Here is a 115343-nt window from a genome sequence, read left to right as displayed (position 1 = left end):
AATGTAAGCTCTTTCGATTTTTCGGGAGAAAAAGTTCTCGGATTTTCTTTGATGGAGTAGCGGCTGAGAACAGTTGTCCGACCGATACGGGGAGGCGATGCCGGGTGTCAGATTAAATTGGACAGCTAGGAAGTCCGGGCAGTTCCCGGGGCGAGGGAATATAAAAAGCCTCCTGTCCTTTTGTGAAAGAGCAGGAGGCTTATTTCTGTTTCGCAGTTACCTATGGGTAAGAACGATTATTTCTGTTCTTTGTTTGCGTGTGGCTTACGGTCACGTTTCGGGTGGTTTTCACCGTTGTTTCCTTCCGGTTTCGGAAGAAGAACCTTGTGAGACAGTTTGAACTTACCGGTCTTCGGATCGATGTCCATCAGTTTCACTTCGATTTCGTCACCTTCATTCAAGCCGGCTTCTTCGATGGTCTCCAGACGTTTCCAGTCAATTTCAGAGATGTGAAGCAGACCGTCCTTGCCAGGCAGGAACTCAACGAATGCACCATAAGGCATGATGGAACGTACCTTACCCATGTAGACTTCGCCTACTTCAGGAACGGCAACAATACCTTTAATCATTCTCATGGCATCGTCAATGCATTTCTTGTTGGTTCCGGCAATTTCGATACGTCCTACACCGTCGATTTCTTCGATGGTGATGGTAGCACCGGTTTCTTCCTGCATACCCTGGATAATCTTTCCGCCCGGGCCGATGACAGCGCCGATGAATTCTTTCGGAATCGTCATGGTTTCAATACGCGGAGCGTGCGGTTTCAGTTCGGCACGCGGTTCTGCGATGCAGTCGGTCAATTTACCCAAGATGTATTCACGGCCTTGTTTAGCCTGGAGCAAAGCTTTTTCCAGAATGTCATAAGTCAGACCGTCGCACTTGATATCCATCTGTGTAGCTGTGATACCGTCGCGTGTACCTGTTACTTTGAAGTCCATATCTCCCAGGTGGTCTTCATCACCCAGGATATCAGACAATACGGCATATTTATCTTCACCGGCATTTTTGATCAATCCCATTGCAATACCAGATACCGGTTTCTTGATAGGTACACCGGCATCCATCAGAGCCAGTGTTCCGGCACATACTGTTGCCATTGAAGAAGAACCGTTTGATTCCAGGATATCAGATACTACACGTACACAATACGGATAGTCTGCCGGAATCTGTCCTTTCAACGCACGCCATGCCAAGTGGCCGTGACCGATTTCACGACGGCCTACACCACGCTGTGCTTTGGCTTCACCTGTAGAGAACGGAGGGAAGTTGTAATGCAGCAGGAAGCGTTCCTTGTGCTGGTCGAGTACATCATCTACAATCTTTTCGTCCAGTTTGGTACCCAATGTAACGGTACTCAATGACTGGGTTTCACCACGGGTGAAGATGGATGATCCGTGAGGACCAGGCAGCGGGCTTACTTCGCACCAGATAGGGCGGATGTCGGTAGTAGCACGGCCGTCCAGACGTTTTCCTTCGTCCAGGATGCAACGACGCATGGCTTCTTTTTCAACGTCGTGGTAATAACGGTCTATCATACCGGCTTTTTCTTCCAGCTCTTCTTCCGTGAACTGAGCCTTGAACTCGTCGCAGATGGCTGTGAAAGCAGCTTCGCGTTCGTGCTTGTTCTTGTTGCCGGACTGAGCGATGGCGTATGCCTTATCGTAGCAGGCATCATGAACTGCCTTACGCAGGTCTTCATCGTTTTCTTCGTGGCAATATTCGCGTTTCTGGGTAGAACCGACTTCTTCCATCAGTTCCATCTGAGCCTTGCAGTGAACCTTGATGGCTTCGTGAGCACATTTCATGGCTGCCAGCAAATCCTGTTCGCTTACTTCGTCCATTTCGCCTTCCACCATCATGATGTTTTCGTAGGTAGCGGCTACCATCAGGTCCATATCAGCACGTTTCAATGCTTCGAATGTCGGGTTAATCACGAACTGTCCGTCGATACGTGCCACACGTACTTCTGAAATCGGACCTCCGAACGGTATATCGGATACAGCCAAAGCTGCTGAAGCTGCCAGACCGGCCAACGCATCAGGCATATCTACGCCGTCTGCTGAGAAAAGTATAATGTTTACGTAAACTTCTGCATGGAAATTGTCCGGGAACAGCGGGCGGAGCGCACGGTCTACCAGACGGCAAGTCAGGATTTCGTAATCGGATGCTTTTCCTTCACGTTTGGTAAAGCCACCCGGAAAACGTCCGAATGCTGAATATTTTTCTTTGTATTCTACCTGCAGAGGCATGAAATCAGTACCGGGAACTGCATCTTTTGCTGCACAAACAGTAGCCAGCAACATGGTGTTACCCATGCGTAGCATTACAGCACCATCTGCCTGTTTTGCTAGCTTTCCCGTTTCGAGTGTGATGGTTCTTCCATCGCCCAACTCGATCGTCTTAACAATTGGATTGATCATAAAAAGTGTTTTAATATTGTTTTCTTCAAAAATACGCGCAAAGATAGGTAATTTCTTCTAGTAACGGGGTGGAAATGAGATAAAAGTTTTCTGTGAAGACGTTTTTTATCCGTTATCTGTCAAGAAGATGTGTAAAAACTTTGTTAAACCGTGAAAAGACGTATCTTTGCACCTCGAATTTTAGTATGAACGGTAAGTGCCGTCAAATGATTTGTTTGCAATGAAAAGAAATGTGTATATGGCTGTAGCCTTATTGGCTGCAGGACTGGTTTCCTGTCAGAAGGAGCCTGGTTTCAAGGTGGAAGGTGAAGTATCGGGGGCTGCCGATAAGATGTTATATCTTGAACAAAGCGGATTGGAAGGAATTGTTCCGTTGGATTCTGTCGAACTGGACAATAGCGGAACTTTCCGCTTTTCTCAGGCCCGTCCGATGTCTCCGGAATATTACCGATTGCGTATCGATGACAAGGTCATCAATTTTTCGGTAGATTCTACAGAAACGGTTACATTCAAGGCCGATTATCCGAATTTTGCGACGGCCTATCAGGTGGAAGGATCTGAAAATAATACGAAAATCAAGGAACTGGTATTGCTTCAGGCCGATTTACAGGCTAACGTAGACCGCTTGTCACAGTCAGGACTTCCTGCCGGCGACATTCAGGACAGCCTGATGACTCTGGTCAATGCGTACAAGGATCAGGTGAAACATAACTACATCTTTAAGGGGCCGAACATGACGTATGCTTATTTTGCCTTGTTCCAGACATTGAACGGTTACATGATTTTCGACCCGTTGACTAATCGGGAAGATATAAAATGCTTTGCTGCGGTAGCGACCAGTCTGAACAATCAATATCCGCACGCCGACCGTTCGCGTAACCTATATAATATGGTTATTAAGGGGATGAAAAACACCCGTAAACCCCAGACCAAGGAAATGGAACTGCCCGAAGGAGTCGTAAAGGAAGCTTCTATCATTGATATACCGTTGATGGACATCCAGGGAAATGTGCGTCACCTGACAGATCTGAAGGGGAAAGTGGTGCTGATTGACTTTACGGCTTACAGTACGCCCACCTCGGGAGCGCATAATTTGGCTTTGCGCGAAATCTATACTAAATATGCGGCGCAGGGATTGGAAATCTATCAGGTCTCTTTGGATGCCAACGAGCATTTCTGGAAGACGGCAGCCGATAACTTGCCTTGGATTTGTGTCCGCGACCCGCAGGGATCTTATTCCACTTATGTCAATCTGTATGGAGTTACCCAGTTGCCGACTGCTTTCCTGGTGAACCGTAACAATGAATTGAGTGTACGTGTCGATGAAAAGACAAATCTGGAGGAAGCCATCAAAAGTCTGTTATGATATGAAAAGTATTCGAAAATAGATAGACTGGAATTTGGCGGATAGAATAAAAAAATATATCTTTGCCTCAGTTAAATAGGAAAAGGGTTCCGGCATTATGAAGATGTCGGAATTCTTTTTTGTTTATAGGCGTAGAATTATATAAATTTAAATAAACGAAGTTTTAAGGAGGAAAAATTATGGCGTATATGTCAGAAGAAGGTTATCAGAAGCTGGTAGCCGAATTGAAGCAGCTGGAAGCAGTGGAACGTCCGAAGATTGTGGCTGCCATTGCCGAAGCACGAGATAAGGGAGACTTGTCCGAAAATGCAGAATACGATGCTGCGAAAGAAGCACAGGGTATGCTGGAGATGAAGATTAACCAGTTGAAGGCAACCATCAGCGATGCGAAGATTATCGATACTTCCAAGCTGAAGGCCGATACCGTGCAGATTCTGACCCGTGTAGAGCTGAAGAATGTCAAGACAGGCATGAAGATGGCTTATACCATCGTGTCTGAGAGCGAAGCAAATCTGAAGCAGGGTAAGATTTCTGTGAATACCCCGATTGCTCAAGGTCTGTTGGGTAAGAAAGTAGGTGACATCGCCGAAATCACTATTCCGCAGGGTAAAATCAGTTTGGAAGTTACAGGAATATCATTTTAACGGTAAGGCAGGTCTGTGCATACAGGCTTGCCTTTTTAATTCTTAATTATATGGCAACAATATTCAGTAAAATTATTGCAGGCGAGATTCCCAGCTACAAGGTAGCAGAGGATGACCGGTTTTACGCTTTTCTGGATATCAATCCGTTGGCAAAGGGACATACCCTGGTAGTGCCGAAGCGTGAAGTAGACTACATCTATGATTTGACCGACGAAGAACTGGCTGCCATGCATGTTTTTGCAAAACATGTGGCACTGGCTATTCAGAAAGCTTTCCCTTGCAAGAAGGTCGGCGAAGCCGTTATCGGTCTGGAAGTACCTCATGCACACATTCATCTGATTCCGATGCAGAAGGAATCGGATATGCTGTTCTCTAATCCGAAACTGAAATTGACCGACGATGAGTTCAAGGCTGTAGCTGCTGCCATCAACAGCGCTTGGAAAGCCGGTGCCTGAATTTTCTCCTTTGATATATTGAAGAAAGCCATCCTGTTTTGCGGGGTGGCTTTTTTAATTGGTAGTGTTTGTTGGAAGATTGGAGGAATCTTGCTAACTTGAAGGACATTAGCAGAAAGGAAACATGAAAAAGTTTATTGTAGGTTGGATATGTCTATGGTGGTTGGCAATCGCCGTCGCCTGGGCGCAAAACGGACGGATAGAGGGAACGGTAATCGACCGTTTCACGCGTAAGCCACTGGAGCTGGTAAACGTGGTGGTGGTAGGATTGCCACAAGGCTCATCTACCGATGCGGAAGGAAAATTTGTCATCGAACAGATTCCTCCGGGTATCTATCGGCTGCAGGCTTCGTTCTTGGGTTACAAGACGGTCTATACGGCTGAATATCGGGTGAATCACTTGACTCCGCACATCCAGATAGAGATGGAAGAGGATGAGGAGATGCTGGGGGAGGTGACCGTTACCGCTACTCCGTTTCCACGGGTGACGGAGAGCCCTGTCAGTCTGCGTGTCATCGGTCTGCAGGAAATCGAAAAAGTACCCGGTGCCAACCGTGATATTTCTCGGGTGGTTCAGAATTATCCGGGTGTTGCCTTTTCGCCCATCGGTTACCGGAACGACTTGATAGTCCGTGGCGGCGGTCCTTCCGAGAACAGTTTCTATCTGGATGGGATAGAGATACCGAATATCAATCACTTCAGTACACAAGGTGCTTCCGGTGGACCTGTCGGGCTGATTGATGCGGACTTGATTCGGAATGTTCGCTTCTATAGCGGGTCGTTTCCGGTTAGTCGGGGCAATGCCTTGAGTTCCGTGCTGGATTTTCAGTTGCGCGATGGCGATATGGAACACAATTCAGTGAAGGCTACGTTGGGTGCATCGGAGGTGGCTCTGACTTCCAACGGTCATCTGGGAAAGAAGACTTCTTACCTGGTGTCTGTCCGCCAGTCGTACCTGCAGATGTTGTTCAAGATTCTGGGCCTTCCGTTCTTGCCTGCCTATACAGATGCTTCCTTCAAACTGAAGACACGTTTCAATGCCTACAATGAACTGACGATATTGGGATTGGGCGGCATCGACCGTATGAAACTGAATCTTGGTCTGGAAGGAGAAGATGCTGAATACCTGTTGAGCTATCTGCCTGAAATCAATCAGGAAACCTTTACGGTGGGAGGGGTGTACCGTCATTATGCCGGACGGCATGTACAGTCTGTGACACTTAGCCACAGCTATCTGAATAACCGTAACCTCAAGTATCGGGACAATGATGATAGCCGGCCGGAGAATCTGACATTGAATCTGGGGTCGGTAGAACAGGAGACCCAGTTGCGGTTGGACAATACCTCTACCTGGGAACGCTGGAAACTGGATGCAGGCATCGAGTTGGGGTATCTGCAGTATACCAACCATACTTATCAGCGTGTGTATGGCAACAGCCTGTCGGTAACAGATTATCGGACGGCTTTGGATATTATCCGGTGGGGATTGTATGCCTCGTTAAATTATACCGGAGTGGATGAACGCTTTACGGCTTCTTTGGGTGTACGTACGGATGGTAACAATTACAACAGCCGCATGAAGGAATTGTGGCGTCAGCTTTCTCCGCGAATGTCGGTTTCTTACCGTCTGGCGGACGGATGGTACTTGAGTGGACACATGGGATTGTATTATCAGCTTCCTCCTTATACAGCCTTGGGATTTAAGGATGCTGACGGAATGTATGTCAACCGTTCCTTGAAATATACCTCTGTAACTCAAGAAAGTCTGGGGTTGGCGTGGAGGCCGAATGAGTCGATGGAACTGACAGCCGAAGGCTTTTACAAAGGTTACGACCACATGCCCCTTTCGATGGTCGACGGTATTCCGTTGGCGTGCAAAGGTAATGATTATGGCGTAGTCGGTAATGAACGGCTGGTATCCGTGGCTCAGGGCCGGGCGTATGGAGTAGAACTGATGTTCCGATGGCTGCTCCGACAGAAGTTGAACCTTGCCTCTTCGTTGACCTTCTTCAAAAGCGAGTTCAGACAATCGGACTCCGGTGAGTACCTGCCTTCCGCATGGGACAATCAGTTTATCTGGAATGCGAGTGGTACTTATAATTTTCCTAAGCACTGGAGTGTCGGTTTACGGGTCAGTTGGATAGGCGGTTCTCCCTATACTCCTTACGATGTAGACAAGTCTTCTTTGGTAGAGGCGTGGGATGCTCAGGGGAGAGGCTATTATGATTATACGCGGTATAATGCGGAACGCCTGTCTTCGTATGCCAAACTGGATATTCGGGTAGATAAGGTCTTCTATTGGAAAAAGTGTATGTTAGGTTTCTATCTGGATTTGCAGAATATTACTGCCAACAAGCTGAAACAGGCTGATGTCCTGATGAGTACAGGGGTGATTGAAAATCCGGAAGCTCCTTTGTCCGAGCAACGTTATGTCATGAAGTATCTGCCTCAGGAAAGCGGTACTCTATTGCCGACATTGGGAATTACCTTTGAATATTGATTGAAATACTCAGAAAGGTGAAGACGCCCGGTATACGATTTTTTTCAATATACCGGGCGTTTCCTGTCTCACGGTGAATCAGAACCTGTCAGAGGTATTTTTCACCGAATTTCATCTCTACATCGTTGACAAATTTCCGTAAGCTTTGTTGGTCGTCTTTTTTACAAATGATGAGGGCGTTTCCTTGTTCTGCTACCAGATAACCGTCCAAATCCTGAATAACGGCCAGTTTCCCTTCTGGAAGTTGGATAATGTTGTTCTTGCAATTGTATAGCAAAGTATCGCTGTTGATGATGACATTCTTGTTCCTGTCTTTCGGCAGGTTGTCGTACAGCGACTTCCACGTACCGATGTCGGCCCAACCGAAATCACAGACCTGTACATAGACATTGTCCGACTTCTCCAATACACGGGTGTCGATGGAACTGTTTGGGCAAGTCCGGAAGTCCGGCATGTCTGCTTCTACGCGTGGACAAATATCCGGCATGATGTTGTGGAAAGCTTCTAGAATGGTCTTGACATGCCAGATGAAGATACCGGTGTTCCAATAGAACTCGTTGCTTTCGACGAACATTTTGGCAAATTCTCCGGCAGGCTTCTCAATGAAAGTCTTAATCTTGTGGAATCCGCATTCTTCCTCTTCGTCAATCTGGATGTATCCATATCCCGTTTCAGGGTAAGTCGGCTTGATACCGATGTTTACCAGTTTTTCGGACCTGGAAGCAAAATCCAGTCCTTTCAGCATGGCTTCCTTGAATGCTTCCGGTCTCATGATAAGATTGTCCGATGGGGCTACAATCATGGTAGCATTCGGGTTGATGTTCATGAGAACATGGGCGGCATAAGCGATGGAAGGTGCCGTATTTCTTCTTTCTTCTTCTACAATGAGTTGGTTTTCGCGTACATCAGGTAGCTGTTTCAATACGATGTCACGGTAATCGGAGTGTGTAGTGATATAGATGTTTTCCGGAGAAACAATCTGCTTGTATCGTTCATACGTTTGTTGCAACATCGTCTGTCCGGTCCCAAAGAAATCCAGGAATTGTTTGGGAAGTGCTTTCCGACTATATGGCCAGAATCTACGTCCTGTTCCTCCGGCCATGATGATACAGTAGTAGTTGTTGTTCATAAAAACAGGTATAGCTTAAAGTTTATGCTAAGGTAGTTTTTATTTTGATAGAAACCCTTTCAGGCCCTTCCAATTTGTATTAGATAAATTTTATTTTCACATTTTTGACATAAAAGCTTGTAGGAATTGAAACTTTATGTATCTTTGCAGCGGAATTAAGAAATGCCCAGATGGCGGAATCGGTAGACGCGCTGGTCTCAAACACCAGTGGAGTAACATCCATCCCGGTTCGACCCCGGGTCTGGGTACGTGGAAAAGCTAAGCTGTTGAGTTTTCAATCGCTTGGCTTTTTTCTTTTTATCAGCTGAAACTTAATCTGGAGGCATTTAGAAACGGATGTCTTTGGCTTTTTGTTTATCTCTCCAGTTCATTTGTTGGTGATGTCGGGTAGTCTTGGGAGGGATAACATCCGCCTTTTGTCTGTTTTTCTTATTTTTTACGTACTTGAAAATTGTAATAATATCAAATAAGTTTTTATCTTTGCAACTGTTTCACCAACCAAAGATGAATGAACTTGACGACTAACTTACTATTCTTATTGTCACTTCTGTTATCGGTGGCAATGCAATGTATATTGGGGAATTTTCCATTCGGCTTCTTTGCTTTTCCCCTGGATGCTGTCATGGCATTGCTATGGATGGCTCTGATGTGGTACGGTTATAAGGAGTTACGTACTACGGCCATTGTTCGTATGTTGCTTTCTCCTGCCGCTACCCGATGGACATTGGGTTGGTTTCTGGTAGGATGCCTGGTAATCGGTTTGTTTCCTCAGCTATCGGCCCGTGAAGCCGCCGAAAGACAGGGGGTATTTTCTTTGTTAGGTTGCTATAACTTCATGTCCTCGTGGATTTTTGTCACCGGATTGTTCGGCTTACTTACTCATTTGGGTCTGGTGACGTTACGCAGGTGTTTTATTCCTGGCAGAAATCGTTGGCGTTTTGTCTTGAACCATGCCGGATTGTGGCTGGCGCTTTTTGCCGGGTTCATCGGTAGTGCCAGTGAACAGACGTTGCGCATTCCGGTATTCCGGGATGCTCCGAACAATGAAGCCTTTACTTCGGAAGGAGAGAGAGTGTTTCTGGATAAACCGCTGCAGCTGACCCGATTCACGGTAGAACATTATGATAACGGGACTCCCCGGTATTTCTTTGCGGAAGTTTCTCTCGATGGAAAACCTGTCCATCTGGAAGTGAATCATCCGTATTCTGCAGGTTGGGGAGAAGACTATTACCTTACTTCGTACGATGTTCAGTCGTCCGAACCGGCATATTGTGTGGTACAGATTGTACGTGAGCCCTTGAAGTATGTCATGCTGGCGGGCATCGTGATGATGTTATGTGGAGGCTTTCTCTTGTTCCTGGGTGGCCCGGATAGAAACAGTAAGTCTGTTCTTTCCGGAGGAGATAGTCGTATTTTAAATGTTGATTAAACGATTCTTGATATGATTACGTGGGATAACTTTCACTGGTTTGCCATGGTTGCGGCTCTTCTTTGGATAGTAGGAGCGGGAGCGGCTTTGGTTTCCGGTAAGCGAAGCCGTTGGGCAATCATGTTAAGTGTAGCGGGTACATTGGTGTTCGGTACTTTTATAGTGGGTTTCTGGATAAGTCTGCAGCGTCCTCCGCTTCGTACTATGGGTGAAACGCGTCTTTGGTATTCTTTTTTTATGGGAGTATCGGGGTTGCTGACCTATCTCCGATGGAAGTACCGTTGGATTTTGGCTTTTTCTGCGGTGGTGGGGATTGTGTTTGCTTTGCTCAACATCCTCAAACCGGAAATTCATGACCAGTCACTGATGCCTGCCTTGCAGAGTTTCTGGTTTGTTCCTCATGTGACGGTTTACATGTTTTCTTATTCCGTATTGGGATGTGCCTTTATCTTGGCATGTATGGGTTTGTTCCGTCATCAGGAGAATTATCTGACGGCGGCCGATAATCTGGTATATACCGGAGTCGCTTTCTTAACCATCGGGATGCTTACAGGTGCGATTTGGGCAAAGGCTGCATGGGGGCATTACTGGAGCTGGGACCCGAAAGAGACTTGGGCGGCCTTTACCTGGGCCGGATATTTGCTGTATATCCACCTGCGGTTGTTCCGGCGTTCGTCTCCCCATACCCTTTATTGGATACTGATTGTTTCATTCCTCTCTCTTCAGATGTGCTGGTATGGGGTAAACTATCTGCCGTCTGCCCAAGAGAGCGTGCATTTGTATAACCGTTCCTGAATAGATATTCACAAGTGATAAATTTACCAAGTTGTTTAACTCTAACTAACAAGTTATGAAGAAAAGTTCAAAAATTGTCCTGTCGGTGTTGGTGGCGGCTGCGGTACTTTTCGGTGTATACCGGATGGTGAATAAGGCGCCTTCGGCCAGCCTGGACAGTAATGCTCAGATGGCGGAAATCATCGAGAGCAGTGGTTGTATGGCGTGTCATGCGGCAAATCCTGAATTGCCGTTTTATGCGAATTTCCCTGTAGCCGGGAAGCTGGTCAAAGAGGATGTCCAGCTGGCTTACCGTTCCTTCGATATGGTTCCGATGGTGGAAGCCTTGAAAAAGGGGGAGAAGGTCAGCGAAGTCGATTTGGCAAAGGTGGAGAAAGTGATTCTGGACGGTACCATGCCGATGGCCAAATATTACCTGATTCATTGGGGAGCTTCGCTTAGCGATACAGAGAAACAGATGGCATTGGCCTGGGTGAAGAACCAGCGTGAGGCTTTCTATCCGAACCTGCTGGCCGATGCGAAATGGAGTAATGAAGCCATCCGTCCGATTCAGGATTCGGTAGCCGTAGATATGCGGAAGGTAATTCTGGGTAACCTGCTTTTCCACGATGTCCGTCTGTCATCGGACAATACGGTTTCCTGTTCTTCTTGCCACGGTCTGAATACCGGTGGTGTGGATAATAAGCAGTATTCGGAAGGAGTTGGTGGACAGTTCGGCGGTGTGAACGCTCCTTCTGTATATAACGCGCATTATAATTTTGTACAGTTCTGGGACGGACGTGCCGCTACTTTGGCCGACCAGGCTGCAGGTCCTCCCTTGAATCCGGTAGAGATGGCTAACACTTCGTTCGATGAAATCTGCGAAAAGCTGAATGCCGATGCTGATTTTGCCAAAGCATTCAAGGAAGTATATCCGGATGGATTCAATCAGGCGAACATTACCGACGCTATCCAGGAATTCGAAAGAACCTTGCTCACTCCTAATTCCCGTTTTGATAAATACCTGAAAGGAGATGATTCAGCAATGACGGCAGAAGAACTGGCCGGTTATGACCTGTTCAAGAAGTATAACTGTGCTACCTGTCACGTGGGTGAGAACATGGGTGGACAGTCGTATGAACTGTTGGGTATCAAGCACGATTATTTTGCGGATAGAGGAACCGAACTGACTGTGGAGGATAACGGACGTTTCAAAGAAACGAACAATGAGCGTGACAGACACCGCTTTAAAGTACCAGGCTTGCGTAACGTTGCTCTGACAGCTCCTTACTTCCATGACGGTACACAGGCTACGCTTGATGAGGCTGTCAAGGCGATGGCTAAGTATGAAGTGGGCGTGGACTTGTCGGAACAGGAAACGAAGCAGTTGGTAGCCTTCCTGCAGACACTGACCGGTGAATACCAGGGTAAGTTGTTGACCAATGACAATGAACTGCAGAAATAAGCATTGATACATAGAAGTTTCCTGTCTCCGGAAAGAGATAGGAAACTTTCTTTGGGTGATGTTGGGAGGTGAGTAAGGAACTTATGATAAGCGGGTGAAACTATATTTTTAGAAAAAACATGCCCGATAATTTGGCAGTTTCATAAAAAGTACCTACCTTTGCATCCGCAATCGAGAAACAATCTCAAGTTGCCCAGATGGCGGAATCGGTAGACGCGCTGGTCTCAAACACCAGTGGAGTAACATCCATCCCGGTTCGACCCCGGGTCTGGGTACAAGAAAAAGAGCTAAGTATTTGATAATTAAATACTTGGCTCTTTTTGCTATATCTTTTTGTTCCCCAAATGTTCCCAGTTATCCTTAAATAGAGTCATTCTCTTTATAAAAAGTCTTTCATATGTTTTGCTTGAATATATTAAGAATGTATTTTTGAGGAAATTAACTATACCAATTATTTGTATGACAGCAGAATTATTTTGAATAAAGATATGTACGGTTGGTTCTTTTATTTTTTATAGTGTGATTAGGATTTTAATAAATGAATATTTATGGAATTATCGGAAAAAACAAAGATACATGTTTATGGTATATTTATGATATTAATGTCAGTTTCGTTTCTGTTTATTGATAATTACAGTGATAAAACATTGCAAATTATAGGTGTTGCATTTTTTACCTCATTATATATTATGCTATTATTTCTTAATTCAAGAAGATATAAAATATTTTACATAAAACGATTCTGTCCCAATATTTATGATACATATTTTAATTCCAAACAAGATAAATTATCTATAGACTCTAATCTTGAACCATTATATACGGAAGACTTTATTATAAATTCTTCATTTGAGGAACTTTCTTTTATTGAGAAAGAAATTAGAAATAATAAAGATCCTAAAGTACTAGAAGCGAAAGCTAAGAAATTTAAAGATAAGATAGATAAAACTAAAGATAAGATAATGAATCTTGTCAATTCAAATATAAAAGATGATGCTTGGTTAAATCAGGTAGATTTGTATATCGAAAAACTGACTTGGGAATACGGAGCGCCATATATTATTTTTAGAGATGAGATGACTTTACTTTTAAAAGAAATTGAAAAATATAATAATTCTTTATTGTCATACAATAAGTTATCAAACCATGAAATAGAAAGTTCTACTGATGATATTACTTATAATGACATAATAAATAAAGATGTAGAATTTAACGAGAACTCTATTTATGTAAAAACGAGAGTTTGGGATGGTGTTAAATATACCATAAAAAAACAGAGAGTATTTGTTTATAAGCGAGATTATAATCTAGATCTGGAGCATGAAGTTCCAAGATTTCATATTTGTAGATGTAAAACAATTGATGAATTTATAAAATCCGGTGACTTAACCATAGCGTATCGAAAATCAAGACAAAAGACCGTACTTGTTAGAAATATAGACAATAATTTTAAAGAATGTAGAATCTCAAATTTACCTTTGTGCAAGAATTGTTATAAGAAAATGAAAAACCAATATACTTGGCTTAATTCAAAAACGGATAATGAAGATTTTATTAGGAATGTTATTGAAAAAACATATTGGAGTCCAAAATCAAATTAATTATTAATAATAATGTTTGTAAAGAACATTGATTTAATTATTGATAAATCAAGTCTTTCATACTTTTATTTCTATATAAATGTATTTTATTAAAGAGTTATGTCTAAAAAGTATATTTCTCCATCTGTAACGATATCTCCATATCCGTATGTGGGAATTATTAAATCGTATGATAAAACCAGAAAATATGGTTATATCATGGTATTATATAAACGTGATGTTTTCTTTCATATAAGAAATTCTTTTGTCAAGGATCCACGAGTTAATATGTTTGTGGCTTTCAAAGTTAGAAAATCTACAATTACAGGAAAGGTTGAAGCATATGCGCTTAATACTATTTCTAATTATAAAGATGAACTTCTAACACATCAAGAGAATTTACTACATAGTGACATTTCTATTTTATATTATTGTCAGCCACAATTAATTGTTAATGAGTTGCATAAAAAATTGAAGAATGAATATGATATACTTAATAATGTGGATGATTATATTGATAATATTGATATTCAAAAAGTTATAGATTCTTATAGCGTAGAAGTAGTAACAGGGCATATATACAAACCTGGTGATGATGATGTAGCTTGGGTTTGTTATCGTGGAGATAGAAAGATTAAAAATATACAAGATATCTATATCGATAGTATATTACCTATTTTTCGTGAAGAAATTTTTCACGATAGAGGATTCTGTCCTTGGGAGGATATGCTTGCAAGTTTTGGAGACTTAACTTCTTATCATCAAGAAGCTATAAAAAAAACAGCTGAAATTAGAAATCGAGCAAAAGAATTGTATGATAAGCGCAAACATAAAGAAATGCTTATCAAATTTCTTACAAAAGAAATATCTGATAAGTCATTAGAATATCAACATAGTATTGAAAGAAATATTAATAACTCATTAGCTTATGGTTATAAACTGCCTTATCAATTAGAGGATATGCTTTTTTAAAAGTTATTTTTTATTAAGAGGGATACAAGATAAAATTTGTAATGTATCTGTTAGATAATTATATCTAAGAAATCTTTTTAATTCCATTTGAATGGAAAGTAGAATATCATTCGATGTAAGATTCTTGATATTTTCAAATGATACATAATGTGTATTTTTTTTACCGTTGTATATATACTCTACTTTATATTCCATAATAATCAAAAGTCATAAAGTGATTTATAAAAACTAAGATTCTCCATTATTCTGATTTTATGCACCGAATAAAATTATCGGAATATAAATTCAATGATAACAGAGAATAGAATCATTATTTCTGCTGCAAATATATATATTTTTGCAGGACTAAGTAAAAAATAGTCTCAATTTTAAACATTTAATCAGAGTTTAGATTAATATTATAGAGATTATATAATAAAAAAGTAGTCAAAATATTGTATGATTATATTTTAAATCCTCTGCCTTTCCTTTCTTCTTGTTGTAGTATTTTTGTTCCATATCTAAGCCTGTGCCATTGTTCCCTAAACCAGTCGGCTATCGGCTTCCTGTTTATAGTCAGGTTCAGCCTGCTTTCATCGACAGGGTCATTCTCCACCCTTAAAATATCATCCTTTATGTCAAAGTTCCGTCTGTGCTGCTCTGAATATATTTTACCGCTGACGAGGTGCAGGGCATCTCCTTCACCAAAGGTGCCTATACGTTCAAAGGTTCGGAAATAGACCGCAGTTTCAGCTTCTCCAAGCTGGATAAGCATTTCGGGAACGCAGGAATGGAAACCGTAGAAAATAGCCGCCAGCAGATAGTTTACGCACCTATTTTGGAGCCTGAGCAAACACCGCAAAGGAACGACAGCCCTTCAATGGGCGGCTTGTTCAGCTTGTTCGATGTTTCGCCGTCTGCTCCATCGGACGAAGAAATTGACTGGAGTCTGAGAAAAAAGAAGAAGAAAAAGAAAAGACAACTTAAACTGTAAACGGATATGGAAGAAAATTTGATTTTAGAGGGGCTTCTCTCCATGGTCACGGAACTGAAGGAGAAGCAGGAAGCGCAGGTGACGCCAGCCGGACGCGAGGAAACCCTTTCCCGACTGGAGGCTATAGAACGGGCATTGTCTGAGTTACGCAGGAGCCCGGCGGTTCCCGAAAAAGAGTTGCAAGACATCCTGACCCGGCTTGCCGAACTGCGGAAATCAGGACAGGAACAACGGCAATCTTTCGGGGAGGTCAAGAATTATGTAGTAGCCACTTTCGGCTGTCTCAAGGAAATGCTGGAAACAATGAAGCGGTACCATGATGAGCGCATGGCAGAAAAAGAAGAAGCTAACCCCGTACCGTTTCATCGGTGGATTTACAACAAAGTAACTTCTTTGGTACGTCCGAAACTATTCCTCTTTTCGGCAGGTTTGATTGTCTGCGCCACTTCCCTGTCCCTGAATGTCCGTCTGACTGAACGGATGGGGCAGTTGCAGGACAACGACATGAAATACCGTTATCTGTTGATGCAGGGACAGGCAGACGGGAATACCCTTGAAAGGCTGGAGAACAAATTCAAGTGGGAGCGGGACGAGCGTTTCATCCGCAGCCTGACGGATTCGGTACTAGATTTTGAGGAACGTTGCCGCAGGCAGGCGGAAGCCTTGGAACGGGCAAAGCTGCTTAATGAGCACTGAGCAGTTGAAAAAGGAAGCTGATAGGTTAGGAAATCAGTAAATAGCAAAAAGCCGAGGTGAAGGATAAGTCCCATAACTTCGGCTTTTGAGTTTAATAGTTATACGTAATTCAAACAGACTATTTTTTTAGACAAGCCTTGACCATCGTCAAGGTTTATATGATATTTTTCACGAAAAAAGAAAAGTGAAATCTTATTGTTAAGATTTTATTTTATATTTGCGCCGCTTAAAAGGAAAACAAATATATGTAGAACAAAAAACTACTTTTTATGGCAAACCTATCAAAAGAAGGCAATATTCAACATAAACTTGGATTTGCCGGGTTACTCATCACATTGGGTATTGTTTTTGGTGACATTGGAACATCGCCACTCTATGTTATGAAAGCCATCATTCATACTGGAGAAGCTCTTGATGAAAATTATGTTTTAGGCGCATTGTCTTGTATCATATGGACGCTTACTCTTCAGACTACGGTGAAATATGTGCTGGTGGCTCTCCGTGCCGACAATAACGGGGAGGGTGGCATACTTGCGCTTTATGCCCTTTTACGCCGCCACAGAAGAAGGTGGATTTACATCATTGCCATTATCGGTGCGAGCACTTTGCTTGCTGATGGTATTATCACTCCAGCCATTACGGTCACAACTGCCATAGAAGGACTTGAAAGTATCAGTCCGCATCTGCCTGTGATTCCTATTACACTGACCATTATTACCATTATATTTTTCGTTCAGCGTTTTGGTACAGAAAATATAGGACGGTCATTTGGCATATTTATGCTACTTTGGTTCCTGCTTCTTGGAATCGCCGGAGCTATCAGTCTGACTTCCTATCCTCAAGTATTCAAGGCATTCAATCCTTACTATGCCATACGGTTATTAGTGGAATCCCCCCACTGGTTTCTGATATTGGGTGCCGTTTTCTTGTGTACCACTGGTGCAGAAGCCTTATACTCTGATTTAGGGCACTGTGGCAGACGAAATATTACGGTCAGTTGGATATTTGTAAAGGTGATGCTTATTCTAAATTATTTGGGGCAAGGAGCGTGGGTATTGCATCATCCGGAAAGTGCAGAAGGTACAGTGAACCCATTTTATTCAATCATGCCACAAGAAATACTGTTGTTTTCCATAGCAATGGCTACCGGGGCAGCTATTGTTGCGAGCCAAGCTCTAATAAGCGGTTCATTTTCCATATTGAGTGAAGCTATGAACTTGAATTTCTGGCCTCGTATGCGTATTAAGCACCCTACCAACGTAAAAGGTCAGTCATTTATTCCAATGGTAAACCTTGTAATGTATATTGGAGTAATATTTACTATATTGTTGTTTCGAGATTCCACCCACATGGAAGCCGCTTATGGACTTGCCATAACTATTACAATGTTGATGACAACATTGTTGTTGGGATTCTATTTGCATATGCATAACATTCCACGCATTCTATCAATACTGTTTGTCGGCGGATATTGTGTTATTGAAGGTATTTTCCTTGCTGCAAACCTGTCCAAATTTATGGTCGGAGGTTGGTTTACGTTGTTAATAGGTGGATTATTATGTTTTATCATGTTTGTATGGGTAAGTGCCAACAAAATTCGTCGAAAACATATGTCTTCCAAACGGTTAAGTGAATACTACAACATTATTTCTGATATTAAGGCGGACGAAAGCATATCCAAATATGCTTCTAATCTTGTCTATGTGAATCATGCAGACAAAGAAGGTTGTGTGGACGATAAATTGTTGTATTCCATAATTAATAAGCAGCCTAAACGGGCAGATCATTATTGGCTTATTAACCTTGAATTTGTGGATACACCAGACACACTTGAATATAATTGTTCCACATTAATAAAAGGGACATTGTTTAGTATAACCATGCGTATAGGTTTTCGTATAGAACCGCGCGTGAGCCTTTATTTACGACAAGTAGTTGATGACCTTGTTGCGGATGGTGAAGTAGAACTAACAAGCTCTTATCCTTCATTGCATAAGAATGGCATACCGGGTGATTTTCGCTTTATTATTATCCACCGGATATATTATCCTGAAGATTCCCGTAACCGCCGACAAAATTTGCTGATGAGCCTTTATGCCTTAATTAGAAAGATAGGCATTGGAGAACCGAGTGCGTTGGGGCTTGACACATCGGTTGTTGTTGTCGAGCGTGTACCGTTAATTATAGCTAATAGGGCAAAACATATTCGTCGTATAGAGCGGATTAAGCCTGAAAAATGCGATAATGATGCTAATATAGTCTTGGAAGAACAGAATGTATCATAAGTGACTTGCTATAATTATCGTCTGCATTTACGGTTTAGTTCTGTCTTTTGTATATACATCCAAACTAACCTAAACCTATTCTTGTTGGCAGTAATAAACGTGCTGGCGAAAAGAGAAAGAATGGCTTTCCTTCTTTTCGCCAGTAGTGTTTTTTATTGCTAATAGTTTGCAGTTGAAATGAACTTCTTAATTTCCTCTTCAGTGGGAAGTTCTATCATATACTTTTGCACGAAGATGTTCGGGTCTAATCCGGCAGTGGCGTATTTTACCAACGTGTCGCCCTTCTCGGTGCAAAGCAGGATGCCGACAGGCGGATTGTCGTCGGGTTGCATCACTTCCGCCTTGAAGTAGTTAAGATATAGGTTCAGTTGCGAAGCGTATTCGTGGCGGAACTTGTCTATCTTCAATTCCACGATGACATGGCATTTCAAAATGCGGTGGTAAAACACGAGGTCGGCAAAGAAATAATCCCCGTCTATCAGGATTCTCTTTTGGCGTGCTTCGAAGCAGAAGCCATGTCCCATTTCCAACAGGAAGCGTTGCAGGTTGTCCAGAATGGATTGCTCCAAGTCGTTTTCCGTTACCAAAGCACGGTCGTTCAATCCCAAGAACTCCAACGTAACGGGCGTGTTAATAATGTCTTTGGGCTGCAATTGCATGGCTTGCCGCTGCACCAAGGCAGACAAGGTTTCCTTATTTTGGGATAATCCGCTGCGTTCGTAATAGAGGGAATTGATTTGTCGCTCCAATTCCTTTACTGACCAGCAGCCCCGAATGGCTTCCATTTCGTAGAAAGCACGTTTTACAGGATTATCAATGGGTGAAATTACATTCAAATGGGTAGAGGATAGGCGGCTAAATAACTTTTCGGGTGGGGTAATCCATTTGTTTTGAGCCGATTGAATGTATTGAGAAGATTCGGCGGTTGGCGACCGCCGAATTGGGTCTGCAAATTCGGCGGACAGTGTGTGCCGAATTTCGCTTCCTGCCAATATGTATTGTGCGATAGGCTCTTTCAGTTGCGGATAAACGAGGTACAACCGCCGGAACTCACGAAACCTGCGCTCGTTCAGTCCTTTGACATTCAACCGCTGTTCCAGTTTCTTCAACAGTTGCTCGCCGTATGCGGCACGGTCTTCACCGTTTTGTTCAAACTCCACGATATAGCAGCCCATGAGCCAGTTGCGGGCAGTCAGGGCGAGGTTTACAGCGTGTGCAGCTTGCGCCTGCAACGTGCTTTGTATCGTGCTGATATGTTTTACTAATGCTTCAAAGTCCATAATTGCAAAGGTAAGTCTTTTATGGTTAAAACTTTAATTCCGGCAGGCTGTTTATCGCTTCCTCTTTCAATTTATCCACCGCACGGGTGTATTTCTCCGTATGTTTCAGTCCGCTATGCCCGAGCAGGCTGGCAACCGTCTTGATGTTCGCCCCATTGTTGAGGATATTCACGGCGAATGAGTGACGGCTTGTGTGGAACAGAACCCACAAAGCAGCCGTCAACAAACGAGTAACAACGAAACGTAACCCGTTTGAAATGAGCGGTTTTTCATTATTCTGCTAAATACCGGAAACGCAACGGAGTGCGGAATATTGAGCTATTTCAGTTACCAAGCCGTTAGCCGTCAGTTACCGAAGCAAGGACAGGTAACGCACGGAAAATGAAATTGTTGCAAGTCCGTGTCGATTGCGCCGATACGCACCGTTCTGCAAATCAAGGAATGCTTACACACGAAGTAATTTTGTAACCAAAAAAGTGTAAGCGATGAAGATTGAAAAATTCAAGGTGCTGCTCTACCTGAAAAAGAGCGGAACGGACAAATCGGGCAACGCCCCGATAATGGGTCGTATCACAGTGAACCGCACGATGGCGCAGTTCGGATGCAAGCTGTCGTGCAAGCCGGAGTTGTGGAACGCACGGGAAAGCCGTCTGGACGGCAAGAGCCGCGAGGCGGTGGAAACCAATGCGAAACTGGACAAGCTGCTGCTTGCGGTCAATGCGGCGTTTGATACGTTGGTGGAGCGTGGGCAGGACTTCGACGCAACGGCGGTCAAGGACTTGTTCCAAGGCAGTATGGATACGCAGATGACCCTGCTGAGGATGACCGACCGCATCTGCGAGGACTTGAAAGCCCGTATCGGTATCGACCGTGCCAAAGGAACCTATCCCGGCTATTACTACATGAGAAGGACATTGGGCGAATTCATCGAGTGGCAGTTCAAGACGAAGGACATCGCTTTCGGTCAGCTTTCCGAACAGTTCATACACGACTACCAGAACTTCGTGATGGACGTGAAAGGCTTGGCGGTGGATACCGTGCGCCACTATCTTGCTATCTTGAAAAAAGTCTGCCGCATCGCCTACAAGGAGGGGTATGCGGAAAGATGCTTCTTTGCAAATTTCACCTTACCGCAAAAGACAGAGCGTACACCGAGGGCGTTGAGCCGTGAGGACTTCGAGAAAATCCGTGACGTGGAGATACCCGCATGGCGCACCACGCACATCCTTGTGCGTGACCTCTTCCTGTTTGCCTGTTATACGGGGACCGCCTATGCGGATGCGGTGAGCGTTACCCGTGAGAACCTCTACACGGACGATGAGGGAAACCTCTGGCTTAAATACCGCCGCAAGAAGAACGAGCTTCGGGCAAGCGTGAAGCTGTTGCCCGAAGCACTCGCCCTGATTGAGAAGTACCATGACGACAGCCGTCCGACATTGTTCCCGATGATACACCATCCTAATATGAAACGGCACATGAAAGCCCTTGCCGTCCTTGCAGGGGTAAGCGGAAGCTTATGCTACCATCAGGCACGCCATTCGTTCGCCTCGCTGATTACGCTGGAAGCCGGAGTGCCGATTGAAACCATCAGCCGGATGCTGGGTCATTCCGACATCCAGACCACACAGGTCTATGCCCGTGTCACTCCGAAAAAGCTGTTTGAGGACATGGACAGATACATCGAGGCGACCAAAGACTTGAAACTTGTTTTGTAACCAATTAAAATCAGAATTTCATTATGCGCAGTACATTTTCCATATTACCGTACATCAACCGTAACAAGGTAAAAGCTGACGGCACGACCGCCGTCCTCTGCCGCATCACCATAGACGGCAAGAGTTCCACGATAACCACCGGCATCTATTGCAGACCGGAGGACTGGAACAGCAGCAAGGGAACCACCCGTACCGTCCGCGAGAACAACCGCTTGCAGGAGTTCAAGAAGTCCGTCGAGCTTGCCTATGAGGATTCGTTGAAGAAACAGAACGTGGTGAGTGCCGAACTGCTCAAAAATGCGCTGGCAAGGAAAGCCGTCATCCCCACCAAGCTGCTGCAGATGGGCGAAAGGGAGCTTGAACGGTTGCTTGCCCGTTCAAAGGAGATAAACTCCACGTCCACCTACCGCCATTCGGGATATTACCAGAAATACCTGAAAGACTACCTCACATCGTTGGGCAAGGAGGACATTGAGTTCAGCGACATCACGGAGGAGTTCGGCAGTTCCTACAAGGCTTTCATGAAGCGCAACAAGAATTTCAGCGCACAGCAAATCAACAAGTGCCTGTGCTGGCTGAGCAAGCTGGTGTACCTCGCCGTGGACTACGAGATACTCCGCGCCAACCCGTTGGAGGACATAGAATACGAGAAGAAGCCCGCACCGAAGCACAGGCACATCAGCCGTGCGGAACTGAAATCCATTCTTGAAACCCCGATGCTCAACCCGTTGCAGGAACTTGGACGCAGGGCATTTTTGTTTTCAACTTTTACGGGATTGGCGTATGTGGACATCATGCTGCTCCATCCCCACCATCTCGGCGTGACGGCGGACGGCAGGCGTTACATCCGCATCAACCGCAAGAAGACCAACGTGGAGGCGTTCATCCCCCTGCATCCGATAGCGGAGCAGATACTCGACCTCTACAACACGACCGACGACACGAAGCCCGTGTTTCCGCTTCCGAGCCGTGACGAGATGTGGTTCGAGATACACGAGTTGGGCGTGGCGATAGGACGGAAAGAAAACTTGTCCTACCATCAAAGCAGGCACTCGTTCGGAACTTTCTTGATTTCGGAGGGCATACCCATTGAGAGCATCGCCAAGATGATGGGGCACTCAGGCATAAAGACCACCCAGCGGTACGCGGAGGTGACTGACAAGAAGATTTCAAAGGACATGGACAACCTGATGGCGGTCAGAATGATGTACGGAACGGGCAAATGGTACAAAAGACAAGAACTGCCAAAAGAAACAAACATTGATAATGAATAATATGAGGCATGACAATGGAACGGGGAATAATCACAATCACAGAAAACGGGGCGGTTGCCATGCCGACCGCTCCCGTCTGGATGACGCAGCAGGAAATGTCCGATGCGTTCAATGTGTTCGGCTGCCACATCCGCAAGGCTGTCCATGCCATATACAAGAATGGCGAATTGTTGGAAAGCGAAACGAAGCGGTACATCAGGCAGGACAACGGGATAAACTACGATGTTTACAGCCTTGAAATGGTGATAGCCGTTTCCTTCAAGTTAAGAGGTCGGGAAAGCATGGCTTTCCGGCGGTTCATCATGCGCAGGCTGACCATGAACAACAGACAGTCCGTCAACCTTTTCTTTTCGCTCTCCCCGTCACGTGGAAAGAGAGCGGGAAATTGAGCAGACCTCAGACGGCGTATGAGATACCCTCAAACGGCGTGTAAGGCTATCTCTTACGCCGTTTGAGGGTTACACCGTTTTACAGGGGATTTCCGTCAGCCTATCTGAACGCTTCCCGGTAATTGGCGGCAAGCATACTTTCGATGTCTGATTCCTTGTACAGAATCTTGCCGCCCAACTGGTAATAGGAAACCACCCCGTTGTTGCGGTAATCCTGCAAGGTGCGTCGGCTCACTTTCAGCCGTGCCGACACCTCCCTGTCCGTCAGGAAGCGTTCACCTCCCAATGTCGGACGGCTGTTTGCCATAAAGTTCTCGATGCCGTCCAGAAGACGGTCAAGGCTGTCGCCGAACTCGGCGACAAGCGCATGGTTCTTGGTAATCATTTCACTCATTGTTACGTTGGATTTAGTGGTCATTTAAATATCAAATACTTTTGGTCGCACGTTTGTTCCCCACAGGCTTGACGATGCGCAGCACATCTTCCGGTCGGTAAAACACCTTGTGGTTTATCTGCGAATAAGCCAGCGTGCCGTTGTCACGCAGCGTCTGCAAGGTGCGCGGACTGATGTTCAACTGTTGGCAGACCTCTTGGTTGTCCATCCAACGGTTTAATGACTTGCTGCCTTGCTTGGCAAGGAGTTCGTTCACACGGTCTGAGAAACGGCTGAACTTCGTCGTCATTTCCTCAAACGCCTCTTTCTGAAAAATCAATACTTCCATTGTCAATACTGTTTTTAATGTTGATACTCGATTTTGGACGCAAAGTAAATGAGCATTACGCATCAAACGATGGGTTGGCACAATCGTGGCAGCTTGTGGCAGGGAGTGGCGTTATCCGCCGACCCCGTGACGGCTGTTCCAAGCGTCGTGATGCAAAGAAAAGCGAAGTCCGGCACAATCCAACCGCTTCGCACCTGCGTGGCAGCATTTGGCATCGGTGTGGTAGCCTGTGGCGTTCTTCAAGCTCAAATAAGCCTGCTAATAAATTAGAGCTTGTTTAGAATGAAGTATGACTTTGTTTTATGGAATACGATTGACTTAAAGAAACAGGAGTATCCATTGGGGCAAAGTTTTTATGGGAGCAAGTTTGTGTTTCGGACATACCGAAACGGCTTGTTCCCCATGTTTTGGAAGACGCAAAATCCCTAAAAATAGGTATTGCCCGACAATTTCAAGCCTTATACTTTTGCAAAAAATTAAAAACAGACATTGTTCGTTATAAATGCAAGTGCTGAAAGAGGACATAAGGGGTCGGATATTGACGATTGCCAGGCAGCAATTCGAGAAGAAAGGCTATTCCAAGACTTCCATGCGCGAAATAGCGGAATCGTCGAGTGTTGGTGTCGGGAATATCTATAACTACTTCGCGAGCAAAGATGAATTGTTCCGTGAAGTGGTCCGTCCTGTTTTGTGCGCTTTGGAAGCCATGCTGCAAGAACACCACGGCATACGGGGCGAAGATATTATGATGATGCGGTCGGAAAAATACCTGAAATCCTGCATTGACGAATATGTTTCGCTTATAGACAAACATCGTTCACTAATGGAAATACTGTTGTTCCGTGCGCAAGGTTCTTCATTGGAACGCTTCCGTGAGAATTATACCGACCGTTCCACGGAATTGGTTAAGGCGTGGTTTGCGTCCATGCAGCGGAAACATCCCGAAATCAATACGGCTGTGTCCGATTTTATCATTCATTTGCATACGGTATGGATGTTCACGATGTTCGAGGAGCTATTGACGCATTCCGTACCCCGGCAAGAGATGGAGGCTATTTTGCACGATTATATCCTGTTTGAAATCCAAGGTTGGAGGGCTATTATCAAGATATGAGATACAGACAACGTACATACGAACATTCAACCGCATCAGAACGGTTGGTAAGGAGGAAATCTTCACGGAGGTTTCCTCCTTTTTTTATGAACAATTCTGAATATCGTTCACTATTAAATATCCCAAAATATGAAACAGAAATACGAGTTTAAGAGCATTGTAGCGGAAACATTGCTTATTCCGCTATATATGAGAGCCAAAGAAAGCCGCCGGAATAATCCCATTCTATATGACAAGGCTGCGGAATGGCTGGCGGACAGTTTGGAATACGATTATTCCCAGTTCGACGGGGCAAAGTTGAGCGAAGTGGGATGCGTGGTGCGTGGATGGTATTTTGACTGCGCTGTGCGCCGATTTATTAAAGCACATTCGCATCCGGTCGTGGTCAATGTGGGATGTGGACTGGATACCCGTTTCCAGCGTATCGGAAGTCAGAAAGCAGTCTTTTATGATTTGGATTTGCCTGAGGTCATTGCTCTACGCCGGGAATTGATACCCGAACAGCCGGACAATGTCTATATTGAAGCGTCTTTGTTGGAGACCGACTGGATGGATGACCTGCGCCGGAAGCACCCCGAAGCAGAATTTATCTTCATCGTGGAGGGGGTACTGATGTACTTCTACGAGAAGCAAGTAAAATCCTTCCTGCATCACGTGGCAAGCCGTTTCGGGGGAGGTGAATTGTGGTTTGACGTGTGCGGCACGATAATGAGCCGACATGGTGTGAAGCCCGATTCGCTCCGCAAACACGAGGCTCAAATCCGTTCCGGCATAAGCAACGGGTATGTGGTGGAACAATGGGAACCGTCTTTAAAGCTCATTGAACAGGCTAACTATATGAAGTTCTTCCGTTCACGCTGGGGATTCTTCTTCGGGCAGATATTGGGGCGCATCCCTTGGCTCTGCTACAAATTCAGTTCATTGCTCGGATATAAAATCACATCAAAATAGCGTAATAACAATGGAGAAATCAAAAAAGAAAGAAGGCTTGTCCCGTCTGTTCGAGATAGCGGGACAAAGGAAAGGTCTGCTTATATTAGCAGGTCTGCTGTCGGCTGGCAGCGCGGTGTGTATGCTTGTGCCTTATTGGGCAGTTTATGAAATTTTGAAAGAGTTGCTGTCGAATGGCTCCAATCTTTCCGCTTTGGACGGAACGGACATGATGCGTTGGGGATGGATTGCATTTGGAGGGCTTGTTGGCGGATTGATATTGCTCTATGCCGCCCTGATGTCCTCACATGTGGCTGCATTCCGTATCTTGTATGGGTTGCGTGTCCGTCTGTCTGAACATATCGGCAAACTGCCTTTGGGATATTTGAACAATACCTCTACGGGAGCCATCAAGAAAACAATGGACCAGAATATCGAGAAAATAGAGGGCTTCATCGCCCATACCATTCCGGATTTGGTCAATGTAATGGCAACGGTAGTGGTAATGCTGGTCATCTTTTTCTCGCTGGATGTGTGGCTGACAGTCGTGTGCTTGGCCGTTGTGGTGCTTAGCTTATTCCTGCAATTTTCCAATTTCATGGGAAAAAGGGCAAGGGAGTTCATGGCCATCTATTACGATGCGCAGGAAAAGATGAGCGCGTCCGCCGTGCAGTATGTACGGGGAATGCCCGTAGTCAAGATATTCGGGCAAAGCGTCCGTTCGTTCCGTCAGTTCAATGCCGAGATTCAGGCATACAAGACATTCGCCTTGAAATGCTGTGATACCTACCAGAACGGGATGATTGCCTTTACCGTCTTGCTCAATTCGATGGTAACGTTTATTCTTCCTGTGGGCATCCTGCTGATGCAAGCCAGTCCGCAATCCTTGTCATTGGCGGTAGTATGGCTGTTCTTCATTATCATGGGACCGGGTATGGCTTCCCCCGTTTATAAACTGACATTCTTGGGAGGCAACACGCGCGACATCGATGAAGGTGTAAACCGTATCGACCGCATACTTGAAAAGAAATCTGTGCCGGAGCCGGAACATCCGCAAGTGCCTGCCGCCTACGATGTGGAATTCCGACATGTGTCATTCTCTTACGAAAACACGGAACAGGGCACACGGACGGAAGCCCTGCGTGATGTCAGCTTCATTGCACCACAAGGAAAGATAACTGCTCTTGTCGGTCCGTCAGGAAGCGGCAAATCAACGGTTGCCAACCTGATACCCCGGTTCTGGGATGTGGTGCAAGGGAAAATATGTATAGGCGGTGCGGATATACGCCAAATAGCTACCGCAAAACTGATGGATATGGTTTCATTCGTCTTTCAAGACACTTTCCTTTTTTACGACACTCTTTATGAGAACATCGCCGTAGGCTCTCCTGATGCCACGAAAGAAAAGGTGATAGCCGCTGCGAAAGCTGCCCAATGCCACGATTTCATAGAGCGTTTGCCGCAAGGCTACGAAACAAGGATAGGCGATAAAGGTGTATTCCTGTCCGGCGGTGAAGCCCAACGGATATGTGTAGCTCGTGCCATATTGAAGAATGCTCCGATACTGGTGTTGGACGAAGCCACTGCCTTCGCTGACCCTGAAAACGAGCATAAAATGCAGATGGCTTTGCAGTCACTGATAAAGGATAAAACGGTCATTGTGATTGCCCATCGCCTTTCTTCCATCATCTCCGCACATCAGATTGTCGTCATGAAAGAAGGACGCATTGTGCAATGCGGAAAGCATGAACAGCTGTCCGTGACGGAGGGTGTATATAAAAATATGTGGGATGCCTATACGAGCGCATACCATTGGACATTGAACAAAAATTGAAAAGGAGAACAAGATATGAACGCAATCAAAAACATTACCATCGGACATACCGAACGGCTTTACAAGCCGGTGGGTTACACCATGCTTGCCAACTTAGTGAATATAGTACCGTTTTGTCTTTCTATAGAAGCGATACGTATCATTTTCAGTGCATTTGACGGGAGCGGACAGCCGCTTGACACGACCCGCCTGTGGTGGATATTCGGCATTATGGCTGTTTATATGCTGGTCATGGCTTTGGCAGAACGGGCATCCTACCGAGCCAATTTTAGAGGAGCATACGAAATGAGTGCTTCCGGGCGTTTGTCGCTGGCGGAGCACTTGCGGAAACTATCGTTGGGCTTTTTGTCGAAACGTGATCCGGGTGATTTGTCGTCTATGCTTGTTACGGACTTCATGATGGCAGAAACCGGAATTTCGCACCACCTGCCCCAACTTATGGGTGCCATAGTCATGCCCGTACTGGCTTTTGCTTCGCTTGTATGGATAGATTGGAGGATGGCGGTCAGTATGTTTGCCGCCTTGCCGCTTGCCTTGCTCGTCCTGTGGGCAAGCACAAAGGCACAGCGGAAGTTAAGCGGCAGGCAAATTCAAGCAAAAATAAATGCTGGAAATCGGTTGGAAGAATACTTACAGGGTATTCGTGTAATGAAAGCGTACAATCTGATAGGTGACCGCTTTGTTAGGTTGCGCGATGCTTTTGCGGAACTTCGCCGTGCTTGCATCCGTCAGGAGGCCTTGTTAGGCCCGTTCGTCTTGTTGAGCATCACTTTGGTACGTGCCGGGCTGACAATGATGGTATTATGTGGAACTTATCTTCTGTTGGGAGGAAAACTTTCAATCCTTGTATTTGTGCTGTTCCTTGTGGTCGGTTCTCGTGTGTTCGACCCGCTGACTTCCGCACTGACAAACTTTACCGAGTTCCGCTATTTTTCCATTGCCGGTGGACGCATCCTTTCCTTGATGAACGAGCCGGAGATGAAAGGAGAACGGCAATCCCCGGTAGCGGGCGACATCCGGTTTGAACACGTATCGTTTGCCTATCAAGACAAGGAAGTGTTGCATGATATAAACATTACGCTCCCGAAAAACTCCTTGACGGCTCTTGTCGGACCTTCGGGAAGCGGGAAAAGTACGGTGATGAAGCTTTGCGCCCGTTTCTACGACCCACAGAAAGGATGTATCTTTTTCAATGGTGTTCCGATGAATGAGATAAATCCAGAAAGTCTGATGAGCCACATCTCTATGGTGTTCCAAGATGTCTATCTGTTTCAGGACACCATACGCAATAATATCCGCTTTGGTAAAACTGACGCGACGGAAGAAGAAATTATAGCCGCAGCTAAAAAAGCCTGTTGCCATGACTTCATCATGCGGTTGCCCAAAGGATATGACACCTTGGTAGGCGAAGGCGGGTGTACCCTTTCGGGCGGAGAAAAGCAACGCATATCCATAGCCCGTGCCATGCTGAAAGACGCACAAATCATCCTGCTTGATGAAGCGACCGCCTCACTTGACCCCGAAAATGAAGTGGAAGTACAGAAAGCCATAGATGCACTCATCAAAGGGCATACTGTCATTGCCATTGCGCATAGACTTAAAACCATTAAGGGCGCAGACCAAATTATCGTGTTGGATAACGGACGGATAAGGGAAAAAGGTACGCATGAAACATTGATGCAGGCCGAAGGGTTGTATGCCCAACTATGGAATATTCAGGAACAAATTTCAGGTTGGAAACTGTAAAAACGGTATAAAAATCAATAGGAGGGTGTGTCAAAATGATGCATCCTCTTTTTTGTTATATAATCATTGGTTTCTCATTTTTATAGAGTCTGATTTCAGTTTTTCTGTGTTTCTCTCTAATATCCATTCCTCCCTGTGGTATAATGGGCTGTAGATGGCTTATGCCACCCTTATATTTTGATAACCTTTGTCTGTCATCTTCTCCTTCTTGATCTTTGCGCACATTTTCTTTATATTGAATGCAATGGCAAAGAAGGCAAAGTCCATTGTAACCTTGTCTTTTCCAAAATGTCTGAACCTCTTGTACGCCATGTCATACTTGATCTGTCCAAAAACGGCTTCAGGTTCTATACATCTTTGACCTCTATGTTTTATTCCCTTCTCTGAGGTAAGCCTTTCACGCGCCTTCCGCTTGTATTCTTTCAGTCTGTGGTTCACTTCTATGGTACGTTTCTGTGACTTCGATTTGAAGCACATACATCTGAGAGGACATCCTTCACACCTCACGGCCCTGTAACGTACGCTCTCGGTAATATACCCGCTTTCCGTTCTGGAATGCCGTACACCGGTACGTCCCATGTGTTGTCCCATGGGACACACATAATAATCCTCCTCTTCGTTGTAATGGAAACTCTCCTGTCGGAACGGGTCTGCCACATACCGTGGCCTCTGCTCCTTGTGGAAAAAGTTATACTTCACATAGGCTTCCATTCCGTTCTCTTCCATAAAGCGGTAGTTCTCTTCCGAGCCATAGCCCGAATCGGCAACCTCTTCCGAAGGGAAATGCCCGTAACGGTCCATGAATGAAGTCTCGAACGGAATCATGGTCAGTGTGTCCGTAGGATTGGGGAAGAGTGCAAAATCCACAAGGAACTGGTTCTCCGTCCCGATCTGCAGGTTGTATCCGGGTTTGGTCTGTCCGTTCCTCATATGATCCTCCTTCATCCGCATGAATGTGGCGTCAGGGTCAGTCTTGGAATAGGAGTTGCGTCCGTCAAGGATCTTCATGTGCCTGTCATACTCTGCAAGCTTGTTACGGTGGGACTCCAGCTGCTTGAGCTGCCTGGCTTTCTGTCTCTGCACCTTCTTATCCTCCCTGGTGGATGCGGCCGGAGTCTCCTCAAGGGAGCATTTCAACTCTGATATCATGTCTGTCAGCATGGAAGGGGTGAACTCGACGCTGTCATCGATGCAGGCATTGTCCTGTGCTATGACATCATCAATCTGTTGCAGGAGGATACGTATCTTCTCAAGAAGTCGTGCACGGTTGCGCTCCACATTCTTACGCCATACGAATGTGTATCTGTTGGCCTTGGATTCAATCTTTGTACCGTCAACATATTCAACGTCAAGACTTATGAATCCTTTGGATGCAAGGATGAGGACTATCTGTGTGAATATCCTGTTTATTTCATCCTTCACGCGGTTACGGAAACGGTCTATAGTCCGGTAATCCGGCTTCTCATAACCGGCAAGCCAGATGAAATGGATGTCACGGGTTAGGGAACTTTCTATCTTGCGACAGGAATAGATGTTGTTCATGTAGGCATATAGAACAGCCTTAAGCATCATTCTCGGGTGATAGGGGGCACGGCCCAATTCCTTATACAACTTGTGGAAGGAGCTAAGATCAAGGTTATCAACTATAGCATTTAATATGCGTACCGGAGCCTCTGCCGGAATATCTTCATCTATTCTTTGAGGAAAAAGGACGGTCTGGTTGGGATTGTAAGGACGAAAATGTATCTTTGCCATATTACTTTGCTTATGCTTAAAGATACAAAATCTTTAGGTAATAACAAAGCCTCGGCTTGGGAAAGTCGGGGCTTTGTCGTAAAAAAATAGAGGGCGCATCATTTTGACACACCCTCTATGATTTCTATGCCTTGTACCGGGTCTGGGTACAATAAAAGAGCCAAGTAATTGAAACTTCAATCGCTTGGCTTTTTTGTTTTTTTGAAACTTTCTTACCGTGAAATGCCTTAATTACTATTATGGAAATTGCCATTTGGATAACATCTGTCATCTTGTTTGTATTGGGACTGCTTGTCAGAAAATACCCCAATCTGATAGCAGGGTATAATACCATGACTGCGGAACAGAAAAAGAAGGTAGACATCAAAGGTCTGTCCAGTTTCATGTGCCGCTCGTTATGTGTAATGGCAGTGCTTATGGTTTTATCCTATTATGCAATGGTGATGATGTCGCCAGGAGAGAAGGCTGCATCAATCATATCGACTACGCTGATACCCATTATCGGAGTGATTTATGTGGTGGTAAAGGCTCAGCGTTATGACCACAACGGAAAATGAAGCAGCTGTCTTTATATGTCCTTTGCCAATTCTATAAACAATGTTCCCATCAGAATGATGCCTATGCCGATGCAGAGGATGATAAGCAACCAGTTGATGTACTTGGTCTGTGGTTTGGTCACGTCATGCAGATTGCATAAGAAATATTCTTTGAAAAATAAATAGATGGCTGGAACCGAGGCACTGGCCAGCAAATAATCTTCGGGAATCTTGAAGAAGAAAGTCTTCGAGAATCCTATCATTGCCCAGTGGCAGAGCAAGAGAACAATGAACAGGTTTATCTTCCGGGAGAACATCAATAGAATTCCGATGGTGAAAACCACAACCGAACATGGCATGACAGGGGAGGTGATGGTCGGGAAATCCATGCCTCGCAGGATGGAAGCTATCGGATACAGGAAAGGCATGCACAGCAGGAAACAGGCCAGTCTGGTGTATTTATGATTCCGTTCAAAAGGAGTATATCCTGTCAGCAGGTCCCAAAGCCATGAGGCGGCAAGGATTCCCCAAAAGATAGCCATGACATTATTGTAACTCCGTTCGGCACAGTAGATATAGAAATAGACGATGGAAATCCAAAGATAGAGTGCTATCAGAAAGATTTTCATGCTGATGATGCTCCGGCGGCAGGGCTTTTTGATCAGATAGGCAGTCAGACAGATACCGGTCAGTGTGATGATGAGTTGGTATACCCAAGTGGAAGAATTGTATAGCGCGATTGTTTTCCAAAAAGTTTCCATCGTTTATTGTCGTTTTTTGTTTCTGGTTAATGAAGAAGCCCGTTCCGGGAAGATGAACATGGGCAGGGTAGCTCCTGCCGCAAGCATGAATACTACGGTACAGGTAACCATTGAATTGGAAAAGAACATTTCCATGTATCCGTTTCTTTTCAACGGGTCATCCAGGTATTGTAGGAACATGATTTGTGAGAATACCATGTTGTAGGCGAATTTGCCTGGTACCATCGGAAGCAGGGCAGGAATGTAGAGTACCGTCATCGGGGTACGTGCCTTTTCTCCGAGCCATAGGCTTCCGAATCCGATGAGTAACGCTCCGATGAGGGAACCGGTAGAAATGTCTGTACCGAGAAAGTTCATCAGGCAATAGCGGCAGGCATGTCCGACTGCAGCCAATAAGGCGATGAAGCGGAAGGCTCTGATGGGTGGGTCGGAAATGGCTCCGAAGCCCACTCCGGCCAGAGCCGCAAAAATGCCGTCGGAAAGTATGTCCAGTATCATCATAACAAGCTGTCTTTAACTAACAATAATGTGAACGATAGTCCGGTAGCGATGCATACTATCAGGAGTGAAGCCTGTACCAGACGGGCGAACCCGGTAGAGATGTAGCCTTCTACGATATCAATGACCCCGTTTATCAGCGGAACCCCTGGAACGAGGTATAGCACACTGGTGGCCAGAGCTATCTCGGAAGTTGTCTCTAGAATCAAGGCGATGGACGCACAGAGGGAGGCGACAAAGGCTGAAACGATGAAGACCAGGTAATGATTGATTCCTTTGCCTGTCATCTGCTGCTTCAGAAACATACCGGTGAGGGTAGCCGAGAAGACGATACCCATTGACCACCAGTCGCCTCCGAACAGGTGGCAGAACGAAGCATTGGCCAGTCCTGCCAATATCAAAACGAAAAACGGATGGACGACCGGTTGCCGGATAATATGCTGGTATTTGCTGCGTAAGTCGGAAAGAGACAGGTGGTTGTCGTAAGTCTCCCAGCTGAGGGCGCTTAATCTGGAGTTTTGTTCAAAACTGATGGGGAGTCCGGGGATATCCGTTACTTCGTTGTGGTGCTCGTGAGTACGTTCATCGACTACCGTCAAAATGATATTCCGTTGGAACACACTGATTTTTACGGAATATCCGAATGCTTCGCCAATTCGTTTGGCACTACGGATAACCCGTGAGGTGTGTACGCCACATCCCATCATGTGGGCAGAATATTCGGAAATAAACTCTCCCACCTCCGATAGCTTTTCTTTTTTCTGTCCTTCCATTTTACTTTTCTGCAAATGTATAAAATTATGTCATACGGGCAGTCAATTGAGTGTAATGATGTGCGAAAGACTTCATCTTCATGACTTCTGTATGGGGATGCTGTCTTATTTTTTCGGTGGAAGAATATCCAGGGTTATCAGTACCTGATGGGTATTTACAGAATCTCCTTCCTTTACCAGGATATCTTTTACGATGCAGTCGGCGGTTACTTTGTAGTTGGTCTGCATCTTCATGGCTTCCAGTACGATGGCCGTTTCTCCTGCCTGTAAGCAATCGTTCTTTTGGACAGGAATACGAATGATTTTTCCCGGCATGGGAGCGATAATCCGGTTGTCCTGTTTTTCGTTGGCTGTTTGCTTTGAGCGCTTGAACTTCGTTTGTTCGTCTATGATAGTTACCTGATAGGCCGTATGGTCGATGTGTACGTCGTAACTTTTATTTCCTTCCTGGCGGACCAGCTCGGCATTGTGTGAACGTCCGTCGTGCAGGATGGAGCATCTGCCTTTTCCTTGCATGGTTAAATCAATTTCATACAGTTTGCCGTCGACGGTAATCCGTATGTTGTTTCCTTCTTTACTGATGAGGGTTACCTCTGCAACCCGGTTGCCAACATGTATTTCCATGGTTCTGAAAAAATGATACAGGAGAAGAGGACATGGCATACGGGCCTGATACAGGCTGTCGCACCACATTCTTCATCAGACACCTGTGACCGGCTTGTCACACTTGTCTGTTCTCATGTAAAAGGTATATAACTATTTTCGTACTGCTTCCCTAATCCCACGAGTAGAAACAGCCTTTAATGAACGGCAGGTCTTCTGACTGACTCCCGTCTTGACACCTTCCCGGTTCTGCCGAACCAGTGGTAAAGAGTATTTGTCGAGACGTTGGATGGAGTTTCACAGCAGCGGGACTGTCCGGGATTTTCACCCGATTCCCTTTTAATCCATGAAGATGAACATCCGCATGAAACCGATTCGCTGCAAATATAATGGAATAAACCGAAAACAGCCGTTATCGACTCGTAAAATCTGTCAATAACGGCTGAATTTATCAGATGTGGAAATATCAGGCGTCTTTTCCCCGACGGCGTATGCCCAGTACAATGACGACGACAGCTCCTGCCAATAGTAATCCTAAGGCTGTATAGGCTATTGTCTCTGTAACATGCAATGATTTCGGGTCGAAGGTAAACTCAATGGTGTGTTTACCCGCCGGCACATTCATGGCGCGTAAGATATAGTCGGCACGTCCGTGGGGGACTTCTTTGCCGTCAATAAAGGACTGCCATCCCGGATAATAGATTTCCGAGAATACTACGACGCCCCCTTTCGGGCTGTTTACTTCGTATGTCAGCGCATTGGGTTCGTAAGCGGTCAGGGTGATGGTGTTCAGGCTGTCGGCAACGGCCGTTTCTGCCTTCACTTCGGCCGCGAAACGTTTGTCGACCACGGCCGTATGCTTCGGGTCCATCTGATGCAAGGCATCGATTTCCTGATTGGCATTGTCTACATACTTCACTTCATCCACGAACCAGGCGTTACCCAAAGCATGCGGATTCAGGATAGGCACCGTATTGCCATCCTGTAACGGGAAGATGTAGTACCGGGTATTCAGCATGTTCAGTACCGGGAAGTGGCTGGCATCCACCTGATTCATATCACCGCCTGCCGCCGGAAGTTCCTTGAACAGGGATGTGATTTCTCCTTGGATGTGTTCTTCGATGATTTCCTGATAACGGCGCAGCTTGGCGGCATGGTATCCGCCGATGCTTTTATGCCAGTAGGAGGTCTCATTCTCGTTGAATGTATTTGTAGACAGATTCAATACACGGAAATCGAGCGTCTTGTCGGCCAGAATCTCCTTATCCGTCTGCGAAGGTTCCAGGAAAGGTTTCATGTCCGAACCTTTGGCTACGAACTGTCCGTCATACAGGTAGCGTTTGTTGACTCCCCACATATCTACCAGGCAGACCAAGGCAATCAGACCGATTGCCCATTTGGCCTTCAGCTTGCCCATACAGTACAGTCCCAGTATAATGAATCCGAGGAGAATGAATATCAGGCTACGCCAGGCATCGGCCGTAAAGACAGCTACACGCATCTCTTCCAGATTCATCAGAATCGGAGTCAGCTGTTCTTGCGGAATGGCTCCCTGCAAGGCGTTCATTTCAGCGGTAGAGATATAATTCGGGAAGAAGAAGCGCGGAGCTACAGCGAACAGCAGGGCCAAACCTCCGGTCAGTCCCAGACTGATGTAGAAAGCCTTTGCCCGTTCCTTGAACAGGGACGGATGCTCAATTACCTCTTTCAGAGCCATGATGGCCAGCAACGGGATGGTAAATTCTGCAATCACCAGGATGGAGGAAACCGCACGGAACTTGTTGTACATCGGTATATAATCGATGAAGAAGTCTGTCAGTCCCATGAAGTTCTTTCCCCACGAAAGCAGGATAGAGAAGATGGTACCGCCCAGCAAGGCCCATTTCATCGGTCCCTTTACCAGGAAACATCCCAGGATGAACAGGAATACCACGAAGGCACCGACATATACCGGACCGGCCGTACCCGGCTGTTCACCCCAGTATTGTCCGATTTGTGTATACAGGCCCATGTAGTTAGGGTCGGCTTTTTCCATCGCTGTCGTATTTTCTGAAAGCGGAACAGATGCTCCTCCTTTCACGTTCGGCACCAACAGCGAGAATGTTTCTCCGATGCCATAACTCCACTGCGTGATATAGTCACGTTCCAGTCCGCTACTGGTCTGGTTGGCTACATTTTCTTTCACCAGTTCACTTTTTCCGCGCATGCTCTCCTTGCTGTACTGATAAGTATGGTACAGATTGGACAGGTTGACGCAGATACCTACCAGCCCGGCTATGACGAGGATTCCCGTCGACTTCAGGAAACTGTTCATCTGTCCTTCTTTCCAGGCGGATACACCGAAGGCGATGGCCATGAACAGCATGACAAACAGGAAATAGTAAGTCATCTGCAGGTGGTTGGATACTATCTGCAGGGCAACGAAAAGGGCGGTGACAATACTCCCTGACAGGTATTTCTTCCGATAAATCAGGACCATACCGGCGATGGTAGGTGGAATATAGGCCAGTGTGACGAATTTCCAGATGTGTCCGGCTGCAATGATGATGAAGAAATACGATGAGAATGCCCAGATAATGGCTCCCAAAGCCGACATCCAGACCTTGAAGTTAAAGGCACGCAGCAGAATATAGAATCCCAACAGCATGACGAATACATACCATACATACGTAGGCAGGAACAGATGATACAGGTTCTGTACATAATTCAGTAGTTTGCTGGAACCGTAGCTCGGTGCCAACTGATAGGTCGGCATTCCTCCGAACAAGGCGTTTGTCCACCGTGTAGTTTCCCCTGTACGCTCATGAAATTCTTTGGCCTCCTGCCCGGCACCGATTCCGGCCACCGCATCGTGCTGGGCCAGAATCCTTCCTTCGGTCACTGCCGGATAGAAATATACGAACGAGATGACCGCAAAAAGTATGACCGCCACTATATCAGGAAGCAGCTTCTTGAACAGACTCATAAACAGAATACTTTATTAATTATTAATTGTTTTCGGTCGACAAAGATAACACAATACTGACTGAAAAGTCGTAAATTTGCTGACGAAAATCTTTTTTAACGCATGAAAATAGGAATCATTACTGCCATGTCTTCTGAACAGAAGCAACTGGCCAATCAACTTGAGAACAAGACAGAACACGTAGAAGGCCCTTTCTCTTATATCGAAGGGACCATCCGACAAAATACCATTATCCTGATGCAGTGTGGAATCGGTAAGGTAAACGCAGCCGCAGGGACAGTAGAACTTATCCGTCATTTCGCACCAGACTGCATTATCAGCACAGGTGTAGCCGGAGGTATAGATACCTGTTTGAAAATCATGGATGTAGTAGTAAGCCGTCAGATCGTTTACCACGATGTATGGTGCGGCGAAGGAAATGCGTACGGTCAGATTCAAGGTTTGCCGACTTTCTTCCAGGGAAATGATACACTGTTTGACTGTGCCTTGAGCCTGGATACCGAAACTGCCATTCACGGAGGCCTTATCTGTACCGGCGATAAATTCATTACCGACCGTCATGAACTGGATGCCATCAAGGCAAATTTCCCGGAAGGTCTGGCCGTCGATATGGAATCGGCTGCTATCGCCCAGATTTGTTACCTGTATAAAGTGCCGTTCATCAGTTTCCGCATCATCAGCGATACTCCGGGAGCCGACAAGCATTTCGAACAGTATCTGAATTTCTGGGGAGAGATGGCCGACCGCTCGTTCCGTGTCACCGAAACTTTCCTGAAAGCATTACCCAACAGACTCTAATCTCAAAGACATGAAAAAAATACCTAGCTTTACTGTTGACCACATTCATCTGTTGCGCGGTATCTATGTATCCCGCCAGGATGAAGTCGGTGGCGAAATCGTGACCACTTTCGACATCCGTATGAAGGAGCCGAACCGTGAACCGGCTTTAGGACCGGCTGCTATCCATACCATTGAACACTTGGCTGCCACTTTTCTGCGTAACCATCCTACATGGGCCGATAAAATTATCTATTGGGGTCCGATGGGCTGCCTGACAGGTAATTACCTGGTTGTGAAGGGTGATTTGACTTCCCGCGACATTGCTCCACTTGTAACGGAGACTTTCCGCTTCATTGCCGGGTTCGAGGGTGACATACCGGGAGCTTCTCCACACGATTGTGGAAACTATCTGATGATGAATCTCCCGATGGCCAGATGGGAAGCAGCGAAATACCTGCACGAAGTGCTGGAACAGCTGACCGATGCTAACCTGGAATATCCGAAATGACAATCATAAAAAAATCAGCCGTTCTTCCGGAGAGGAGGAACGGCTGATTTTTTGTTCGTTGCAGCAAGTAAACGGATTACTTACGCAGACCGAGTTCTTTAACGATGGCACGGTATCTTTCGATGTCGCGGTCTTTCAAGTAAGACAGCAAGGCACGACGCTTACCTACCAATGTAGTCAGAGCTCTTTCAGTGCTATAATCTTTTCTGTTGAGCTTCATGTGCTCAGTCAGGTGAGAAATACGGTATGAAAACAATGCAATCTGAGCTTCAGGAGACCCAGTATCAGTGTTAGACTTTCCGTACTTTCCAAAGATTTCTTGTTTTTTAGCTGCGTCTAAATACATAATTTTGACTATTTATTAAAATGTATAAATTTGATTTGCGGGTGCAAAGATAGGCATAATCTTTTAAACAACAATTCTTTTCCTCGTTTTTTTCATGAAAATGCCGGATAAAAGACTAATGGTCGCGCTCGTTGGTATTTTCGATGAAGGTAGCGAGCGTGATCGGTTCGATAGCTACGAACTCTTCCCGGCGCATCTTGCAGGTCTTACAGCCGCAACTGCGGCATTTGGCCTGTTCGAAAACCGTACACGGGTCCAGATGAATGGTCAGCTGGATGCGGTCGGCATACTTCTTTTCCAGGATTTCCCTCAACCGGGCCCCTTCCTGATGGCCTTTTTCGATGGTGTAGAACCAGGGAAGTGTCAAATCGCAGTCCATATACAGGAAATTGCCGTATTTGATGACCTTGGCGTTATGGATGTCTATCCAGTCGGCCGAGCGTTTTTCGTTCAGTTCCGAAGCCATGTCGTTCAATAGAGCCTCGTCGGCCTTGTCCAGCAGATTCGCGATGGTTTTCCGTAAGATGGAGATACCTGTTATGATGATGATGCCTCCGAACAGGAAGGCCAGGGCACTGTCTATCCAGGCAATTCCGGTGAAGTACAATACAAGCAGTCCGGCTACCAGTCCGATGGTGGAATAGGTGTCCGACTGCAGGTGCTTTCCACCCGCTACCAGAGCCATGGAATTATACCGTTTCCCGATGTATACGCTGTACCATCCCATCAGGTAATTGAGTAGCCCGGAAAAGGCGACAATGTAGATACCTATGTCCAGTTTCTGTATACCTACCGGGAAAAACAGATGGAGTATTCCTTCGTAGACAATCAGCAGTCCGGCAAAGGTTATCAGAATCCCTTCGACAGAGGCGGATATCTGTTCCATCTTACCGTGTCCGAACGGATGGCTCTTGTCTTTGGGTTGGGCAGACCAGTGGAGGCTGTAGAGACTGACAAAACCTGCTACTACATTTACAATGCTTTCCATGGCATCGGTCAGAATACCTACTGAATTGGTCAGCCAATAAGCGGCAAATTTACCGATCAGTATCAGCGATGAGATGGATACAATCCATCCCTGCACTTTCTGTTTAAGTTGCTCCTCGTTCATGCTTTCCTTTTTTATAATATGAAGCTGTTTACGTACCTTCTTCTGCCCGGATGGCAGAGGGTAGCCTGCAAACAGTTTCTAAACAGGCTGCAAATTTAATCAGTTCTTGACAGGTGTATTCTGTCAAAGCTCAAGATTTGTCATCCTGTTCCGACATTTGGAACGAATCGAAATAGTGCTTATCTGTTGAATCTTCAGAATAAGCGGATTAATGCCGGGAAGGACCGGTAAGGCCGGCGTTCTGTTCTATGTTCTTCGTGGCTGGAACCTGGATTCTGCGGTGGAAGGATGTATGTTTCCGGTACGAAGACTGTAGGTTCTCTGAATGTGGAACCTTGTAAATGGACTTATGTCCTTGGTATTCAGTGAGGTAACGAGGAAAAGGTGTAGCATGGCCCATGCATTTTCCGGAAAGAAATTTTGTGGTCTGCCTGTATATCGTTAGCTTTGTGAGAATAAGGACTTGATGTATTTGTTTCTTTAACCGATTATATTTCAAGAGATGCATGTAAAAAACGTTTTGTTGGTGACATTTTCTCCTACCCGCACTTCCCGGTGTATAGGAGAAGCGATTGCACGTGGGACCTCGTATGAAAATATCCGGATACAGGATTTGACGTATGAGGTAGAGGAAACTCCGATAGAGGTACCTGCCGAGACGTTGTTGGTAGTGGCGGTTCCGGTATATGGCGGAAAGGTGGCTCCACCGGCTCTGAAACGGATGAGTGGTCTTAAGGTGGCAGGAGCTCCTGCCGTATTGGTGGCTCTTTACGGGAATCGGGCTTACGAACAGGCTTTGGTCGAGTTGGAAAGTTTCGTTACCGGAAAAGGGGCTCAGGTAGTGGCCGCCGGAGCTTTTGTCGGTGAACATTCGTACAGTGTGGAGGCTTACCCGGTAGCTGCCGGTCGTCCGGATGCACAGGATATCCAGATGGCTGAAACTTTCGGCCGGAATATCCGGCTGAAGCTGGATAAGGAGCCTGTAGGAACGGTAAATGCCGCAGACCTGCCCGACCGGGCGATGGCTACCGAAGAGATGCTCCGTTTCCGGACGGATGTGCAGGCAGCCTTGAAAGGGGGAGCCGTCGTTCCGCAGACCCCGAAAGTAGACGAAGATTTATGCGACCATTGTGGTACCTGTGTAGAGCAGTGCCCTACCCAGGCCATAGTAGCGGGTGAGGAGACTGCTACGATAGCCGACCGTTGCATTCGCTGCTGTGCCTGTGTCAAGGTTTGTCCGCAGCAGGCGCGTACATTCGATACACCTTTCTCTGCATTGCTTAACAAGCATTTCAGTGAGCAGAAAGCGAATCGGGTGCTTCTGTAAAAACGGGTGGTGAAAAGATAAAGAAACAGCAGGTGGAGTATGCATTCTTCACCTGCTGTTTCTTTGGGATATTATTGCAGACCGGGTTTCTGCGGTGTTACCGGTCTATTTCTTATTTCCAGTCGATGTATTGAAGGAACCATTGGATATCTGCTTCCTTCAGGCCCTGTGTCCTTAATACTTCGGGAAGGTTCTTGTAGCTTTCCTGGAATTGGCCGGCCAGGGTCGGGAGGTTTTCGGGAGCGTATGAGACCGCTTCGGCGAAACTGCCCATACAGCCTAAGTCTTCTTTCAGACAGATACCCGCATCGCGCAGTTTCAGGTTCTCGATGGCTTTGCCGATTCTCCGTGCCTTTCCATACAGTCCGTCGAGGTCTACCTGGTTTTCCGGGTAGCGGATTTGGATGGTCTGTGCTGTTCCGTTCGGGACAGAAGGAAGTTCGATGTAGATTGCCAGCTCTTCACCGAGGTATTTGTAGTCTACGGGCTGTCCATTCACGGTAATTGCTTGTGGGGCTTGTGCGGACAGAACTTTCAGACCGAATGAGCGATTGGCTGCCATATCCTTGTACTGTCCTTCCCGTTTCCCGATGATGATTTCATCTGCGTTTCCGCTACGGGTAGCGGTCAGTTGTGTAGTGGCATATTCCTTGGCATAGTTCTTGTCGTTTCCGTTGTCTTCGTATAAGGTAAACGTTGACGTCGTGGCTTTGCCGGGGAAGAGGGTGAGCATGATTTTCTCGTTACAGTTGTCCAGGTTCATTACTTCGTCGGTATACATCGGCAGTATGGCCCCTGCCTTTACATAAACAGGGTACTCGTCGATGGTAAAGCGACGTTCCATTACTTGATTACCTGTCAACAGGCATCCGGAGTGCCATTCATACCATTCACCTTCAGGCAACCACAATTTTACGGTGGTATATCCGTCTTTCATGGGCGATGTGGCAGGACAAATCAGCAGGTCGTCGCCGAACATATACTGGGTACGGAAGCCGTAGGCCTCGTTGTTTTCCGGATAGTCGTAATACAAGGGCCGGCAGAGCGAAATACCGTCATCGAATCCTTTGCGGGCCATGGTGTAGATGTACGGTGCCAGCCGGTAACGGGTCCGGATGGTCTGGCGCAGGATATCGCTGTATGCGTGACTGAATTGCCAGGGTTCCTTGTTCATGGCTGCCCCTTTCTGTGAATGCGTACGCATGATGGGGCTGAATGCGCCGAACTGCATCCAGCGGACATACATTTCAGGGTCGATGCGGTCGCCCAGGTGTCCGCCTATGTCATGGCTCCAGTAACCGTAAAGCACGTTCGAAGCGGTGGCGCTGAAATACGGCTGGTAGTTGAGCGAGTTCCACGATACTACGGCATCGCCGGAGAATCCGGCCTGATAACGGTGGTTGCCCATACCTCCCCACCGATGGTAGAGTAGCGGGCGATGTTCGCCGAACTTTTCCATCTGGCTGAAGAAGACATAGTTCAGCCACCAGGTGTTGGTCAGTTTCTTCACTTGAGGGTCGTAAAGGCTCTGTTGCCAGTCCAGCCACCAGAAGTCAACTCCTTCTTTTTCCATCGGAGTCAGGATGTTCTTGAATACGCTCTTGATGAGTTTCTTGTCCGAGCTTACCCAAGGGATGGTTTTGCCGGCTTCGGCGTCCGGTCCCATATCTTTTATCATCTCCGGATATTTCTCTTCGTAGGGAGCGATACCGTCGGCCGGATGAAGGTTCAGGGTTACTTTCATGCCGTTCTGCTTCAGGTAGCTCATCAGTTTCTGTGGATTGGGGAACAGGTATTTGTTCCATGTCCATCCGGTCCATCCTCCTTTTCCTTCTTCGGTATAGTGCCAGTCCATATCGATGACCATGACATCTACCGGAATACGGTATGAGCGGAAGTTTTCCGTCAGTTCGCGCAGTTCCTTGTCCGAGTAGGCCCAGTAGCGTGACCACCAGTAACCGAAAGCATAACGGGGAAGGAGTGGCATTTTCCCACCCAGGAGTGTGTAGTCTTTCAGTGCCTTTTTATAGTCGTGGCCGTAAGCCATGAAGTAACCGTCTTGTCCGTTGTTGGCAGGGCGCTCTTTTACCCAACTCCATTCCGGGTCATTGTCGAAGAGCAGTCCTTCCGAATCGTCGATGAAGGTCCATCCGTCTTTGGCCAGCAGTCCGTCTTCCAGTTTCAAGGTATCTCCTTTCTGCGTGTCAGGGACCCAAGTCTGTGTCTGCAGGTTGCCGTCCATGCCGTCCAGTGTACGGTATGTGCCTTTCAGGTTGGCCTGCTGTTTCATTCCCGGTTTCCATGTGAAGGGAAAAGTCTTGTCTGTCGATGTAATGGAAAGGTTGTCTGCTGTAAACTTTCCGCTGTTGAGCCGATAACTGAGTTTCATCTTACCGGTAATAATCTCGACTTTGTCTTTTCCTTTCTTTACTTGAAAGTCTGTCTTGGGATAGCTTCGGTTGACGGCAATGAACGAAGGTTCGTCTACAAACTTCCCGTCGGGGGCATACTCCATGCGTACCATACCGTCTGAAATGACGGTGAAGCGGACATGGGAATCGGTGTACGCAATGCCTGACCCCATTTCCTGTGCCTGCAATGTTGTACAGAAAAGCAAGGCAAGGATGCTTAGCCATTTGAATCGTCTGTTGATTTTCATCATATTTGTGTGTGGTTAAACGTATAAGTATATATAGGTATTCTCTTATAATATAGGAGTCAGGCAGATGATGCTACAAGATGCCTTGGCGCGTGTAAGATACTTTCTGTTTTTCATAGGTTGAAGTTGCTGTTATGTGTTGCAGCAAATATAGTGATTGGTGGGATAATCTCCTCCATCAATCACTGAAATTTTGTATTGAATAACTCGCTTTCCGTACAGTATCCTGTAATATCCATCCGAGGAACATGAATACTTTTTGACAAGTTTCTGTTTTTGGCGAGAATCCGGATGAAAAGTCGTGGATTTTTGTTGTCAGATTGTTTCCTTTTTTAAGAGAATGATTTATCTTTGTTCTTTAGAAACTGTTTAAATTTTAATTCTGAATCATTTAGCTGGGGCAAATAGGATTCAGACATACCGGGCATTTCTGTTTTATAGGATTTAAAACAGTTTTTGAGCACAATATTAACCTGTATAATACACTTGAAGAATGGTGAATATACTTTTACGTAGTTGGAACTGGTGCCGCCGTTTCCGCCATCGGTGTGGATATGGGGTACATTCTCCTTCCGACTTCTTTCTGGTGACATCTGTTGTATACGAACAGTGGCCGTTTTATGCTTACGGACCTTTGCATCACTTACGTAGAGTTGTAGCTTTTTTGCCGCATTATCGGGAAAAAGTAGACCGGTTCCTTTTTCGCCTGGTGAACCATCTTCAACCTTCTTTGTTGATAGAAGTAGGTACAGGGAGCGGCATCAGTACCCGTTATATGTCCGAAGCATGTACTTCGATGCAGGTATATACTTTGGCCGACAAGCGGGAGGATGCGGTAGAGCGTATTCTTTCTTCCAAAGAAAATATCACTTATCTGACAGAAGGAACCATCGATACATTGGAACGGTTGAAAAAGGAAGGAATACGGCCGGACCTGGTACATATCGGGAATACACCGTATTACCGGGAGGCTGTAGAGGCCTTACTGCCGTTGGCTGATACCGGTACCTGTTTCATTATCGGTACTCCTTATGCCGATGCCTCAAAGAAAAGTTGGTGGAAAGAACTGGTTGCCGATGAACGTACGGGGGTGACTTTCGATTTATATGATGTGGGTCTGGTGTTTTTCGATAAGCGGAGGGCCAAAGAACACCGCATCATTAATTTCTTATAAAACACTATTTAAATAATTACGCAATCATGAAGAAAAGTCATATCTATACGAAGACCGGCGATAAGGGAACTACTTCGCTGGTAGGAGGTGTACGCGTGCCGAAGACCCATCTACGTCTGGAGGCTTATGGCACCATCGATGAATTGAACTCCCAGTTGGGAGTGCTCATTACCGCCGTCAGTGATACGGCCAGTAAGGAGATGCTGCAGTACATTCAGCACAAGCTGTTTGCGGTCGGCTCCTATTTGGCTACCGACCAGACTCAGGTAGACCTCCGGGTGGAGAGTCAGGTGAGTGAGGAAAGTATTCTCCGTTTGGAGCATGCCATCGATGAGATGGACGAGGTTCTTCCTCCATGGCGCGGATTTATTCTGCCGGGCGGCTCGTATGAGGCCTCTCTGTGCCATGTCTGCCGGACTGTCTGTCGGCGGGCTGAGCGTCGCATACTGGCACTGGAGGAAAACGGAATAGGTGAAATCGATGAAAAAGTAAAGCGATTTATAAACCGTTTGTCCGACTATTTGTTCATATTAGCCAGAACGTTAAACCTTTTAACACAACACGATGAAATTTATTGGGATAAAGGTTGTAAATGAAATAATTTGTTTTACTTTTGTGGCTTCATAATAGCGAAATGTAGAACTTCTAAAATTAGATACTATGTATTGGACATTGGAATTGGCCTCAAAGCTGGAAGATGCTCCTTGGCCAGCAACTAAAGACGAATTGATTGACTATGCTATGCGTTCAGGTGCTCCGTTGGAAGTCATTGAAAACTTGCAGGAAATGGAGGATGAAGGTGAAATCTATGAAAGTATAGAAGATATCTGGCCGGATTATCCGAGCAAGGAAGATTTCTTCTTCAACGAAGAGGAGTATTGATAGCTTACGAATCAACTGACAGTTAAATATCGGCGGGATGGACAAGGATTTGTCCGTCCCGCTGTCGTGTGTACACATGGCATACCGTAAGATGGGGTTGAATATCAGCTGTGTCGGGGAATTCTCTGTATTTTTTGTCAATAGATGTTATAATTTAATCAAAATCATCGGCAGATTTGGTCGGATGCATCCAAAGTCTTACTTTTGAGAAATTTTCCATAGGAAACAAATTGTACAACAATTAATTTTAAAGAATCATGAAGAAAATTCTTTTTTTGTTGCTGACCGTGTTTACGGTTTCGACAGCCTGTAGCCATACACCGAAATCATCGGTAGAAGTTGCTCAGGCTGAGGGAAGTAAGGTTATCCATCTGACCGAGGCTGAGTTCCTGCAGAAGGTCTATGATTATAAGAAGAATCCGGATGAGTGGGTGTTTGCAGGAGATAAGCCGGCCATCGTCGATTTTTATGCTACGTGGTGTGGCCCTTGCCGGCAGGTGGCTCCGATTCTGGAAGAACTGGCCAAGGAATACGATGGAAAGATTGTCATCTATAAAATCGATACCGATAAAGAACAGGGATTGGCAGCAGCATTCGGCATTCGTAGCATACCGACAATCTTGTTCATTCCTCAGCAGGGAAAACCTCAGGTGGCTCAGGGAGCCCTTCCGAAAGAGGAACTGAAAAAGGCCATCGATGAATTTCTGTTAGGTGGCAAGTAATTTCCGGGAGCTTCCCGGTTGAGCGGACAGCTTCTTGCGGGTATCTGCCTTCCGTGTGAATCGGAAGAGGAAGATTCCGGAGGAAGCTGTCTTTCCGTTGGATGGATAGAATAAAAAGGTATGGATAAAAGATTCGGATTTCTGGTATTGGCATGGGCGCTGACCTGTGGATTATCGGCACAGACTCCGTTGGAGCGGCAATTGGAGAAAAAAGGACTGGTGGATGTCTGTCAGTTAGATTCTACCATTCAGGTTCGGTTGATGTATGCCCGCCCTGATAATTTTGTCGGGAAAGTGCTTTACCGGGAGTTGAATCGGGCTTATCTGTTGCCCGAGACGGCTCGGGCATTGGTAAAAGCCCAACAGGCTTTGAAACGTCTGCATCCGGATTATTCGCTCTGTGTATACGATGCTACCCGTCCGATGTCGGTACAGCAGCAGATGTGGAATACCGTGGCAGGCACTTCCCGGAAGAACTATGTGTCCAATCCTGCCAATGGCGGCGGATTGCACAATTACGGACTGGCAGTGGATGTAAGTATTGATTCTTAATAGATGAATGTATGAATCCGATTTCTACCGAAACAAAGACTTTTATACAGGAACATCGGCAGGACGATGTGCGTGCGTTGGCTTTACAGGCCGGTAAGTATCCACAGGTGGATATGGCTGAGGCTGTAGTTCAGATTGCCGGTTGGCAGATCGCTGAAAAGAAGATTCCGTTGTGGGCACAGACGGAAGGTATTCTGTATCCGCAGCACCTGTCGATGGAGCAGTGTTCGTCTGAAGTGACTGCCCGGTATAAGGCTTCGCTGGTGAGTGGAGAATCGTTTGCTGATTTGACCGCTGGCCTGGGGGTGGACTGCTCGTTTATGGCCCGGAACTTCAGTAGGGCAACGTATGTAGAACGGCAGGAAATCTTGTGTGATCTGGCCCGCCATAATTTCCCGTTATTGGGCTTGTCTCATATCCAGGTGTGTCAGGCCGATGGAGTAACGTATCTGCAACAGATGGAACCGGTGGATTGTCTGTTTCTGGACCCTGCGCGTAGGGACATTCATGGTGGGAAAACAGTTGCCATCTCGGCTTGTGAACCTGATGTCTGTGCCTTGGAATCTTTGCTGGTAGAGAAAGGGCGATGTGTGTGGGTCAAATTGTCTCCGATGTTGGATTTAGGGACGGCTTTGCGTGAGTTGAAATACTTGCGCGAAATTCACATTGTAGCTGTTAATAACGAGTGTAAAGAGTTAATAGCTTTGTTGAAAAAGCCTTTAGATAACGATTATTTATCTGGTAATGAGATAAGAATGTTTTGTGAACAGGCTGTTAATAACTTGTTGACAACTCCTTTCAGCTTTACACTCTCCGAGGAAAGGAATGCTGTATGTACCTGGGCCGAAGAGGTGGAAGATTATTTGTATGAACCGGGAGCCTCGCTGTTGAAGGCAGGCCCCTACCGCTTGTTGTCGGAGCGTTATGGAGTCCGGAAACTGCAGGCCAACAGTCACCTGTATACTTCCCGTCAGGAAGTGGATTTCCCGGGTCGCCGGTTCCGCGTATTGGATGTGACCGATTTCGGAAAGAAGAATTTGAAGCAGTTCTTGCAGGGGGTAGAAAAAGCCAATCTGACAGTACGTAACTTCCCGACATCGGTAGCGGAGCTGCGCAAGAAATTGAAGTTGAAAGAGGGGGGAGAATTATATCTTTTTGCTACGACCTTACATGCGGGACAGAAGGTGTTGATAAAGTGTGTAAAGGCGTGAGATTTTATACGGATTAGCATGATGCGGGCCAGTCGGAAGAAGTCATTCTTTCCGGCTGGCCCGTAATGTGATGGAGGTAACTGTACCTTCTTATCGGATTACTGTTCCTGTTGTTTGGCTTTGAAGGCCAAGGCATACATACGCATCTGTTTGACCATAGCCAGCAGTCCGTTGCTGCGTGTCGGTGACAAGTGCTCCTTCAATCCAATCTTTTCGATGAAATAGAGGTCTGAATTCAGAATCTCATCGGGAGTATGACCGGATACTACTTTTATCAACAGGGAAATGATTCCTTTTACTATCAGGGCATCACTTTCTGCCTGAAAAACCACTTTCCCCTCGTTGTCCAAATCTGCCTGTAGCCATACGCGGCTTTGGCATCCGTCTATCAGGTTCTGTTCAGTCTTGTATTGCGGGTCGAGAGGTTCCTGTTCATTTCCCAAATCTATCAGCAGTTGGTACTTGTCCATCCAGTCGCTGAAGTCTTCGAATTCCTCGATGACTTCGTCTTGCAGTTCATTGATTGTTTTCATGTTATATATGACTCCTTGAATTATTTTTCGTTGTAGATGACTCCCATGACCGTTTGTCCCACTGCCTGCAGGGTACCCTTGTCGATGTTGTCAATCGTGTCGTCCAGGGTATGCCAGGTAGGATTGAATCCGGTATCGCTCTGCATGTCGTAATGGATGATGTCTACGCAAGGTATCTGCCGGAACAGGTTTACATAGATATGGTCATCGGTCACTTCGCCTCCATCTTTCTTGATGAAATAGTTGCCGTATCCCAATTTCTCGGCCATGTTCCAAATTTTCTTCATGGCATTGTTGGCGGTACGTTTGGAATATCCCTCATACATGAAGGTAGCATTCTTGCCTCCCACCATATCCAACAGGATACCGAAACGGGCCTTGTAGTCGGGTACATGCGGGATACGTCCCCAGTATTGGGAGCCCAGGCACCAGGTGTCCGGTTTGTGCTGGCCTTCGTAGAAATCGGGAGTACCGTAGTCTTCCGCATCGAAGAAGATGATGTCTACTCCGATGGTAGGAGCCTGTTGCTGCAGTTGGCGGGCAATTTCCAGCAATACACCTACACCGCTGGCTCCGTCATTGGCTCCGTCTATCGGTTTCTTGTGGTTAGCGGCCTCATCCTGGTCGGCATAAGGGCGGCAGTCCCAGTGCGCACAAAGCATCACCCGTTTCTTGCTGTCCGGATTATAGGCGCCGATGATGTTCCGGGCTTTCAGCAAGGTGCCGTCGTAAGCCATCAAATCAGTCTGTTGGTTGTATACTTTAGCACCGAATTTTTCCAGTTGTCCGGCCAGGTAGTCTCCGCAGGCACGGTGAGCGGCTGTATTCGGTACACGTGGGCCGAAATCTGTCTGGGCCTTGACATAGGCGAAAGCACTGTCCGCATTGAAGGCAGGAACCTGCACTTCGGAGGTCTCAGCAGTTGTTTCTTCAGCCTGTGTCTGATTCTTCGGACTGCTTCCGCAGGATAACAGGGCAGTTCCTGCCAGGAATGCAGTAACGGCGAATGTATTTCTGAATAGTTTCATACGTAGAAATTTAAAAAGCTTCGGCTGCAAAGGTAATCAATTCGTAGAAATAGCCGATACGGACGGACATAAAAAAACTTCCGCTCTCTGTGCTCCTTTGGGGCCTGCACATCGGAAGCGGAAGTCTTTTGTCTCAGCGGTTTCCGTATTGCTGTACTTCTTCCATGACACGCAGGAAATTGCCTCCCCAGATGAGTCTGATGGCGTTTTCATCGTATCGTTCCAACAACAGGTGGCGGGTGAAGTTAATCAGTTCGGATGAGTCGTTGCAGCCGATGATGCCTCCGTCGCCGTCGAAATCCGTTCCGATGCCTACATGCTCGATGCCTATCAGGTTGACCATGTGGTTCAGATGTTCGATGGCATCGCAGATGGTGGCCGTTCCTTCTTTCCGCAGGAAACCTCCGTAGAGGCATACCTGTACCACACCTCCCTGGCGGGCAATGGCTTTCAGTTGTTCATCGGTCAGGTTGCGCGGGTGGTCGCACAGGGCTTTGCAGGAGGAGTGGGAGCAGACTACCGGTGCCTGGCTGATAGCGAGGGTATCGTAGAAACTTTGTTCTCCGGCGTGGGAGAGGTCTACCATCATTCCTACCCGGTTCATCTCCCGGATGACCTGGGCTCCGAATTCACTGACTCCTTCACAGGCGTCGTTGTAGCGGGCTGACCCGCAGATGTCGTTGTTCCCGTTGTGGCAGAGCGTCATGTATACCACGCCCCGGTTGCGGAAACGCTCTACGTTCCGGATGTCTTTCCCGATGGCGTAGCCGTTCTCGATACCCAGCATGATGGCTTTCTTGCCATCCTGTTTCAGCCGGTAGAGGTCTGCCGGTGTATAGGCGATGTCTACGGCTGTACAGTTCATGGCTACCATCTCCTCGATTTCGTTCAGCAGACGGTCTGCTTGGGCGGTAGCGGCCAGCAGCGCTTCGTCGGTCCGTTCCTTTTGGGGCAGGTAAGCTACCATGATGGTAGCGTCTTGCTTCCCTTCGGTCATCTTGTGCAGGTCGACCTTGATATGCGGGTCACGGGTGGCGAAGTTGATATGCTGTCCGAAGAACATCGGAGTGTCACAATGTGTGTCGAGTGTCAGGATACGCCGGTGCAAGGTTTTGGCCTGGCGGAACAGACGGGCTTCCTTGATGAGCCAGCCGAAAAGCGGCATCATGCACTTGTCCTGATTCAGGATGAAACATTCGGGATGCCATTGCACACCCAACATGGCTTTGTGCTCGGTACTTTCGATGGCTTCTATGACGCCGTCGGGGGCGAGGGCTGAGACACGGAAGCCTGGAGCGGGCTCTTTGACAGCCTGGTGGTGGAAAGAGTTGACCGGCAGTTTCTCGGCCTTCATGATGCGTGCCAACAGGCTGTCTGGCGTTATGGTTACCGTATGCGACGCAAAGGCCCGGTCCATATCCTGGCTGTGCTTGATGCGCTTGCCTTCCTGTTGGACATCGATGTCCTGATACAGGGTACCTCCCAGTGCAGCGTTCATCACCTGGATGCCGCGGCAGATACCCAGTATCGGAATCTGTCGGTTGGCTGCCAGTCTGGTCAGCAGCAGTTCCTGCCGGTCGCGGTAGGGATTGATGTTATGAAGTTCCTTGATGGGCTCTTCGTTCAGGAACAGCGGATTGATATCGGCTCCGCCTGTCAGCAGGATTCCGTCTACTTCGTCCAGCAGGTTGACCAGTGTCTCTGTATCATCGAAAGGGGGGATGACAAACGGAATGGCACCTGCCTGCAGGATAGATGTATAGTAACCCGGGGCAAGCATCAGGTTGCCGTCGCTGAAGTTTCCGGTGATACCGATGACCGGTTGTTCGTGCCGGTTCGGGAAACGGCTGTGCAGTTCCCGGTAATCGGCTTCTATATCGAATGTCTGAGATGTTTTCATACGTTAATCTTTCTGAGAAACGGAGCAAATATAGGGATTTAATCAGATTTATTTCCCATATTTGTTTAGAAACTGTCTGTAATCTCCCGTTTGCCTGTTGGGGGAGAAAAACGTCCGTTCGTTTTTCAGACTGTGGCAGTTTCGGATACATTTGTTTAACTGATAACTCTTATGGAACCGATTCGTTCACTCTCACAGATGGTACAGATTCTGCGTTCCCGCTCAATACGCCGGCGGGTAGCGGTGGTCTGTCCCAACGACCCGCATACTGAATATGTTATTATCCGGGCACTTCGGGAAGAAATCGCAGAATTTCTGCTGGTGACGGATGATGAACACCTGGAGGTAGCCTGGCACTTGCGTTCAGCTTCTCCCAATTTCGTCCATATCTATACCGCCGGAACTCCCGATGAGGCTGCTATGCTGGCCGTCCATCTGGTGCGGACAGGCGAAGCCGATATCCTGATGAAGGGACTGATCAATACGGATAACCTGCTGCGGGCCGTGCTTCATAAGGAGCAGGGACTGCTTCCGCGCGGAGGTGTATTGAGTCATGTGGCGGTGGCCAGGGTTCCTCTTTATCATAAATTGCTGTTCTTCTCGGACGCGGCGGTGATTCCCCGTCCTACACTGGAGCAGTTCCGGGCTTTTATCCAGCATGATCTTGCCTTATGCCGGAAACTGGGACATGAAGAACCGCGTGTCGCTTTGTTGCACTGTTCGGAGAAGGTGAACGAGAAGTTTCCGCATACGTTGAGTTATGTGCAGTTGAAGGAAGAGGCTTCGCAAGGTATGTTCGGCCCGGTCTTTATGGACGGACCGATGGATGCCAAGACAGCCTGTGATGCCCATAGCGGAGAAATCAAAGGGCTTTCTTCGCCGGTTGTCGGGAATGCCGATATCTTGGTCTTTCCGAACATTGAAGCTGGAAATACATTTTATAAGACACTCTCCTTGTTCGGTGACGCCGATATAGCTGGTATGCTGACGGGAACCCTTGCGCCGGTTGTCGTACCATCGCGCAGTGATTCAGGGAACTCGAAGTATTACAGCCTGGTGCTCGCTTGTCTGGCAGGGAACCAAAACGATTGATACCATGAAAATTCTAGTCATTAATCCGGGCTCTACCTCCACCAAGTTGGCGGTATTCGAAGATGATTTACTCGTTTGGAAACAGAACGTTTCTCATCCGGCGGCTGAGCTGGCCCCTTTTCAGCATATCAATGAACAGTATGAATACCGGAAATGCCATGTACTGGAGGCCTTGAACCAGGCCGGCATCCCCTTGCACTTCGATGCGGTGATATCCCGTGGAGGTTTGTTGCGTCCGATACCCGGAGGGGTCTATCGGATTAACGAGCACATGAAGCAGGACCTGTGGCATGCCAATATGGAACATGCTTCCAACTTGGGAGGACTGATAGCCGATGAACTGGCTCAGCAGATAGGATGTCCGGCTTTCCTGGCCGACCCGGTAGTAACCGATGAACTGTGTGATATTGCCCGTATCAGCGGTATTCCGGAGTTACCCCGTATCTCGATTTTCCATGCCTTGAACAGTCGGGCCGTATCGCGGAAGTATGCGGCAAGTATCGGTCGTGACTACGAGGAGCTGGATTTGATTGTCGTGCATTTGGGTGGCGGTATTTCGGTCAGTGCCCATCATCGGGGTAAGGTGATTGATGTAAACAACGCCTTGAATGGTGAAGGGCCTTTCAGCCCCGAGCGTGCGGGAACCTTGCCTGCCCGGCAGCTGGTAGACTTATGCTTCAGTGGTAAATATACGCATGCGGAACTCAAGAAACTGATTAACGGGAAAGGAGGGCTGATGGCTTATCTGGGTACTACCGATGTGCCGGAAGTCATCCGCTTGGCCCAGGAAGGGAGCCGGAAGCATACACTGCTGCTGGATGCGATGATGTATACCGTTGCGAAACAGGTGGGAGCCATGTATGTGGCATTGCATTGTCATGCGGATGCTCTTATCGTAACCGGTGGAATCGCTTATAACAAATGCTGTATAGATGCGTTGCACGAGTGGGTAGGTTCCTTGTCGGAGATTGTGGTGATTCCCGGTGAGGACGAGATGACAGCGCTGGCGATGAATGCTATCGGTGCCTTGACAGGCAAGATTCCTTTGCAGACTTACCAGCCCGAGGTACTTGAAAAGAAATTGAGAGACCTGCTCGATGGGTTTGGTACGGATCAGATTTCATGAACGGGGGCTTTCATGTTTGCCCGAGGCAGGGGTGGATATTCCTTGAAAACAACATTCCCTTCCGGATGAACGCATCCGGAAGGGAATGTTATGATGGGTTAAGATTGATGCTGTTCGTATTCGGCTTTCCGTTTGGGGTTCATCGGGAACCATCCTTTCAAGACTCGTTCACGTTGCTCGAACAGTTCCTTGATGGTCCAGAACGAGGAAAACGAAAAGACACCCAACAGCGATGAAATGAGTATGTCTTCTATCCACACGGAACCGGCAATGCCCAGGATTCCCAGAACCAGGAAAATCCACCAGCAGCGTGTTCCCCAATAATATTCGGCTTTCACCACTACCGGGTGAAACAGACCGATAATCAGGAAAGTGCAGATGCCGATGACAATCCCGCCGATGTGGTAGGTGTTCAGCCAATCCATTATTTACCGTCTTTGCGGATAGGAATTTCTTTCTTGATGCTCTGTTCCAGAGAAATCAATGTTTCTGTGGCCGTTACACCCGGAATCTCCTGGATGCGGGAGTTCAACAGTTCCATCAAGTGTTCGTTGTCTGTACAGTAAAGTTTGGTCAGCATGGTGTACGGACCGGTGGTAAAGTGGCATTCCACGATTTCGGGAATCTTCTCCAGCTGTTCTACTACACTTTTGTACATGGAACCTTTTTCCAGTTTGATTCCTACATAGGTGCAGGTGCTGTAACCCAGACTCTTCGGATTGACGTGATAGCCTGAACCGATGATGACACCCAAGTCAATCAGGCGCTGTACACGCTGATGGATGGCAGCACGTGAGACACCGCATTCTGCAGCGACATCTTTGAACGGAATACGTGCATTCTGGGAAATGATTTCCAGAATCTGCTTGTCAAGATTATCAATTTTTTCCATAGTTATGCATCTTGTTATATCATTTTGTAAGCAAATATAGGAAAAGTTTTTTAGCTGACACACTTTTGTCGCAGAAATCACATTTTTTTAAATAAAAAGGTCGTATATTTCTCTTTTCAACCTATCATTTTCTTGATTCCGGCTATTTTACCTTTCCGTTCGAATGAAAAGGTATCGCTATGCTGGTCAAGGTATTCCAACAGGTACAGGCTTTTCTCCAGCAGGTTCTTCTGTTCGTCGTCCGAGGACTGGATGAGCGCATCCTGGTACAGCAGTTCCGCAAGGATTTCTACCCGGTCCAGCAGTTCGTGTCTCTCGAAGGTTTGGCAGAGATACATCAGCAGGTATTCCTTGTCTTGTGTGCAGAAGAATTCTTTCGACTCGAGGAAGTAGGTACGGTACATGCCTTCGAATTCCAGCTGGATATTCTCCTGGGGAAGGTATTCTTTCTTTTCAATCAGTTTTTCGAGTGCATCGAAGAACTGACGGATGAGACGTTTGATATAGTCACGTTCCAACATAATGCTTTAATGTTTCTAGGGTTTGGGGCAACAAAAATACAATTATTTGACTGATTCCTATCATCAATTCAATTATCTTTGCACAGTATCATTAAATTGGAAGTATATGCACCCTTTAGAACTCTTCAAATATTGTCCGAAGTGCGGGTCCTCGCATTTCGAAATCCACAATGAGAAATCCAAGCATTGTGCCGATTGCGGATTTACTTATTATTTCAATTCCAGTGCAGCTACGGTAGCTTTTATCCTGAACCACAGGAACGAACTGCTGGTATGCCGGCGTGGAAAGGAACCTGCCAAAGGAACGTTGGATTTGCCGGGTGGATTTATCGATATGCATGAGACTGGTGAGGAGGGGGTAGCCCGTGAGGTGAAAGAAGAGACTGGTCTGGCAGTGACCGAAGCCCGTTATCTCTTTTCGTTGCCGAATACCTACCTGTATTCGGGCTTCCTGGTGCATACACTCGACCTGTTCTTTCGCTGTACGGTGGCGGAAGACGACCGTCTGCTGGCTATGGATGATGTGGCGGAAACAGGTTGGCAACCGTTGGAACAGGTAAATCCGGAAGCGTTCGGACTGGATTCTGTACGCGAGGGAGTCAGAAGGTTTCTGGCTGCTCACCGGAAAGCATAATGAAAACATTAAAATCAGGAATAAAAAGTTGTATGAAGAATAATAGACAAAAATGGATTGCGGGGCTGCTTTGTGCTTTTCCGTTGGCGATGGCCGCACAACAGACCGAACCGCTGACGGGTCCGCAACGTCTGTTCGAAGATGGAAAAGTCTTGTTCGAACGTCATGATTATGCGGCGGCACGGCAGACTTTGGAGCGTTATCTGCAGGATAAGGACCGTGGTGTTTCCCACGAGGAGGTGGATTATATGCTGGCATGTACGGCGTACGAGCTGCAGTTGCCGGATGCGCTCCGGCAGTTGCAGATGTACCTGGAAGCCTATCCGGAATCCCGTTACAGGAACCGGGTGCAGGCTTTGATAGGTTCCGCTTACTTTTTCGAAGGAAACTATGAAGCTGCGCTCCGGGCGTATCAGCAGGTCAACATCGATTTGTTGGGCGATACCGAGCGCGATGAATGTGCGTTGCGTCTGGGAACTTCGTACCTGAAGATGAATGACTTGGACGAAGCCTATATCTGGTTCTCGGTCATTCGGGCTGCCAGCAGCAAGTATGCGGCCGATGCCCGTTACAACCTGGCTTACATTGACTATGTGAAACAACGCTATGACCAGGCATGGGAAGGGTTCTCTGCCGTGAAGGACCAGCCGGAATATGCGGCATTGGCTCCGTATTATCTGGCAGATATCCAGCTTATCCACAACAATTACCGGCAGGCTCTCCAGTTGGCCGACGCGTATCTGCAGGCTTATCCGCAGCAGGAGTTTGTGCCACAGATGCAGCGTATCGCCGGTGAAGCTCATTACGGACTGAAGGATTATGCCGCCGCCATTCCTTTGCTCGAGGCTTATCACGATGCCGTGGATTTTCCGGCACGGAACGCCATGTATCGCTTGGGTATGAGTTACTTCAATACCGGAGTCTATTCCAAGGCTGCACTTCGTCTGGGCGAGGCTGCCGGACCACAGGATGCCATGTCGCAGAATGCCTATCTGCACATGGGCTTGTCTTATCTTCAGTTGCGCGACCGGAGCCGGGCACGCATGGCTTTCGAACAGGCGGCTACAACGAATTTCGATCCGAGAGCGAAGGAGCAGGCTCTTTATAACTATGCGCTTTGTATCCACGAAACCTCTTATTCTCCGTTTGCCGAATCGGTGACGGTCTTCGAACGGCTTTTGAATGAGTATCCCAATTCGCCGTATGCCGACCGGGTGAACGATTACCTGGTAGAGGTCTATATGAATACACGGAGTTATCAGGCTGCCCTACAGTCGATAGCGAAGATTTCACGTCCGAGCCGGCAGATATTGGAGGCCAAACAGCGGATTCTTTTCCGGTTGGGTACCGAGTCTTTTGCACAGGCTGATTTCCGGGAGGCTATCGATTATTTCTCTCAATCTTTACAGCTGGGTAGTTATAACCAGCGCACGCAGGCCGATGCCTATTATTGGCGGGGAGAATCGAAGTTCCGCTTGGAGCAGTATGTACCTGCCGAGGCTGATATGAAGCTATACCTGGGAGTCGCTCCCAGCCGGAATACGCAGGAGTACGCATTGGCTTTGTATAATCTGGGATATACTTCGTTCAAGCAGAAGAAATACGAAGAAGCTTTGAAATGGTTCAGCCGTTGCGTGCAGAGCGGTAGTCTGATACCTGAAAAATCGGTGGTTGCCGATGCTTATAACCGTATGGGAGACTGTCATTTCTATGCCCGCCGTTTTGCTGAGGCCGGTACACAGTATGCGCAGGCTTCCTCCGTTGACCCTTCGTTGGGCGACTATTCGCTTTTCCAGAAAGGGTTCGTCCAGGGGTTGCAACGTAATTACCGGGAAAAGATACAGAGTCTGAATCAGCTGATTTCTACTTATCCTTCTTCCCAATATGTGGATGATGCCTTGTATGAACAGGGCCGTGCCTTTGTACAGTTGGAAGACAATGCCAACGCCATCAAACGTTATTCCCTGTTGGTGGAACGTTTCCCGGAAAGCCCGCTCTCGCGGAAGGCTGCCAATGAAATCGGTCTGCTGTATTACCAGGATGATAATTACAATCAGGCCATTGCTGCCTACAAGAAGGTTATCCAGTCTTATCCGGGTAGTGAAGAGGCCAAGTTGGCCCAGCGTGACTTGAAGTCCATTTATGTGGATTTGAATAAGGTAGACGAATACATGGCTTATACTTCGAATCTGCCGGGAGGGGTTCAGTTTGATGCCAGCGAACGGGATTCATTGACGTATGTGGCTGCCGAAAAAGCATATATGCGGGGTGACATCGAGGGAGCTGCTTCCAGTTTTACCCGTTATCTCCAGTCGTTCCCGCAGGGTGCTTTCAGCGTAAACGTTACCTATTACCTGGGATTGATAGCCTACAACCAGAAGGATTATACGAAGGCCGGCACTTACTTGGATAAGGTTGCTTCTTATCCGGGCAGCAAGTTTGCGGCAGAAGCGATGGAATTGTCGGCCGAGATGGCTTATAATGCCAAGGATTATAACAAGGCTTTGGGGTTATACAAACGGTTGACGGACCAGGCTGCTACCCCCGAAGTACGTAACCAGGCCGCTACCGGGGCATTGCGGAGCGCATACATGGCAAAGAATCAGGCTGAGATTATCGGAACGGCTTCTACGTTGCTGGCTCAAAGCAAGCTGACTCCTGAACTGGCCAACGAAGCCTATTATTATCGTGCGAAAGCTTTCATGGAAAGCGGAAAGACTGCCGAAGCACTGAATGATTTCATTGTATTGGCTAAAGATACGCGTACCGTCTATGGAGCCGAAGCGAAATATCAGGTGGCCCAGATTTATTTCGACCAGGGGCAGACTGCGAAGGCAGAACAGGAGGTGCTTGATTACATCGAAGTAAGTACACCTCATGCTTATTGGTTGGCCAGAAGCTTCGTACTGTTGTCGGATGTGTATGTGAAGATGGGACGTAAATTGGATGCCAAGCAGTACCTGCTTTCTTTGCAGCAGAACTATCAGGCAGACGATGACATTGCCCAAATGATAGAGACTCGATTGGCTAAACTTAACAGTGTAAAGTAAGAAACGTATGAATACGATTAGAAATATGATTCTGGGGGCTGCCTTGTTGCCGATGCTTCCGGCAGCTGCCCAACAGCAAGCCAAGGATTCTACACTGAACCGGACGGTGGTGGTAGAAAACCAGTATAATCCGGAGGTGATGGATGCCTTTAAGGTGAATGTGCTGCCTCAGATAGAAGAACCGGCTGTGGCTAAACAGCATATCGATTATGCGGAGTCGCAGCGTCCGCTCACGACTTGGGCTGTTGCACCGATGGGGCCGATTACCCGTAGTCTGACACAGCCGGTTGCCCCCCGTGGTTATATCCGGGGTGCATACGGTAACCGGAACAATACCGATTTTAAGGCCAGCTATTTATGGAACATCTCCTCGCGCGACCAGTTGGGCGTGATGGCTTCACTGTATGGCTTGTGTGGTGATATCCCGATGCTGACTGAAGAAGATGACTGGAAATCACGTTTCTTCCGGACTGATTTTTCTCTCGATTATCGGCACGATTTCAAGCGGGTGGCTCTTTGGCTGGGAGGTAATTTTGCTTCACAGGTATTCAATTACATGCCGGCTTCCACTTCGTCTGCCCAACTTCCCGGTTATTTGGACAAACAGCATTATACCTTGGCCGAAGGATATGTCGGTGTTCGGTCTACAGACACATCTTTCCCGGTCCGTTTCGGCATTCAGACCGGGCTGCGCAGCTTCAGCCGAAAGTATGCCCAGATGGGTTTATGGGAGGGCTCTGAAAATATTTTCCATACAAAGGGGTATATGGAAGGGGATATCTCCGATGAACAGCAGGTGGGTTTGAACCTGACGATGGATAATGTGATTCATGACGTTGACCAGCAGGATTATACCTTGCTCCGGCTGAATCCGTACTATACGTACAGGAATGGCAGTTTCGAAGCTCATCTGGGAGCACATGTCGATTGGCAGACAGCATACCATGGGGGTATCAAGGCTGCACCGGATATTGAACTGGCTTATACCTTTGCTACTTCCAACCGGTTGTATCTGAAAGCTGGTGGAGGAACTCAGTTGAACGATTTCCGTCAGTTGAATGATATTTCTCCCTATTGGTTCCAGACGGAGCAGATGCGTACGACGTACACTCCGATGGACCTTTCTCTTGGATTGAAAGCTTCGCCTGTACCGGGATTGGGCCTGCATCTGTACGGAGGGTATCGGATGGTAAAGAATGAAATCTTCGTTCTTCCTGGAATGGCTGATGAGAATGCTTTTTATGTGTATGCCGGGTTGGCACAGGATAAGGCTAAGCTGGGCTACGGAGGAGCATCGGTCAGCTATGCATACCGTGACTGGTTCGATTTCTCGGTAGACGGCGCTTTTTATGGTTGGAGCGTGGATGAAGGTAAGGAAGCCTTGCTGATGCTGAAGCCTGCTTTTGAAATCGGTTTATCTGCTCGCTTCAAGATTTTGGAAGGTCTTCATGCCGGACTTTCTTATCGGTATGAAGGACGTAAGAACATTGACTCTTTGGATGGCAAGGCCGATCCGGTAAACGAACTGAACTTGCGTGCCGACTATGAACTGATGGAACGTTTCAACGTGTTTGTTTCGGTCAATAATCTGCTCAACAAGACTTATCTGCAGTCAAACGGTTATCCCATGCAGAAACTCTATGTCATGGGAGGAGTAAGCTACCGTTTCTAAAGAGCAGTACCTTTGGGATATTTCTTGTCCGGAAACAGTGTCCTTTTCTGTGGGAGGCTGCTTCCGGACATTTTTTTTGTTACATCAGTATCTCTTTCCTGCATTTTCTTGTCTTAAAACCTGTAAAAACGAACAAAAAAGAAGAAACATACCTTATTATAGGGAGAAAAATCTGTTTTTTTCCTACATTTGCCCAGAAACTTTAATGGAATACATTGTTATGCAGAATAATCTAGTAATAGTCGAATCTCCGGCAAAGGCGAAAACCATCGAAAAGTTCCTGGGAACAGGCTATAAGGTGCTCTCCAGCTACGGACATATCCGTGACCTGAAAAAGAGAGCATTCAGTATCGATATTGCGGATAATTTCAAACCGATTTATGAGATACCCGAGGATAAGAAGAAGGTGGTGGAAGAACTGAAGGCGGAAGCAAAGAAGGCCGACATGGTCTGGCTGGCATCCGATGAGGACCGCGAAGGAGAGGCTATCTCTTGGCACTTGTTTGAAGTATTGAAACTGAAACCCGAGAAGACCAAGCGGATTGTATTCCATGAAATCACAAAGACTGCTATCCTGAAAGCTATCGAACATCCGCGGGACATCAATGTAGATTTGGTGAATGCGCAGCAGGCACGACGGGTGTTGGACCGTATTGTAGGTTTTGAGTTGTCACCGGTATTGTGGAAGAAAATCAAACCGGCTCTTTCTGCCGGTCGTGTACAGTCGGTGGCCGTCCGCCTCATAGTTGACCGTGAACGTGAAATCCAAGGTTTCGTGAGCGAGGCTTCTTTCCGGGTTACGGCAGTTTTTGATGACGGAAATGGAAACGAAGTACGGGCTGAGCTGAACAGACGTTTTAAGACGAAGGAAGAAGCGAAGGATTTTCTGGAAAAGTGTATAGGAGCTGAATTCAAGATTGAAGACATTACGACCCGTCCGGTCAAGAAATCTCCGGCTGCTCCGTTTACTACTTCTACCTTGCAGCAGGAGGCTGCCCGTAAATTAGGTTATACAGTGGCACAGACCATGATGCTGGCGCAGCGTCTGTATGAAAACGGATTGATTACTTATATGCGTACCGACTCAGTGAACTTGTCGGAACTGGCATTGGGTACCAGTCGTGAAACGATTGTTTCTCTCATGGGTGAACGGTATGCGAAGACCCGCCAGTATGCTACCAAGACCAAGGGTGCCCAGGAAGCACACGAGGCCATTCGTCCGACTTACATGGCGAACCAGAGCGTGGAAGGCACATCGCAGGAACAGCGCCTGTATGAGCTGATTTGGAAACGGACCCTCGCTTCACAGATGGCCGATGCTGAACTGGAAAAGACCACAGCTACCATCTCAATCTCCGGCGTGGAAGATGTGTTTGTTGCTGTGGGTGAGGTAGTGACTTTTGACGGTTTCCTGCGTGTTTATAAAGAGTCATACGATGACGATGCCGAACAGGAAAGCGAGAACCGGCTGTTGCCGCAACTGGTAGTCGGTCAGCAGTTCACGAACCGTGAGATTCAAGCTGTGGAACGGTATACACAGGCGCCGCCTCGCTATACAGAAGCAAGCCTGGTACGTAAACTGGAGGAATTGGGTATCGGACGTCCGTCTACCTATGCACCTACCATTTCTACCGTACAGCAGCGAGGCTATGTAGAGAAAGGCAATCGCGAAGGTGTACAGCGTACTTATGAAGTTCTGAAACTGACCGCTGGAAAAATAAAAGAATCGACCCGTACCGAAATGACGGGAAGTGAAAAGTCTAAGTTGCTGCCTACCGATGTGGGTACTGTGGTCAATGATTTTCTGATGGAATATTTCCCGGCCATTATGGATTACAATTTTACGGCAAATGTAGAAAAGGAGTTCGACGAAGTAGCTGAAGGCGAGAAGCCTTGGACCGGATTGATGGAACAGTTCTATCAGAAGTTCCATCCGCTGGTGGAACAGACTCTTTCGGTCAAGAGTGAACATAAAGTAGGCGAACGTGTTTTGGGTATTGACCCTTCATCCGGTAAACCGGTTTCGGTTAAGATTGGCCGTTTCGGACCGATGGCACAGATTGGTTCGGCCGAAGATGAGGAGAAGCCGCGTTTTGCCCAGTTGAACAAGGAACATTCTCTGGAAACGATTACCTTGGAAGAAGCCTTGGAACTGTTCAAGTTCCCGCGTGCCTTGGGCGATATTGACGGTAAACCGGTTACGGTAGGAAAAGGTAAGTTCGGACCGTATATCCGTTACGAAAATACTTATGTATCTATCCCGAAGACAGTAGACCCGTTGAGTGTCACTTTGGAAGAGGCTGAGCAGATGTTGAAGGATAAACAGGAAGCTGAGGCTAAAAAAGTCATCAAGACTTTTGCTGAGAATCCGGATCTGCAGATTCTGAACGGTCGTTACGGTCCGTATATCGCGTATCAGAAGAAGAACTATAAGATTCCTGAAAATGTGGAGCCTGCCGACCTGAATCTGGATGCTTGTTTCAAGGTCATCGAACTGCAGAAAGAGAAATCGGAAACTCGCAAGGTGATTCGTTCAGCTAAGAAGAAAAAATGAAACGGATTTTTCTGATAGGTTATATGGGTTCGGGCAAGACTACGCTGGGAAGAGCGTTTGCCCGTGCCACTGGTCTGGAGTTTATCGACTTGGACTGGTATATCGAAGAGCGTCTGCACAAATCCATCTCTATACTTTTTGCAGAACGTGGTGAAGATGGTTTCCGTGAGCAGGAAAGGAAGATGCTGCATGAGGCTGGAGAGTTCGAAGATGTGGTCATAGCCTGTGGTGGAGGAACTCCGTGTTTCTTTGATAATATGGAATACATGAACCGGCAAGGTACGACCGTTTTTCTGGATGCTCACCCCGAGGTGTTGTTCCGTCGGTTGAAGATAGCCAAAGCCAAACGTCCTTTACTGGCCGATAAGACCGATGAGGAACTGATGGAGGTGATAGTAAACGCTTTACAGAAGCGTTTGCCTTTCTATTCGCAGGCTCGGCTTCATTTCAATGCAGAGCGGCTGGAGAGCTATGAGCAGATTGACGAATCGGTAGAAAAACTGAAAGAGTTAATAAATAAAAATAATTAAAAAACGGAGCCTCTGTTGGGAGGTGTACATTGAAGTGCAGATTCATGAAGATTCGGTAACTTGTGAAGTGGACGGATTTTCCTTTGTTTGCTGGCTTCATCCGATAATCCTTGAATTTAAAAGTATATTAGTATAAACGTAGACTTTATGTTGTGAAATGAGAAAATGGCGTATTGAAGATTCTGAAGAACTCTACAACATTACGGGGTGGGGTGTCTCCTACTTTGGTATTAATGACAAAGGTCATGTAGTGGTAACTCCCCGTAAAGACGGGGTACAGGTCGACCTGAAAGAACTGGTCGACGAACTGCAGCTGAGGGATGTAACAGCCCCCATGCTGGTACGCTTCCCGGATATATTGGATAACCGGATTGAAAAGATATCCAATTGTTTCAAACAGGCATCCGAAGAGTATGGCTATCAGGCCCAGAACTTTATCATCTATCCTATCAAGGTGAACCAGATGCGTCCGGTTGTAGAGGAGATTATCAGCCATGGAAAGAAATTCAACTTGGGTCTGGAGGCCGGTTCGAAGCCGGAACTTCATGCCGTTATCGGTATCAACACTGATTCCGATTCGTTGATTATCTGCAACGGGTATAAAGACGAGAGTTACATCGAACTGGCACTGTTGGCTCAGAAAATGGGTAAACGGGTGTTCCTGGTCGTGGAAAAGCTGAACGAATTGCGCCTCATTGCCCGCATGGCCAAACAGTTGAACGTACGTCCCAACATCGGTATCCGCATCAAACTGGCTTCTTCGGGAAGCGGCAAATGGGAGGAAAGCGGTGGCGACGCCAGTAAGTTTGGACTGACTTCCAGCGAATTGCTCGAAGCGCTTGATCTTATCGAGAAGAAAGATTTGAAGGATTGCCTGAAGTTGATTCATTTCCATATCGGCAGTCAGATTACCAAGATACGTCGTATCAAGACGGCTTTGCGTGAGGCTTCGCAGTTTTATGTGCAGCTTCATCAGCTGGGATTCCAGGTGGAGTTTGTCGATATCGGCGGTGGTTTGGGTGTGGATTATGACGGTACACGTTCGTCTACCAGCGAAAGTAGTGTGAACTATTCCATTCAGGAGTATGTGAACGACTCTATTTCCATCTTGGTAGATGCCAGCAATAAGAACGGTATTCCGCATCCGAATATCATTACAGAAAGTGGACGTTCGCTGACGGCTCACCATTCGGTGCTTATTTTCGAGGTCTTGGAAACGGCTTCTTTGCCAGAAATGCCGGAAGAATTTGAAGTAAGTCCGGAGGATCATGAACTGGTGCAGGAATTGTATCAGATTTGGGACAATCTGAATCAACGGACCATGCTGGAGGCTTGGCACGATGCCCAGCAGATACGTGAGGAATCACTCGATTTGTTCAGTCACGGTATTGTAGACCTGAAAACACGTGCTCAGATAGAACGGATGTACTGGTCTGTTTGTCGGGAGATAAACCGGATAGCTGCGGGATTGAAGCATGTGCCCGATGAATTCCGGAATCTGGACAAACTGCTGGCCGACAAGTATTTCTGTAACTTCTCCCTGTTCCAGTCGTTGCCTGACCTGTGGGCGCTCGACCAGATTTTCCCGATTATGCCTATCCAGCGTCTGGATGAACGTCCGGACCGGACAGCTACCTTGCAGGATATTACCTGTGATTCGGACGGAAAGATTACGAATTTTGTAACGAGCCGTAGCGTGACGCATGATTTGCCGGTACATACGGTCAAGGCCAAAGAATCTTATTATATCGGTGTGTTCCTGGTAGGAGCTTATCAGGAAATTCTGGGGGATATGCATAACCTGTTCGGCGATACCAATGCCGTTCACGTATCTGTAGACGATAAGGGTTACAGCATCGACCAGGTGATTGACGGTGAGACCGTAGCTGAAGTATTGGATTATGTACAGTATAATCCGAAGAAATTGGTACGTAACCTGGAAACCTGGGTAACCAAATCAGTCAAGGAAGGAAAGATTTCGCTGGAAGAAGGAAAAGAATTCCTGGCGAACTACCGTTCCGGTCTGTACGGATATACTTACTTGGAGTAACAGGAAGATAAAGGAGGAAAACATGAAAGAGAAACTGACTATTATAAAGGTAGGTGGAAAAATCGTTGAGGAAACAGATACCTTGAATCGTTTGTTGAGCGATTTTTCAGCTGTTCCTGGCTATAAACTGCTGGTACACGGTGGTGGACGTTCTGCTACCCGTATCGCTGCTCAATTGGGTATTGAAAGCCGAATGGTGAACGGACGCCGTATCACCGATGCCGAAACACTGAAAGTGGTGACGATGGTTTACGGTGGCTTGGTCAACAAGAACATCGTGGCAGGTCTGCAGGGCAAGGGCGTGAACGCTGTTGGTCTTACAGGGGCTGATATGGGAGTTATCCGTTCAGATAAACGTCCGGTGAAGGATGTGGACTATGGATTCGTAGGCGATGTGAAAGAGGTACGTGCCGATGTATTGGTACAGCTGATTCGTCAGGGAATTGTACCGGTCATGGCTCCGTTGACTTATGACGGTGCCGGCGGCTTGCTGAATACCAATGCCGATACCATTGCCGGCGAAACAGCCAAAGCATTGTCCGAAGCATTCGATGTGACGCTGATGTACTGTTTCGAGAAAAAAGGTGTACTGCGTGATGAGAATGATGATGACAGTGTGATTCCGGTCATCACTCCGGACTTGTTTCGTCAGTATGTGGACGAGGGAGTGATTCAGGGAGGCATGATTCCGAAGCTGGAGAATTCTTTTTCGGCAGTCGAGGCTGGAGTTATCCAAGTGATAATCACCTCAGCATCAGCCATCGACGGGAAATCCGGAACAATCATTAAAAAATAATTCAAAAAAAATAGGCGGGTGGGTGTAACTTTTGTTCTACTCACCCGTCATTAGTATAGAAAGCAATGCAAGAAATCAGTTTCCGAAACGATATACTGCCGTTGAAGGACAAGCTTTTCCGATTGGCGCTCCGTATCACGCTCGATAGAGCCGAAGCGGAGGATGTCGTGCAGGATACGTTGATTAAAGTCTGGAACAGGCGCGATGAATGGGCACAGTTTGATTCCATTGAGGCCTATTGCCTGACGATTGCCAGAAACCTGGCTATCGACCGGAGCCAGAAGATGGAAGCCCAACATATCGGGTTGACTCCGGAAACACAGGAGATGCCTGATGCATTGACTCCCGACCGCCAATTGGAGGACAGCGAAAGGTTGAAGCTGGTCCATCAGTTGGTGAACGAATTGCCGGAGAAGCAGCGTACAATTCTGCAACTCCGTGATATCGAAGGGAAAAGTTACAAGGAAATAGCCGATTTGCTGCAGGTTACCGAGGAGCAGGTAAAAGTGAACCTCTTCCGGGCCAGACAACGAATCAAGTTAAAATATAACGAAATAGAAACGTATGGATTATAAGTACATCGAACAGCTTTTGGAACGCTATTGGAACTGCGAGACTTCTTTGGAAGAAGAGCAGATTCTTCGGGCTTTCTTCCAGCAGAAAGAACTGCCGGCTCATCTGCTCCGCTACAAATCCTTGTTTGTTTATCAGGAGGTAGCGAAGGAAGAGAAGTTGGGAAGCGATTTCGATGAACGGATTCTGGCAGAAATTGAGCGTCCGGTTGTAAGAGCCAAGCGTTTGACTATGCATTCGCGTTTCATGCCGCTTTTCAAGGCTGCGGCGGTACTGGCCTTACTTTTTACAGTAGGGGGTGTCGTCAAGGAATCATTGGGTAGCGGTTCGGCTGGTGTGGTTTATGTGTACGACCAGTTTGAAAATCGGGCAACCGACCCGCAAGTGGCGTACGAGGCCGATACGGCAAGAGTCCCCGTCAATAAGGTGGTGGAAAAACCCCGTATAGAAAACACCAAACAGTAACGAACATTTTCATTTGCTTTTATATAAATAGTTAGTGCTTATCTATAATAGAAAAACGAGGCTGTGAAGTTTCAATTCTCTCAAATTAAATTACTAACTCAAATACATGAAAAGGATTACCGCGTGAGCAGTAATCCTTTTTTTATTGAGGCAGAGTAGGATTTCTCAACCGGAAAAGTCCTATCTTTGTGCCCATGGCTACACAACGTATATTGGCAGATGAGGATTTCGGACGTATTGTTATCCGTACCCGAAGAACGGCACGGAATATCTCGATGCGTGTCAGACCGGAAGGTCTGTATGTGGTCGTGCCTCCTTTCAGCCGGGCAGATAAGATTTTGGAGGCTATTGCTCCTTTCCGTCCCAGATTGTTGGAGTCCTTTAGGAAAGTGGCTGTGCGGTTGATTGATTTCAATTTTAGTATTCAAGCCGATTGTTTTCGTCTGTCGCTTGTTCCGAGCCGTTTGCGTTGTTTTACGGTGAAGGAAGAAGGAGAGGAGATGCGGATTTATTGTCCTGCCGATACCGATTTCGGTCGTGATGAGGTGCAGAAGCTTGTCCGTAATGCCATTGTCCGTGCCTTGAAGCGGCGGGCGGAGTCGTTTCTGCCTCCGTTGCTGGCTGCCTGGTCTGCACGTTGCGGCCTGCCTTACCGGAAAGTGCGGATTACCGGAGCCCGTACCCGTTGGGGAAGCTGTACCGCTACGCGTACCATCAGTCTTTCGTGTTACCTGATGCTGGTTCCGGCACATCTGATGGATTATGTCATGTTGCATGAGCTGGCTCATACCCGTGAGATGAACCACGGTCCTCGTTTTTGGGAACTGCTTGATAGTCTGACTGACGGACAATCGCACCGTTTACGGGCGGAACTCCGGAACTTCCATACTGGTTTCTGATTCCTGGAAATTGATATATGTCAAGAAATTCGGACATGGATAAACATGCGTGTCTATTTGCTGTACCTTTGTGTCCGAAAAACGGAAGGGGATAGTGGTGTCGTCTGTTATCGTCTGTCTGTTGTGGTATTAGTTTGGAAGAAGTATGGTTGAAACTCCTGTTATTCGGACGGTCAGCATCCGGAAAGAACTGACCAAATTGGTTATTCCTATATTCATTGAAACCCTTCTGATTATGATGCTTGGTGCCGTAGACACCATCATGCTGAGTCAATACTCGGATGAAAGTGTGGCGGCAGTAGGTGTTGTGAATCAGATAGTCATGTTTGCTTTTCTGATATTCGAAGTCATCAATATCGGTACTTCGGTATTGTGCTCGCAATACCTGGGAGCTGGTCTGCGGAAGAAGATGGTGCAGGTGGTAGGAGTATCGTTGCTGCTGAACCTGGCGGTGGGGGTATTGGTCAGTCTTATCCTGCATTTCGGAGCAGCCACGCTGTTGGGCTGGATGGGTCTCCGTCCGGAGTTGTTGAAGTATGGTATCGGATACATGGAGATTGTGGGAGCTTTCGCCTTCTTTCAGGCGCTTTCGATTACGGTATCGGCTTCGCTTCGTAGTGCGAATAAAGCCATTTATCCCATGCTGGTGACTGTATTGGTCAATGTGTTGAACATCATCGGCAACTATTCCTTGATTTTCGGTAAATTCGGTTTTCCTGCCCTGGGAGCTGAAGGAGCGGCCATTTCCACTTCGATTGCCCGTGGGGTAAGTATGGTCGTGCTGTTCATTATCCTGTTCCGTAAGCACATTCCCAGTTTCCCGCGTGCCTGGTTCCGTCCTTTCCCATGGATTGAGCTGAAGAACCTGATGAAGGTCGGCCTTCCGTCGGCGGGCGAGAACATGTCCTATAGCTTTTCGCAGGTAGTCATCACCTTTCTTATCAACATGTTGGGAAACAATGCGCTGGCAACACGTACCTATACGGTGAATATCGTGATGTTTGTTTATCTTTTTGCCATTGCCATGGCGCAGGGAGGGGCTATCAGCATCGGCCACCTGGTAGGTCAGCGGAAAATCCGTGCCGCATACCTGTTGGGGAAATATGTCATGCGGCTTTCTATCCTGGTATCGTTGGTCCTGTCGTGTATTTGGGCGGCTTTGGGTCATACCATTTTCAGTCTGTTGACCAGTAACGAGGAAATTATCCGCCTGGGTGTCATGGTGATGTTGATAGATATTGTGGTGGAGATTGGCCGTGCGGTCAATATCTATGCCACGAATGCCTTACGTTCGGCGGGAGATGTCAATTATCCGTTTTATGTGGGCCTGGTGGTACAATGGAGTGTATCGGTCGGTCTCAGTTATCTGTTAGGCATTTATTGGGGCTGGGGACTCGCCGGCATGTGGTGCGCTTTCCTGCTGGACGAGAATATCCGGGCCATCATTTTTGTCCGCCGCTGGAACAGCCTGAAGTGGGCCAAGAAGGGCTTCGTGAAATAACTGGATTTGTGATTTGACTGATGAGGATTGAAGCGTCTAAAAACAAACGTTTGTTTGCCTGAAAACGTCCGTTCGTTTTAGTTCATTTGCGAGCATGTTTTCATGCAGATGCGAGGACGTTTTTTTTAAGTTAAAACTGAAGTGGGATTCCACTTGTCCGTGAGTGGAATTTCAGATAAAAGAACGGGACGGCATATTTCTGTCGTCCCGTTCTTCTATCTGAGAAGCTTGTCTTTACATGCTTGCTTTGATGGCATTGATGACGGCCGAAGTAAATCCGTCGTGTTCCAGTTGGTTGATACCTTTGATGGTGATTCCACCTGGAGTCGTAACCTTTTCTATTTCGAGTACCGGATGAGTCTGCTCGTTCTTCAACAGCAATTGCGCGGCACCTTCTACCGTCTGTGCCACCATTTTCATGGCATCTTTGGGCTTGATACCTAATTCTACGCCGGCCTGCATGGCTGCCTGTACATATTTCAGTACGTAGGCGATACCGCAGGAAGTCAGTGAAGTGGCTGCGGCAAACTGTTTTTCTTCGATGAGGATAGACATTCCCATTTCGTTGAACAGTTCTATCATCTGTTTTACCTGAGTGTCCGACGCGTTGCGTGCGGCAATCAGGGTCATGCTGGCCAGTTCGGAAATGGCTGTGTTCGGAATTACCCGGAAAATCGGCATTTCCGGGTCGACGAAATGAGCCAGGTTTTCGAATGTCAGTCCGGCGGCTACCGAAACCAGAATCTGCGGTTGGCGTAACCGTAGAGGCTCCAGTACCTCCTTCACTTTCCAGGGTTTGACGGCGATGATGACGATATCGGCATCTTCGGAAGCTTCCTTGTTGTTGTGTGTTGTCCGGATATCCGGGAAATCTGCTTTCAAGGCTTCCAGTTTCCCGCTGCTGGGATTGGATACGATGATGTCCTGTGCCTTGATGTAATGACCGTGTGCCAGACCGCGTGCAATAGCTCCGCCCATGTTGCCGGCTCCAATGATTGCTACCTTCATATTGATTCTAGGTTGGTTTTATATTGAAAACAAAGATAAGTATTTGTTTTCTGACCGAAGAACTGAAAACCGACAAAGTCTGCAAAAGAATGAAATATATTTCCGATTGTTCTTGCCGGCTCTTTATCTGTTCTCCCTTCCGTAGCTTCTTGTGTATTGCCGGGAGGGCGGTATTCTGCCGCCAGTGTCTCCCAGCTGTTGTTCATTACAGGTTAGAGGCTTCCAGATGGATGTGTTCGGAAGGAATAAGGTCCTCGAATACACACTTTTTCAGTTCGGCCGTATAAGCGGATGTCTGGGCTTCGTCCGCCTCTTCAGGAGGAACGACCGAGAAACAGAACAGATGGGCTTCTATCTTCTTTACATGGAAAAGATATCCGGGGTATCTGTTCTGGAAACCGAGAACAAGGTCCTCTGCCTGAGCATGGAACCTTACGATGTAGTCACGCTGAATGCTGACAATGAAAAATTTGGTTTTGTTCATATATGTTGGTTTTTAAAGATTGTTTTCAGTCGGTAGGCAAGTCCTGTTCTTTTGGGTCTGCCGTAAACGGATGGCTGCTCCGGTATTCGGACGGAGTGACTCCCAGGTGTTTCTTCACGTATTGGGCAAAGAACGAGATGTTCGAGAACTCGAACGCGATGGCTATTTCCTTGATGCTTTTGTTGGAATACCTCAGTTCGTGGATGATGCATTCGATGGCATTTTCATGAATCAGTGTCAATGCATTCTTCCCGCTCACCTGCTTGATGATACGGGACAGGTATTTGGGGGAATAGTTGAACTGTTCGGCATAATACGCCAAGGTACGGTGCCGGCCGTTGTCGGAAGTCAGCGCTTCCATGAAGCGTTTGAAGATGAAATCCGGCTGGTTGACCGGCTGGCGTGTCCCTTCTTCCGGACTTATGGTATCTTTTCCGATGGCGGCGATGAATTCGGTAAAGAATGCCGATGACAGGTAGAGCAGAATCTCTTTCTGATAAGGATTCTCCTTCTGTGTAATCTTGTTCTCTATCAGGTTCAGATACAGACGGAAAAGACTTTTCTCCTTTTCACCGAGATGTTTGATGGGATTCCGGTGCAGGTAGTTGAAAGACTTCCAGGTGTATTTCTCTGTCTGTGTGAGCCGCTGTATGAAGCGTCCGGAAAGACAGATAATCTTGACCTGATAATCGGGTGAGGCAAGTATCTTTCCGATGAACGTATTGGGTAGACCTACCAGCAGGTCGTCTGTCTGCAGGCGGTAGGATTTGTTGTTCAGTTCCAGATTCACTTCACCTCTGGTACAGTATATCATCAGAAATACTTTTGTCCGGGCGCTCTTTTCACCGGCCAGCATGTTTTCCAGCCGGTCTGTCATGAAAAGATAGTCGTCTATACAGCTGTCCTGCCGGCTATATTCCTGCAGGGCTTTGATGTCCATCAGTCTGATTTCCTCTTCCATCCTTTTTTTTGCAAAGGTGAGATTTTTATCCGGGTATCGCTATTCTATTTTCTTCCATTCCTGTTTCATTTTCTCCTTTTAACGAAATTAAGCGTTCCGGAAGTGGAAAATGGAATATTTCTGGCTGAAAATCTGTTCCTTCTGTCTGCGGGTAAGGTGGTACTTTTGCGCAAATTTTTTAATCGAATGAATATGACACTGAAAAGAATCAAATGAAAGGTATGGTTGATGATGTTCATCGGCTGTGCCGTTTGTGGAACCTCCTGCCAGAACGGGCAGAAAGAAGAGACGAAACAGCAAGGATATACCTTGGCTACTGTCCGTGCGGGACAGAATAAGGAAATCGTCACTTCGTATTCGGCTTCCATCGAAGAAAGGTAGGATATTGATATTTTCCCTCAGGTTTCGGGATATATTGTGAAGTTGAATGTATCGGAAGGAGATGCCGTCAAGAAAGGACAGGTACTGTTTGTGATAGACCAGGTTCCTTATAAGGCCGCACTCGAAACAGCGGTGGCAAACGTGAAAGTGGCCGAAGCCAGCCTGGCTACAGCCGAATTGACCTATAAGAGTACACAGAAGCTGTATGCACAGAAAGTGGTGTCCGATTTCAACCTGCAGACCAGTGAAAATTCTTATCTGACGGCCAAGGCACAACTGGCACAGGCCGAGGCACAGGAAGTGAACGCGCGCAACGACCTGTCGTATACCGAAGTGAAGAGTCCGAGCAACGGTATGGTAGGTATGCTTCCCTACCGGGTAGGTACATTGGTCAGCCCGAGTATGCCTCAGCCGTTGACTACCGTTTCCGACAATTCGGATATGTATGTTTATTTCTCCATGACCGAGAATCAGTTCCTGTCGCTGGCCCGCCAATACGGTACGATAGAGAAGGCGCTGCAGGAGATGCCTGCCATCCGTCTGCAGCTGAATGACGGAACTGCCTATGAAGAGAGCGGCAAGATAGAATCCATCAGTGGAGTCATCGACAAGGAGACCGGTACGGTTGGAGTACGGGCCGTTTTCCCGAATCCTAAACGGTTGCTGCACAGCGGAGCATCGGGCAGCGTACTTATCCCCAGTACTTATACAGACTGTATCATCATTCCGCAGGGAGCTACCGTACAGTTGCAGGATAAACTGATTGTCTACAAGGTAGTGGACGGGAAGGCTGTCTCTACGTTGATTAAAGTGGCTCCGGTGAACGACGGGAAGGAATACATTGTACTGGAAGGCTTGAAGGCTGGCGATGAAATCATTTCAGACGGAGCCGGTATGGTCCGCGAAGGCACACAGGTTAAATAAACGGGAGGCTTATGAAAGGAAATATATTTATCAAAAGGCCGGTCATGGCCTTGTCTATCTCGATACTGATTCTGATTGTAGGATTCATCTCATTGTATACACTACCTGTAGAACAGTATCCGGATATAGCGCCGCCTACCGTCAAGGTAGATGCTACCTATACGGGTGCCAATGCCGAGGCGGTGATGAACAGTGTCATCATGCCGCTGGAGGAAAGCATCAACGGTGTGGAAGACATGATTTACATTACTTCTACCGCCACGAATGCGGGTACAGCGGAAATTCTGGTCTACTTCAAACAGGGAACCGACCCGGATATGGCGGCCGTGAACGTACAGAACCGTGTATCCGAGGCACAAGGTCTGCTTCCGTCGGAAGTGACGGCTATCGGAGTCAGTACCATGAAACGGCAGAACAGCTTCTTGCAGATCAACAGTTTGATCAGTCCTGACAAGCGGTATGACGAGACCTTCCTGGCCAACTATCTGGACATTAACGTCATTCCCCGTATCAAACGTATCCAGGGTGTAGGTGATGTACAGCTGTTGGGCGATACGTACAGTATGCGTATCTGGATGAAGCCGGACAAAATGGCTCAGTACGGACTGGTGCCCTCGGATGTAACGGCCGTTTTGGGTGAGCAGAATATCGAAGCTCCAACCGGTTCGTTGGGTGAGAGTTCCGACCACGTGTTCCAGTATACCATGAAATACAAGGGTCGTCTGAAGAGTGTGGAAGAATTCGAGAACATGGTGATTCGTTCACAGAAAGACGGTTCGGTACTTCGGGTTAAAGACATTGCAGAAGTAGAACTGGGACGTGAATCGTACAGCTTCCACGGTGAAGCGGACGGAGTACCGGGTGTTACTTTCATGGTCTTTCAGGTAGCCGGCGCCAACGCTACGGCGGTAAACGAAGAGATTACTTCGCTGCTGGACGAGATGTCCGAAGAACTGCCTGAGGGAACGGAGTTTATCCAGATGATGAGTGTGAACGACTTCCTGTTCGCTTCTATCCATAATGTAATCGAAACCTTGGTTATCGCCATTATCCTGGTGATTCTGGTGGTATATTTCTTCTTGCACGACTTCAAGAGTACGTTGATTCCGTCTATCTCTATCATCGTTTCGTTGATTGGTACTTTCGCCTTTCTGTCGGTGGCCGGATTCAGTATCAACATCCTGACCTTGTTTGCCTTGGTATTGGCCATCGGTACAGTGGTGGACGACGCCATCATTGTGATTGAGGCTGTGCAAGCCAAGTTTGATGTGGGTTACAGTTCGCCGTATCTGGCTACCAAGGATGCCATGAGCGATGTGACGATGGCGGTAGTCTCCTGTACCTTTGTCTTCATGGCGGTATTTATTCCGGTAACTTTCATGGGAGGAACCTCCGGTGTATTCTATACCCAGTTCGGTATTACCATGGCTGTGGCGGTAGGTATCTCCTGTCTGAACGCCTTGACTCTCTGTCCGGCCTTGTGTGCCATGATGATGAAACCTTCGAGCGGTAAGCAGAATGCCCGTAGCCTGAACAGTCGCATCCGCGCCGCTTACAACGCTTCGTTCAATGCCATGATGGGCAAATACAAGAAAGGCCTGATGTTCTTCTTCCACCACCGGTGGATGGTTTGGACCTCGCTGGGTATCGCTTGTGCGCTGCTGGTTTGGTTGATGGCTACTACCAAGACCGGTCTGGTACCTCAGGAAGACCAGGGAACCATGATGGTGAATATCAGTACATCGCCGGGTAACTCATTGGCAGAGACCAATAAGGTGATGGATAAAGTACAGGATATTCTGGAGGATACACCGGAGATAGAACACTTCTCCCGTATTACCGGTTACGGATTGCTGTCCGGCCAGGGAACTTCGTACGGAAGTGTCATTATCCGTCTGTATCACTGGGATGAACGAAAAGGAAAGGAACATACGGTAGAGGCCGTGATGAAACGGCTGAACGAGCGCTTCAGCGCCATTAAGGAGGCACAGGTATTCTGCTTCCAGCCGGCCATGATTCCGGGATACGGAACCGGTAACGCCATCGAGCTTTACATGGAGGATAAGACCGGAGGCGAGATGGAGACTTTCTACAATTCGGTGAACGAGTTCATCGGTGCTCTGAACCAGCGTCCGGAGGTGGCCATGGCCTACAGCTCTTATGCCATGAACTTCCCGCAGGTAGCTGTCGATGTGGATGCTGCCAAATGTAAGCGGGCAGGTATCAGCCCGAACGATGTACTGGATGTGGTTGGAGCTTACTGCGGTGGTTCGTATGTATCAAACTTCAACAAGTTCGGTAAGGTATACCGTGTAATGATTCAGGCTGACCCGGCTTCACGTCTGGATGAACATGCTTTGGACAACATGTTCGTGCGTAACGGCGATGAGATGGCTCCTGTCAGTCAGTTTGTAACGCTCCGTTCTGTACTTGGAGCGGAAATCGCCAAGCGTTTCAACCTGTACAATACCATCAATGTCAATGTGAATGTGGCAGAAGGTTATTCTACCGGTGAAGAGCAGCAGGCCATCCGGGAAGTAGCTGCCCAGACGTTGCCATCCGGTTACGGTTACGAATACGGAGGTATGGCCCGTGAAGAGGCCAGCAGCGGCGGTGCGCAGACAGTCTTCATCTATACGCTCTGTGTCGTGCTGATTTACTTGATTCTTGCCTGTCTGTACGAAAGCTTCTGGGTACCGTTGGCAGTCATCCTTTCTGTACCGTTCGGATTGATGGGTAGCTTCCTCTTTGCCCGATTGGCCGGACTGGAAAACAATATTTACCTGCAGACGGGTGCCATCATGTTGATTGGTCTGTTGGCTAAGACAGCCATCCTGATTACAGAATATGCCATCGAACGCCGTCGGGCAGGTATGGGTATCATTTCGTCAGCCTATTCTGCCGCCCAGGCACGTTTCCGTCCGATTATCATGACGGTGCTCTGTATGATATTCGGTATGTTGCCGCTGATGTTCTCTACCGGTGCTGGAGCCAACGGAAACAGTTTACTGGCTACGGGTGTGGTAGGTGGTATGCTTATCGGAACATTGGCCCTGCTGTTTGTAGTACCGGTATTCTTCATCGTTTTCGAGTACCTGCAGGAAAAATTGCGGGGCCCGATGCAGAAGGAACCCGATGCGCAGCTCCTCTACGAAAAAGAACAGACACTGATAGAAAAGAGTGCCTTTAATACGGAAAACCAACAGAAATCCTGATGAATATGAAACAATATATCCTAGCATTCGGCGCAACCCTCCTGTTGAGTGGTTGCGGAATCTATACCCGCTATGAAGCGCAGACCACCGTCCCCGATAATCTGTATGGTGATGAGGCGGAAACGGTGGCCACCGATACGGTCGGTCTGGGAGACATCGGCTGGCGCGATTTCTTCAGTGATCCTTATCTGCAGGAACTGATAGAGCGAGGACTGGCGCAAAATACCGATGTGCTGACTGCCGGACTACGCATCGAAGAGGCACAGGCTGCTCTGCTTTCGGCCAAACTGGCTTTCCTCCCGTCGTTCGCACTGGCTCCGCAAGGAAGCCTGGGAACAGTGGAGAGTCAAGTGTCCCGTACCTATACTTTGCCGGTTACGGCCAGTTGGGAGTTGGACATCTTCGGTAAACTCCGCAATGCCAAACGGCAGGCGAAAGCCGCTTATGCCCAAAGCGAAGACTATCAGCAGGCGGTCTACTCCAGTCTGATAGCCAACATCGCCAATAACTATTATACCTTGTTGATGCTGGATGAACAGCTGGCCATTTCGCGGGAGACCGCTGCCAGCTGGAAAGAGACAGTGGCATCTACGCAAGCTTTGATGGATGCCGGTCTGGCTGATGAAACGGCAGTCTCTCAGATGAAAGGAACTTATTACGAAGTGGAGAATTCCGTTATCGACTTGGAAGAACAAATCAGTCAGGTGGAAAACAGCCTTTCGCTGTTGCTGGCCGAGACTCCGCATAGCTTTCAACGGGGAAAATTGTCCGAGCAGGAATTCACTTCCGAACTGTCTACAGGGATACCGTCGCGTATGCTTTCACAGCGCCCCGATGTCCGCATGGCTGAACGGCAGTTGGAACAGGCCTTTTATGTGACCAATCAGGCCAATTCGGCTTTCTATCCTTCCATCACTTTGGGTGGAAGTGCCGGATGGACTAACTCGGTAGGGTCTATCATTACGAATCCGGCCAAGTTCGTCACATCGGCTCTGGCTTCACTTACCCAGCCGCTGTTTAACCGGGGGGCCCTTATCGGACAGCGTCGTATCGCCAAGGCACAGCAGGAAGAAGCGCTTCTGGCTTTCCGCCAGCAGTTGCTGAATGCCGGTTCTGAAGTGAACGACGCGCTGGTATCTTATCAGACCAGCAAGAAGAAGAAAGAGAATTACCGGCATCAGATTACTGCACTGGAACGTGCCTATACCGGTACATCGCTTTTGATGGAGAACGGAAATACTACCTATCTGGAAGTATTGACTGCCCGTCAGAGCCTGCTTTCGGCTCAATTGTCGCAAACGGCCAACCAGTTCAAGGAAATCCAAAGTCTGATTAACTTGTATCAGGCTCTGGGAGGTGGAAGGAACGGGTAAAATATAATGTTCCCCTTTCTGCAGTGTGTCCTGAGATTTAATCTTTTCACATTCATAATCAATTCTTTTCACATCTTCATATAGGTAGTGGATGCACTGCGAGGGGAACTTTTCTTATACTAGCTGTCTGTTTATCGTTGCGTTAGTTTCATCGGAATTGGAACCTGTAGATTCGTTTCAAGGATTTGAAACCCTTCTGCAAGCTTCCGGTTCCGATGATTTTTTATGGAGTAGCGATACCCAACGCTTGGATGATTGGTCTGAGATGGTAAGAACCGCATGCGGAACAGTGCAGGATGGATAGGCTGCCGGATGTCATGAGAAGGGGGAGGAATCCTTAAAAAAAGAGCCTGCTTCCCCAATGAGAGCAGGCTTCTAAAGAGAAAATCTGTATGCTGATTATTATTTCAGTACGTTATGCAGACGGTTCAGGAATTCGTCGGCTTCGGCCATGCTCAGGCAGAGCGGCGGAAGGAGACGGATAACATTTGTACCGCTGACTCCGGTAAATACTTTCTGTTCGAACAGCAGTTTCTGGCGGATTTCCTTGATGGGGTTTTCAAATTCCAGTCCGATCATCAGACCGCGTCCGCGTACTTCCTTGATGCCTTCGAATTTCTTCAGTTCTTCCATGAGGTGAGCACCTACACGAGCGGCGTTCTCTACCAGATTTTCTGCCTTCATGACATCCAGTACAGCGATGGCTGCCGCACATGCCAGGTGGTTTCCACCGAATGTGGTACCTAACTGTCCGTATACCGGAGTGAATTTCGGGCTGATGAGCACTCCCGCCATCGGGAATCCGTTACCGATACCTTTGGCTACAGTAATCATGTCCGGGCGGATGCCGTCATACTGGTGTGAGAAGAACTTACCGCTTCGGCCATAGCCTGACTGGATTTCATCCAATATCAATACTGTTCCGTTTTCGTCACAGGCCTGACGGATGGCTTGCATGAATCCCGGTGCCGGTACCTGGATACCTCCCACACCTTGGATTCCTTCAATGATGACGGCGCAGACGTCTCCTTTGGCAAGTTCGGCCTTCATGGCATCTACATCGTTCCACGGCAGGTAGGTTACGTGTCCGTTATCGTTTACAGGAGCGATGATTTTCGGATTGTTGGTAACCTCTACGGCCAGTGAAGTACGTCCGTGGAAGGCTTTTGCGAAAGAGACGATACGGGTACGTCCGTTGTAGAAGGATGCCAGTTTCAGCGCATTTTCGTTGGCTTCAGCACCCGAATTGATGAGGAAGAGCTGGTAATCGTCATAGCCGCACATGGCTCCCAGACGGTCTGCTACTTCCTGTTGCAGCTTGTTGATGACTGAATTGGAATAGAATCCCAGCGAAGCTACCTGTTTACTGATAGCCTCTACGTAATGCGGATGTGCATGGCCGATGGAGATGACGGCATGTCCTCCGTACAGATCCAGATATTCCTGGCCTTTGTCGTCCCATACGTGACAACCTTTTCCTTTGACGATGTTTACGTCAAACAGTGGATATACGTCGAATAATTTCATGTCTCTCAATTAAAAAATTAACAACTAAAAATTAAAAACGAAGTACATGTACGATTGACATGATCCTCTGTTTTTAATTTTTACTTTAATTATTTTTCCTTAGAATGCGCTCGGCTTCAGTTTAAGACCGGTCGTTTCTTCCAGATTGAACATCAAGTTCATGTTATGTACGGCCTGTCCGCTGGCACCTTTCAGCAGGTTGTCGATGCAGGAAACAATCAGTAGCTTGTCGCCGAACTTTTCCAGATGGATAAGGCATTTGTTGGTGTTCACTACCTGTTTCAGGTCGATGTTCTTGTCTACGATGTGTGTGAACGAGTCTTCCGCATAATAGTCTTCATACATCTTGATGATTTCCGGTAGTTCTACCTTGGTTTTGACCACCAGTGTAGCAAAGATTCCGCGCGGGAAATCGCCACGGTATGGAATGAAATCGATATCGGCCTGAAAACTGTTCTGCAACTGCTTGAGTGACTGCTTGATTTCAGGCACGTGCTGGTGGCTGAACGGTTTATAGATACTCAGGTTGTTGTTTCGCCAGCTGAAGTGACTGGTAGCTCCTGGTTTCACGCCGGCTCCTGTACTTCCGGTGATGGCGTTAACGGAGATGTCATCGTTCAGCAGAAGATGTTTAGCCAGTGGCAGTAAGCCCAGCTGGATACAGGTGGCGAAACATCCCGGATTGGCTACATGCTTGCTGTGACAGATGGCACGGCGATTCAGTTCCGGCAAACCGTAAACGAAATCGTGGTCATCGCTCTTGATGCGGTAGTCCATTGACAGGTCGATGATTTTCAGATCCTCCGGTACCTGATGGCTGTCCATAAACTTTTTTGTATCGCCATGAGCGGTGCAGAAGAACAAAACATCGATGCTGTCGAGCGGAAGCTCGTCCGTGAAGACCAAGTCGGTTTCGCCGTACAAGCCTTCGTGTACATCGGTAATCTTGTTGCCTGCGTTACTGGAACTGTTGATGAATTTGATTTCTACATCCGGATGGTTGATGAGCAGGCGAATCAGTTCGCCTGCCGTATATCCTGCTCCTCCGATAATACCTGCTCTTATCATACGTCAGCTTCGTCTTTGTGGTTGGCGTAATAGGCACGAAGTGGAGTAGAAAGTACCTTGATAAATCCTTTGGCATCTTCGGCAGTCCAGCCTTTCTGCATTTCGCCGTATTCGCCAAATTTGTTCTTCACCAAATCATCTTTCGAGTTAACACCTACGGTAGAGAAGCAGTATGGGCGCAGTTCCAGAATGGCTGTACCGTTTACGTTACGCTGTGATTCCTGAAGCATGGCTTCGATATCACGCATCACCGGTTCCAGGTATTCACTTTCGTGCAGGAACATACCATACCAGTTGGCTACCTGGTCTTTCCAGTATTGCTGCCATTTGCTCAATGTATATTTTTCAAGGAACTTGTGGGCACCGATAATCAGCATCGGAGCAGCGGCTTCGAAACCGACACGTCCTTTGATACCGATAATCGTATCACCTACGTGCATGTCACGGCCGATACCGTAGGCGGCACCGATTTCTTCCACTTTCTGGATAGCCTTGATTTTGTCTTCGAACACTTCTCCGTTTACAGCATAGAGTTCACCTTTCTTGAATTCCAGCTTCAGCTGTTCGCTTCCGGTCTTTGTTACCTGTTTCAAGTAAGCACTTTCCGGCAATCCTTGGGTAGAGTCAAGGATTTCGCCTCCGCAGATAGAGGTTCCCCAGATACCTACGTTGTAGGAGTATTTCAGTTTGGTGAAATCAGCTTCGAAACCGTGCTCTTTCAGGTAGTTGATTTCATAGTCACGGCTCAAAGCCATGTCACGTGTCAGGGTAATGATTTCTACACCAGGGGCCATAACCAGGAAGGTCATGTCGAATCGTACTTGGTCGTTTCCGGCGCCGGTTGAGCCATGTGCTATAGCATGTGCACCGATTTCGTTGGCGTAACGGGCAATAGCCAGTGCCTGGAAGATACGTTCTGAACTTACAGATATAGGGTATGTACCGTTGCGCAGGACATTTCCGAATACCATGTATTTCAGACTCTTTTCGTAATATTCGTGGGTTACATCAAGAGTTACATATTTTGTGGCGCCCAATTTGTAGGCATTTTCTTCGTTCTTCTTCAGTTGTTCTTCGCTGAATCCGCCGGTATTGGCACAAGCCGCGTATACCTCGTAACCTTTTTCCTTGGCAAGGTACATGACTGTAAATGATGTATCCAAGCCACCGCTGAATGCTACTACTACTTTCTTCTTTTCTTCCATATTCCTGATTTTTTAGTTTTTCACTTGATAAATTGATTAAGGTCGCAGTCGGCGGATAGCCTATCTTTGGGTGTGTGGCCAATCTGTTTCCTTATCGTCTGTATATTTTAAAAGTTGGTGACTTTATCGTCCAGGTGCAAGGACGGGTCGTATAACATGGCTGTACAGATGCAGAACTTACGGTTTTTGGCCATAAGAATTTCATGGTTGATACAGCCTTCACATCCTTTCCAGAAAGATTCGTCGTCTGTCAGTTCATTGAAGGTGACAGGTACGTATCCCAGTTCTGTATTCATCTTCATGACAGCTGCTCCTGAAGTCAGACTGAAGATTTTGGCTTTCGGCCATCGGAGTCGTGCCAGTGTAAAAGAGGCATGTTTGATACGTTTAGCCAAACCGCAACCGCGGTATTTAGGGTGTACAATCAGTCCCGAAGTGGCTACGTATTCCTTATTTCCCCATGATTCGATGTAAGTGAAACCGGCAAAGTCGTCGCCACACAAAGCGATGATGGCTTTACCTTCTTTCATTTTTGTAGCTACATATTCGTGTGTGCGTTCTGCAATTCCTGTACCGCGTACTTTGGCGGCTTCCCGGATAGTGTCCAGGATGGTATCAACGTATGCTTCGTGTGAAGCATCGGCTACCATGACATCTATTTGCGGTTTAGTGCTATCCATTTTTTATTTAGTTGTTATTTAGTTATATTCGGAATGAGGTTTGATAAGGTGTGTATCACATCGTGGCGGGAATGTCCCTCGCGGATGATGAGCATGATGGTGTCATCGCCTGCTATTGTACCGATGATTTCGTGGAAATTATGGTCATCGATGTCATAGGCTAAGCTACTGGCATATCCCGGACGTGTCTTTATAACCGCAATGTTTCCTGAGAACTCGATTGACATGAACCCGTTGTATCTGAGCCCGTCGTGCGTATTCGGAACATCAGAAATGCGTTTGTATAGGGTATTGTTGGGCAATACATAGACATAATTGCCGCTGATGCTGGCAGCTTTGGCCACTTTCAACTGCTTCAGGTCGCGTGAAAGTGTGGCTTGTGTCAGTTGGTAACCTTCCTTACACAACTCCTGCAAGAGTTCTTCCTGACTTCTGATCTCTTTGGACGAGATAATCATCTTTATGGAATCCAGTCTGTTGTTCTTGTTCTTCATTGCATAATTATTCTTTACAGGTTGCAAAAGTACGGATATTTTTTAATTATGATGCATAAAACTGCGATTTTTTGTGTGTTTATTCTAAATTATTCTTAAAATCATGAATAAATAACCAACTGTAGGAGAATAATTCTGCAAGTGGACGAATAAGACCTTGTTTCCTTACTTTTCCCGACAGGCTGAAATCTGAAACCTTTTCATTATCTTTACTGCCATAACTTATAGTATAGTGGTATGAAAACAGATTTGTTGGCAGCCGGAAAAGATCCGATGGGAGCTGCCATTCTGGATTATTGGCAAAAAGGAAAAACAGGCAGATTACGTGTCTTTTCTTCACAGTTTGATGAAGATGAGATTCCTGTAGAAACTTTGTTTCGTAGTTTGGAGGAGATGCCTGAACTGGAACAGAGAGCTTTGCAGATGGCTCAAGGGCGTATTCTGGACGTAGGTGCCGGAAGCGGTTGTCATTCGCTGGTCTTGCAGGAAATGGGGAAGGATGTGCTGAGTATCGACATTTCGCTTCTTTCTGTACAGGTAATGACAGAACGGGAACTTGATGCCCGACAAGTGAATTTATTTGATGAACATTTTGTAGAGCGGTTTGATACCATCTTGATGCTGATGAACGGTTCAGGTATTATCGGTAAACTGGCTAATTTGGAAGTGTTTTTCCAGCGTATGAAATGTCTGCTGAATCCCGGTGGTTGTATATTGATGGATTCCAGTGACCTCCGTTACTTGTTCGAAGACGAGGACGGCAGTTTTCTGATTGACCTGGCCGCTGATTATTACGGAGAAATTGATTTCCGGATGCAATACAAGCAAGTGAAGGGAGATACTTTCGATTGGCTGTATATCGACTTCGATACATTAAGCATGTATGCCTCTCAGTTCGGGTTTATTGCAGAAAAGGTGTTGGAAGGAGAACATTATAATTACCTGGCCAAGCTGAGTCAGCGCTGATGAGGCCAGGTAAGGATAAGAATCCTCGGAATTACAAACCAGTATAGTTCCGTGGATTCTTATGCGTATACTTATGCAAGTATCTTGAAGTGACGCAAAGCGTTCAGGATACCATCATCGTCTACCGAAGTGGTGACGTAGTTGGCAGCAGCCTGTATTTCCGGAGAGGCGTTCCCCATCGCTACTCCGATACCGGCATGTTTCAGCATTGGAATATCGTTTCCTCCGTCACCGAAAGCCATGGTCTCTTCCAGGCGAAGGCTGTAATAGGCAATGACTTCATCAATTCCCCGGCTCTTGCTGTTGCCACGGGCAATGATATCTGCAAAGAGCGGATGCCAGCGCATCGGTTCGCAGTGGGGAAGCACCTGTCGGAAAATCTCTTCATCGGCTTCGGCTTTGAAATAGCCCATCGTCTGTAGGATGTCTGTCTGGAGCGCTTCTTCAATGGGGCGTACCGGTGGAACCGGTATGGCTATCAGTCGGCTGATTTCTTCTACGTCGGCGTTGACGTGTGTGATGAACCACTCGTTGTCGTGTACAAAGACAAAGGGGTAATCATGATTTTTGCAGTAGCTGACCAATTGTTCGATATCGTTGGGAGGAATGCTTCCTTTGTAGATGTCGTGATAGTCGGCTGTAAAACAGTGGGCGCCATTCAAGGTGATGTATCCGTCAAATTCCAGATCATCGAGATTGTTGATAAGCAGTTTCGGGCGTCCGGTAGCGATGAACAGTTTGACTCCTTGCTCATGGAGCTGTTTCAAAGCTTTGCGGGTGGATTCAGGAACTGTATGTGTGCGGAATGAAACCAGTGTTCCGTCGATATCGAAAAAGATGGCTTTTATCATAACGGGTCGTTTTGTTAGTTTTGTGCGACAAAGATACGAAATCTGATACAAAAACTCTATATTTGCCTTCCAGTATAGAATATTTTAAATCAGAAGTACATGGACTATCAGTATACAAAGCTAGCAGTCAAAATAGGCAGTAATGTGCTGACCCGTAAAGACGGTACACTGGATGTGACCCGTATGTCTGCCTTAGTCGACCAGGTAGCTGAACTGCATAAGGCAGGAGTAGAGATTGTTTTGGTCTCTTCGGGAGCTGTGGCATCCGGACGGAGCGAAATCAAACCGTCGCGGAAGTTGGATAGTGTGGACCAGCGGCAATTGTTTTCAGCGGTGGGACAGGCCAAGTTGATAAACCGTTATTATGAGCTTTTCCGCGAGCACGGTATTGCTGTGGGGCAAGTGCTGACGACGAAAGAAAGTTTCGGTACCCGCCGCCATTACCTGAATCAGCGTAACTGCATGCGGGTGATGCTGGAAAACGGAGTTATTCCGATAGTGAATGAGAATGACACGATTTCGGTAACGGAGCTGATGTTTACCGATAACGATGAACTCTCGGGCATGATTGCGTCTATGATGGATATGCAGGCGCTGATTATTCTGAGTAACATCGACGGTATCTATAACGGGTCTCCTTCACAGCCGGGTACTTCAGTTATCCGGGAAGTGGAACAAGGAAAGGATTTGTCAGACTATATACAAACTGAGAAATCCGGTTTCGGGCGAGGAGGTATGCTCACGAAGACGACAATAGCCCGTAAAGTTGCTGATGAAGGCATTTCGGTAATCATCGCCAATGGGAAGAAGGACAATATCCTGATTGATATTTTGCAACATCCCGAACAGACTGTGTGTACCCGGTTCATTCCGGCAGACTCGGATGTGTCGAGTGTCAAGAAATGGATTGCTCACAGTGAAGGATTCGCTAAAGGAGAACTGCACCTGAACGAGCAGGCGGTAACAGCTTTGAGAGGGAAAAAGGCTGTCAGTGTACTGCCGGTAGGAGTCACTCGCATTGAGGGTGATTTTGAAAAGGATGACCTGGTGAAAATCATGGATGCCCGTGGCAGACAGGTTGGCGTGGGCCGTATCACAGTTGATTCGACCGAAGCCCGTGAGATGCTGGGTATGCATGGCCAGCGTCCGTTGGTACATTATGATTATCTGTATCTGGAATAAGGCAAAGACATACCTTGGGGTAGCCCCAAGGTATGTTGCAGACAAAGCGCTTCACAGCGTGACCTAATTGTCAGACAAAAACTTAGAATCGGTACATGATTGTTGCCAACGGGACAAATTGTCCACCTTCGATAATCTGATATTTGGCTTCTACTCCCACGCACCAGTTAGTGCCCAGATTGAGTTGTGCGCCTACACCGACATTGGCTCCAACCCAGCCGTCAGTTTCGCTTTCTCCTTCATAAGATGCTTTTCCGTGCATGTAGGTCAGACCCACTAACGGATAAAGTTTGAAACTTTCTCCATGCAGTACATTCCAATGTAAATCTACATTGATATCCCAATAATTGTAATCTATTTCTTCACCATAGCCTATGTCCTCCGAAGTCTTGAAATAGTAATTGAAAGACGGGGCTATGCTGAGTTGCTCAATGATATCATATTGAGCTCTCACACCGATAAAAGGTTTGGAAATGTCAGTTCCGTAACCGATATTTATACCAGCTCCCCACTTATTCTCTTGGGCAAATGTTGTCACCGATGCGATGCAACACATCACAATGAATAGAAATAGTTTTTTCATACACCTGTTGTTTTAAATTAGTATTAGATTGAACTATCACAAAGCTATGAAAAATGTTATTTCGGCGGATAAATGACTTTTGGAAAGGTGTCCCATTTGTGTGAAATGGGACACTTTTGGATGGATGAAACTACTTTTGGGACTTTCTGAGGCTGGCTTCTAGGCCATTCCTGTTATTTTTCCAGGTACTTCAGAGGAGATACTCCGTATTTTCTCATGAAGTTCCGATAAAAGGTGGAGCGTGAAGTGAAACCGGATTGGAACATCAGTTCCTTGACATTTTTCTCCGGGCATGTATCTGCCAGCTGCTTGAAAAATTCCAACCGCAATGAACAGATGTATTCCCGGAATCCGGTATATCCGCTACTTTTGATGGCTTCGGATACAGACGATTCTTTTTGGTTCAAGGTTGTTGCCAAATCTTGGATGCTGTAATGCTGGTCAGTGAATGCCAAGGTCTGTTTGAGTGTATCTTCTATGGTGCCGAAAAGGGGGAGTACTTGCATCTCGTTTTGTTGGACTGTGGATACTTTTTCCGGGCTTTTCTCGTTGTAGAGCATTTGAGTATGTGTGGAGAAAGGATTCTCATTGAACAGGTATTCGAAAGAAAAAACCAGGGTAAACACGATGGCCGTAATTCCGAATAAGTTGAATATGAATTCATTGATACTCAACGTAAACAGAATGTATATGACGAGGAACAACATCATGAATCCGATGAACAGATACATTTCTTTGTTGATTTTCCGGTATGCTTTGTGATGAGCAATGGGATAGAGCGCGAAGGCTGTCGGTGTGATGATGGTAATCAAGAATATGATACATCGGAGGAGTACATCTGTTTTCCCCAGGTTCGGGAATACTTCTGAAAGAGATAGGATAGGAGTGAAGTGTCCGTTGAAACCAAGATAACTTAAACCGGTAGTGACAGTTATGAGTGGTAATAACTGGAGAATCAGGATTCGGAACGGTGTCAGATACCCCGGGCAGAGTGATGCTGTTGGGAAAAGGCAGACGATACTGGCTGGAATATACCATTTCAGCATTTTCTCAATGTTCAGTAAATCCGTGAAGCGGTAATTGGGAGTATCTGTTACAATCATCAGCCAACCGATATTTTCCCAAATGAAGACTGCGCCGATACAAACGGCAATCATGCCCCAATAGCGTTTCTGATTGTTGTCTTTTGCCTGAAACGTCAAGACACATCCGATGATACAGGCCAACATATCGAATGCCAGTTCTACTGATAAATATAAAGTCCCCATATTTTTGTCTTTTATGCTCTGTCTTTTGTGCAAAAATATAATTTTTTCCTTGATTTCCTAACTAAAAGAAATTATTGAAGGCTTTATACCGGTTTTTTATGCTGGATGTTTGTCTAATTGTATATTCCTGTAATCGGTTCTAAACGAAACGGGCTGTTATCCACATGACAGATAACAGCCCGTAGAATAATACTATATTTAAGAGAACAATTGTTTACTTACGTACTTTCTTTGCTTCTTTAGCTTCTTTCTTGGCGATTTTTGCCCATTCCTTAGCACCTTCTTCTTTCAGTTTGGCAGTAGCTTCCTGAGCGGCTTTCATAGCTTCTGCTTCTGCTTCCGGAGTAGCAAATGCATGTTTGAATCCTTTTACATCGTTCCAGTGACCGCGTGTGAAATCCGGGAAGGCAACTGCGGCACAACCGTTATCCATAGAGATGGCACCCAGTTCGGCCAGTGAACACCATTCAGCCAAGTCGTATACGTCCATATCCAATGGCAGACCGTTCTGCAGGCAGTATACCAGACGGCTGTCCATGATGAAGTCCATACCACCGTGACCACCTACTTCCTTGGCCATTTCACCGTATTTCTTCAGAATCGGATGTTCGTATTTGGCTACCAGTGCATCCATTTCTTCTTTCGGCAAGAAAGAGTGTGAACTCAGGTTGTCTACTTTCGGCTGAACACCTGAAGCGCTCATTTGAGCAGCATCTACTGCATAACCTTCAATCGGATACTTGTTGGCGAAACCTTTGGTACCTGTCAGCTGATACAGACGGTTGTATGGTTGCGGAGTCATCACATTGTGCTGGATTTCGATGACTTTTCCGTTTGCGGTACGAATCAACGTAGTAGAGTGGTCACCGTTACGGAAATTGTCGCAAGCCTCACCACTGGCTTTTTCAACCAGTTCTTTACCGATAACTGATTTGGTATCCATAGCTACCAGGGTAGTCATACGGTCGCCACGGTGAATATCCAATGCCTGAGCCACAGGGCCTAAGCCGTGAGTAGCGTAAACATCGCCACGGTTTTCCATGTTGTAGCGCAGACGCCAGCCTAACTTGTCTTCTTTGCCGTTCTTCCAGTAATAAGGCCAGAAATCACTCAAGTTATGGATGTAGGCACCCTGTGCACGCAGGATTTCACCGAATACGCCCTGCTGTGCCATGTTCAGTGTATTCATTTCGAACCAGTCGTAGCAGCAGTTTTCCAGAATCATGCAGTGCTTGCGTGTCTTTTCACTCAAATTGATGAGTTCCCAGCACTGTTCCAGATTCATGGCAGACGGAACTTCGATGGCTACGTTCTTTCCATGTTCCAATGCATATTTAGCTACCGGGAAATGATGGTCCCAGTCTGTTGCGATATATACCAAGTCAATGTCTTCACGTTCGCACAGTGCTTTGTAGCCTTCAGCACCTGAATATACGTCTGCTTTCGGCAAGCTGGCCTTACGTAAGAATTTCTGGCAGTTTTCTGCACGTTCCTGTTCATAATCACACAAAGCCACGATGTCCACTCCCGGAATATAGGTAAAGCGTTCTACGGCACCTGGGCCACGCATACCTAATCCTACAAATCCTACGCGGACAACATTCATTTTAGGTACAGTCAGTCCCAATACATGTTCTTGTCCGGCCGGGCGTTCTGGAGTATCAACAACGATGGTTCCTTTGTCCCAATGCCATTTGGTAGATGGTGACAATGATTGTGCTTGAGTGCTTACTGGGGTGATAGTCAATGCAATGCATGCAAAAGCACCCAAAAATAGGTTAGAAAGGTTTTTCATAATGTTTAGGAGTTATTGTTTCAATGTTCGAAATTAACTAATTTGCATACATGGTTGTGTTTCTGTTAGCGTTTTTTAGGATTTTAACGTGTGCTGGGTGTTACGATTGGATAAGATAGTATGAGGTGGGTAATGATATCCTTTCTACTTTTGTACAAATAGAAAGACGGCTTGGTACTTCTGTGTGGTTGTAAAATGTTTTTAGTTGGGGACTGGAATGTTTTCAACCGGCTGTAGAAGGTTGGGTAAGTCTTTTTTATGGTTATCTTTGTAGGTAAACGAACTATCTAATATCATAAAATGAACGAATATGAAACAGATTAAGAATTTGGCGCTCGCCTCAGTCCTTTGTGCCGGTTCGTATGTAGCGGGAATGTCCCAGCAGGTCGCACCGGCTATTCCGGCAGATCCGGTTATCGAACAGAATATCCAGAACTGGTTGAAGAAAATGACACTGGAGGAGAAAATCGGTCAGATGTGTGAAATTACAGTCGATGTAGTGACAGATTTTCCGGGTAGTAAGGATGGTTTCAAGTTGAGTGAAGCCATGCTTGATACGGTTATCGGGAAATATAAAGTAGGTTCCATCCTGAATGTACCGTTGAGCGTCGCCCAAAAGAAAGAAGTATGGGCTGCGGCTATCAAGCAGATCCAGGACAAGTCAATGAAAGAAATCGGTATCCCTTGTATTTATGGTGTAGACCAGATTCATGGTACCACCTATACGCTGGACGGAACATTATTCCCGCAAGGAATTAATATGGGGGCTGCTTTCAACCGTGAGCTGACTCGTCGCGGTGCAGAAATTTCGGCCTATGAAACGAAGGCAGGATGCATTCCCTGGACTTATGCACCGGTGGTTGATTTAGGGCGTGACCCACGTTGGCCACGTATGTGGGAGAATTACGGTGAAGACTGTTACGTAAATGCCGAGATGGGAGTAGCCGCTATCCAGGGCTTCCAGGGAACGGACCCGAATCATATCGGACCGAATCATGTGGCTGCCTGTGTGAAACATTACATGGGATATGGTGTCCCTGTTTCCGGTAAAGACCGTACTCCTTCGGCTATTCCCCGTACAGATTTGCGTGAAAAGCATTTTGCTCCGTTCCTGGCAGCCATCAAGGCCGGTGCCCTTTCACTGATGGTCAATTCTGCTGTAGATAACGGGATGCCTTTCCATGCCAATAAGGAACTGCTGACCGATTGGCTGAAACGTGATTTGAACTGGGACGGTATGATTGTAACCGACTGGGCGGATATCAACAACCTTTGTGTGCGCGACCACATTGCCGCCACTAAAAAAGAGGCTATCAAGATTGCCATCAATGCCGGTATTGATATGTCGATGGTTCCTTATGAAGTCAGCTTCTGCGATTATCTGAAAGAACTGGTCGAGGAGGGTGAAGTGCCTATGAGCCGTATTGATGATGCGGTAGCCCGTGTCCTCCGGTTGAAATACCGGTTGGGCTTGTTCGAAAAACCGGATTGGGATATCAAGGCTTATGATAAATTCGGTTCGGCCGAGTTTGCTGCCGATGCGTTGCAGGCTGCCGAAGAATCGGAAGTATTGTTGAAGAACGAAGGAAACATCTTGCCTTTGGCCAAAGGAAAGAAGATTCTGCTGGCCGGTCCGAATGCCAATTCCATGCGTTGTCTGAACGGTGGTTGGTCTTACAGCTGGCAAGGACACCGGGCAGACGACTGCGCGCAGGCCTACAACACCATTTATGAAGCGTTATGCAATAAATATGGAAAAGAAAACATCATTTATGAACCGGGGGTAACCTACGCTCCTTATAAGAATGATAACTGGTGGGAAGAAAATGCGCCGGAAATCGAAAAATCGGTTGCGGCTGCCGCTCAGGCCGATGTCATCATCGCTTGTGTAGGCGAAAATTCTTATTGCGAGACTCCGGGGAATATGAACGACCTAACGATGTCTGCCAATCAGCGTAACCTGGTGAAGGCATTGGCTGCCACCGGCAAACCTGTGGTACTGGTATTGAACCAAGGCCGTCCGCGTATCATCAACGATATCGAACCGTTGGCTAAGGCTGTGGTCAATGTCATGTTACCGGGTAATTACGGTGGAGACGCTTTGGCAAACTTGCTGGCCGGTGATGCCAACTTCAGTGCAAAGATGCCGTTTACTTATCCGAAATACATCAATTCATTGGCTACATACGATTATAAACCTTGTGAAAACATCGGTCAGATGGGGGGTAATTATAACTACGATGCCGTGATGGATGTACAGTGGCCGTTCGGCTTCGGTTTGAGCTACACAACTTATAACTATAGCAACCTGAAGGTGGATAAATCTCAGTTTACCGCCGACGATGAACTGGTGTTTACAGTCGATGTAACCAATACCGGAAAGGTGGCCGGAAAGGAAAGCGTACTGCTTTTCTCTAAAGATATGGTGGCCAGCAGTACTCCTGACAACATCCGTCTGCGTAACTTCGAAAAGATTGAGCTCCAGCCGGGAGAAACCCAAACAGTGACCCTGAAGTTGAAGGGAAGTGATTTGGCCTTTGTCGGTTATGACGGAAAATGGAGACTGGAACAAGGAGACTTCAAGGTGAAGTGTGGAGACCAGTGGATTGACTTGCAATGTACGGCAACCAAAATCTGGGATACTCCGAACAGATAATCATAAATAGATTTATTAGTGGTAAGGTTTTAGTTTTGGGGTAAAAGATGTAGAATCCTGGAGAGCGGAATGTTCTTCAGGATTCTTTTTGTATATCCGTAGGATACTTCGTGGATATTGGATGATTTCCCTTTGTTGATTTCTGATATTCAATGGATTGTACCTGGCAAAAAACGTCCTCATGTTTCAGGCAAAACATGAGGACGTTTTATCATAAACGAACGTTCGTTTGAGGTAAAACAAACGTTTGTTTTGGGAAATGGGGCTACCAGCGGTCGGTTCTGAACGGAATGACCGGCATTCCCCGGTGATTTTTCAGGTTCCCTATCTGGAAATTCCGGAAGCAATAACGTACGGCTACCGGTTCTTTCACCTTATCCGATTTTACCAGGATGGTTTTCTTGTTTGTATCGAGCGTGGCGGTTGCCGGATGGAATGTCCGGTCGGCTCCGGCTATTTCGAATCCTTCGATACCGGACCACGGACTGAATCCGTCGCTGGCATTGTCGAAAGCGATTTCAGCGGTATCACCGTGGATATCCATACTGCGGTAGGTAGGATAATCGGCAGCAATGCTGTGATAGCCGTAGGTCTTGTTCAGTGCCAGATAGGCCAGCCGGTTGCCTACTTCCCGTTTCTGGCAAGGATGTATCTGAGGCTTTTCGAACGGATAGACCAAATCGTTGGTACAGACTATGCCGCTGTGAGCGATGGTAGTGGCGGCACGGAACTGGGCTTCACGCAGCAAAGCTCCGCCAATCCCTTCGCCATAATCGTAAGGAGCAATCTCTACCAGATAGAACGGCAGTTCTCCTTGAGCAAAATCTTTTCGCCAGCGGTCGACCATTGTTTTCAGCCGTTCGGTATAGGTATCGTGCTTCCCTACATTCGATTCCCCCTGATACCAGAGAAAACCCTTTATGGTATACCGGCTCAACGGCTTCAGCATTCCGTTGTACATGACGGTAGGAGTCAGGTAATTCCATTCCTGTCCTTCTGCAGGCGCTTGGATTTCCTTTTTCAGGTCTACGTCCGGATAGTTTTTAACGATTTCTTCGGGTAGCCACCCTTCTACCCGCGAACCTCCCCAGGCACAGGAGATGATACCTACCGGTACCTGAAGCACCCGGTTCAACATTTGGGCGAAACTGAAGGCTGTGGCGCTGAACCACGGAGCTGTATCGGGGTTGGTTTCCTGCCAGCTTCCCTTTGCCTCTTCCTGTGGGGTGAGTGCCCCTGTCTTGGCAATTGTGGCTACACGGATTCCTTTCCATTCGCCGGCGGTGGCAATGGTTTCGTTGGCATTTTCTATCGGGCAGTTCCAGAAACCGTTCAACGGCATTTCCATGTTCGATTGTCCGGTACAGAACCATACTTCACCGATGAGGATATTGGCCAGACGGGTATGTTCGCCGTCGGAGAAATCAATTTGTTGCGGTGTGTAGCTGGCACTCGGTGTCGTAAGGCGGGCTGTCCAGTTTCCGTTGCTGTCGGCCTGTACTGTTATTGTCTCACGGCTCCAGGAAGGAGAAATATGTACGTTCGCGTTTGGTGTGGCGGTTCCCCATAAGTTCACTTCGGTCTGCTGTTGCAGTACCATGTTGTCGCTTAGTATCTCAGGCAGTTTTACTTTTGCCTGTGCAGGCCCGCTGCCCAACAAGGACAGCAGGCACAATCCTGTCAGTAGTCTTTTCATAATCCCATTTGTTTCCAGAGCCATTGATTCCATGCTGCATACTGTTCTTCGTACCAGAAGTGCTTGGTCTCCAGATACGGATGAAGTTCTTTCGGTGCAGTGATGATGTTATAGGTAGCGTAGGTGGAGGTCGGCGGACATACGTCGTCGTTGTATCCCCAGCTGAACCATCCGGGAACGGTAATCCGGCGGGCGAAGTTCACCATATCATAATAGTCGGCAGTCTGTAGCCGTTCCTGTGACGGATTCGGGAAATAACGGAAATAGTGAGGCCATCCCCCTGCCCGGTGGTTCAGGTGTGCCCGATGGTCGCACATGGCCGGATGAATGGCGGCATAGAAGGTGATGCGTTTGTCGAGGGCAGCTGTAACGATAGAGAGGGCACCTCCTTGGCTCGAACCGGTTACACCGATGGTCTTTCCGTCGTGTTGAGGCAGTGAGGCGATGAAATCGACAGCACGGAGCGCTCCGATGAAGACCCGTTTGTAATAGATATTGTCGCGGTTGTTGTCATTCTGGTACTGGTAATTGTAAAGTGCTCCCTGGGCCAGTTCGTCATAAATGGCTTGTGGCAGGTTGACAGGGATTCCGTGGACGCCGATTTCCAGCGTGATGGCCCCTTTCGAGGCCGTTTCCACATCGCCGAAATAGGGGCGGACACCGGCACCGGGCACACGGAGCAGGGCGGGATATTTGCCGGGGGCTTTGGGCATGCAGAGGATGCCGAAGGTACGGGACCCTTGACGGATATTCTGGAAACTGACGTGATAGACATTCACAAGGTCTGTACAGCGTTCCGGCAGGAGTTCCATGGTCGGTGACAGGGGAACCTGACGGGCTTCCTTCAGGCTGTTTTCCCAAAACGCATCGAAATCGCTGGGGTCGACTGCGTAGGGTTTGATTTTCTCCGGTTCGTAGGCGGCGGTAGCCATGCCTTCGTATGTCCTTTCACCTACATGAGCTATTACTTTGCAGCGGAAAAATCCTGGTTTGTCCATACTGCCGCTCAGTATCTTCTTTCCGTCTTTCAGCAAGACTCCTTCTTCCTGTTCGGTAGGGTACCATTCAGGTCCCAATTCGTAATCTATCTTTACGTCTGGAAGCAGGTTCTGTGCCTTGTATACCTGTACGGTGAAGGTACATTTTTCTTTTAACTGGTATGTCCAGTCTGTGTGGTCGGGAGAGACTACTACCCGGATTTCACTACCCCTGATCTGTGCCAGAACTGGTACTGTACAAAGAAACAGCAGCAGGTTGGTTATCCAAATAAATCTGTTTTTTTTCATGGTATATCTGTTTTTAAGATTTAATCATTATGTGCAGTGTACTCACTGCATCATAGCGAATACACTGCACATCTCTAGATTTTGTAGCTTATCAGATTTCTTCCAACAGCAAGACACGGCTTGCGTAGTCGTTCTGTTTATGATAGTCTACAATGTGTTTGTATGGAATTTCAAGTCCGTTATTCATCAGAAATTCTCCGCTGAAGGATTTGCCTTCGAAACTTAATGGCTGGTTGTCTATGCGGTTCAGTTCCTTGATACGGTATTGTTTGTCCGGATTCAGCCCGGCCATCTTTACACGGGGCAGGTGTTCGTTGACGAAATGTTCGGTTTTCCACCAATAAAATACGGCCTTGTCTTTTTTCGGAGTGGTGTACATCAGTGAAGCTACGCCCAGGTGGTCGTACGGAGAAACCAGGCGGTAAATGTCACCGAACTGGACAATCGGACGAATCTGTTTGTAGTCGGCAATGGCCTGTTTGCAGAGTGCCTTTTCTTCGTCGGTCATGTTCTTCGGTTGGATTTCCATGCCCAGACGTCCGCTCATAGCTACATCAATGCGGTATTTCAGTGGAATGGTGCGGAAAGTCTGATGGTTCGGTGCGGCACTGATGTGCGAAGCCATGGCAATGGCCGGGAAGAAATACGAAGTTCCCCACTGCATGTAGATTCGCTGTAAGGCATCGGTATTGTCGCTTACCCAAAATTCATCGAAGTAGGGCAGGCATCCCCAATTGGCACGTCCGCCTCCACTGGCACAAGCCTGGATGGTCAAGTCTGGATATTTGGCACGGATACGTTGACATACCTTCTCAAATCCCCGATGATATTCAATGTACATATGACTTTGGTTCTCTTTAGACAAATATTGAGAACCGTGGTTCATGATAGGCATATTAGCATCCCATTTGATGTAATCGATTTCCAGATATTGGGTCATTAAATCGTCTACTACTTTAAATACGAAATCCTGTACTTCCGGATTGGCTAAATCGAGTACCACTTGTGTACCTCCACGTCCCAGTACCGGTTCACGTTCCGGAGCCTTCAGAATCCAGTCCGGATGTTTTTCGTATAATTCACTGGTAGTATTTGACATTTCCGGCTCAATCCAGATACCGAATTTGATACCATGCTTTTTCGCGTCGCGGAGCAGTCCTTCGATTCCTTCGGGAAGTTTCCGTTTATCAACTACCCAATCGCCCAAAGAAGAATTGTCCGTATTACGTGGGTATTTGTCGCCGAACCATCCGTCGTCCATTACAAACAGTTCACCGCCCATCGAAGCAATGTCACCCATCATCTGGTCCATACCGGCTTGGTTAATATCGAAATAGACTCCTTCCCAGCTGTTCAGCAGAATCTTGCGGGGAATATTTCCATGTGCCAGTTTGTAGGTACGTCCCCAGCGGTGAAAATTACGGCTGGCACCGCTCAGGCCTTCCTGGCTATATGTTAAAGCCAAGGCTGGAGTTTGGAACTTTTCACCTTTTACCAGATTGTAAGCAGAGTTTTCTTCATTAATACCGGCATAGAACTGGTGGTATTCGCTGTCGTCTGTATCGATACGTAGTTTATAGTTTCCAGTGTAGCACAATGCAGCTCCAATAACATTGCCTGTATTTTCTTGAGGTTTTCCATCCAATGAGAACATAACTTCAGCATGAGCCGTATGTGAGTTGCGACCTCCATCCTTGTTTTTGATGATTTTCATACCGGGAGTCAGTGCTTCTTGTACTAGCCGCCCTTCGTTGGCCCAGGAGCCGGATAAGGAAGACAGCCATACATTTCCACGACGGATGGGCAGATAGGCGGAAGCGAACTGGTTTAATACTACCGGTTTTTTTTCATTATGGCTGATTTCTGTCCAGGTTTCAATGACATCTACGTCCTTGTATGCCTTGTAGCATACGTCTACATAGAAAGGATATACTTTGTCTTTCAGTTGGATGGTGGTCAGATTGGCTTCTTGAGTCTGGTCAGTATCGACTTTAACGACTTCCATCTGCAGGCTCATGTTTCCGTCCGCATGTTTGACTGCCAGCGCTGTTTCGCTCGGGCAATTCATACCGTATACCGGATATGCGTCGAGGGTGGCACTTCCGGCCGCATTCAGGTTCTTCAGGTCAGTGTCGGATAAACGGTCTCCATAGTAGACAAATTTCAGTTGCTGTCCGGTTTCTGCTGAAAGTACCAGTGAACTTTGAGGAGTGGAGATACATACATCCTGTGCCCACAGGTTACCTGACATTAGAGACAGGCCGATTGCCAGGTAGAATCTTGTCTTGTAGTTCATGATTTAAATGGTATTGGGTTAATGATTATTTATGTAGGACAAAAGTAGTGAACCTTTCCGAGAAGCATTGATATTATTTTATCCGAAACATGGCGTGTCAGAATAATCTTCTTTTAAAATATGCTGTAGGAAAGAATCTGTATAGAAAAAGTTAAGATTATATTGTAAAAGGTAAACCATCGTGGCTATCTTTGTATCTGTTCCGAAACAATGATTTGTCAATATAATTTATAATGGATATGATGATGAAGAAACTGTATGGTTTGATATTAGCAGTCTGTCTGCTTGGAAGTATTTGTACGGGGACGGCGAGCAATGTCTTTGTTCCTGCCAGTAATCCGAACATTACATACATGGGAAGAGTCAGCAAGACGAATCCTGAGGCGGTACGTTTTACCTATCCGGGGGTATCTGTCTGTGCCGCTTTCGAGGGGACTTCCCTGCAAATGAAAACGAAACCGGGGAGCGGAGCTTATATGGTGGAGATTGATGCTCTGGACCCTTATCGCATCCAGATAGGTGAAAATGATTCGATTGTCAGCCTGGCAGAAGGACTGCCGGCAGGTACACACCAGGTAAGACTGATGTATGCGATAGAAGGATATGAACTGAAACCGGAGTTTTATGGCTTCTATCTGGATGAAGGATGTCATCTGGTGCCGATGCCGGAACTGCCTGTCCGGCGGATTGAATTTATCGGTGATTCCATGACCTGTGGTTATGGGGTAGAATCGGAAAATCCGAAGGACCCTTTTACGTATGAAACCGAAAACCATTATTATACCTATGCTGCCGAAACAGCCCGTGCCTTGCAGGCTCAGCATCTGGTAGTGGCCCGTTCGGGAATCGGTATCTACCGGAACTATAACGGACCGCGGGAAGGGAACAAAGACTGTATGCCGGCCATGTATGAACAGACGTTGTTCATGAATCCGGATGAACATTGGGAACACAGGCTGTTTGTTCCGGATGTAGTCTGTGTCAATCTGGGTACGAATGATGTCAGTACAAAGGGATATGACAAGGTCCTGTTGCAAAATGCCTACCGTGATTTTGTAGGCTATCTGCGCAAGGTTTATCCACAGGCGAAACTGGTGTTGTTGACGGGGTCCATGTTGAACGGAAAGGGACTGGCCGATGTCAAGGAAACTTTGGATACGGTCACCGCTGAGCGTCAGTCGCAGGGCGATATGAATGTTTTCCGTTTCGATATGTCTCCACAGAACGGTTCGTTGGGATATGGAGCCAGTTACCATCCTTCGCGCAGACAGCATCAGAAGATGGCTCTGGAACTGACGGCTTATCTGAGGAAGCTGATGGGGTGGTGAATGGATGTACTGTTGTGGCAGTGATGGTATGGCAGTTTATTCCCAAATTCCAGAATCGTGTATTTTTACAGATACTTGTATGGATTGTCAAAAAATATTTTTAAGTTTGCTATCTATACTGTTAAACTTACGGGTACTATGGGAAAAACTGTAATGGAAGGACACATTATTCGTGAAATCACGCCGTTGTCAAACAAGGATTGTTTTTATATTGCCGACCGGAATAAGACCGAATTCACCTATCCGATGCATTGTCATAAAGAGTTTGAACTGAATTTTGTAGAGAATGCGGCTGGAGTGAAGCGTATTGTCGGCGATTCGTCGGAAGCCATACAGGATTACGATTTGGTCTTGATTGCAAGTCCTGACTTGGAGCATGTCTGGGAACAAGGGAATTGCCAGTCGGATAATATTCGGGAGATAACTGTCCAGTTTTCTTCCGGTTTTATGAAAGGGATGTTGGACACCAATCAGTTTGATGAGGTACGGAAAATGTTCGAAAAGGCGCAGAATGGTCTGTGCTTCCCGTTGAAAGCGATTATGAAGGTATATGCATTGTTGGACGGACTTTCAGAAACCAAAGGTTTCTATGCGGTTAATAAATTTTTGACCATTCTGTATGAATTGTCGATGTTTACTAAGGAAGCACGTACCTTGTCCAGCTCTTCATTTGCGCGGATTGAGGTACAATCTGACAGCCGTCGGGTACAGAAGGTGCAGGATTATATCAATCGGCATTACCAGGAGGAAATTCGTTTGGCTACTTTGGCGAATATGGTGGGGATGACTGAAGTTTCATTCAGCCGTTTTTTTAAGTTACGTACGGGCAAGAGCTTGTCTGATTATATCATTGATATCCGTTTGGGACATGCTACCCGTCTGTTGGTAGATTCTACCATGGCTATTGCCGAAATCTGTTACGAGTGCGGATTCAATAATCTCTCGAATTTCAATCGGATATTCAAGAAGAAGAAAGGGTGTTCGCCGAAAGAGTTCCGGGAATATTACCGGAAGAAGCGGATTGTCATTTAGCATGATTGGAAAGGAGTACAGAAGATGTGCTCCTTTTTTTATTCGTGTGTTTCTGATTAGTTATGCTTGAGCGGAGATTGGTTAGGATATGATAAAATCATATCAAAGATTCCGTAACATTTCTTCTACTTTTGCATTGTTGAAAAAATCTGATAAGTTATGGAAAAACAAAACACTATCTTCTGTATTCCTTTGGTTGAACAGTGCTGGTTGAATGAGAGGTCTCTCGAAATAAGGCGGATGGACAATCCTATATCACAATATGGAGTCCGTTTATTCAGAGTAACAGGTTTTATTAAAAATAGGTTCTCGGATTATTTCCTTTAGAATGAAACGAAATTATTAATCATAAAGATACATTATGGATAAACATGTGAGAAAGTGTGTGCTGATTGCCGGTGCCTTTGCGACCATGTCGTTGGGGAATGTGCATCAGATGCAGGCCTCTGTAATAAATGTGCCGGAGGTTGCCCAGCAAGCTAAAAAACAGATTAAGGGTAAGGTAGTTGACGCTAGCGGTGAAACAGTGATTGGAGCCAATGTCCTCGAAAAAGGAACTACTAATGGAGTAATTACGGATATTGACGGAAACTTTATTATCAATGTGGCATCCGGTGCTACATTGGAGATTTCTTATATCGGTTATGTGACACAGACTGTAAAGATAACCAACCAGACTTCTTTGGACATTGTTTTGAAAGAAGATTCGGAGACTTTGGAGGAAGTCGTGGTGGTGGGATATGGTACTATGAAGAAGAGTGACCTTTCTGGTGCTTCGGTATCTGTAGGTGAAGATGCTATCAAAGGTTCGGTCATAACGAATCTGGACCAGTCTCTGCAAGGACGTGCAGCCGGTGTATCGGCTGTCAGTACATCCGGTGCTCCTGGTTCCTCTTCTTCCATCCGTGTGCGTGGTCAGGCTACCATCAACTCGAATGCTGAGCCGTTGTATGTTATCGATGGTGTCATTGTTCAAGGAGGTGGTACTTCGGGTTCTGATTTCGGCTTGGGCGATGCCTTGGGTAACGGTTCCGTATCTACCATTTCTCCGTTGTCCACCATCAACCCTTCTGATATTGTTTCAATGGAGATTCTGAAGGATGCTTCTGCTACAGCTATCTATGGAGCTCAAGGAGCCAATGGTGTTGTCCTGATTACGACCAAACGTGGTAAGGCCGGTGAAGCCAAATTCACGTACGACGGTATGATGGCCGTACAGCGTCAAACCAAACGTCTGGACATGATGAACTTGCGAGAATTCGCCAATTATTACAATGAATTTGTTCAGGTTGGAGAATTGGACGTAAATGGTTATTATGCGGACCCTTCCATTCTAGGTAAAGGAACCAATTGGCAAGATGCTGTTTTCCAGACTGCTTTGCAGCATCAGCATCAGATCTCTGCCGACGGTGGAACAGAAAAAATCAAGTATTATGTATCGGCTTCTTACATGGATCAGGATGGTACGTTGATAGGGTCAAACTTTAACCGTTATTCTTTCCGTGTGAATTTGGACTCTCAATTGAAAAGCTGGTTGAAATTAGGTTTGAGTGCTACTTATTCATCCACTGACGAGGATTTGAAACTGGCTGACGGCGAACAGGGTATCATCAACTATTCGTTGAAGACTGTTCCGGATATTCCTATCTATGACATTGACGGTAATTATGCGACTATCGTTCGTGAGGGTTATACGAATCCGAATCCGATTGCAATGGCCATGATGGACCAGGTGCTGCTGAACCGTCAGAAACTGACCGGTAATATCTTTTTTGAAGTGACTCCGATAAAGAATCTGGTATGGCATGCTGAATTAGGTTATGATATCAGTGCATCGAAAGGTGAACGTTATAAACCGATGGTAGATTTCGGTAGCTGGAAACGTGACAGTAATTTTAGCAGCATTCAGAAAAACAGCAGTAAATTCTGGCAAGTAAAGAACTATGTTACTTACAGCGGCATGATAGACAAACATAACTTTACAGCGATGTTGGGGCAGGAATGCTGGGCTTCGAACTACGATAATATCAGTGTTTCGAATACAAGTCTGCCTTCTGATGCCGTACATAATCCATCATTGGGAACGGCTACTCCGGTCATTGGTTCCGGTTTCGGTAGTTCAGCTATGGCTTCGTTCTTTACCCGTTTGACTTATAATTACGATAACCGCTATTATGGAACGTATACCTATCGTTATGATGGTTCTTCCAATTTTGGTCCGGATAACCGGTGGGCGGGCTTCCATGCAGTAGCCGGTTCCTGGCGTTTCTCGAATGAATCGTTTTTCAAACCTTTGGCCGGTGTTGTCAGCAATGGTAAGTTACGTTTGGGTTGGGGACAGACTGGTAATGCGAATATTGGTGGTTACCTGTGGGGAACTTCCATCGTGAAAATGAGTTCAAGTTTAGGTACCGGTTATCGCCCGAAAAATATTCCGAATACAGGTATCAAATGGGAATCGCAGGAACAATGGAACGTTGGTCTGGATTTAGGTTTCATTCAAGACCGTGTAAATCTGATTGTAGACTGGTATAAGAAGGTCTCTAATGATATGCTGATGGCTTTGCAGTTGCCTTCTTACATGGGGACTCAAGGTAATACCAGTAGCCGTCTGGATCCTCCATACGGGAATTACGGTAGTATTGAGAATGCTGGTGTAGAAATTTCATTGAATACTCATCCGTTGGTCGGAAAGTTCCAATGGGATTCGGATTTTCAGATTTCATTCAACAAGAATAAACTGAAAGCGTTGACGGGTACTGCTAACGCACAGATTGTGGGTTATGGACAGTGGAATGATGTGGTGAGTGTTTCTAATGTCGGTGAATCGCTTTATAATTTCTATGGTTATGTGTGCGATGGAGTGTATCAGGATTTTGAAGATTTGCAGAAATCGCCGAAACCGGAACAGTATCCATCCAACGGTGTCTTTAATCGGAAAAATACTGTTTGGGTAGGAGATATCAAGTATAAGGATATCAGTGGACCGGATGGTAAGCCGGATGGTATTATTAATGAATATGATAAGACTAATTTGGGATCACCAATGCCGAAGTTTACGTTCGGATGGACTAATACTTTCCGTTACAAGGATTTCGACTTGTCTGTCTTCATCAATGGTTCGTATGGGAATAAGGTAATGAACTATTTGGGCATGCAATTGACTCACATGAACTCAGCTTGGGAAAACCAGTTGCAGTCAGTAACAGACCGTGCGAGACTGGAACCGATAGATGCGAACAAGATATATCCTAGCGGTCAGTACTGGTATGATGACGTAACTAATGTCAAGGTGGCGAATCCGGATGCGGTTTTGCCTCGTGCTTCTATTCAGGACCCGAATGACAATGACCGTATCAGTGACCGTTATATTGAAGACGGGTCGTATGTCCGTTTGAAGAATATTACATTGGGATATACATTCCCGGGGAAGATGGTCAAGAAATGGGGATTGAACAATTTACGAGTTTATGCGAATATCCAGAATCTGCTGACGCTGACCGGCTATAGCGGTTATGACCCTGAAATCGGCGCCAGTACCCAAAGTGCTAATGTATATGGCTTGGATTATGGACGTTATCCGTCTCCTACAGTCTATTCATTTGGCTTGAATGTTTCTTTCTAATTATTAAAAAAGTTGTGTGACTATGAAAATCAAGAATATCAAATATATGGCACTGGTTGCTGTCCTGGGTTTAGGCATAACTTCTTGTGAGGACTTCCTGGATCGTCCGACCGAGGATAACTATAACCAATCGAATTTTTACCAGAATGATACTCAGTGTGTACAAGGAGTAAACTTCCTGTATAATTCTCCTTGGTATGACTTCCAGCGTGGTTTCTTCAAAGTGGGTGAAGTGATGTCTGGTAACTATTATTGGGGGAAAAGTCCTTATTTGGATTTTACGGTGAATGGGACCGATCAGGATTTGGTGAATATGTCCTATTCGTTATGGTCGGTCATTGCTTATTGTAATACGGTTTATAAGACCTTACAGACAGCCAGCTGCTCGGAGAATGTCAGAAGGCAGTGTATGGCAGAATGTTTGTCATGGAAGGCTATGGCTTATTTCTATCTGGCACGTACATTCGGTGCTGTACCCATCATACACGATAATTCCAAGGAACTGGAAGAGGGTACATACAATGACAAGAAGAAAGTTATGCTGGCTGACGTTTATGAATATATTGTCATGACATTGGAAAAAGCAATGGAGTTGTTCAGAGATGAAGACGGCAGAATTATGAAAGGAGATGCCGGGCGGATTGACTATTATGCGGCCGAAGGTTTGTTGGCGAAGGTTTATCTGACTAAATCTGGAGTGAACCAAAGCGGAACACGTGATGAGGCAGCCTTGAATATGGCGAAGACATTGGCAGAAGATGTCATTGATAATTCAGGGCGACAGCTTATGGATAATTATGCAGATATTTTCCGTTTGCAGAATAACAATTGTGAAGAAAGTCTGATAGGATGGCGCTGGGATGCAGCCAGTGGACAGTATACTGCTCAGAATACTTTACAGTCAGATTTGGCAATGGTAGGATTTGATGAATTCGGTGATAACTGGGGTGGCTACAATGGTCCGTCCATTGACTTGCAGCTGGCGTTCGGTGTAACTCCGGATCAGGATCCGAAAGACCGTGATAAGTCTGTTATTGATACCCGTCGTAAAGCAACCATGATGATGGCTGGTGATAAATATGAATATTTTTGGCAGGATAAAGGTGGTTTCGATTACATCAATTTCATTTATGATAAAGATGGATATGGAAAGGGAGGCCCCGGTGAATTACAGAGCCCTACAGGCGCCAATGAAGTGAAACATCTGTATGGTAACGCTAACGACCACATGAAAGGATTGGGCGTTTCTGCTTCCAGTATGTCCAGTAGCCTGAGTACGCATTTGTTACGCTTGGCAGATGTTTATTTGATTTATGTAGAGGCTGTTATCGGAAATCAAGGTTCCACTACCAATGAAAAGGCTAGGAATGTATTTTGGCAGGTGCGTAACCGGGCGATAAGTGAATATAAATTACCCGCTTCGGTATCTTGGGAAGATGTATGGAAGGAACGCCGGTTGGAGTTGGCTTGTGAAGGAGATCGTTGGTATGATTTCGTCCGTCTGTCTTATTATGACCCGCAAAAGGCCATTAACGAATTGGTTAATCAGAAACGAGATGTGTACGACAACCTGAATAACCTGTACAAAGCTTATTATGAATCAGGACAGACCGTATGGAACGCGACTGCCGATCAGCATTATACAAGTAATCCGAAGATTCCGAATGTTACTAAAGAGTGTTTTACTTTGCCGTTCCCATCGGAGGATGTGGTGTTTAATCCGAATTTGATGGAGGATCCCGTGCATGTAGATGTTCGTTCTGAATATAGTTATTAATCTTTTTAATGAAACATCAAATGAAAGCAAAATATATAAATTGGTTTTTTGTTGCGGCTTTAGCTGTTTCTGGCTGTTTCATGACAGCTTGCGAAGATCAACCGGATAAATATGAAATTGCCGATGGAATCCCTACTTTGAAATATGTACGTTCTCCATTGCCGGAAGAAGCCGATTCCTTGTTCGTCGGAGCTTATTTAGGTAATACAATTTGTTTGGTCGGTGATAACCTGCGGAGTATATATGAACTTTATTTCAATGATCAGAAAGCTACATTGAATACCAGTTATATGACTGATCATACCATCTTGGTGGATATTCCAAAAACGATCCCGGAAGAGGTAACAGATAAAATCTATATGGTTACTAAATCCGGTGAGATTGTAGATTATGATTTTAGGATCATGGTTCCAGCTCCGGAAATAAATTCCATGAGTTGTGAATATGCTCCTGCTGGAAGTGAAGCTGTCCTTTATGGAGATTATTTTGTGGATGATCCGAACATACCTTTAACTATCTCTATGCCAGGTGGCGTCACAGTAGAAGGAGATCAGATTACAAATGTATCAAAGACAGCTGTGAGTTTCATTGTACCAGAAGGTGCACTTCAAGGTTATGTTCAGGTAACATCCATTTATGGAACCGGCCAATCCACTTTCCAATATAAAGATACTCGTAATATTCTATTCGATTGGGATGGAAAGTATGAAGGCGCTTTGTCTGCAGGAAATTCATGGAACGGTGATAACGAGAAGAAAGGACAAATTATCGCTTCCGTCCCTCCGATTGACGGGAATTATCTTGTATTCGGTCCTGCTTCTTTGTCTGGTGGTCAATGGCAGACTCCTGGAGAATATATGATGATGTACTGGCCGGACCCGAATGCAACACAAGGTTGTGTGCCACTCTACAATCTGCCGCAATTTGAAGAAATATTGAAACAATATAAGGTAGATGAATTGGCATTGAAGTTTGAAGTATATGTTCCTACTTCCAATCCTTGGATGGCCGAGGGTATGCAGTTCAGATTTACTACTTTAGATGAAGTCTCAATGAATAATCAGACTCAGGATTATATCTGGAATGATGATGAAAGTCACGAAGAAGGTAAGGCGCCGCGTGGTGTATGGGTACCTTGGGAAGATACCGGTTCGTATGATACGGATAATCAGTGGGTAACCGTTACGCTAAAAATGTCAGAATTCAATAAATTGGTTTCAGGACTTGCCGGAGAGGTTGAATTTACGTCAGAGAGATTTGCCGGTCTAAGTATTTTCTTGCGTGGAGGTGGTACAGATGGAAAAGAATGTGAACCAATCATCTGTATGGATAATATTCGAGTGGTTCCGATAGAATAATATTATAAAGAATTAGATATATGAATAAGAGATATAAATTATCAGCATTATGGATAGTGTGCTTGATGTTATTAAGCTGCTTTGCATTCACTGCTTGTGATGAGGATGATTTGGATACTAATCCTTACAAAGGAGGAATCAGTCTGAATGTATTCGGACCAAGTCCTGTTGCACGTGGAGGTGAACTTCGCTTCTTAGGTTGTGGTTTGGATCAGGTTACGGCTGTAGTAATTCCGGGATGTGAAAATATAACGGATATAACGGTTATCAGTTCTGAGGAAATCCGTGTGACTGTTCCTCAAACGGCTGAACCGGGTTATGTCACTTTGATTTTCCAGAATGGAGAAAGCATTACAACAAAAACCAAGTTGACTTATTCTGAACCGATTTCTGTAGAAAGTTTTTCACCAGAAATCGTAAAACCAGGGGATGTGTTGACGATTCAAGGTGAATACCTGAATCTGATACATCAGGTTATCTTTGCAGACAATGTTATCGTATCTGATGGTATTATAGTGGAAGAAGATACAGGAGAAACGCAGTCGGATAGAACTGCCGACAAGTTCCTGAAGCATACACGTAACGAAATTCAGGTACTTGTTCCAGAAGAGGCAAAGACTGGTAAAATTATCCTTTCCGATGGCGCAGAAATTCCAAATCAACTTTATTCTGAACAGGAATTACAAGTGATATTACCAACTGTGAATGGTGTTATTGATTTAAAAGGAAAGAAACCGGGTGAGCAAGTAACTGTGACTGGAAAAGATCTAGATTTGGTAAGAGAAATAAGGATGCCGAACGGTGATACAGTGGATTTTGTATATTCTTCTGAAAATGAATCGATCACTTTTATGCTTCCTGCAACAATTACGAACGGTACTGTTTATGCGCTTCCGGCTTCTGGAGTGGAGATTGAAATTGCCCGTTTGGAAGTTGCAATGCCAGATAAGGTTACAGTCACACCGGCTTCAGGTGTTCGTGCAGGGCAGAAACTGACACTGAACGGTGAAAACATGGAGTTGATTACAACGGTAGTATTCCCGGGAGTTACAGAAGCTGTACAGCCGCTTTCTTCTTCTTCGGAAGAGGTTGTAGTGGTAGTTCCAGAAGGAACTGTAAGCGGAGAACTGATATTGAATACTGGTAGCGGTGCTACCGTCACTGTTTTTATTGAAACAGCTAAACCTGCGAATCTGTCATGCGGACAAGGAGTGAAAGCTGGCGAGAAAGCCATTATTCATGGTGAAAACCTGGATTTGGTGTCTGCCGTTGTATTTGCCAATGGTCTGGAAGGAACCATTCTGTCAAAATCTGAAACAGAACTGGTCGTATCGGTTCCAGCACAGGCTGAAAGTGGAATTGTGACTTTGAAGATGGAGAATGGTGAGGAGGTCTCTGAGTTGGATTTAACGATAGATGTACCTGCTGCTTGTTATATCGTAAGTTCACTGGACGGCGAATATCATGCTGGAGAGGTAGTGACATTTGAAGTGGCAAACGGCGATAAACTTACAGAAATTAGAATAGATGGGGTTACGGTGCAATATATACTTTCTGGAAATCAACTGATGATTCAGATACCTGGAACTGCCGGAAAAGATACATCTGTAGAATTGGTGTCAGCAGAAACCGTTATCAACTATTCGATTTCCTTCATTCCGACGGAACGTCCTGAAACGGTTATTTGGGAAGGTACATTTACGACAACTTCGTCGTGGGAAGGTAATCAGGACCTTGGTTGGAATGGATATGACTGGAGTTCAGTAGAACCGGGAACAGTCATTACTGTCTATTATACCTTGAATACGGCTACTACAGATTGGCAACTCCGTTTAGGAGGTTGCGGTATTGGTTGGGCTGCATTACCTACTATTCCGGCAGTTAGTCTTGAGGCTGGGTCTACCAGTTTCTCTGCTACGCTGACGGCAGAAGATCTGGCAGTATTGTCCGATGGAAATAACAGTGGTCTGGTAGTGACGGGCTGTAATTTTACGATGACTAAGATTACCTTAAAATAAAAACTAACTGTATTACGTAGCTTGAGTCTGTTACTTACATGGGATGGGCTCAAGCTCCAACAAAAAAAGTATATGTATGAAGAATAATATAATGAAATGGATGTTGGCATTGGCAGTTCCTGTATCTTTTACTGCTTGTAATACCGATGTAGAACATGAAATACCGGCTGTAGATGCACCGGCTTTGGTTTATGCTTCTTTGACTGATGGCGCTTCAGTGAAAGCTGGAGACTTTATATTGAAGTTAGCTTACGATAAAAATGTATTTTTTGCAGCCGCTGATACGGCTCAGATTACTGTCAGCAATGATGGGCATATTCGCAACGGTCTGGTATATGGTAAAAGTGATACTTTGACATTGACCGTAAGTGCGCCTTCTAGAGCAACTGATTATACAATAACAATCCCTGAGGGATTGGTGACTGGTCCTAATCAGATGTCGGCTCCAGCTTTTTCTGTGAGCTTCAGTACCTTGGATTTACATTCGAAATTGGTGATGGCTACTTCACAAGAAGCCGAAAAACTGTATAAGTTCCTGATTGAAAATTATGGAAAGAAAACTATATCAGGTATTATGGCAAATGTGGCTTGGAATACAGATGAGGCTGAACAAGTAAATGCTTGGACCGGACATTATCCGGCTCTGAATACGTTCGACTATATGCACATGCGTTATTCTCCATCGAACTGGATTGATTATAGTGATATTTCTCCGGTAACGAATTGGGCTAAAGCGGGTGGTATTGTTTCTTGTATGTGGCATTGGAATGTCCCGAAAAAGGCCGATAGTGGAATTGACGATTATACGGCTACTATGTCCGAGACTGACTTCAATGCTCAGAAAGTGACAGAAGATGGTTCTTGGGAAAATGGCATTGTAAAAGCTGACCTAGAAAAGGTGGCAGTAATGTTGAAACAACTGCAGGCTGCAAAGATTCCTGTGCTATGGCGCCCGTTGCATGAAGCTGCCGGTCAGTTCTTCTGGTGGGGTAGAGATGCAGATAGTTTCAAGGCATTGTGGGTGATGATGTTCAATTATTTCAAGGAACAGGGTTTGGATAACTTGATTTGGGTATGGACTTCGGAAAACAAAGATGATGCAGCATGGTATCCAGGCGATGAATATGTAGATATTATTGGTCGTGATCTTTATGGGAAGACGGTGGAAGAATGTGCTGAGGAATTTAAAGCCTTGACTGAATTGTATGGTGATAGAATGATTGCTTTGACCGAATGCGGTTATTATGCGGATGGAGAGAAGAGTGAACCTATCGGAGATATCTCAGCACAATGGAATGCAGGAGTTTTCTGGTCGTGGTTTATGCCTTGGTATGGAACAGTAGGCGAAGGAGATGCAGTTAAGCCACATGCCGATAAGGCTTGGTGGAAATCTGCTTTCCAGTCTGAGAATGTATTGGATCGTGAGGCAGTGAAAGAAGCTATGAATAAATTGTAGGGAATCGGGTGGAACTCTGTATGGTGAAGCCTTTTTCATCATACAGAGCTACTGACCTTTTTACTATTTGATTCTGTTAAAATAGTATCAGAAATCAATGAATGGAAAGTCTATCTTTGCTATATCATTTAAAGCTGATTCTTATGAAAAATTCATTCAAACTTATTTTAGGAATATCTATTGTGACTTGTCTTTCATCAGCCTGTTCTAATAGTGGAAAAAATCCGGTAGTTTCTGAAAGGAAAAGTTTAGAAGCCCATACCATGTTAGAAAGGCTGAATGCTGTCGCTCAGCAAGGAAAATTCATGTTTGGTCATCATGACGATCCGGTATACGGTATCGGCTGGGACGGTGATTCTGCCCGCAGTGATGTGAAGAGCGTATGCGGAGATTATCCGGCTGTCATGTCGTTCGATTTGGGACGGATGGAAATTTATGGCGATAAGAATCTGGATAATGTTTCGTTGGCCCGCATCCGTCAGGAAGTGGTCGCCCAGTATGAACGGGGTGGAATGGTTTCTTTCAGCTGGCATGTGGATAATCCGGTGACTGGAAAGGATTCCTGGGATGTCAGTGATTCTACGGTAGTGAAATCGGTATTGCCGGGTGGTGTCAATCATGACAAGTTCATGGGCTGGCTCGATAAAGTAGCCGATTACCTGAATTCGATTCGGACTGCCGACGGCACGAAAGTTCCGGTACTTTTCCGTCCGTGGCACGAACATACCGGAAGCTGGTTCTGGTGGGGACAGAATCTGTGCTCTACCGAGGATTATAAAGCATTGTGGAAAATAACCTACGACCGGATGCAGGAGAAGGGGGCTACCCAGCTTCTTTATGCCTATTCGCCGGGAACTGAACCGAAAGATTCTACGGAATACTTGGAACGCTATCCGGGGGATGAAATCGTAGACCTTATTGGGGTAGATGCCTATCAGTATGACAAAGATACATTTGGCAAAAATCTGGAGGGTGCATTGACTATCATGACTCAGGTGAGCAAGGCGCACGGGAAGGCGATGGCGGTGACAGAAACCGGATATGAAACCATTCCGGATTCTCTTTGGTGGACAGGTACCTTGCTGCCGGCCATTGAAAAATACCCTATCAGTTATGTATTGGTATGGCGGAATGCACGTGAACGTGAAAACCACTATTATGCCCCTTATCCGGGACAAGTCTCGGCAGCCGATTTTGTCCGTTTCTACGAGCATCCGAAAACACTATTTGCAGAAGACATGAAACAAATTGAGAAAACGAAATAAATTATGAGTACCTTTGATAATCAAGTAAAAGAATTGTTTGCAAAGCACGAAGCTTTGATTATCCGCAAGAATGAACCGGTGGCAGACGGGAACGGGGTCTATACCCGTTATAAATATCCGGTGGTTACTGCAGCGCATACGCCGGTGTTCTGGCGTTACGATCTGGATGAAAAGACAAATCCGTACCTGATGGAACGCATCGGTATGAATGCAGCCATGAATTCCGGTGCCATCAAATGGAAAGGGAAATATGTATTGGTGGTGCGTGTGGAGGGCGCCGACCGCAAGTCGTTCTTTGCAGTGGCTGAAAGTCCGAATGGGGTAGATAATTTTCGCTTTTGGGATTATCCGGTAACGATGCCGGATGATGTGATTCCGGCTACCAATATCTATGATATGCGACTGACAGCTCACGAAGACGGTTGGATATATGGTATATTTTGTGCCGAACGTCATGATAGCAATGCACCGGCCGGTGATTTGTCATCGGCTACGGCTACTGCAGCCATTGCCCGTACCAAAGATTTAAAGACTTGGGAACGCTTACCGGATTTGAAATCGAAGAGCCAGCAGCGGAACGTGGTGCTTCATCCGGAATTTGTAGACGGTAAATATGCGTTCTATACCCGTCCGCAGGATGGATTCATTGACGCCGGTAGTGGTGGCGGTATCGGCTGGGCATTGGTGGATGATATTACACATGCCGAGGTAAAGGAAGAAAAGATTATCGACTGCCGGTTTTATCATACTATCAAGGAAGTGAAGAATGGTGAGGGGCCGCATCCTATCAAGACTTCGAAAGGATGGTTACACTTGGCTCATGGTGTACGTGGTTGCGCTGCCGGATTGCGCTATGTACTGTATATGTATATGACTTCGTTGGAGGATCCGACCAAAGTTATTGCGTCTCCAGGTGGTTATTTCATGGCTCCGGAAGGCGAAGAACGTATCGGCGACGTATCGAACGTATTGTTTACCAACGGTTGGATTGCCGATGAGGACGGTAAGGTATTCATCTATTATGCTTCTTCGGACACTCGGATGCACGTGGCTGTTTCTACGATAGATAAGTTGGTGGATTACTGTATGAACACCCCACAGGACGGCCTGACTACTACAGCTTCTGTAGAGACCTTGAAGAAACTGATAGATAAGAATATGCAGTTGCTGTAAGAGAATGTTCAGGATAACGGTGATAGGGTATCTGGTTTATATCTTTCAGATTTTGAAGATATAAATCGGATACCTTTTTTTATGATTTCAGGTTTCAGAAAAACCTTTGTAATCTTTTGGTGATACATTTTTTGCAGAAAAAACAAGAGTATTAGCTATGAATATAATAGTATCAATTTAAGTGGATGGTAGTCGTTAACTTTGCAACAAAAGATGACAGGTCCCAGTTATCTGCCTCCTTGTTATTCGTTCCCATTGGATAAAACAATAAATTCTATTAACTATAAAAAACATGATTATGAAAAAGACATTATTGGTTGGTTTGACCTTAGGGCTACTCTTGTCGGGATGCGACAAAGATGATTCTTTAAACAATATTGATGGAGGCGGAGTACGTTTTACAACGTATATGGTGGAAAGCCGTGCTACAGATACTGCTTGGGAAGCTGGAGATGAAATCGGTGTGTACATGCAAACAAATGCAGCTTCCGGATATCAGAACATTAATGTAAAGTATGCGAATACGGAGGGTAATGTGAATTCGTTTGTCTCAGAAAATCCCATCACTTATTCCGGAAATGAAAGTACGGTAAGTTTTATGGCCGTATATCCTTACAATGAAACGATTACTGATGGGAACTATACATTTACATTGGGGAATGAGAGCTTGTCTAAAAATGATATCATGTATGCATCGGCTCCTTCTATTACAGCAGGCACTACCAATGTTACTTTGAATTTCCAGCATAAGCTGACAAAGATTGCATTACAGATTAATGATGCAGATGGTAATGCTGTGACTGGTGCCACTGTCCGCATTGATAAACAGCGTGTCAATGGGGTAGTGGATGTAGCTACAGGAACTGTAAGCACTACAGATGAGTATAACTCTACACTCAATTTTGCTGAGTCGAATGGAACGTATGAGGTCATTGTGATACCGGATGAGGGATGTAAAGGCCGGAGTATTGTGATACAGACTTCAGGTGGAAAAACTTATCGCTGTCCGGTAGAGAATATCTCATTTGGAGGATCTAAAAAATACACTTTCCCTGTGTCACTTCAATCGTCTTCTACTTCTTCACCCGGTGGCTCTACAGAAGGAGAAACGATTATTGATTTGATAACCGCTAATATTGAGATTGATGATTGGACAGACGAAAAATCAACCGGTTGGATTATATCGTCAGAAGCAGAAATCTCTACTGAGAATAAAACAAAAACAGAACTTGCGAAAGATCAGTCTTTAACTGTTGGTAGTTCAGTTGAGATTGCCCCTCAGAATATGACTTTAGCGGAAACCGATGTCTATTGTATTGAATATTCCAGAACGGATGCTGATGTGACTGTTGCAACGTTGATTGTTTCTCAACCAGCAACAAGAAGTGGAGCAGCTCAGAAAACTTATACATTGCCTGCCGGTTTGGCTAACGGACAATTGGTTTTTGCGGTGGGAGATTTTACAAACGGCTTTAGTGTTTCTTCTACCGTTGCATTAACGCTGGATGCTGTATCGGTATATTCTGAAGAAAGTTCCGGTTCTGAAGATTCCGGCGAAACTGAAACACCTTCTCAGACTGAAGAGCTTGAAGTATGGACTGGTTCCCACAATTTGGGAAGTTGGGACAAAGGGACAAGTATAGAATATAAACCGGAGATACTTGCTAAGACCACTGAAGGCTGTACCTTGCGCTTTTATTATACAGACAAGACCGATGGCGCACAGTTGCAGTTCGCTGGT

At 46.4% G+C, this 115343-nt stretch carries 90 protein-coding genes, 2 tRNA genes, 6 pseudogenes and 1 riboswitch; of the genes and pseudogenes, 60 read left to right on the top strand and 38 right to left on the bottom strand.

The window, feature by feature from the left end; genetic code table 11:
* Positions 1-236: 236 nt before the first annotated feature.
* The gene (gene pnp / locus C510_RS0104400; protein ID WP_018710123.1) at positions 237-2420 is read right to left on the bottom strand and encodes a polyribonucleotide nucleotidyltransferase; all 2184 of its coding nucleotides are present in this window, start codon (positions 2418-2420) and stop codon (positions 237-239) included.
* 220 nt (positions 2421-2640) lie between these two features.
* Here pnp and C510_RS0104395 point away from each other — a divergent pair, with 220 nt between their 5' ends.
* The 4 genes from C510_RS0104395 (at position 2641) to C510_RS0104380 (ending at position 7385) form a co-directional block, all read left to right on the top strand.
* Positions 2641-3786, top strand: coding sequence for a TlpA disulfide reductase family protein (locus C510_RS0104395; protein ID WP_026320097.1), 1146 nt, complete (start codon positions 2641-2643; stop codon positions 3784-3786).
* Positions 3787-3965: 179 nt separating this feature from the next.
* Positions 3966-4430, top strand: coding sequence for a transcription elongation factor GreA (gene greA, locus C510_RS0104390; protein WP_025892234.1), 465 nt, complete (start codon positions 3966-3968; stop codon positions 4428-4430).
* A 50-nt stretch (positions 4431-4480) separates the two neighbouring features.
* Positions 4481-4885: an HIT family protein gene (locus C510_RS0104385; protein WP_018710120.1), complete on the top strand. Its 405-nt coding sequence runs from the start codon at positions 4481-4483 to the stop codon at positions 4883-4885.
* A gap of 124 nt (positions 4886-5009) precedes the next feature.
* Positions 5010-7385: a TonB-dependent receptor gene (locus C510_RS0104380; protein WP_025892235.1), complete on the top strand. Its 2376-nt coding sequence runs from the start codon at positions 5010-5012 to the stop codon at positions 7383-7385.
* 88 nt (positions 7386-7473) lie between these two features.
* Here the strand turns inward: C510_RS0104380 and C510_RS0104375 are convergent, their stop codons facing one another.
* Positions 7474-8514 carry a mannose-1-phosphate guanylyltransferase gene (locus tag C510_RS0104375; protein WP_018710118.1) on the bottom strand — a complete coding sequence of 347 codons (1041 nt, stop codon included), beginning with the start codon at positions 8512-8514 and terminating at the stop codon, positions 7474-7476.
* A 164-nt stretch (positions 8515-8678) separates the two neighbouring features.
* Here C510_RS0104375 and C510_RS0104370 point away from each other — a divergent pair.
* The 7 genes from C510_RS0104370 (at position 8679) to C510_RS0104340 (ending at position 14734) form a co-directional block, all read left to right on the top strand.
* Positions 8679-8762: transfer RNA gene (locus tag C510_RS0104370), tRNA-Leu, on the top strand.
* Between the two features lie 260 nt (positions 8763-9022).
* Positions 9023-9943, top strand: a complete 921-nt coding sequence (locus C510_RS0104365) for a cytochrome c biogenesis ResB family protein (protein WP_022339232.1) — start codon at positions 9023-9025, stop codon at positions 9941-9943.
* Between the two features lie 12 nt (positions 9944-9955).
* Positions 9956-10738: a cytochrome c biogenesis protein CcsA gene (gene ccsA, locus C510_RS0104360; protein WP_018710116.1), complete on the top strand. Its 783-nt coding sequence runs from the start codon at positions 9956-9958 to the stop codon at positions 10736-10738.
* A gap of 55 nt (positions 10739-10793) precedes the next feature.
* Positions 10794-12182, top strand: a complete 1389-nt coding sequence (locus tag C510_RS0104355) for a cytochrome-c peroxidase (protein ID WP_018710115.1) — start codon at positions 10794-10796, stop codon at positions 12180-12182.
* A 191-nt stretch (positions 12183-12373) separates the two neighbouring features.
* A tRNA-Leu gene (locus tag C510_RS0104350) sits at positions 12374-12457 on the top strand.
* Between the two features lie 273 nt (positions 12458-12730).
* Entirely contained in the window at positions 12731-13783 is a 1053-nt protein-coding gene (locus C510_RS0104345; RefSeq protein ID WP_040365986.1) for a hypothetical protein, read from the top strand.
* Positions 13784-13882: 99 nt separating this feature from the next.
* Positions 13883-14734 (top strand): S1 domain-containing protein, encoded by an 852-nt coding sequence (locus C510_RS0104340; protein WP_154651948.1) that lies wholly within the window; start codon positions 13883-13885, stop codon positions 14732-14734.
* Between the two features lie 442 nt (positions 14735-15176).
* Here C510_RS0104340 and C510_RS16845 read toward each other — a convergent pair.
* Positions 15177-15392, bottom strand: a pseudogene (locus C510_RS16845) (mobilization protein); the annotation flags it as partial.
* Positions 15393-15395: 3 nt separating this feature from the next.
* Between C510_RS16845 and C510_RS16840 the strand changes: the two are divergent.
* The 3 genes and pseudogenes from C510_RS16840 to C510_RS0104325 all read left to right on the top strand — a co-directional run.
* Positions 15396-15707 (top strand): annotated as a pseudogene (locus tag C510_RS16840) (mobilization protein); the annotation flags it as partial.
* A 6-nt stretch (positions 15708-15713) separates the two neighbouring features.
* Positions 15714-16443: pseudogene (locus tag C510_RS16105) on the top strand (hypothetical protein).
* A gap of 229 nt (positions 16444-16672) precedes the next feature.
* Positions 16673-18688 carry a KUP/HAK/KT family potassium transporter gene (locus C510_RS0104325; protein ID WP_018710110.1) on the top strand — a complete coding sequence of 672 codons (2016 nt, stop codon included), beginning with the start codon at positions 16673-16675 and terminating at the stop codon, positions 18686-18688.
* Between the two features lie 158 nt (positions 18689-18846).
* Here the strand turns inward: C510_RS0104325 and C510_RS0104320 are convergent, their stop codons facing one another.
* Positions 18847-19968, bottom strand: coding sequence for a PDDEXK nuclease domain-containing protein (locus C510_RS0104320; protein WP_026320095.1), 1122 nt, complete (start codon positions 19966-19968; stop codon positions 18847-18849).
* Between the two features lie 25 nt (positions 19969-19993).
* Positions 19994-20164 (bottom strand): annotated as a pseudogene (locus C510_RS0104315) (tyrosine-type recombinase/integrase); the annotation flags it as partial.
* A gap of 289 nt (positions 20165-20453) precedes the next feature.
* On the opposite strand from C510_RS0104315, the gene C510_RS0104310 reads away from it, so the two are divergent.
* From C510_RS0104310 to C510_RS0104300, 3 genes are read left to right on the top strand one after another with little or no spacing between them, the layout of a single operon-like run.
* On the top strand, positions 20454-21683 hold the full coding sequence (locus C510_RS0104310) for a site-specific integrase (protein ID WP_018710107.1): 1230 nt from the start codon (positions 20454-20456) through the stop codon (positions 21681-21683).
* Positions 21684-21706: 23 nt separating this feature from the next.
* Positions 21707-22957, top strand: a complete 1251-nt coding sequence (locus tag C510_RS0104305; RefSeq protein ID WP_018710106.1) for a site-specific integrase — start codon at positions 21707-21709, stop codon at positions 22955-22957.
* Between the two features lie 14 nt (positions 22958-22971).
* Entirely contained in the window at positions 22972-23346 is a 375-nt protein-coding gene (locus C510_RS0104300) for a hypothetical protein (RefSeq protein ID WP_018710105.1), read from the top strand.
* Positions 23347-23446: 100 nt separating this feature from the next.
* Here the strand turns inward: C510_RS0104300 and C510_RS0104295 are convergent, their stop codons facing one another.
* From C510_RS0104295 to C510_RS17295, 3 genes are all read right to left on the bottom strand, one after another.
* Complete coding sequence (locus C510_RS0104295; RefSeq protein ID WP_025892239.1) at positions 23447-23740, bottom strand: helix-turn-helix domain-containing protein; 294 nt, start codon at positions 23738-23740, stop codon at positions 23447-23449.
* 31 nt (positions 23741-23771) lie between these two features.
* Entirely contained in the window at positions 23772-24068 is a 297-nt protein-coding gene (locus C510_RS0104290) for a helix-turn-helix domain-containing protein (RefSeq protein ID WP_018710103.1), read from the bottom strand.
* Between the two features lie 111 nt (positions 24069-24179).
* A complete protein-coding gene (locus C510_RS17295) occupies positions 24180-24317 on the bottom strand; it encodes a hypothetical protein (RefSeq protein WP_154651947.1) in 138 nt (45 codons plus the stop codon).
* A 253-nt stretch (positions 24318-24570) separates the two neighbouring features.
* On the opposite strand from C510_RS17295, the gene C510_RS0104280 reads away from it, so the two are divergent.
* The 4 genes from C510_RS0104280 (at position 24571) to C510_RS0104265 (ending at position 29692) form a co-directional block, all read left to right on the top strand.
* Positions 24571-25182, top strand: a complete 612-nt coding sequence (locus C510_RS0104280) for a TetR/AcrR family transcriptional regulator (RefSeq protein ID WP_018710101.1) — start codon at positions 24571-24573, stop codon at positions 25180-25182.
* A 129-nt stretch (positions 25183-25311) separates the two neighbouring features.
* Positions 25312-26133 (top strand): class I SAM-dependent methyltransferase, encoded by an 822-nt coding sequence (locus C510_RS0104275; RefSeq protein WP_018710100.1) that lies wholly within the window; start codon positions 25312-25314, stop codon positions 26131-26133.
* Positions 26134-26143: 10 nt separating this feature from the next.
* Positions 26144-27946 (top strand): ABC transporter ATP-binding protein, encoded by a 1803-nt coding sequence (locus C510_RS0104270; protein ID WP_018710099.1) that lies wholly within the window; start codon positions 26144-26146, stop codon positions 27944-27946.
* Between the two features lie 15 nt (positions 27947-27961).
* Positions 27962-29692, top strand: coding sequence for an ABC transporter ATP-binding protein (locus C510_RS0104265; RefSeq protein ID WP_018710098.1), 1731 nt, complete (start codon positions 27962-27964; stop codon positions 29690-29692).
* 159 nt (positions 29693-29851) lie between these two features.
* Here the strand turns inward: C510_RS0104265 and C510_RS0104260 are convergent, their stop codons facing one another.
* A complete protein-coding gene (locus tag C510_RS0104260) occupies positions 29852-31447 on the bottom strand; it encodes an IS1182 family transposase (protein ID WP_018710097.1) in 1596 nt (531 codons plus the stop codon).
* Between the two features lie 239 nt (positions 31448-31686).
* Between C510_RS0104260 and C510_RS0104255 the strand changes: the two genes are divergently transcribed.
* Entirely contained in the window at positions 31687-32004 is a 318-nt protein-coding gene (locus C510_RS0104255; protein ID WP_018710096.1) for a DUF3784 domain-containing protein, read from the top strand.
* A gap of 11 nt (positions 32005-32015) precedes the next feature.
* Here C510_RS0104255 and C510_RS0104250 read toward each other — a convergent pair whose 3' ends face one another.
* From C510_RS0104250 to C510_RS0104230, 5 genes are all read right to left on the bottom strand, one after another.
* Positions 32016-32744 carry a DUF6064 family protein gene (locus C510_RS0104250; RefSeq protein ID WP_018710095.1) on the bottom strand — a complete coding sequence of 243 codons (729 nt, stop codon included), beginning with the start codon at positions 32742-32744 and terminating at the stop codon, positions 32016-32018.
* Positions 32745-32747: 3 nt separating this feature from the next.
* Positions 32748-33245: a threonine/serine exporter family protein gene (locus C510_RS0104245; protein ID WP_018710094.1), complete on the bottom strand. Its 498-nt coding sequence runs from the start codon at positions 33243-33245 to the stop codon at positions 32748-32750.
* Positions 33242-34015: a threonine/serine exporter family protein gene (locus C510_RS0104240; protein ID WP_018710093.1), complete on the bottom strand. Its 774-nt coding sequence runs from the start codon at positions 34013-34015 to the stop codon at positions 33242-33244. Before C510_RS0104240 ends, C510_RS0104245 begins: the two co-directional genes overlap by 4 nt.
* Before the next feature lie 105 nt (positions 34016-34120).
* Positions 34121-34639, bottom strand: a complete 519-nt coding sequence (locus C510_RS0104235) for a biotin/lipoyl-containing protein (protein ID WP_025892240.1) — start codon at positions 34637-34639, stop codon at positions 34121-34123.
* Positions 34640-34807: 168 nt separating this feature from the next.
* Positions 34808-35009: riboswitch (cobalamin riboswitch) on the bottom strand.
* A 75-nt stretch (positions 35010-35084) separates the two neighbouring features.
* On the bottom strand, positions 35085-37583 hold the full coding sequence (locus tag C510_RS0104230; RefSeq protein WP_018710091.1) for a YfhO family protein: 2499 nt from the start codon (positions 37581-37583) through the stop codon (positions 35085-35087).
* 102 nt (positions 37584-37685) lie between these two features.
* Between C510_RS0104230 and C510_RS0104225 the strand changes: the two genes are divergently transcribed.
* Positions 37686-38381, top strand: coding sequence for a 5'-methylthioadenosine/adenosylhomocysteine nucleosidase (locus tag C510_RS0104225; protein ID WP_018710090.1), 696 nt, complete (start codon positions 37686-37688; stop codon positions 38379-38381).
* A gap of 10 nt (positions 38382-38391) precedes the next feature.
* Positions 38392-38871, top strand: a complete 480-nt coding sequence (locus C510_RS0104220; protein WP_022339018.1) for an S-ribosylhomocysteine lyase — start codon at positions 38392-38394, stop codon at positions 38869-38871.
* Between the two features lie 76 nt (positions 38872-38947).
* On the opposite strand, the gene rpsO is transcribed toward C510_RS0104220, so the two are convergent.
* Entirely contained in the window at positions 38948-39217 is a 270-nt protein-coding gene (rpsO, locus tag C510_RS0104215; protein ID WP_018710088.1) for a 30S ribosomal protein S15, read from the bottom strand.
* Positions 39218-39332: 115 nt separating this feature from the next.
* Entirely contained in the window at positions 39333-40328 is a 996-nt protein-coding gene (locus C510_RS0104210; RefSeq protein WP_018710087.1) for a cation diffusion facilitator family transporter, read from the bottom strand.
* A gap of 526 nt (positions 40329-40854) precedes the next feature.
* Between C510_RS0104210 and C510_RS0104200 the strand changes: the two genes are divergently transcribed.
* Complete coding sequence (locus C510_RS0104200; protein WP_244870449.1) at positions 40855-41655, top strand: 4Fe-4S binding protein; 801 nt, start codon at positions 40855-40857, stop codon at positions 41653-41655.
* A 112-nt stretch (positions 41656-41767) separates the two neighbouring features.
* Here C510_RS0104200 and C510_RS0104195 read toward each other — a convergent pair whose 3' ends face one another.
* Entirely contained in the window at positions 41768-44317 is a 2550-nt protein-coding gene (locus tag C510_RS0104195; protein ID WP_018710084.1) for a glycoside hydrolase family 31 protein, read from the bottom strand.
* A gap of 493 nt (positions 44318-44810) precedes the next feature.
* On the opposite strand from C510_RS0104195, the gene C510_RS0104190 reads away from it, so the two are divergent.
* The 6 genes and pseudogenes from C510_RS0104190 (at position 44811) to C510_RS0104165 (ending at position 48855) form a co-directional block, all read left to right on the top strand.
* A complete protein-coding gene (locus C510_RS0104190) occupies positions 44811-45488 on the top strand; it encodes an O-methyltransferase (protein ID WP_154651949.1) in 678 nt (225 codons plus the stop codon).
* Positions 45489-45514: 26 nt separating this feature from the next.
* Entirely contained in the window at positions 45515-46084 is a 570-nt protein-coding gene (locus tag C510_RS0104185; RefSeq protein WP_018710082.1) for a cob(I)yrinic acid a,c-diamide adenosyltransferase, read from the top strand.
* 64 nt (positions 46085-46148) lie between these two features.
* The gene (locus C510_RS0104180; protein WP_002558131.1) at positions 46149-46370 is read left to right on the top strand and encodes a DUF2795 domain-containing protein; all 222 of its coding nucleotides are present in this window, start codon (positions 46149-46151) and stop codon (positions 46368-46370) included.
* 257 nt (positions 46371-46627) lie between these two features.
* Entirely contained in the window at positions 46628-47092 is a 465-nt protein-coding gene (gene trxA, locus C510_RS0104175; RefSeq protein WP_018710081.1) for a thioredoxin, read from the top strand.
* A 120-nt stretch (positions 47093-47212) separates the two neighbouring features.
* Positions 47213-47635, top strand: a pseudogene (locus C510_RS16100) (M15 family metallopeptidase); the annotation flags it as partial.
* A gap of 20 nt (positions 47636-47655) precedes the next feature.
* Entirely contained in the window at positions 47656-48855 is a 1200-nt protein-coding gene (locus C510_RS0104165; RefSeq protein ID WP_018710079.1) for a THUMP-like domain-containing protein, read from the top strand.
* Positions 48856-48953: 98 nt separating this feature from the next.
* Here the strand turns inward: C510_RS0104165 and C510_RS0104160 are convergent, their stop codons facing one another.
* From C510_RS0104160 to C510_RS0104150, 3 genes are all read right to left on the bottom strand, one after another.
* Complete coding sequence (locus C510_RS0104160; RefSeq protein ID WP_018710078.1) at positions 48954-49388, bottom strand: SufE family protein; 435 nt, start codon at positions 49386-49388, stop codon at positions 48954-48956.
* Between the two features lie 20 nt (positions 49389-49408).
* Positions 49409-50416 (bottom strand): M20 family metallopeptidase, encoded by a 1008-nt coding sequence (locus C510_RS0104155; RefSeq protein ID WP_018710077.1) that lies wholly within the window; start codon positions 50414-50416, stop codon positions 49409-49411.
* Positions 50417-50549: 133 nt separating this feature from the next.
* Positions 50550-52316, bottom strand: coding sequence for a gamma-glutamyl-gamma-aminobutyrate hydrolase family protein (locus C510_RS0104150; RefSeq protein ID WP_018710076.1), 1767 nt, complete (start codon positions 52314-52316; stop codon positions 50550-50552).
* A 171-nt stretch (positions 52317-52487) separates the two neighbouring features.
* Here C510_RS0104150 and C510_RS0104145 point away from each other — a divergent pair, with 171 nt between their 5' ends.
* On the top strand, positions 52488-53408 hold the full coding sequence (locus tag C510_RS0104145) for a phosphate acyltransferase (RefSeq protein WP_018710075.1): 921 nt from the start codon (positions 52488-52490) through the stop codon (positions 53406-53408).
* A gap of 4 nt (positions 53409-53412) precedes the next feature.
* Complete coding sequence (gene buk / locus C510_RS0104140; RefSeq protein ID WP_018710074.1) at positions 53413-54534, top strand: butyrate kinase; 1122 nt, start codon at positions 53413-53415, stop codon at positions 54532-54534.
* Between the two features lie 98 nt (positions 54535-54632).
* Here the strand turns inward: buk and C510_RS0104135 are convergent, their stop codons facing one another.
* From C510_RS0104135 to C510_RS0104125, 3 genes are all read right to left on the bottom strand, one after another.
* Positions 54633-54959 carry a DUF4491 family protein gene (locus C510_RS0104135; protein ID WP_018710073.1) on the bottom strand — a complete coding sequence of 109 codons (327 nt, stop codon included), beginning with the start codon at positions 54957-54959 and terminating at the stop codon, positions 54633-54635.
* The gene (locus C510_RS0104130) at positions 54959-55426 is read right to left on the bottom strand and encodes an Lrp/AsnC family transcriptional regulator (RefSeq protein ID WP_018710072.1); all 468 of its coding nucleotides are present in this window, start codon (positions 55424-55426) and stop codon (positions 54959-54961) included. The genes C510_RS0104135 and C510_RS0104130 overlap by 1 nt, the downstream gene beginning before the upstream one ends.
* 116 nt (positions 55427-55542) lie before the next feature.
* Complete coding sequence (locus C510_RS0104125; protein ID WP_018710071.1) at positions 55543-55947, bottom strand: hypothetical protein; 405 nt, start codon at positions 55945-55947, stop codon at positions 55543-55545.
* A 106-nt stretch (positions 55948-56053) separates the two neighbouring features.
* On the opposite strand from C510_RS0104125, the gene C510_RS0104120 reads away from it, so the two are divergent.
* The 11 genes from C510_RS0104120 (at position 56054) to C510_RS0104065 (ending at position 70671) form a co-directional block, all read left to right on the top strand.
* Positions 56054-56581, top strand: coding sequence for an NUDIX domain-containing protein (locus tag C510_RS0104120; protein ID WP_018710070.1), 528 nt, complete (start codon positions 56054-56056; stop codon positions 56579-56581).
* A 32-nt stretch (positions 56582-56613) separates the two neighbouring features.
* Entirely contained in the window at positions 56614-59631 is a 3018-nt protein-coding gene (locus tag C510_RS0104115) for a tetratricopeptide repeat protein (RefSeq protein ID WP_018710069.1), read from the top strand.
* A gap of 7 nt (positions 59632-59638) precedes the next feature.
* On the top strand, positions 59639-61303 hold the full coding sequence (locus tag C510_RS0104110; RefSeq protein WP_026320093.1) for a porin family protein: 1665 nt from the start codon (positions 59639-59641) through the stop codon (positions 61301-61303).
* 220 nt (positions 61304-61523) lie between these two features.
* The gene (gene topA, locus C510_RS0104100) at positions 61524-63857 is read left to right on the top strand and encodes a type I DNA topoisomerase (RefSeq protein WP_026320092.1); all 2334 of its coding nucleotides are present in this window, start codon (positions 61524-61526) and stop codon (positions 63855-63857) included.
* Positions 63854-64387, top strand: a complete 534-nt coding sequence (locus C510_RS0104095) for a shikimate kinase (protein ID WP_018710065.1) — start codon at positions 63854-63856, stop codon at positions 64385-64387. The genes topA and C510_RS0104095 overlap by 4 nt, the downstream gene beginning before the upstream one ends.
* A 157-nt stretch (positions 64388-64544) precedes the next feature.
* Positions 64545-66437 (top strand): biosynthetic arginine decarboxylase, encoded by a 1893-nt coding sequence (gene speA / locus C510_RS0104090; RefSeq protein ID WP_018710064.1) that lies wholly within the window; start codon positions 64545-64547, stop codon positions 66435-66437.
* Between the two features lie 22 nt (positions 66438-66459).
* Positions 66460-67233, top strand: a complete 774-nt coding sequence (gene argB, locus C510_RS0104085) for an acetylglutamate kinase (RefSeq protein WP_018710063.1) — start codon at positions 66460-66462, stop codon at positions 67231-67233.
* A gap of 65 nt (positions 67234-67298) precedes the next feature.
* Positions 67299-67808, top strand: a complete 510-nt coding sequence (locus tag C510_RS0104080; protein ID WP_018710062.1) for an RNA polymerase sigma factor — start codon at positions 67299-67301, stop codon at positions 67806-67808.
* Positions 67798-68271 carry a hypothetical protein gene (locus C510_RS0104075; protein ID WP_018710061.1) on the top strand — a complete coding sequence of 158 codons (474 nt, stop codon included), beginning with the start codon at positions 67798-67800 and terminating at the stop codon, positions 68269-68271. Before C510_RS0104080 ends, C510_RS0104075 begins: the two co-directional genes overlap by 11 nt.
* A gap of 194 nt (positions 68272-68465) precedes the next feature.
* Positions 68466-69170, top strand: a complete 705-nt coding sequence (locus C510_RS0104070) for a M48 family metallopeptidase (protein ID WP_018710060.1) — start codon at positions 68466-68468, stop codon at positions 69168-69170.
* Positions 69171-69315: 145 nt separating this feature from the next.
* On the top strand, positions 69316-70671 hold the full coding sequence (locus tag C510_RS0104065; RefSeq protein ID WP_018710059.1) for an MATE family efflux transporter: 1356 nt from the start codon (positions 69316-69318) through the stop codon (positions 70669-70671).
* 234 nt (positions 70672-70905) lie between these two features.
* Here the strand turns inward: C510_RS0104065 and proC are convergent, their stop codons facing one another.
* The 3 genes from proC to C510_RS16095 all read right to left on the bottom strand — a co-directional run bounded on the left by proC (position 70906) and on the right by C510_RS16095 (position 73124).
* Positions 70906-71679 carry a pyrroline-5-carboxylate reductase gene (gene proC, locus C510_RS0104060; protein ID WP_018710058.1) on the bottom strand — a complete coding sequence of 258 codons (774 nt, stop codon included), beginning with the start codon at positions 71677-71679 and terminating at the stop codon, positions 70906-70908.
* A gap of 205 nt (positions 71680-71884) precedes the next feature.
* A complete protein-coding gene (locus C510_RS0104050) occupies positions 71885-72163 on the bottom strand; it encodes a hypothetical protein (protein ID WP_018710056.1) in 279 nt (92 codons plus the stop codon).
* Positions 72164-72188: 25 nt separating this feature from the next.
* Positions 72189-73124 (bottom strand): helix-turn-helix domain-containing protein, encoded by a 936-nt coding sequence (locus C510_RS16095; RefSeq protein WP_018710055.1) that lies wholly within the window; start codon positions 73122-73124, stop codon positions 72189-72191.
* Positions 73125-73352: 228 nt separating this feature from the next.
* On the opposite strand from C510_RS16095, the pseudogene C510_RS16090 reads away from it, so the two are divergent.
* The 3 genes and pseudogenes from C510_RS16090 to C510_RS0104030 all read left to right on the top strand — a co-directional run bounded on the left by C510_RS16090 (position 73353) and on the right by C510_RS0104030 (position 79017).
* Positions 73353-74429: pseudogene (locus C510_RS16090) on the top strand (efflux RND transporter periplasmic adaptor subunit).
* Between the two features lie 11 nt (positions 74430-74440).
* Entirely contained in the window at positions 74441-77644 is a 3204-nt protein-coding gene (locus tag C510_RS0104035; protein WP_018710052.1) for an efflux RND transporter permease subunit, read from the top strand.
* 5 nt (positions 77645-77649) lie between these two features.
* Positions 77650-79017: an efflux transporter outer membrane subunit gene (locus C510_RS0104030; protein WP_026320091.1), complete on the top strand. Its 1368-nt coding sequence runs from the start codon at positions 77650-77652 to the stop codon at positions 79015-79017.
* Positions 79018-79419: 402 nt separating this feature from the next.
* On the opposite strand, the gene C510_RS0104025 is transcribed toward C510_RS0104030, so the two are convergent.
* The 5 genes from C510_RS0104025 to argR form a co-directional block, all read right to left on the bottom strand.
* Positions 79420-80544 (bottom strand): aspartate aminotransferase family protein, encoded by a 1125-nt coding sequence (locus C510_RS0104025; RefSeq protein WP_018710050.1) that lies wholly within the window; start codon positions 80542-80544, stop codon positions 79420-79422.
* Positions 80545-80643: 99 nt separating this feature from the next.
* Positions 80644-81612 carry an N-acetyl-gamma-glutamyl-phosphate reductase gene (gene argC, locus C510_RS0104020; RefSeq protein ID WP_018710049.1) on the bottom strand — a complete coding sequence of 323 codons (969 nt, stop codon included), beginning with the start codon at positions 81610-81612 and terminating at the stop codon, positions 80644-80646.
* Positions 81609-82817: an argininosuccinate synthase gene (locus C510_RS0104015; RefSeq protein ID WP_018710048.1), complete on the bottom strand. Its 1209-nt coding sequence runs from the start codon at positions 82815-82817 to the stop codon at positions 81609-81611. Before C510_RS0104015 ends, argC begins: the two co-directional genes overlap by 4 nt.
* Before the next feature lie 107 nt (positions 82818-82924).
* Positions 82925-83497, bottom strand: coding sequence for a GNAT family N-acetyltransferase (locus C510_RS0104010; protein WP_022339161.1), 573 nt, complete (start codon positions 83495-83497; stop codon positions 82925-82927).
* A 14-nt stretch (positions 83498-83511) separates the two neighbouring features.
* Positions 83512-83991: an arginine repressor gene (argR, locus tag C510_RS0104005; RefSeq protein ID WP_018710046.1), complete on the bottom strand. Its 480-nt coding sequence runs from the start codon at positions 83989-83991 to the stop codon at positions 83512-83514.
* Between the two features lie 237 nt (positions 83992-84228).
* Here argR and C510_RS0104000 point away from each other — a divergent pair, with 237 nt between their 5' ends.
* Positions 84229-84957 (top strand): class I SAM-dependent methyltransferase, encoded by a 729-nt coding sequence (locus C510_RS0104000; protein WP_025892244.1) that lies wholly within the window; start codon positions 84229-84231, stop codon positions 84955-84957.
* 71 nt (positions 84958-85028) lie between these two features.
* Here C510_RS0104000 and C510_RS0103995 read toward each other — a convergent pair whose 3' ends face one another.
* The gene (locus tag C510_RS0103995; protein ID WP_018710044.1) at positions 85029-85808 is read right to left on the bottom strand and encodes a Cof-type HAD-IIB family hydrolase; all 780 of its coding nucleotides are present in this window, start codon (positions 85806-85808) and stop codon (positions 85029-85031) included.
* Positions 85809-85907: 99 nt separating this feature from the next.
* Here C510_RS0103995 and proB point away from each other — a divergent pair, with 99 nt between their 5' ends.
* Positions 85908-86990: a glutamate 5-kinase gene (proB, locus tag C510_RS0103990; protein WP_018710043.1), complete on the top strand. Its 1083-nt coding sequence runs from the start codon at positions 85908-85910 to the stop codon at positions 86988-86990.
* 82 nt (positions 86991-87072) lie between these two features.
* Here the strand turns inward: proB and C510_RS0103985 are convergent, their stop codons facing one another.
* The 3 genes from C510_RS0103985 to C510_RS0103975 form a co-directional block, all read right to left on the bottom strand.
* Positions 87073-87573, bottom strand: coding sequence for a porin family protein (locus C510_RS0103985; RefSeq protein WP_025892245.1), 501 nt, complete (start codon positions 87571-87573; stop codon positions 87073-87075).
* A gap of 173 nt (positions 87574-87746) precedes the next feature.
* Entirely contained in the window at positions 87747-88841 is a 1095-nt protein-coding gene (locus tag C510_RS0103980; RefSeq protein ID WP_026320090.1) for a helix-turn-helix domain-containing protein, read from the bottom strand.
* A gap of 214 nt (positions 88842-89055) precedes the next feature.
* Positions 89056-90636 (bottom strand): Gfo/Idh/MocA family oxidoreductase, encoded by a 1581-nt coding sequence (locus C510_RS0103975; protein ID WP_018710040.1) that lies wholly within the window; start codon positions 90634-90636, stop codon positions 89056-89058.
* Positions 90637-90946: 310 nt separating this feature from the next.
* Between C510_RS0103975 and C510_RS0103970 the strand changes: the two genes are divergently transcribed.
* Positions 90947-93292, top strand: coding sequence for a glycoside hydrolase family 3 N-terminal domain-containing protein (locus tag C510_RS0103970; protein WP_018710039.1), 2346 nt, complete (start codon positions 90947-90949; stop codon positions 93290-93292).
* Between the two features lie 265 nt (positions 93293-93557).
* On the opposite strand, the gene C510_RS0103965 is transcribed toward C510_RS0103970, so the two are convergent.
* From C510_RS0103965 to C510_RS0103955, 3 genes are all read right to left on the bottom strand, one after another.
* Positions 93558-94988 carry a sialate O-acetylesterase gene (locus C510_RS0103965; RefSeq protein WP_018710038.1) on the bottom strand — a complete coding sequence of 477 codons (1431 nt, stop codon included), beginning with the start codon at positions 94986-94988 and terminating at the stop codon, positions 93558-93560.
* Positions 94985-96274 carry an acetylxylan esterase gene (locus C510_RS0103960; protein ID WP_018710037.1) on the bottom strand — a complete coding sequence of 430 codons (1290 nt, stop codon included), beginning with the start codon at positions 96272-96274 and terminating at the stop codon, positions 94985-94987. The genes C510_RS0103965 and C510_RS0103960 overlap by 4 nt, the downstream gene beginning before the upstream one ends.
* A 91-nt stretch (positions 96275-96365) precedes the next feature.
* Complete coding sequence (locus C510_RS0103955) at positions 96366-98570, bottom strand: alpha-galactosidase (protein ID WP_018710036.1); 2205 nt, start codon at positions 98568-98570, stop codon at positions 96366-96368.
* A gap of 239 nt (positions 98571-98809) precedes the next feature.
* Here C510_RS0103955 and C510_RS0103950 point away from each other — a divergent pair, with 239 nt between their 5' ends.
* The 10 genes from C510_RS0103950 to C510_RS16085 form a co-directional block, all read left to right on the top strand.
* A complete protein-coding gene (locus C510_RS0103950) occupies positions 98810-99898 on the top strand; it encodes an SGNH/GDSL hydrolase family protein (RefSeq protein ID WP_244870446.1) in 1089 nt (362 codons plus the stop codon).
* Positions 99899-100036: 138 nt separating this feature from the next.
* The gene (locus C510_RS0103945; RefSeq protein WP_025892246.1) at positions 100037-100930 is read left to right on the top strand and encodes a helix-turn-helix domain-containing protein; all 894 of its coding nucleotides are present in this window, start codon (positions 100037-100039) and stop codon (positions 100928-100930) included.
* Positions 100931-101291: 361 nt separating this feature from the next.
* The gene (locus C510_RS0103940) at positions 101292-104555 is read left to right on the top strand and encodes a SusC/RagA family TonB-linked outer membrane protein (RefSeq protein ID WP_018710033.1); all 3264 of its coding nucleotides are present in this window, start codon (positions 101292-101294) and stop codon (positions 104553-104555) included.
* A gap of 22 nt (positions 104556-104577) precedes the next feature.
* The gene (locus C510_RS0103935) at positions 104578-106332 is read left to right on the top strand and encodes a RagB/SusD family nutrient uptake outer membrane protein (RefSeq protein WP_018710032.1); all 1755 of its coding nucleotides are present in this window, start codon (positions 104578-104580) and stop codon (positions 106330-106332) included.
* Positions 106333-106352: 20 nt separating this feature from the next.
* Positions 106353-107690, top strand: a complete 1338-nt coding sequence (locus tag C510_RS0103930) for a glycan-binding surface protein (protein WP_018710031.1) — start codon at positions 106353-106355, stop codon at positions 107688-107690.
* 20 nt (positions 107691-107710) lie between these two features.
* Positions 107711-109708, top strand: a complete 1998-nt coding sequence (locus C510_RS0103925) for a hypothetical protein (protein WP_025892247.1) — start codon at positions 107711-107713, stop codon at positions 109706-109708.
* A 76-nt stretch (positions 109709-109784) separates the two neighbouring features.
* Positions 109785-111164, top strand: a complete 1380-nt coding sequence (locus C510_RS0103920; protein ID WP_018710029.1) for a glycosyl hydrolase — start codon at positions 109785-109787, stop codon at positions 111162-111164.
* Positions 111165-111307: 143 nt separating this feature from the next.
* Positions 111308-112429 (top strand): glycoside hydrolase family 26 protein, encoded by a 1122-nt coding sequence (locus tag C510_RS0103915; RefSeq protein WP_025892248.1) that lies wholly within the window; start codon positions 111308-111310, stop codon positions 112427-112429.
* 3 nt (positions 112430-112432) lie between these two features.
* The gene (locus C510_RS0103910; RefSeq protein WP_018710027.1) at positions 112433-113602 is read left to right on the top strand and encodes a glycoside hydrolase family 130 protein; all 1170 of its coding nucleotides are present in this window, start codon (positions 112433-112435) and stop codon (positions 113600-113602) included.
* Positions 113603-113900: 298 nt separating this feature from the next.
* Positions 113901-115343: fimbrillin family protein (locus tag C510_RS16085; protein ID WP_169336138.1), on the top strand; the 1443-nt coding region annotated here is incomplete at its 3' end.

Source organism: Phocaeicola barnesiae DSM 18169 = JCM 13652 (genome assembly GCF_000374585.1).
GTDB lineage: Bacteria > Bacteroidota > Bacteroidia > Bacteroidales > Bacteroidaceae > Phocaeicola > Phocaeicola barnesiae.
This window is presented reverse-complemented; position numbering and strand designations above follow the sequence as displayed.

Excerpts from the sequence above, each read along its gene's own strand:
- argB (WP_018710063.1), top strand. The coding sequence starts at position 66,460 with ATGAAAGAGAAACTGACTATTATAAAGGTAGGTGGAAAAATCGTTGAG.
- C510_RS0104080 (WP_018710062.1), top strand. The coding sequence starts at position 67,299 with ATGCAAGAAATCAGTTTCCGAAACGATATACTGCCGTTGAAGGACAAG.
- C510_RS0104065 (WP_018710059.1), top strand. The coding sequence starts at position 69,316 with ATGGTTGAAACTCCTGTTATTCGGACGGTCAGCATCCGGAAAGAACTG.
- C510_RS0104325 (WP_018710110.1), top strand. The coding sequence starts at position 16,673 with ATGGCAAACCTATCAAAAGAAGGCAATATTCAACATAAACTTGGATTT.
- C510_RS0104000 (WP_025892244.1), top strand. The coding sequence starts at position 84,229 with ATGAAAACAGATTTGTTGGCAGCCGGAAAAGATCCGATGGGAGCTGCC.
- ccsA (WP_018710116.1), top strand. The coding sequence starts at position 9,956 with ATGATTACGTGGGATAACTTTCACTGGTTTGCCATGGTTGCGGCTCTT.
- C510_RS0104220 (WP_022339018.1), top strand. The coding sequence starts at position 38,392 with ATGAAAAAAATACCTAGCTTTACTGTTGACCACATTCATCTGTTGCGC.
- buk (WP_018710074.1), top strand. The coding sequence starts at position 53,413 with ATGAAAATTCTAGTCATTAATCCGGGCTCTACCTCCACCAAGTTGGCG.
- C510_RS0104290 (WP_018710103.1), bottom strand. The coding sequence starts at position 24,068 with ATGGAAGTATTGATTTTTCAGAAAGAGGCGTTTGAGGAAATGACGACG.
- C510_RS0104130 (WP_018710072.1), bottom strand. The coding sequence starts at position 55,426 with ATGGAAAAAATTGATAATCTTGACAAGCAGATTCTGGAAATCATTTCC.
- C510_RS0104385 (WP_018710120.1), top strand. The coding sequence starts at position 4,481 with ATGGCAACAATATTCAGTAAAATTATTGCAGGCGAGATTCCCAGCTAC.
- greA (WP_025892234.1), top strand. The coding sequence starts at position 3,966 with ATGGCGTATATGTCAGAAGAAGGTTATCAGAAGCTGGTAGCCGAATTG.
- C510_RS0103965 (WP_018710038.1), bottom strand. The coding sequence starts at position 94,988 with ATGAAAAGACTACTGACAGGATTGTGCCTGCTGTCCTTGTTGGGCAGC.
- C510_RS0104015 (WP_018710048.1), bottom strand. The coding sequence starts at position 82,817 with ATGGAAGAAAAGAAGAAAGTAGTAGTAGCATTCAGCGGTGGCTTGGAT.
- C510_RS0103915 (WP_025892248.1), top strand. The coding sequence starts at position 111,308 with ATGAAAAATTCATTCAAACTTATTTTAGGAATATCTATTGTGACTTGT.
- C510_RS0104050 (WP_018710056.1), bottom strand. The coding sequence starts at position 72,163 with ATGAACAAAACCAAATTTTTCATTGTCAGCATTCAGCGTGACTACATC.
- C510_RS0104035 (WP_018710052.1), top strand. The coding sequence starts at position 74,441 with ATGAAAGGAAATATATTTATCAAAAGGCCGGTCATGGCCTTGTCTATC.
- C510_RS0104125 (WP_018710071.1), bottom strand. The coding sequence starts at position 55,947 with ATGTTGGAACGTGACTATATCAAACGTCTCATCCGTCAGTTCTTCGAT.
- C510_RS0104155 (WP_018710077.1), bottom strand. The coding sequence starts at position 50,416 with ATGAAACTATTCAGAAATACATTCGCCGTTACTGCATTCCTGGCAGGA.
- C510_RS0103920 (WP_018710029.1), top strand. The coding sequence starts at position 109,785 with ATGAAGAATAATATAATGAAATGGATGTTGGCATTGGCAGTTCCTGTA.
- C510_RS0104110 (WP_026320093.1), top strand. The coding sequence starts at position 59,639 with ATGAATACGATTAGAAATATGATTCTGGGGGCTGCCTTGTTGCCGATG.
- pnp (WP_018710123.1), bottom strand. The coding sequence starts at position 2,420 with ATGATCAATCCAATTGTTAAGACGATCGAGTTGGGCGATGGAAGAACC.
- C510_RS0103980 (WP_026320090.1), bottom strand. The coding sequence starts at position 88,841 with ATGGGGACTTTATATTTATCAGTAGAACTGGCATTCGATATGTTGGCC.
- C510_RS0103985 (WP_025892245.1), bottom strand. The coding sequence starts at position 87,573 with ATGAAAAAACTATTTCTATTCATTGTGATGTGTTGCATCGCATCGGTG.
- C510_RS0104245 (WP_018710094.1), bottom strand. The coding sequence starts at position 33,245 with ATGATGATACTGGACATACTTTCCGACGGCATTTTTGCGGCTCTGGCC.
- C510_RS0104270 (WP_018710099.1), top strand. The coding sequence starts at position 26,144 with ATGGAGAAATCAAAAAAGAAAGAAGGCTTGTCCCGTCTGTTCGAGATA.
- argR (WP_018710046.1), bottom strand. The coding sequence starts at position 83,991 with ATGAAGAACAAGAACAACAGACTGGATTCCATAAAGATGATTATCTCG.
- C510_RS0104195 (WP_018710084.1), bottom strand. The coding sequence starts at position 44,317 with ATGATGAAAATCAACAGACGATTCAAATGGCTAAGCATCCTTGCCTTG.
- topA (WP_026320092.1), top strand. The coding sequence starts at position 61,524 with ATGCAGAATAATCTAGTAATAGTCGAATCTCCGGCAAAGGCGAAAACC.
- C510_RS0104255 (WP_018710096.1), top strand. The coding sequence starts at position 31,687 with ATGGAAATTGCCATTTGGATAACATCTGTCATCTTGTTTGTATTGGGA.
- C510_RS0104280 (WP_018710101.1), top strand. The coding sequence starts at position 24,571 with ATGCAAGTGCTGAAAGAGGACATAAGGGGTCGGATATTGACGATTGCC.
- C510_RS0104320 (WP_026320095.1), bottom strand. The coding sequence starts at position 19,968 with ATGGACTTTGAAGCATTAGTAAAACATATCAGCACGATACAAAGCACG.
- C510_RS0104160 (WP_018710078.1), bottom strand. The coding sequence starts at position 49,388 with ATGAAAACAATCAATGAACTGCAAGACGAAGTCATCGAGGAATTCGAA.
- C510_RS0104260 (WP_018710097.1), bottom strand. The coding sequence starts at position 31,447 with ATGGCAAAGATACATTTTCGTCCTTACAATCCCAACCAGACCGTCCTT.
- C510_RS0104120 (WP_018710070.1), top strand. The coding sequence starts at position 56,054 with ATGCACCCTTTAGAACTCTTCAAATATTGTCCGAAGTGCGGGTCCTCG.
- C510_RS0104380 (WP_025892235.1), top strand. The coding sequence starts at position 5,010 with ATGAAAAAGTTTATTGTAGGTTGGATATGTCTATGGTGGTTGGCAATC.
- C510_RS0104230 (WP_018710091.1), bottom strand. The coding sequence starts at position 37,583 with ATGAGTCTGTTCAAGAAGCTGCTTCCTGATATAGTGGCGGTCATACTT.
- C510_RS0104025 (WP_018710050.1), bottom strand. The coding sequence starts at position 80,544 with ATGAAATTATTCGACGTATATCCACTGTTTGACGTAAACATCGTCAAA.
- C510_RS0104375 (WP_018710118.1), bottom strand. The coding sequence starts at position 8,514 with ATGAACAACAACTACTACTGTATCATCATGGCCGGAGGAACAGGACGT.
- C510_RS0104345 (WP_040365986.1), top strand. The coding sequence starts at position 12,731 with ATGGAATTATCGGAAAAAACAAAGATACATGTTTATGGTATATTTATG.
- C510_RS0104180 (WP_002558131.1), top strand. The coding sequence starts at position 46,149 with ATGTATTGGACATTGGAATTGGCCTCAAAGCTGGAAGATGCTCCTTGG.
- C510_RS0103950 (WP_244870446.1), top strand. The coding sequence starts at position 98,810 with ATGATGATGAAGAAACTGTATGGTTTGATATTAGCAGTCTGTCTGCTT.
- proB (WP_018710043.1), top strand. The coding sequence starts at position 85,908 with ATGGACTATCAGTATACAAAGCTAGCAGTCAAAATAGGCAGTAATGTG.
- C510_RS0104225 (WP_018710090.1), top strand. The coding sequence starts at position 37,686 with ATGAAAATAGGAATCATTACTGCCATGTCTTCTGAACAGAAGCAACTG.
- C510_RS0104145 (WP_018710075.1), top strand. The coding sequence starts at position 52,488 with ATGGAACCGATTCGTTCACTCTCACAGATGGTACAGATTCTGCGTTCC.
- C510_RS0104070 (WP_018710060.1), top strand. The coding sequence starts at position 68,466 with ATGGCTACACAACGTATATTGGCAGATGAGGATTTCGGACGTATTGTT.
- C510_RS0103930 (WP_018710031.1), top strand. The coding sequence starts at position 106,353 with ATGAAAGCAAAATATATAAATTGGTTTTTTGTTGCGGCTTTAGCTGTT.
- C510_RS0104365 (WP_022339232.1), top strand. The coding sequence starts at position 9,023 with ATGAACTTGACGACTAACTTACTATTCTTATTGTCACTTCTGTTATCG.
- C510_RS0104150 (WP_018710076.1), bottom strand. The coding sequence starts at position 52,316 with ATGAAAACATCTCAGACATTCGATATAGAAGCCGATTACCGGGAACTG.
- C510_RS0103975 (WP_018710040.1), bottom strand. The coding sequence starts at position 90,636 with ATGAAAAACCTTTCTAACCTATTTTTGGGTGCTTTTGCATGCATTGCA.
- C510_RS0104240 (WP_018710093.1), bottom strand. The coding sequence starts at position 34,015 with ATGGAAGGACAGAAAAAAGAAAAGCTATCGGAGGTGGGAGAGTTTATT.
- speA (WP_018710064.1), top strand. The coding sequence starts at position 64,545 with ATGAGAAAATGGCGTATTGAAGATTCTGAAGAACTCTACAACATTACG.
- C510_RS0103945 (WP_025892246.1), top strand. The coding sequence starts at position 100,037 with ATGGGAAAAACTGTAATGGAAGGACACATTATTCGTGAAATCACGCCG.
- C510_RS0104010 (WP_022339161.1), bottom strand. The coding sequence starts at position 83,497 with ATGGATAGCACTAAACCGCAAATAGATGTCATGGTAGCCGATGCTTCA.
- C510_RS0104250 (WP_018710095.1), bottom strand. The coding sequence starts at position 32,744 with ATGGAAACTTTTTGGAAAACAATCGCGCTATACAATTCTTCCACTTGG.
- C510_RS0104265 (WP_018710098.1), top strand. The coding sequence starts at position 27,962 with ATGAACGCAATCAAAAACATTACCATCGGACATACCGAACGGCTTTAC.
- C510_RS0104075 (WP_018710061.1), top strand. The coding sequence starts at position 67,798 with ATGGATTATAAGTACATCGAACAGCTTTTGGAACGCTATTGGAACTGC.
- C510_RS0103995 (WP_018710044.1), bottom strand. The coding sequence starts at position 85,808 with ATGATAAAAGCCATCTTTTTCGATATCGACGGAACACTGGTTTCATTC.
- C510_RS0103935 (WP_018710032.1), top strand. The coding sequence starts at position 104,578 with ATGAAAATCAAGAATATCAAATATATGGCACTGGTTGCTGTCCTGGGT.
- C510_RS0104115 (WP_018710069.1), top strand. The coding sequence starts at position 56,614 with ATGAAGAATAATAGACAAAAATGGATTGCGGGGCTGCTTTGTGCTTTT.
- proC (WP_018710058.1), bottom strand. The coding sequence starts at position 71,679 with ATGAAGGTAGCAATCATTGGAGCCGGCAACATGGGCGGAGCTATTGCA.
- C510_RS0104030 (WP_026320091.1), top strand. The coding sequence starts at position 77,650 with ATGAAACAATATATCCTAGCATTCGGCGCAACCCTCCTGTTGAGTGGT.
- C510_RS0104300 (WP_018710105.1), top strand. The coding sequence starts at position 22,972 with ATGGAACGGGGAATAATCACAATCACAGAAAACGGGGCGGTTGCCATG.
- trxA (WP_018710081.1), top strand. The coding sequence starts at position 46,628 with ATGAAGAAAATTCTTTTTTTGTTGCTGACCGTGTTTACGGTTTCGACA.
- C510_RS0103955 (WP_018710036.1), bottom strand. The coding sequence starts at position 98,570 with ATGAACTACAAGACAAGATTCTACCTGGCAATCGGCCTGTCTCTAATG.
- C510_RS0104185 (WP_018710082.1), top strand. The coding sequence starts at position 45,515 with ATGAAGAAAAGTCATATCTATACGAAGACCGGCGATAAGGGAACTACT.
- C510_RS16095 (WP_018710055.1), bottom strand. The coding sequence starts at position 73,124 with ATGGAAGAGGAAATCAGACTGATGGACATCAAAGCCCTGCAGGAATAT.
- C510_RS0104395 (WP_026320097.1), top strand. The coding sequence starts at position 2,641 with ATGAAAAGAAATGTGTATATGGCTGTAGCCTTATTGGCTGCAGGACTG.
- C510_RS0104340 (WP_154651948.1), top strand. The coding sequence starts at position 13,883 with ATGTCTAAAAAGTATATTTCTCCATCTGTAACGATATCTCCATATCCG.
- C510_RS0104095 (WP_018710065.1), top strand. The coding sequence starts at position 63,854 with ATGAAACGGATTTTTCTGATAGGTTATATGGGTTCGGGCAAGACTACG.
- argC (WP_018710049.1), bottom strand. The coding sequence starts at position 81,612 with ATGATAAGAGCAGGTATTATCGGAGGAGCAGGATATACGGCAGGCGAA.
- C510_RS0104295 (WP_025892239.1), bottom strand. The coding sequence starts at position 23,740 with ATGAGTGAAATGATTACCAAGAACCATGCGCTTGTCGCCGAGTTCGGC.
- C510_RS0103940 (WP_018710033.1), top strand. The coding sequence starts at position 101,292 with ATGGATAAACATGTGAGAAAGTGTGTGCTGATTGCCGGTGCCTTTGCG.
- C510_RS0104165 (WP_018710079.1), top strand. The coding sequence starts at position 47,656 with ATGAATCCGATTTCTACCGAAACAAAGACTTTTATACAGGAACATCGG.
- C510_RS0103910 (WP_018710027.1), top strand. The coding sequence starts at position 112,433 with ATGAGTACCTTTGATAATCAAGTAAAAGAATTGTTTGCAAAGCACGAA.
- C510_RS0104235 (WP_025892240.1), bottom strand. The coding sequence starts at position 34,639 with ATGGAAATACATGTTGGCAACCGGGTTGCAGAGGTAACCCTCATCAGT.
- C510_RS0104135 (WP_018710073.1), bottom strand. The coding sequence starts at position 54,959 with ATGGATTGGCTGAACACCTACCACATCGGCGGGATTGTCATCGGCATC.
- C510_RS0104305 (WP_018710106.1), top strand. The coding sequence starts at position 21,707 with ATGCGCAGTACATTTTCCATATTACCGTACATCAACCGTAACAAGGTA.
- C510_RS0103970 (WP_018710039.1), top strand. The coding sequence starts at position 90,947 with ATGAAACAGATTAAGAATTTGGCGCTCGCCTCAGTCCTTTGTGCCGGT.
- rpsO (WP_018710088.1), bottom strand. The coding sequence starts at position 39,217 with ATGTATTTAGACGCAGCTAAAAAACAAGAAATCTTTGGAAAGTACGGA.
- C510_RS0103925 (WP_025892247.1), top strand. The coding sequence starts at position 107,711 with ATGAATAAGAGATATAAATTATCAGCATTATGGATAGTGTGCTTGATG.
- C510_RS0103960 (WP_018710037.1), bottom strand. The coding sequence starts at position 96,274 with ATGAAAAAAAACAGATTTATTTGGATAACCAACCTGCTGCTGTTTCTT.
- C510_RS0104210 (WP_018710087.1), bottom strand. The coding sequence starts at position 40,328 with ATGAACGAGGAGCAACTTAAACAGAAAGTGCAGGGATGGATTGTATCC.
- C510_RS0104355 (WP_018710115.1), top strand. The coding sequence starts at position 10,794 with ATGAAGAAAAGTTCAAAAATTGTCCTGTCGGTGTTGGTGGCGGCTGCG.
- C510_RS0104310 (WP_018710107.1), top strand. The coding sequence starts at position 20,454 with ATGAAGATTGAAAAATTCAAGGTGCTGCTCTACCTGAAAAAGAGCGGA.
- C510_RS0104275 (WP_018710100.1), top strand. The coding sequence starts at position 25,312 with ATGAAACAGAAATACGAGTTTAAGAGCATTGTAGCGGAAACATTGCTT.